General features: G+C 56.3%; 91 protein-coding genes, 1 tRNA gene and 1 pseudogene (1 of these 93 only partly in view). 49 read left to right on the top strand and 44 right to left on the bottom strand.

The features are described from left to right. Positions 1 to 29 precede the first annotated feature (29 nt). The 6 genes and pseudogenes from istB (ACTG39_RS01870) to istA (ACTG39_RS01845) form a co-directional block, all read right to left on the bottom strand. Entirely contained in the window at positions 30 to 785 is a 756-nt protein-coding gene (istB, locus tag ACTG39_RS01870; protein WP_439105818.1) for an IS21-like element helper ATPase IstB, read from the bottom strand. An 11-nt stretch (positions 786 to 796) separates the two neighbouring features. After that, the gene (gene istA, locus ACTG39_RS01865) at positions 797 to 2,341 is read right to left on the bottom strand and encodes an IS21 family transposase (RefSeq protein WP_439105817.1); all 1,545 of its coding nucleotides are present in this window, start codon (positions 2,339 to 2,341) and stop codon (positions 797 to 799) included. Positions 2,342 to 2,700: 359 nt separating this feature from the next. Further along, entirely contained in the window at positions 2,701 to 3,003 is a 303-nt protein-coding gene (locus ACTG39_RS01860; RefSeq protein ID WP_439105816.1) for a type II toxin-antitoxin system RelE/ParE family toxin, read from the bottom strand. Beyond that, on the bottom strand, positions 3,000 to 3,236 hold the full coding sequence (locus ACTG39_RS01855) for a type II toxin-antitoxin system ParD family antitoxin (protein ID WP_439105815.1): 237 nt from the start codon (positions 3,234 to 3,236) through the stop codon (positions 3,000 to 3,002). Before ACTG39_RS01855 ends, ACTG39_RS01860 begins: the two co-directional genes overlap by 4 nt. 220 nt (positions 3,237 to 3,456) lie before the next feature. Next, positions 3,457 to 4,236: an IS21-like element helper ATPase IstB gene (istB, locus tag ACTG39_RS01850; RefSeq protein ID WP_439105814.1), complete on the bottom strand. Its 780-nt coding sequence runs from the start codon at positions 4,234 to 4,236 to the stop codon at positions 3,457 to 3,459. Continuing rightward, positions 4,226 to 5,766, bottom strand: a pseudogene (istA, locus tag ACTG39_RS01845) (IS21 family transposase). The gene istB (ACTG39_RS01850) and the pseudogene istA (ACTG39_RS01845) overlap by 11 nt, the downstream one beginning before the upstream one ends. 366 nt (positions 5,767 to 6,132) lie before the next feature. Between istA (ACTG39_RS01845) and ACTG39_RS01840 the strand changes: the two are divergent. The 12 genes from ACTG39_RS01840 (at position 6,133) to ACTG39_RS01785 (ending at position 18,981) form a co-directional block, all read left to right on the top strand. Then, positions 6,133 to 6,417: a type II toxin-antitoxin system RelE/ParE family toxin gene (locus tag ACTG39_RS01840; protein ID WP_439105813.1), complete on the top strand. Its 285-nt coding sequence runs from the start codon at positions 6,133 to 6,135 to the stop codon at positions 6,415 to 6,417. Beyond that, entirely contained in the window at positions 6,417 to 6,677 is a 261-nt protein-coding gene (locus ACTG39_RS01835) for a helix-turn-helix transcriptional regulator (RefSeq protein ID WP_439105812.1), read from the top strand. The genes ACTG39_RS01840 and ACTG39_RS01835 overlap by 1 nt, the downstream gene beginning before the upstream one ends. A gap of 69 nt (positions 6,678 to 6,746) precedes the next feature. After that, entirely contained in the window at positions 6,747 to 7,127 is a 381-nt protein-coding gene (locus tag ACTG39_RS01830; RefSeq protein WP_439105811.1) for a GFA family protein, read from the top strand. A gap of 455 nt (positions 7,128 to 7,582) precedes the next feature. After that, positions 7,583 to 7,855, top strand: a complete 273-nt coding sequence (locus tag ACTG39_RS01825) for a metal-sensitive transcriptional regulator (RefSeq protein ID WP_439105810.1) — start codon at positions 7,583 to 7,585, stop codon at positions 7,853 to 7,855. 76 nt (positions 7,856 to 7,931) lie between these two features. After that, positions 7,932 to 8,360 (top strand): hypothetical protein, encoded by a 429-nt coding sequence (locus ACTG39_RS01820; RefSeq protein ID WP_439105809.1) that lies wholly within the window; start codon positions 7,932 to 7,934, stop codon positions 8,358 to 8,360. Positions 8,361 to 8,442: 82 nt separating this feature from the next. After that, positions 8,443 to 9,867 (top strand): TolC family protein, encoded by a 1,425-nt coding sequence (locus tag ACTG39_RS01815; protein WP_439105808.1) that lies wholly within the window; start codon positions 8,443 to 8,445, stop codon positions 9,865 to 9,867. Then, positions 9,864 to 11,534: an efflux RND transporter periplasmic adaptor subunit gene (locus tag ACTG39_RS01810; protein WP_439105807.1), complete on the top strand. Its 1,671-nt coding sequence runs from the start codon at positions 9,864 to 9,866 to the stop codon at positions 11,532 to 11,534. The genes ACTG39_RS01815 and ACTG39_RS01810 overlap by 4 nt, the downstream gene beginning before the upstream one ends. Positions 11,535 to 11,536: 2 nt before the next feature. Next, entirely contained in the window at positions 11,537 to 15,433 is a 3,897-nt protein-coding gene (locus ACTG39_RS01805) for an efflux RND transporter permease subunit (protein WP_439105806.1), read from the top strand. Between the two features lie 254 nt (positions 15,434 to 15,687). Then, positions 15,688 to 16,005: a hypothetical protein gene (locus ACTG39_RS01800; RefSeq protein WP_439105805.1), complete on the top strand. Its 318-nt coding sequence runs from the start codon at positions 15,688 to 15,690 to the stop codon at positions 16,003 to 16,005. A gap of 228 nt (positions 16,006 to 16,233) precedes the next feature. Then, positions 16,234 to 17,445, top strand: a complete 1,212-nt coding sequence (locus ACTG39_RS01795) for an NAD(P)/FAD-dependent oxidoreductase (protein WP_439105804.1) — start codon at positions 16,234 to 16,236, stop codon at positions 17,443 to 17,445. 131 nt (positions 17,446 to 17,576) lie between these two features. Then, positions 17,577 to 17,957, top strand: coding sequence for a VOC family protein (locus ACTG39_RS01790; RefSeq protein WP_439105803.1), 381 nt, complete (start codon positions 17,577 to 17,579; stop codon positions 17,955 to 17,957). A gap of 13 nt (positions 17,958 to 17,970) precedes the next feature. Next, on the top strand, positions 17,971 to 18,981 hold the full coding sequence (locus ACTG39_RS01785) for an MBL fold metallo-hydrolase (protein WP_439105802.1): 1,011 nt from the start codon (positions 17,971 to 17,973) through the stop codon (positions 18,979 to 18,981). 51 nt (positions 18,982 to 19,032) lie between these two features. Here ACTG39_RS01785 and ACTG39_RS01780 read toward each other — a convergent pair whose 3' ends face one another. Beyond that, positions 19,033 to 19,317: a putative quinol monooxygenase gene (locus ACTG39_RS01780; protein ID WP_439105801.1), complete on the bottom strand. Its 285-nt coding sequence runs from the start codon at positions 19,315 to 19,317 to the stop codon at positions 19,033 to 19,035. Positions 19,318 to 19,474: 157 nt separating this feature from the next. Here ACTG39_RS01780 and ACTG39_RS01775 point away from each other — a divergent pair, with 157 nt between their 5' ends. The 3 genes from ACTG39_RS01775 (at position 19,475) to ACTG39_RS01765 (ending at position 22,593) form a co-directional block, all read left to right on the top strand. Then, a complete protein-coding gene (locus ACTG39_RS01775; RefSeq protein ID WP_439105800.1) occupies positions 19,475 to 20,740 on the top strand; it encodes an acyl-CoA dehydrogenase family protein in 1,266 nt (421 codons plus the stop codon). A 5-nt stretch (positions 20,741 to 20,745) separates the two neighbouring features. Continuing rightward, the gene (locus ACTG39_RS01770) at positions 20,746 to 22,137 is read left to right on the top strand and encodes a phosphotransferase family protein (RefSeq protein WP_439105799.1); all 1,392 of its coding nucleotides are present in this window, start codon (positions 20,746 to 20,748) and stop codon (positions 22,135 to 22,137) included. Positions 22,138 to 22,254: 117 nt separating this feature from the next. Continuing rightward, on the top strand, positions 22,255 to 22,593 hold the full coding sequence (locus tag ACTG39_RS01765; protein WP_439105798.1) for a diacylglycerol kinase: 339 nt from the start codon (positions 22,255 to 22,257) through the stop codon (positions 22,591 to 22,593). Positions 22,594 to 22,597: 4 nt separating this feature from the next. On the opposite strand, the gene ACTG39_RS01760 is transcribed toward ACTG39_RS01765, so the two are convergent. From ACTG39_RS01760 to ACTG39_RS01710, 11 genes are all read right to left on the bottom strand, one after another. Then, positions 22,598 to 23,518, bottom strand: a complete 921-nt coding sequence (locus ACTG39_RS01760; RefSeq protein ID WP_439105797.1) for a M14 family metallopeptidase — start codon at positions 23,516 to 23,518, stop codon at positions 22,598 to 22,600. Positions 23,519 to 23,578: 60 nt separating this feature from the next. After that, complete coding sequence (locus ACTG39_RS01755; RefSeq protein ID WP_439105796.1) at positions 23,579 to 24,646, bottom strand: type 1 glutamine amidotransferase domain-containing protein; 1,068 nt, start codon at positions 24,644 to 24,646, stop codon at positions 23,579 to 23,581. A 53-nt stretch (positions 24,647 to 24,699) separates the two neighbouring features. Next, the gene (locus ACTG39_RS01750) at positions 24,700 to 25,965 is read right to left on the bottom strand and encodes a sensor histidine kinase (protein WP_439105795.1); all 1,266 of its coding nucleotides are present in this window, start codon (positions 25,963 to 25,965) and stop codon (positions 24,700 to 24,702) included. After that, positions 25,958 to 26,644: a response regulator transcription factor gene (locus ACTG39_RS01745; RefSeq protein ID WP_439105794.1), complete on the bottom strand. Its 687-nt coding sequence runs from the start codon at positions 26,642 to 26,644 to the stop codon at positions 25,958 to 25,960. The genes ACTG39_RS01750 and ACTG39_RS01745 overlap by 8 nt, the downstream gene beginning before the upstream one ends. A gap of 6 nt (positions 26,645 to 26,650) precedes the next feature. Further along, positions 26,651 to 26,854, bottom strand: coding sequence for a hypothetical protein (locus ACTG39_RS01740; protein WP_439105793.1), 204 nt, complete (start codon positions 26,852 to 26,854; stop codon positions 26,651 to 26,653). 51 nt (positions 26,855 to 26,905) lie between these two features. Then, positions 26,906 to 27,592: a TM2 domain-containing protein gene (locus ACTG39_RS01735; protein WP_439105792.1), complete on the bottom strand. Its 687-nt coding sequence runs from the start codon at positions 27,590 to 27,592 to the stop codon at positions 26,906 to 26,908. 16 nt (positions 27,593 to 27,608) lie between these two features. Then, positions 27,609 to 28,010, bottom strand: a complete 402-nt coding sequence (locus ACTG39_RS01730) for an MAPEG family protein (protein ID WP_439105791.1) — start codon at positions 28,008 to 28,010, stop codon at positions 27,609 to 27,611. Positions 28,011 to 28,089: 79 nt separating this feature from the next. Further along, the gene (locus ACTG39_RS01725; protein WP_439105790.1) at positions 28,090 to 28,779 is read right to left on the bottom strand and encodes an SDR family oxidoreductase; all 690 of its coding nucleotides are present in this window, start codon (positions 28,777 to 28,779) and stop codon (positions 28,090 to 28,092) included. 68 nt (positions 28,780 to 28,847) lie between these two features. Then, positions 28,848 to 29,735, bottom strand: coding sequence for an AEC family transporter (locus tag ACTG39_RS01720; RefSeq protein ID WP_439105789.1), 888 nt, complete (start codon positions 29,733 to 29,735; stop codon positions 28,848 to 28,850). Between the two features lie 61 nt (positions 29,736 to 29,796). Beyond that, the gene (locus tag ACTG39_RS01715) at positions 29,797 to 30,768 is read right to left on the bottom strand and encodes an NAD(P)H-dependent flavin oxidoreductase (protein WP_439105788.1); all 972 of its coding nucleotides are present in this window, start codon (positions 30,766 to 30,768) and stop codon (positions 29,797 to 29,799) included. Positions 30,769 to 30,993: 225 nt separating this feature from the next. Next, complete coding sequence (locus ACTG39_RS01710) at positions 30,994 to 32,877, bottom strand: choice-of-anchor I family protein (protein ID WP_439105787.1); 1,884 nt, start codon at positions 32,875 to 32,877, stop codon at positions 30,994 to 30,996. Positions 32,878 to 33,045: 168 nt separating this feature from the next. Between ACTG39_RS01710 and ACTG39_RS01705 the strand changes: the two genes are divergently transcribed. The 6 genes from ACTG39_RS01705 to ACTG39_RS01680 are packed head-to-tail and all read left to right on the top strand — an operon-like array spanning position 33,046 to position 41,225. Next, complete coding sequence (locus tag ACTG39_RS01705; RefSeq protein WP_439105786.1) at positions 33,046 to 35,271, top strand: acylase; 2,226 nt, start codon at positions 33,046 to 33,048, stop codon at positions 35,269 to 35,271. Positions 35,272 to 35,296: 25 nt separating this feature from the next. After that, positions 35,297 to 37,012 carry a solute:sodium symporter family transporter gene (locus ACTG39_RS01700; protein ID WP_439105785.1) on the top strand — a complete coding sequence of 572 codons (1,716 nt, stop codon included), beginning with the start codon at positions 35,297 to 35,299 and terminating at the stop codon, positions 37,010 to 37,012. After that, positions 37,009 to 38,244: a Gfo/Idh/MocA family protein gene (locus ACTG39_RS01695; RefSeq protein ID WP_439105784.1), complete on the top strand. Its 1,236-nt coding sequence runs from the start codon at positions 37,009 to 37,011 to the stop codon at positions 38,242 to 38,244. The genes ACTG39_RS01700 and ACTG39_RS01695 overlap by 4 nt, the downstream gene beginning before the upstream one ends. Before the next feature lie 31 nt (positions 38,245 to 38,275). Next, on the top strand, positions 38,276 to 39,250 hold the full coding sequence (locus ACTG39_RS01690; RefSeq protein ID WP_439105783.1) for an aldo/keto reductase: 975 nt from the start codon (positions 38,276 to 38,278) through the stop codon (positions 39,248 to 39,250). Further along, the gene (locus ACTG39_RS01685; protein ID WP_439105782.1) at positions 39,243 to 40,229 is read left to right on the top strand and encodes a TauD/TfdA family dioxygenase; all 987 of its coding nucleotides are present in this window, start codon (positions 39,243 to 39,245) and stop codon (positions 40,227 to 40,229) included. The genes ACTG39_RS01690 and ACTG39_RS01685 overlap by 8 nt, the downstream gene beginning before the upstream one ends. Positions 40,230 to 40,232: 3 nt before the next feature. Beyond that, positions 40,233 to 41,225 carry an alpha/beta fold hydrolase gene (locus ACTG39_RS01680; protein WP_439105781.1) on the top strand — a complete coding sequence of 331 codons (993 nt, stop codon included), beginning with the start codon at positions 40,233 to 40,235 and terminating at the stop codon, positions 41,223 to 41,225. On the opposite strand, the gene prlC is transcribed toward ACTG39_RS01680, so the two are convergent. Further along, complete coding sequence (prlC, locus tag ACTG39_RS01675; protein WP_439105780.1) at positions 41,196 to 43,229, bottom strand: oligopeptidase A; 2,034 nt, start codon at positions 43,227 to 43,229, stop codon at positions 41,196 to 41,198. The genes ACTG39_RS01680 and prlC overlap by 30 nt on opposite strands. A 103-nt stretch (positions 43,230 to 43,332) precedes the next feature. Between prlC and ACTG39_RS01670 the strand changes: the two genes are divergently transcribed. Next, positions 43,333 to 44,574 (top strand): glycerol dehydrogenase, encoded by a 1,242-nt coding sequence (locus ACTG39_RS01670; RefSeq protein WP_439105779.1) that lies wholly within the window; start codon positions 43,333 to 43,335, stop codon positions 44,572 to 44,574. Further along, positions 44,546 to 45,121, top strand: a complete 576-nt coding sequence (locus tag ACTG39_RS01665; protein ID WP_439105778.1) for a hypothetical protein — start codon at positions 44,546 to 44,548, stop codon at positions 45,119 to 45,121. The genes ACTG39_RS01670 and ACTG39_RS01665 overlap by 29 nt, the downstream gene beginning before the upstream one ends. Positions 45,122 to 45,124: 3 nt before the next feature. On the opposite strand, the gene ACTG39_RS01660 is transcribed toward ACTG39_RS01665, so the two are convergent. Both ACTG39_RS01660 and ACTG39_RS01655 read right to left on the bottom strand, forming a co-directional pair. Next, positions 45,125 to 46,879 (bottom strand): diguanylate cyclase, encoded by a 1,755-nt coding sequence (locus ACTG39_RS01660; RefSeq protein WP_439105777.1) that lies wholly within the window; start codon positions 46,877 to 46,879, stop codon positions 45,125 to 45,127. Further along, complete coding sequence (locus ACTG39_RS01655) at positions 46,872 to 48,152, bottom strand: ABC transporter substrate-binding protein (protein WP_439105776.1); 1,281 nt, start codon at positions 48,150 to 48,152, stop codon at positions 46,872 to 46,874. Before ACTG39_RS01655 ends, ACTG39_RS01660 begins: the two co-directional genes overlap by 8 nt. A 313-nt stretch (positions 48,153 to 48,465) precedes the next feature. Between ACTG39_RS01655 and ACTG39_RS01650 the strand changes: the two genes are divergently transcribed. Further along, positions 48,466 to 49,746 carry a hypothetical protein gene (locus ACTG39_RS01650; RefSeq protein WP_439105775.1) on the top strand — a complete coding sequence of 427 codons (1,281 nt, stop codon included), beginning with the start codon at positions 48,466 to 48,468 and terminating at the stop codon, positions 49,744 to 49,746. Between the two features lie 200 nt (positions 49,747 to 49,946). Continuing rightward, on the top strand, positions 49,947 to 51,098 hold the full coding sequence (locus tag ACTG39_RS01645; RefSeq protein WP_439105774.1) for a saccharopine dehydrogenase family protein: 1,152 nt from the start codon (positions 49,947 to 49,949) through the stop codon (positions 51,096 to 51,098). Here ACTG39_RS01645 and ACTG39_RS01640 read toward each other — a convergent pair. After that, entirely contained in the window at positions 51,093 to 52,064 is a 972-nt protein-coding gene (locus ACTG39_RS01640) for a peptidase MA family metallohydrolase (RefSeq protein ID WP_439105773.1), read from the bottom strand. The two genes, ACTG39_RS01645 and ACTG39_RS01640, sit on opposite strands and share 6 nt — an antisense overlap. Positions 52,065 to 52,081: 17 nt before the next feature. Further along, positions 52,082 to 52,912, bottom strand: coding sequence for an SDR family NAD(P)-dependent oxidoreductase (locus ACTG39_RS01635; RefSeq protein ID WP_439105772.1), 831 nt, complete (start codon positions 52,910 to 52,912; stop codon positions 52,082 to 52,084). Positions 52,913 to 53,066: 154 nt separating this feature from the next. Between ACTG39_RS01635 and ACTG39_RS01630 the strand changes: the two genes are divergently transcribed. From ACTG39_RS01630 to ACTG39_RS01620, 3 genes are read left to right on the top strand one after another with little or no spacing between them, the layout of a single operon-like run. Further along, positions 53,067 to 53,438 (top strand): hypothetical protein, encoded by a 372-nt coding sequence (locus tag ACTG39_RS01630; RefSeq protein ID WP_439105771.1) that lies wholly within the window; start codon positions 53,067 to 53,069, stop codon positions 53,436 to 53,438. Further along, a complete protein-coding gene (locus ACTG39_RS01625) occupies positions 53,390 to 54,028 on the top strand; it encodes a class I SAM-dependent methyltransferase (protein WP_439105770.1) in 639 nt (212 codons plus the stop codon). The genes ACTG39_RS01630 and ACTG39_RS01625 overlap by 49 nt, the downstream gene beginning before the upstream one ends. Continuing rightward, entirely contained in the window at positions 54,028 to 55,284 is a 1,257-nt protein-coding gene (locus ACTG39_RS01620) for an MFS transporter (protein WP_439105822.1), read from the top strand. The genes ACTG39_RS01625 and ACTG39_RS01620 overlap by 1 nt, the downstream gene beginning before the upstream one ends. Here the strand turns inward: ACTG39_RS01620 and ACTG39_RS01615 are convergent. Further along, the gene (locus ACTG39_RS01615) at positions 55,266 to 56,732 is read right to left on the bottom strand and encodes an alanine/glycine:cation symporter family protein (protein ID WP_439105769.1); all 1,467 of its coding nucleotides are present in this window, start codon (positions 56,730 to 56,732) and stop codon (positions 55,266 to 55,268) included. The two genes, ACTG39_RS01620 and ACTG39_RS01615, sit on opposite strands and share 19 nt — an antisense overlap. A 165-nt stretch (positions 56,733 to 56,897) precedes the next feature. Between ACTG39_RS01615 and safD the strand changes: the two genes are divergently transcribed. Continuing rightward, positions 56,898 to 58,265, top strand: a complete 1,368-nt coding sequence (safD, locus tag ACTG39_RS01610; RefSeq protein WP_439105768.1) for a sulfoacetaldehyde dehydrogenase SafD — start codon at positions 56,898 to 56,900, stop codon at positions 58,263 to 58,265. A gap of 12 nt (positions 58,266 to 58,277) precedes the next feature. Here the strand turns inward: safD and ACTG39_RS01605 are convergent, their stop codons facing one another. After that, a complete protein-coding gene (locus ACTG39_RS01605) occupies positions 58,278 to 58,907 on the bottom strand; it encodes a c-type cytochrome (RefSeq protein WP_439105767.1) in 630 nt (209 codons plus the stop codon). Between the two features lie 51 nt (positions 58,908 to 58,958). Next, positions 58,959 to 59,621: an outer membrane beta-barrel protein gene (locus ACTG39_RS01600; RefSeq protein ID WP_439105766.1), complete on the bottom strand. Its 663-nt coding sequence runs from the start codon at positions 59,619 to 59,621 to the stop codon at positions 58,959 to 58,961. A 202-nt stretch (positions 59,622 to 59,823) separates the two neighbouring features. Between ACTG39_RS01600 and ACTG39_RS01595 the strand changes: the two genes are divergently transcribed. Beyond that, positions 59,824 to 61,104, top strand: coding sequence for an O-acetylhomoserine aminocarboxypropyltransferase/cysteine synthase family protein (locus ACTG39_RS01595; protein ID WP_439105765.1), 1,281 nt, complete (start codon positions 59,824 to 59,826; stop codon positions 61,102 to 61,104). 45 nt (positions 61,105 to 61,149) lie between these two features. On the opposite strand, the gene ACTG39_RS01590 is transcribed toward ACTG39_RS01595, so the two are convergent. Beyond that, a complete protein-coding gene (locus tag ACTG39_RS01590) occupies positions 61,150 to 61,506 on the bottom strand; it encodes a hypothetical protein (protein ID WP_439105764.1) in 357 nt (118 codons plus the stop codon). 74 nt (positions 61,507 to 61,580) lie between these two features. Here ACTG39_RS01590 and ACTG39_RS01585 point away from each other — a divergent pair, with 74 nt between their 5' ends. Continuing rightward, complete coding sequence (locus ACTG39_RS01585) at positions 61,581 to 62,894, top strand: nucleotide sugar dehydrogenase (RefSeq protein WP_439105763.1); 1,314 nt, start codon at positions 61,581 to 61,583, stop codon at positions 62,892 to 62,894. A gap of 73 nt (positions 62,895 to 62,967) precedes the next feature. Here ACTG39_RS01585 and ACTG39_RS01580 read toward each other — a convergent pair whose 3' ends face one another. Continuing rightward, on the bottom strand, positions 62,968 to 63,579 hold the full coding sequence (locus ACTG39_RS01580) for a hypothetical protein (RefSeq protein WP_439105762.1): 612 nt from the start codon (positions 63,577 to 63,579) through the stop codon (positions 62,968 to 62,970). A gap of 518 nt (positions 63,580 to 64,097) precedes the next feature. On the opposite strand from ACTG39_RS01580, the gene ACTG39_RS01575 reads away from it, so the two are divergent. The 5 genes from ACTG39_RS01575 (at position 64,098) to ACTG39_RS01555 (ending at position 75,033) form a co-directional block, all read left to right on the top strand. Continuing rightward, positions 64,098 to 66,221 carry a type I secretion system permease/ATPase gene (locus tag ACTG39_RS01575; RefSeq protein WP_439105761.1) on the top strand — a complete coding sequence of 708 codons (2,124 nt, stop codon included), beginning with the start codon at positions 64,098 to 64,100 and terminating at the stop codon, positions 66,219 to 66,221. Continuing rightward, positions 66,218 to 67,603 (top strand): HlyD family type I secretion periplasmic adaptor subunit, encoded by a 1,386-nt coding sequence (locus ACTG39_RS01570; protein WP_439105760.1) that lies wholly within the window; start codon positions 66,218 to 66,220, stop codon positions 67,601 to 67,603. Before ACTG39_RS01575 ends, ACTG39_RS01570 begins: the two co-directional genes overlap by 4 nt. Further along, entirely contained in the window at positions 67,603 to 68,208 is a 606-nt protein-coding gene (locus tag ACTG39_RS01565) for a LuxR C-terminal-related transcriptional regulator (RefSeq protein ID WP_439105759.1), read from the top strand. Before ACTG39_RS01570 ends, ACTG39_RS01565 begins: the two co-directional genes overlap by 1 nt. Before the next feature lie 149 nt (positions 68,209 to 68,357). Continuing rightward, the gene (locus ACTG39_RS01560; RefSeq protein WP_439105758.1) at positions 68,358 to 74,675 is read left to right on the top strand and encodes a retention module-containing protein; all 6,318 of its coding nucleotides are present in this window, start codon (positions 68,358 to 68,360) and stop codon (positions 74,673 to 74,675) included. A 37-nt stretch (positions 74,676 to 74,712) separates the two neighbouring features. Further along, entirely contained in the window at positions 74,713 to 75,033 is a 321-nt protein-coding gene (locus ACTG39_RS01555) for a hypothetical protein (RefSeq protein ID WP_439105757.1), read from the top strand. Here the strand turns inward: ACTG39_RS01555 and ACTG39_RS01550 are convergent. After that, positions 75,030 to 76,952 carry a bifunctional diguanylate cyclase/phosphodiesterase gene (locus ACTG39_RS01550; protein ID WP_439105756.1) on the bottom strand — a complete coding sequence of 641 codons (1,923 nt, stop codon included), beginning with the start codon at positions 76,950 to 76,952 and terminating at the stop codon, positions 75,030 to 75,032. The genes ACTG39_RS01555 and ACTG39_RS01550 overlap by 4 nt on opposite strands. 9 nt (positions 76,953 to 76,961) lie before the next feature. Then, complete coding sequence (locus tag ACTG39_RS01545) at positions 76,962 to 77,654, bottom strand: transglutaminase-like cysteine peptidase (RefSeq protein WP_439105755.1); 693 nt, start codon at positions 77,652 to 77,654, stop codon at positions 76,962 to 76,964. Between the two features lie 219 nt (positions 77,655 to 77,873). Here ACTG39_RS01545 and ACTG39_RS01540 point away from each other — a divergent pair, with 219 nt between their 5' ends. Then, complete coding sequence (locus ACTG39_RS01540) at positions 77,874 to 79,679, top strand: TolC family outer membrane protein (RefSeq protein ID WP_439105754.1); 1,806 nt, start codon at positions 77,874 to 77,876, stop codon at positions 79,677 to 79,679. On the opposite strand, the gene ACTG39_RS01535 is transcribed toward ACTG39_RS01540, so the two are convergent. From ACTG39_RS01535 to ACTG39_RS01495, 9 genes are all read right to left on the bottom strand, one after another. Further along, the gene (locus ACTG39_RS01535) at positions 79,624 to 80,358 is read right to left on the bottom strand and encodes an esterase/lipase family protein (RefSeq protein ID WP_439105753.1); all 735 of its coding nucleotides are present in this window, start codon (positions 80,356 to 80,358) and stop codon (positions 79,624 to 79,626) included. The two genes, ACTG39_RS01540 and ACTG39_RS01535, sit on opposite strands and share 56 nt — an antisense overlap. A gap of 61 nt (positions 80,359 to 80,419) precedes the next feature. Then, positions 80,420 to 81,514: a redox-regulated ATPase YchF gene (gene ychF, locus ACTG39_RS01530; RefSeq protein ID WP_439105752.1), complete on the bottom strand. Its 1,095-nt coding sequence runs from the start codon at positions 81,512 to 81,514 to the stop codon at positions 80,420 to 80,422. Between the two features lie 2 nt (positions 81,515 to 81,516). Then, entirely contained in the window at positions 81,517 to 82,140 is a 624-nt protein-coding gene (gene pth, locus ACTG39_RS01525; protein WP_439105751.1) for an aminoacyl-tRNA hydrolase, read from the bottom strand. A gap of 126 nt (positions 82,141 to 82,266) precedes the next feature. Continuing rightward, a complete protein-coding gene (locus tag ACTG39_RS01520; RefSeq protein ID WP_439105750.1) occupies positions 82,267 to 82,929 on the bottom strand; it encodes a 50S ribosomal protein L25/general stress protein Ctc in 663 nt (220 codons plus the stop codon). 91 nt (positions 82,930 to 83,020) lie between these two features. Then, positions 83,021 to 83,953: a ribose-phosphate pyrophosphokinase gene (locus ACTG39_RS01515; protein ID WP_439105821.1), complete on the bottom strand. Its 933-nt coding sequence runs from the start codon at positions 83,951 to 83,953 to the stop codon at positions 83,021 to 83,023. 223 nt (positions 83,954 to 84,176) lie between these two features. Continuing rightward, a tRNA-Gln gene (locus ACTG39_RS01510) sits at positions 84,177 to 84,251 on the bottom strand. Positions 84,252 to 84,342: 91 nt separating this feature from the next. After that, the gene (gene ispE, locus ACTG39_RS01505) at positions 84,343 to 85,218 is read right to left on the bottom strand and encodes a 4-(cytidine 5'-diphospho)-2-C-methyl-D-erythritol kinase (protein ID WP_439105820.1); all 876 of its coding nucleotides are present in this window, start codon (positions 85,216 to 85,218) and stop codon (positions 84,343 to 84,345) included. A gap of 106 nt (positions 85,219 to 85,324) precedes the next feature. Beyond that, positions 85,325 to 86,017 (bottom strand): lipoprotein insertase outer membrane protein LolB, encoded by a 693-nt coding sequence (gene lolB / locus ACTG39_RS01500; protein WP_439105749.1) that lies wholly within the window; start codon positions 86,015 to 86,017, stop codon positions 85,325 to 85,327. Continuing rightward, the gene (locus ACTG39_RS01495) at positions 86,017 to 87,759 is read right to left on the bottom strand and encodes a tetratricopeptide repeat protein (protein ID WP_439105748.1); all 1,743 of its coding nucleotides are present in this window, start codon (positions 87,757 to 87,759) and stop codon (positions 86,017 to 86,019) included. Before ACTG39_RS01495 ends, lolB begins: the two co-directional genes overlap by 1 nt. 324 nt (positions 87,760 to 88,083) lie before the next feature. Between ACTG39_RS01495 and hemA the strand changes: the two genes are divergently transcribed. The 6 genes from hemA (at position 88,084) to rhlB (ending at position 94,292) form a co-directional block, all read left to right on the top strand. Beyond that, positions 88,084 to 89,502, top strand: coding sequence for a glutamyl-tRNA reductase (gene hemA / locus ACTG39_RS01490; protein WP_439105747.1), 1,419 nt, complete (start codon positions 88,084 to 88,086; stop codon positions 89,500 to 89,502). Next, positions 89,499 to 90,584, top strand: a complete 1,086-nt coding sequence (gene prfA, locus ACTG39_RS01485; protein WP_439105746.1) for a peptide chain release factor 1 — start codon at positions 89,499 to 89,501, stop codon at positions 90,582 to 90,584. The genes hemA and prfA overlap by 4 nt, the downstream gene beginning before the upstream one ends. Next, complete coding sequence (gene prmC, locus ACTG39_RS01480) at positions 90,584 to 91,426, top strand: peptide chain release factor N(5)-glutamine methyltransferase (RefSeq protein WP_439105745.1); 843 nt, start codon at positions 90,584 to 90,586, stop codon at positions 91,424 to 91,426. Before prfA ends, prmC begins: the two co-directional genes overlap by 1 nt. A gap of 55 nt (positions 91,427 to 91,481) precedes the next feature. After that, entirely contained in the window at positions 91,482 to 92,252 is a 771-nt protein-coding gene (locus ACTG39_RS01475; protein WP_439105744.1) for a HesA/MoeB/ThiF family protein, read from the top strand. A gap of 102 nt (positions 92,253 to 92,354) precedes the next feature. Then, complete coding sequence (locus ACTG39_RS01470; protein ID WP_439105743.1) at positions 92,355 to 92,939, top strand: HvfX family Cu-binding RiPP maturation protein; 585 nt, start codon at positions 92,355 to 92,357, stop codon at positions 92,937 to 92,939. 57 nt (positions 92,940 to 92,996) lie between these two features. Further along, positions 92,997 to 94,292, top strand: coding sequence for an ATP-dependent RNA helicase RhlB (rhlB, locus tag ACTG39_RS01465; RefSeq protein ID WP_439105742.1), 1,296 nt, complete (start codon positions 92,997 to 92,999; stop codon positions 94,290 to 94,292). A 194-nt stretch (positions 94,293 to 94,486) separates the two neighbouring features. Here rhlB and cysZ read toward each other — a convergent pair whose 3' ends face one another. Beyond that, entirely contained in the window at positions 94,487 to 95,215 is a 729-nt protein-coding gene (gene cysZ / locus ACTG39_RS01460; RefSeq protein WP_439105741.1) for a sulfate transporter CysZ, read from the bottom strand. Between the two features lie 161 nt (positions 95,216 to 95,376). On the opposite strand from cysZ, the gene smrA reads away from it, so the two are divergent. After that, positions 95,377 to 95,985 carry a DNA endonuclease SmrA gene (smrA, locus tag ACTG39_RS01455; protein WP_439105740.1) on the top strand — a complete coding sequence of 203 codons (609 nt, stop codon included), beginning with the start codon at positions 95,377 to 95,379 and terminating at the stop codon, positions 95,983 to 95,985. Positions 95,986 to 95,994: 9 nt separating this feature from the next. Here smrA and ACTG39_RS01450 read toward each other — a convergent pair whose 3' ends face one another. Genes ACTG39_RS01450 through gatC form a run of 4 tightly spaced genes read right to left on the bottom strand, consistent with a single transcriptional unit; the run spans position 95,995 to position 99,525 of the window. Beyond that, complete coding sequence (locus tag ACTG39_RS01450) at positions 95,995 to 96,285, bottom strand: PA4642 family protein (RefSeq protein WP_439105739.1); 291 nt, start codon at positions 96,283 to 96,285, stop codon at positions 95,995 to 95,997. A gap of 27 nt (positions 96,286 to 96,312) precedes the next feature. Continuing rightward, on the bottom strand, positions 96,313 to 97,767 hold the full coding sequence (gene gatB / locus ACTG39_RS01445) for an Asp-tRNA(Asn)/Glu-tRNA(Gln) amidotransferase subunit GatB (protein WP_439105738.1): 1,455 nt from the start codon (positions 97,765 to 97,767) through the stop codon (positions 96,313 to 96,315). Next, entirely contained in the window at positions 97,764 to 99,236 is a 1,473-nt protein-coding gene (gene gatA / locus ACTG39_RS01440) for an Asp-tRNA(Asn)/Glu-tRNA(Gln) amidotransferase subunit GatA (protein ID WP_439105737.1), read from the bottom strand. The genes gatB and gatA overlap by 4 nt, the downstream gene beginning before the upstream one ends. Position 99,237: 1 nt before the next feature. Continuing rightward, positions 99,238 to 99,525, bottom strand: a complete 288-nt coding sequence (gatC, locus tag ACTG39_RS01435) for an Asp-tRNA(Asn)/Glu-tRNA(Gln) amidotransferase subunit GatC (protein WP_439105736.1) — start codon at positions 99,523 to 99,525, stop codon at positions 99,238 to 99,240. 321 nt (positions 99,526 to 99,846) lie between these two features. Here gatC and ACTG39_RS01430 point away from each other — a divergent pair, with 321 nt between their 5' ends. The 5 genes in view from ACTG39_RS01430 to rng are tightly spaced (at most 31 nt apart) and all read left to right on the top strand, a layout consistent with a single transcriptional unit that may run on beyond the window. Further along, the gene (locus ACTG39_RS01430) at positions 99,847 to 100,884 is read left to right on the top strand and encodes a rod shape-determining protein (RefSeq protein ID WP_405273670.1); all 1,038 of its coding nucleotides are present in this window, start codon (positions 99,847 to 99,849) and stop codon (positions 100,882 to 100,884) included. Between the two features lie 31 nt (positions 100,885 to 100,915). After that, positions 100,916 to 101,791, top strand: a complete 876-nt coding sequence (gene mreC, locus ACTG39_RS01425; protein ID WP_439105735.1) for a rod shape-determining protein MreC — start codon at positions 100,916 to 100,918, stop codon at positions 101,789 to 101,791. Further along, positions 101,784 to 102,278 (top strand): rod shape-determining protein MreD, encoded by a 495-nt coding sequence (mreD, locus tag ACTG39_RS01420; protein ID WP_439105734.1) that lies wholly within the window; start codon positions 101,784 to 101,786, stop codon positions 102,276 to 102,278. The genes mreC and mreD overlap by 8 nt, the downstream gene beginning before the upstream one ends. Beyond that, positions 102,278 to 102,874: a Maf family protein gene (locus ACTG39_RS01415; protein ID WP_439105733.1), complete on the top strand. Its 597-nt coding sequence runs from the start codon at positions 102,278 to 102,280 to the stop codon at positions 102,872 to 102,874. The genes mreD and ACTG39_RS01415 overlap by 1 nt, the downstream gene beginning before the upstream one ends. After that, positions 102,871 to 103,889, top strand: the 5' portion of a protein-coding gene (rng, locus tag ACTG39_RS01410; RefSeq protein WP_439105732.1) for a ribonuclease G. It continues 439 nt past the right edge of the window; 1,019 of the gene's 1,458 nt are visible here — the first part of the coding sequence; it begins with the start codon at positions 102,871 to 102,873; its stop codon lies off the right edge, out of view. The genes ACTG39_RS01415 and rng overlap by 4 nt, the downstream gene beginning before the upstream one ends.

Below are 103,889 nucleotides of genomic sequence, written 5' to 3'. Positions count from 1 at the left end.
CGGAGCTTAGCGACGCGGGGTTTACATTGTTACTCGGAAGCAGTGGTGCTCGTCAACTTGGCCTGGCGTTTTCGCATCGACTCTCCTCTCAGATTGATCTTGTAGGTGTTGTGTACCAGCCGATCCAGGATGGCATCCGCCAGGGTCGCATCGCCGATGACGCCATGCCATTCCTCGATGGGTAACTGACTGGTGGCGACGGTGGAGCGGCGTCCATGGCGGTCCTCCAGTACCTCCAGCAGGTCGCGTCGGTTCTCGGCGCTCAGCTTCATCAGGCCCCAGTCATCGAGGATCAGCACATCGACCTTGGCGACGTTGGCCAGCAGCTTCGGGTAGCTGCCATCGCCCTTGGCGATCATCAGTTCCCGCAGCAGGCGCGTCAGGCGGACGTACTGGGCGGTGTAGCCTTCCCGGCAGGCCTTGTGAGCCAGCGCGCAGGCCAGCCAGGTCTTGCCCGCGCCGGTGGGACCGGTGATGAGAACGTTGAGGTGCTCCTTCACCCACTGGCAGGCCGCCAGTGATTGGATCAGTCCCTTGTCCAGGCCCCGCGGATTACGGTAATCGATGTCCTCAAGGGTGGCCTGGTGTCGCAGTTTGGCCCGGCGCAGCCGGTTGCTCATACGCCGGTTCTCTCGCTCGGTGATCTCCCGGTCCACCAGCAAACCGAGGCGCTCCTCGAAGGCCAGCTCATCGATCTCGGGCGAGGTCATCTGGTCCGCCAGCGCTGCCACCATGCCGGTCAGTTTGAGGGTCTGGAGCTTGTCCAGGGTGGGATGCTTCAACATGGTTTGCTCCTTCAGTGGCAGTACGCGGGGCCGCGGATGTTGTCGTGGGTGTCGGGCAGCGAGAGCTCTTGCTGCTCTTCCAGAGGCTGCTCGTCCAGACGGTGCTTGAGGATCGACTCGAGGCTTTTGTAGCGGCAGCTGCCCAGGGTCAGTGCTCGCCGGCAAGCGGCTTCCAGGCGCTCGTCGCCGTAGGTCTTGCCCAGGCGCAGGATGCCCAGGCAAGATCGGTAGGCCTGCTGCGGGTGCTTGCGCGATGCCAGTACGGTACGGATCAGTTTCTCCGTGGCCGGCCCGGTTTTAGCGGCCCATTGCGTCAACCGCTCGGGCGACCACTCCCCGGCTTGGCGGTGCGACTCCGGCATGTGGGCCGGTACCGTGGTGTGGCGCCCCTTCTGGTCGGAGCGGCGGTGACTGGCAATCCGATTGCCCCGGTGGAAGCACTCCACCGTATTGCGGGTGATGCGCACCTCGACCTCACGCTTGATCAGTGCACAAGGCACCGAGTAGTAGTGGCCGTCGATGGCCACGTGGTAATCGATGTGCACCCGGGCCTTCTTCCACTCGGCGTACACGTAGGCTTCGGCGGGCAGCGGCTGCAGTGCCGGCCGATCCAGTTGCTCGAAGTGGTCCCGGCGGCAGCCCGGTAACTTGCAGAAGGGCCGCTGGTTGAGTACCCCGAGTAACTCGCCGATGGCGGCATTGAGTTCGACCAGCGAGAAGCACTGGCGATGCCGCAGCGCCGCCAGGATCCAGCGCTCAACCACCAGTACGCCATTCTCTGCTTTGGTGGCTTTATCACGCGGGCGCCGGACTCTCGCGGGCAGCACCGCCACACCGTAGTGGGAGGCCATGTCCAGGTAGGTGGGGTTGATGTCGGGTTCGTAGCGATGGGCTTTGCTGACGCCGGAGCGCAAGTTGTCCGGCACGACGACCTCCGGTACGCCCCCGAGGAAGCGGAAGGTGCGGACGTGGGAACCAATCCAGTCCGGCAGGCTCTGGCTCCAGGTGGCCTCGGCGTAGGTATAGTTGGAGGCGCCCAGCACGACGACAAAGACCTGTGCTTCGTGCACCTCGCCGGTGGCGCGATCTATGATGGGCACCGTCTGGCCCGCGTAGTCGACGAACAGCTTCTCGCCGGCGCGGTGATCCTGACGCATCACTACATCCAGCTTGCCCTGCCAGCTGCGGTAGTGCTCGCAGAACCAGCTGTACTGGTAGCCATCGGGGTGGGCCTGGCGGTATTCCTGCCAGAGCAGGAACAGGGTGACACTCTTGTGCTTGAGTTCCTTGTGGACCTGATGCCAGTCGGGAATGCCGCGCGACTCGGCGGGCAAGTCCGGTGGTGGCGGGAACAGCAGCCGTTCCAGTCGGGCCTCATCAAGATCGGCCGGTAGCGGCCATTCCAAACCGGCCTCGGTGGCACGGCGCAGATACTCGCTGATGGTGGGGCGGCCAATGCCACAGGCGGTGGCAATCTGGCGGTTGCTCAGGCCCTGGGCCCATTTGAGGCGCAGCACCTCTTTGATTTTACGCATGGATAACCTCTTCGCTGGCATCTGTTCCCCTCCGTGTGGAAAGGTCCAGAGTACCGGTTAGTTATCCCGCGTCGGCACGCTCCGACGGGTGACCTCAGCCTGCCTGCCGGGGTGGCAGGCTTCGTCTGGAATCAGTGGCAGCTTTGCCGTGGAATGGGTGGCAGGCTTGGTCTGGAATACGCAATTCTGCGACGGAGAGGCGTACCTCGCCGAACGCGTTGGACGTAAAACGAACGGGTCTAGTGGCTCGGTTTTATTGCCTGTTAACCACAGATTTGCAGTAAGGTAATGATTACTGTGAAAAAACGCTGGGAGTTAGAGGGAATGAACCCGCAGTTAACCGGAATGGGTGAAATGAGCCCGCTCCCTCTAATAAGCTGTTAAGGAGAACTGAGCTGTGCCTCGACGTCCATACGTTTGTGTAGAACGCGGATTATCTCAATCTCGTGAATCGCGGATTTCCGAAAGAAGATGACATGGCTACCCTGAGGGAATTTCCTATACCCTTTCCGTACGTTATCCAAACGCATTGCGATATCTGGAGCTTCCGCAAGCCGCTCGAAAGCCTCGAACATCTCCGCGAGATAGCTGTCGCGTTGCCCTTCACCCCAGCGCTGGAAAGTCTCCTTGGCAATCCTTCTCAAGTCAGAATCTGCTGCTTCCGAGAGCCTGAATCGCCTCACTCCTGTTTGTCCAAGCTCTCGATAAATTCATGCAGGTTGTACTCTACGAATCCGCTGTTTTCGCCCTCAATTAGCGCCGCTCGCAGCTGGCGGACCCGCGCCTCCTGCTCCTCCAAGAGGCGAAGCCCAGCCCTAACCACTTCGCTGGCACTTCTGTATCGGCCCTCCTCAAGCTGTTCAGCGATAAAGGAATCAAAATGACTTCCAATGGTTACGCTTGTGTTCCGTGGCATCGCAATCACCATGTATTACATATTGGTATATATTGCGGTGTTCCCCTTAACAAGTCAAGGCTGTCGGACGCTCCGCGCCGCAGCTTGAAGCGTTAAGTTTCAAGAAAGAGTTGGGAGGTCAACTTGACTGACGAAACTGAAAACAAAAAAGAGGATGTTGATTTGCACTTAATAGTGACCCAGGGTTTGCATCCAATTTTGACCCACCTGGAACGCCAGATTATGGCGTAGTTTTGGGTTTTCTGCCTTTAGCTTCTTTGTCCTGATTGATCGTTGAGTGCTTCAGTCGGTAGCTCTCATTACCGGTCTCCACTATGTGGCAGTGATGGGTTAAACGATCCAGTAGTGCGGTCGTCATCTTCTCGTCAACGAATACCGCCGACCATTCAGCGAAGCTCAGATTAGTGGTGATTACGATACTGGTGCGCTCATACAGCTTGCTGATTAGATGGAACAACAAGGCGCCGCCTGCTTGGCTTATCGGCAAGTACCCCAGTTCATCGAGTATCACCAGGTCAGTGTGCATCAGGCGGTTTGCAATTCGCCCCTGATGCCCGCCCTGCTTTTCCTGCTCCAGTGCGTTGACCAACTCAATCGTGGATAGGAACCCGACGCGCTGACGATGGTGCTGGATGGCCTGCACGCCGATGGCCGTGGCCAAGTGCGTTTTACCGGTTCCGGGACCACCGACCAAGACAACGTTCTGTGCGTCCTCCAGGAACTGGCAGCGATGTAAGGACTTTAGCAGCGCCTCATCGACAAAGCTCTGACCAAAGTCGAACCCCGTGAGATCGCGGTAGGCTGGGAGCTTCGCGACCTTCATCTGGTAATTAATGGAGCGCACATCGCGTTCTGACGATTCGGCTTTAAGGAGCATCTCCAGCACGGGCACCGCTTGCTGGTACACAGGTGACGACTGCTCAGACAACGCCGTGACGGCATCGGCCATGCCGTGTAGCTTCATCGATTTCAGGGTCTGGATCATGGCTTCAGCTTTCATGGCGCGTCCTCCTCAGCGAGTCGTAACGTGCCGTATCGGCGAGCGGCTCCGTCACCAGTGCCAGAGCGGGTGGTGCTGTAAGGCGTTGAGGGGTCGGCGGTTCTTCCAGTCGACTGAGGCAGTTCAGCACATGCTGCTTAGAGGGCTCGCCCATCTCCAGGGACTGCGCCACAGCGCGCTCCACTTGCTGTTCATCGTGGAGCAACACCAGGGCGAGCACATCGACCATCTCCCGATCACCACCGGGGCGCTTCAGCAGCCGCGTTCGCAGTTGCTTAAAGCTGTCGGGTAGCTCCAGGAACGGTGCGCCATTGCGCAACGCGCCTGGCTTGCGCTGTGCGACACAGAGATAGTGCTGCCATTGATAGATCGTCTGGCCCGGCGTGCTTTTGTCGCGATTGAACACTCTTACATGCTCGGCAACGACGTGCACTTCTGCCACGATGACCAGTCGTTCGGGGTACACGCGTAGACTAATCACGCGGTTAGCAAAGCTGGCAGGCACGCTGTAGCGATTGTGCTCAAAGGTAATGAGGCAGGTCGACGAGACCCGCTTGCTATGTTCGACAAAGCCATCAAATGCACGCGGGACGGACATCATCTGCGATAGCTCGTCCTTAAGACACTCCGCCAGTGATCGGTTCCTGAACTGTGGATGCGCCGTTTCCTCCCACAAACTCCGGCAGCGCTCCTGTAGCCAGACGTTAAGTTCGTGCAGTGATTTGAACGAAGGTGTGTCGTACCAGAGCCCGTGGCGGGCATCCTGTAGGGTCTGCCCCTCTTTTTGGGCACGGCCTTCTCGACTTGCCCTTTCTCCCAGCCCGCGGCGGGATTGCAGAACTCAGGCTCAAACAGATAGTGACTGACCATCGCATAGAAGCGCTTATTCACTTGGCGCTGCTTGCCACGTCCCACCTTGTCCACGGCAGTCTTCATGTTGTCGTAGATGCCGCGCTCAGGAATACCGCCAAACGCGGTAAACGCATGGAAATGGGCATCAAACAGCATCTCGTGCGATTGCGTGAGATAAGCCCGTATGAAGTGGGCCCGGCTGTAGCTCAGTTTGAAGTGGGCAATTTGTAGCTTGGTGCTGACACCGTTGATCTTGACCCAGTCCTCGCTCCAGTCAAACTGGAAGGCTTCGCCAGGGGCAAACTGGAGCGGCACAAACGCCTGTTTCCCCGCAAGCAACTTGGCGTCCTGTTGTGCCTGGCGCCACTGACGAGCGAAGGCGGCAACCCGATCATAGGAACCGGTGTAACCCAACTCCAGAAGATCCCGGTACAGCCGCTTAGCGGTCCGCCGCTGCTTGCGGTGTCGGCGAGACTCGCGAAACAGCCAGTTGGTTAAGGTCTCTTCGTAACTATCCAGCTTGCTCGGTGACTTGCGTGAGGGGTAGCTGGGTTCCAGCTCTTGGCTGGCCAGATATTTGCGCACTGTATTGCGAGAAAGGCCGGTGCGGCGGGCAATCTCCCGGATCGGCATACCTTCACGAAGACGCCAGCGCCTGATAACACTTACTAATGCCACGTTTATCACTCCTGTAACCCCTGCCGATTCCTTGCGCAGGGAAGGGTTGTACGTGGGTCAATATTCGATGCAAATCTGGGGGGCTAGTGGGTCAGTTTTGGCTGCAAATCAACACCAAATCTACGCCAACTCGAATAATCTTCATTATGGGTTCCTCCTCACTGGTGACTGTTGGACAGCACCTTCAGTGTGGCACCTCGATGCCGAAAAGGTGAGGAGGAGTCCATCCCATTGTTAATGATGAAGAGCCATTTTTTCAACCTTGGGAGGCATCTGGTTAAAGCTCAACACTATTGAGACCTTGGGATCAGGACGTTATGCGTCTCGCGCCTTGACATACTTAAAAGGTTATATACTCTTTAAGGTATGTGGTCGATCTTCGAACATAAACGTCTCGACAAGCAACTGGCTAAAGCTCCGTTAGAGGTCCAGAAGCGATACGAAAAGTGGAAAGATCTTGTCGAAATTTCTGGCCCTGCAGGTTTGAAGAGCATTCGCGGTTTTCGAGACGAGGCTCTTCGAGGGGAGTGGAAAGGATATCGGTCTTCGCGATTGAATCAGCAGTATCGTGCGATTTATCGCGTAATGGGAGATAGATTTGAAGTCATAGTTGTTGAGGTAACGCCTCACGACTATAGGGGGAGGTCCTGATGAGCGAAATTCGACGAGCTAAGCGGCGTGTCACCGTTTCTCCTGGTGAATCTGTGCGGATTATCCGCGAACTGCAGGAGCTTAGCCAAAACCAGCTAGCAGAACTCGCGGGGATGCCGCAATCCACTATATCCGCGATCGAACGCGGAAGAGTGAATCTTGGGGTTGAGCGGGCAAAGTCTTTGGCGCGCGTTCTTAAATGTCACCCGGCGGTGCTGGTATTCCCAGGCTGGGACATGAATGCAGAATCCGCCGCATAACAAGGCTAGGCAAGCCGCTTCGCTGGACGTCAAAACGCTGCGCGTTTTGCCGCCCCAAATGTGGGCGTTATGTGTCTTGAGGTCTGGAGAACGAAAACTAGTATGAAAACTTTCCGAGGTTCATGTCACTGCAATGCAGTTCAATTTGAGATCGATACTGACCTACCGGAACTAACAACTTGCGACTGTTCTATATGTATCCGTAAAAATGCGCTCATGGTTAAAGTTCATGAAAGCGCTATGCGCATTTTGTCGGGCAGCGATTGGCTAACCACATATCAATTCCATACACATACAGCCGAACACTACTTTTGCAAAGCTTGTGGTATTTACCCGTTCCATAGGAAGCGTGTTACACCCGATTACTACGGTGTTAATGTGTTCTGCCTAGAAGGCTTTGACCCAGCAGGTGTTCCTGTTCGTGCCACTCTCGGCGCAGGAATGCAGTGATGTGTTGTAAATCACTCCATACATGAATCGAGTGGTGGGAGCGGAGGCGACATATGGCACATGAAGCCCTCGTCAAAATTATCGACAACGGGATCTCCCTTGGTGAAAACGAAGGCCTATGTCGCATCTACGGGAACAACTCCAATGGCAGCAAGAGCGGGTGAATCCATGTGGAGTTTCGACGGCACTGACAACTTAACGGGGCCAGGTCGGTGGGATCTTCCAATCCCAGTCGGTTGATTTGGCGATACTTATTCAATCCAGGCAGGCACCTAGTTAGGACTGAGCATTATCGGAGTCTCAGGGTCAGTGCGTTTAAAGAGTGGAGGAGGGTGGTTGCTTAAGGCAAGAGACCGGCCTCTTCTCAAGTCAGCAATTCAACTTGCCAGTACCGTCTTTTCTGTAGGAGCCATGATTGCTAGACTGCTTACTAGTATAGGGTATATGTCAAGGGTATGAACTTGGAAGAAGAAGCGATCATCAGACGGCTCAACCGCATTGAGGGACAGGTTCGCGGTATTTCTCGCATGATTGAGGGAGAGCGCTACTGCATCGACATCCTGCAGCAAATGCGCGCAATCAAATCGGCCCTGGCGAAGGTCGAAGACGCGGTTCTTAAAGACCACTCAGCGACTTGCGTGGAGAGTGCTATTGCGTCCGGCGACGCGAAAGAGCAGCGGAAAAAATTCAACGAGCTTGTTGAATTGATGGCAAAAGTAAAATCCTGAGCTAAGGGACCATCGTTTTCCTCAGGACCACAGCTTGTTGACCGATACTCCCTATGGGTATAGGCTCGCATACATCATGAGAATGTCAAAGCTATCTACCATCGTTCTTGCCGTCGCGCTGATGTTGTCCAACATCGCATGCGCGTGTGCCTGGAGCGGCGTGGCGAGCGACAATAGCGATTCCAGCCAGACGTCCCATCATCACATGGAAAGCGATGATCCCTCCAGCAGCGTGCTCTGCGCCCACCAAGACTGCGACGGCTGCGATGAGCTACAGGACAGCTGTGCAACGCCCGGATATACGATGGTGTCGACGGAGCGCGATAACCGCTTGGGAACACCTTTTGAAGCTGACACCTATAGCGGTGATCTCGACCTCATTGATACCGTCGTGGGTCTACAGTGGCATGCGCGCATCCTCCAGCGCGTCCCCATTGTCGAAAACGGCTTCGCTGTCTATCGGCTGGACACTCCGGTCAACCGCAAAGATCAACTGACCGAATAGCTCCTTTCCCCTAGGCGGGTTTGTCCCGCGGTTTGTGCGCTTTACGCACATGACGACTAGCCAAAATGGAAAGGACCGGCTGATGATTTCTCAAAAGATGGACGATGCTCACCCCATTGTCGCGAATTTTCCCCTGCGGAGTCCGACCCTGGCGCTCCTTGCTGCGCTGCTTCTGAGCGGTTGCGCGGATACGCCGCCGTCTCGATCGGTCGAACCCCGGGCAGTGCCACCGACCGAAACCCTCTCAGAGCGTCCGATTACGCGCAGCGAGGAAACAGTGGTTAACGCCGCCCGATCTCTGTCGGAGTGGGTGAGCTACGCCCTTGCGAACAACCCGCGTGTCACGGCGGCCATTGCCAACTATGAGGCGGCAAACAATGAGATCGATCAGGCGACGGCGCTTCCCGATCCTCGGTTAAATTTTCGCTACTTCATTGAAGAGGTAGAGACCCGCGTGGGGCCACAAAATTTTGCCGTGGGAATTTCGCAGCCCCTGCCGTGGCTCGGCAAACTGAGTTTGCAAGGCGACATAGCCTCGGAAAAAGCTAATGCCGCTGCGACACGGGTATCGACCATCCAGAATGATGTTATCGCGGAGGTCGCCCATGCGTGGTATGAGCTCTACTACTTCAATCGCGCCCTCGAGATCATGGCAGGTAATCGGGATCTCGTGCAGTATTTGGAGCGCGTCGCCAGAACACGATATCAAACGGGATCAAGCGGCCACGCTGATGTTATCCGCGCCCAGGTGGAACTGGGCAAAATTGAAAATGATCTCGCCAGTCTCACAGATCGCGAAGCGCCGTTGCTTGCGCGACTTAATTCTGCTCTCAATCGTTCGCCGCACGCGCCGGTAAAAATGCCCGAAGAGGCGCCAATCGTTGACGTCTTCTTAGATGACCAATCGATCGTATCCCGTGTCATTGGCAACAATCCGGAACTGCGCGCTCTGTCCTTTGAAGTGGCAGCGGCTACGGCCGCAAGGGAGCGCGCCGATAAAGACTTCTTCCCGGACTTCTCTATCGGCCTCGACTACATTGCCACGGGTGATGCGCGCTCCCCCAATGTACAGGACAGCGGCAAGGATCCCATTGCCGCTGTGTTTTCAATGACCCTTCCCATACACCGCGGAAAGTACAAAGCTGGTGTCCGCAGCGCTGAAGCGCGTATCGCCGCACAGAGGGCACAACGTGATCAGCACATCAATCGATTGGAAGCGGACACCGTGAGTGCGGTTTTTCGTCTGCGCGATGCGCGCCGGCAAATTGATTTGTATCAGACGACCCTATTACCCAAAGCTAATGAATCGCTGGCTGCGACGCAGCGCGCCTATAGCGCGGGATCATCCACCTTTGCCGATCTTATCGACGCACAGCGCATGCTGCTGGTCTTTGAACTCGCTGAAGCGCGCGCCATTGCTGACCACAACCAAGCCCGCACCGCACTAGAGGAGCTCATCGGCGAGTCCCTTGCCCCTGCGCCGGCTAATCAAGGAGTCCCGCAATGACTAATCAAACATCGATGAACACAGTCCTTCGCCGCCCTGCCGTCATTGCCGCAATAGCCGTTGTTTTGCTTATCGCGCTTGCAGCTTTTTGGCCAGATCCGTCTACTAAAACGACGGAAACACAAATCGATGAAGCAGAGGCCGGTGAGTCGATGCCTGGCGACATGCATGCGGGGCACGGGACAATGAATGCCGATGCGCCTGCAGAGCATGAAGGTCATGGCGCGATGGCTATGGATACCCATGCGGGCCATGAAGGCCATGGCGAGATGCAGAGCCCGGCCACGCACGCCGGAAGCAGCCATCCACTTGAGCAACAGTCCGCCGAGGTATGGAGCTGCTCCATGCACCCCCACATTAAACGTGACGGCCCTGGGCAGTGCCCGATGTGTGGCATGGATCTCATCCCGGTGCAGCAAGAGCCGTCCGACATGGATGACCAGGAGCCGCGCCAGCTCACGCTATCCACCGCACAACGCGCGCGCATGCGCATCGCTACCGTACCAGTCGAGCGACGCTATCCCACAGCCGAGATCCGACTCGTTGGCAAGGTCAGCTATGACGAAACCCGACTTGCCTACATCACCGCTTGGGTGCCGGGGCGCATTGATGAACTTTTTGTTGATTACACCGGGGTTACGGTGCGAAAGGGCGATCACATGGTGGGGCTCTACAGCCCTGAGCTGCTCTCCGCGCAAGAAGAGCTGCTGCAAGCCATTCGTGGCATGACGGAGCTCTCAGGAAGCAATGTCGAGTCGTTGCGCCGCTCAGCGGCGGGCACGGTTGAAGCCGCGCGCGACAAACTGCGCCTCTGGGGCCTTAGCAGCGAGCAGATCGCAGAAATCGAGCGTAGCGGCAAGGCATCGGAACAGGTGACAATCTTTTCGCCTGCGAGCGGCGTCGTGATTCATCGCAACGCCCAAGAAGGCATGTATGTTGACACAGGGACACGTATTTTCACTGTGGCCGACCTCGATGCGGTGTGGGTTCAGCTCGATGCCTATGAGTCAGATCTGCAATGGCTTCGCTATGGGCAGACCGTCAATTTCACCACAGAGGCCTATCCAGGCGAGCGCTTTAACGGCGTCGTATCTTTCATAGATCCCGTGCTCAACCCGCAAACGCGGACTGTGAATGTTCGGGTCAATGTCGATAACAAGGACGGTCGCCTCAAGCCAGAAATGTTCGTTCGCGCTGAGGTCTTCGCGCGGTTTGCAAGGCATGGGCAAATCTTCGATGAGAGCCTGGTCGGTAAATGGGTGTCACCGATGCACCCTGAGATCATCAAAGATGAACCAGGGCAGTGCGATATCTGCGGTATGGATCTGGTGCCGGCAGAATCTCTGGGCTATGCAAGCGCAAGCGCGAGCCATGGAGGCGCGCCGTTGGTAATACCGGCGACGGCTGCATTGCTGACGGGAAAACGCGCTGTGGTTTACATCGAACAACGCGGAGCGGAACGTCCCACCTATGTCGGCCGTGAGGTTGTACTGGGACCCAGAGCTGGGGATAGCTACGTCGTTGAAAGCGGCTTATCGGAAGGCGATTTGGTCGTTGTATCCGGCAATTTCAAGATCGATAGCGCGCTTCAGATCCAGGCGAAGCCCAGTATGATGAATCCTGAGGGCGGTGGTAGTGGCGGCGGCCATGACCACGGTAGCCGGTGATCATGATGAGCGACTCCTTCTTAATTATTGATCGGCTGCTGCGGTTCTGTCTTGAAAGAAAGCTGATCGTTGGCCTCCTGTTGATCGGCATTATTGGTTGGGGCATATCCGTTGCTCCATTCTCCTGGGATGTCGGCAACCTGCCGCGTAGCCCCGTACCGGTCGATGCAATCCCGGACATTGGCGAGAACCAGCAAATCGTATTCACCGAATGGATGGGGCGATCGCCGCAAGATGTCGAAGATCAGATCACCTATCCGCTGACGGTTGCTCTGCTGGGAGTTCCTGGCGTCAAAACCGTTCGCAGCTACTCCTTCTTTGGGTTCTCCACGATCTACATCATCTTCCAGGAAGATGTGGAGTTCTACTGGTCGCGGAGCCGGGTGCTCGAAAAACTCAGTTCGCTACCTCAAGGCACGGTGCCGGCGGATGTGCAGCCGACCCTGGGACCTGACGCCACGGCGCTTGGGCAAGTCTATTGGTACACCCTGGAAGGGCTTGATCCCGATGGCAACCCGACGGGCGGTTGGGGCTTGGAAGAGCTGCGATCGATTCAGGATTGGTACGTGCGCTACGCATTGCTCGCCGCCGAAGGGATCAGCGAAGTCGGCTCCATAGGAGGCTACGTTCAGGAGTATCAGATTGATGTGGATCCCGATGCAATGCGCGCGCACGGCATTACTCTGAACGATGTCTTCAAGGCAACGCGAGCCTCTAACCTCGATGTAGGCGCGCGAACAATTGAAGTGAATGGCGCGGAATACGTTATACGCGGCCTCGGTTTTATTGAGGATATCGAAGACGTCAAGTCTATTGCCGTTGGTGTGCGCGATAACGTGCCCATTCGGATGCGCGATGTCGCCAATGTGAGCAAAGGGCCGGCATTAAGGCGCGGCGCGCTCGATAAGGGTGGCGCGGAGGCGGTCGGCGGTGTCGTCGTTGTGCGCTATGGCTTCAACCCTTTAGAAGCCATCCAAAATACGAAAGACAAGATCGCTGAAATTTCGCCAGGTTTACCCGCAAAAGCGATTGTCGATTATCGAGAGACCTCCCGCGATGCTCTGCGCGCGTTTGCCGCGCGGCAAGGCATCAATGCCTTTGTAGGGAGTGAGCTTGATCATGACGCCTGGACGGCGTGGCTACGAGCTACTTCCCGGGACTTGTGGCCCGAGGGCGTCACCCTGTCTCAGGTCTCCGTCGTACCTTTCTACGATCGCACCGGACTGATCCATGAAACCCTGGGCACGCTCAACGATGCACTAGCGCAACAGATATTCATTACGATAATTGTCATTCTTGTCATGATGTTGCATTTGCGCAGCTCCATCCTTATCAGTGCGTTGCTGCCAATAGCCGTATTGATGACCTTCATCGCAATGAAGCTCTTCGGCGTATCGGCCAACATCGTGGCCTTGTCGGGAATCGCGATTGCTATCGGCACCATGGTCGATATGGGTGTGATCATCTGTGAGAATATCTTGCGGCATATGGATGAGAGTGACGCGGAGGAGCCGGCGCTTGAGATCGTATTCCGGGCGACGCGCGAGGTAGCTGGCGCGGTGCTGACCTCCGCGGCCACCACTGTCGTCAGCTTTCTGCCGGTCTTCACCATGACTGGAGCTGAGGGCAAGCTGTTCACGCCTCTTGCCTTCACCAAAACCTTTGCGCTCATTGCTGCGGTGATTGTGGCGCTCGCCATCATCCCGCCGGCAGCACAAATCCTTTTTTCATCGCGGATCGATTCAGCGCGTCTGAAAAGTGTTTTCCATGTCGGTCTGGTTATCGCGGGATTGGCAATTGCTGTGCTGTGGAGCCCCCTTGCAGGGTTACTCCTGGCGGGCTTCGCAATGGCGCAGCTGCTGACTAAGCGTCTACCGCACTGGTTGGGAGCAAACACGCCGGCGTTAGCCAGTCTTCTGGTCGCAGGACTGGTTGCGATTCTATTGGCCGAGGCTTGGATGCCCCTGGGTCTGGGTCGCCATAGCCTGATTAACATCGTCTTTGTGTTCCTGCTCGTCGGCGGTTTGTTATTGGCGTTCATTGCCTATCAGCGTGTCTACCCGCAACTGCTCGCATTCTGTCTCGAGCGCAAAGCGCTGTTCTTGAGTGTGCCTGTGATGATCACGTTGCTTGGGGTCATATCCTGGACGGGCTTCGATAATGCGCTGCGCTTTGCTCCTGAGGCGTTGCGACAAACAGCGGCCTGGCAGGCTGTCGATCGCACGTTTCCAGGACTGGGCAAGGAGTTCATGCCCAACCTGGACGAAGGCTCTTTTCTTTACATGCCCACAATCATGCCGCACGCCTCCATCGGCGAGGCGCAGGATGCGTTGCAGATACTCGATGAAGCCATCGGGTCTATTCCTGAGATCAGCTCGGTCGTCGGTAAGCTTGGCCGCGCGGATACGCCGCTCGATCCCGCGCCTATCTCGATGTTTGAGACAGTCATCAACTATCACCCGGAGTATCGAAGCGATACGAACGGGCGTGCCATGCGCTTTGCCTACGACCGTGACACGGAGACCTTCAAGCGCGATGCGCGCGGGGAGCTCATTGCCGACAAGGACGGTAAGCCGTTTCGGAATTGGCGTGATCACATAACTTCAACCGATGACATATGGCGAGAAATCATCGAAGCCGCTGATCTCCCCGGTGTCACGTCAGCACCAAAGCTCCAGCCGATTGCGGCGCGTATTGTCATGCTCCAAAGCGGCATGCGAGCGCCTATGGGAATAAAGGTTAAGGGTCCGAGTCTGGAGACGATCGAGGATGTTGCACTGCAACTGGAGTCGCTGCTCAAGCAGGTTCCCAGTATCGAGGCGAACACGGTTACCGCGGATCGGTTGGTGGGCAAGCCTTACCTAGAAATCGATCTGGATCGTGCAGCCCTAGCGCGCTATGGGTTGCACATCGAGGATGCTCAACAAGTGATTGAGGTCGCTGTCGGCGGCAAACGCATCACGAGTACAATAGAAGGGCGAGAGCGTTATCCCGTTCGCGTGCGCTACTTCCGCGAGCTGCGTGATACTCCAGAAGGACTGGAAGATATTCTGGTGCCTACACCAACCGGCGCGCAGATCCCCCTCGGGCAGCTTTCAGAAATCCGGTACATCAGGGGTCCACAAGCCATCAAGAGTGAAGACACGTTCCTGGTGGGCTACGTCGTCTTCGACAAGCGCGCCGAAGCGGCTGAAGTCGATGTAGTAGAGGACGCGCAGGCCTTCTTGCGGGCGAAGCTCGACAGTGGAGAGTTTAGTCTACCCGCCGGCGTGAGCTACACCTTTGCCGGTAACTACGAAAACCAGCTCCGCGCGCAGCAAACGCTCTCGGTTGTGCTGCCCATTGCGTTGCTTGTGATCTTTCTGATCCTCTACCTGCAGTTCGCATCGGTAACGACAACGCTGATCGTTTTCAGCGGTATTGCTGTGGCCTGGGCCGGCGGTTTTCTGGTCGTTTGGATGTATGGCACGAGCGGCTTCTTAGATTTCTCCGTGTTGGGGGCCAATCTCCGCGAACTGTTCCAGGTAAGCCCCATCAACATGAGCGTTGCGATATGGGTCGGTTTCTTGGCGTTGTTTGGGATAGCCACCGACAACGGTGTCGTCACAGCTACCTATTTGGATCAGACCCTTGCCAGGACACCGACGCGCGATGTAGCGGAAATCAAAAAACTTGTCGTGAAAGGCGCGACTCGGCGCATTCGGCCGGCACTGATGACGACAGCCACGACGTTGATTGCACTCATCCCAGTGCTGACCTCAGATGGCCGCGGCTCCGACATCATGGTGCCTATGGCCATACCGTCATTTGGGGGCATGTTGGTTGCGGTGATCACCACGCTGCTCGTACCCGTTTTGTATTGCGCAACAAAAGAGTACGCCGCGCGGGCTAAGGCATGACTCTCGTCGGTACTGACAACTTAACGGAGGCAGGTCGAGGGGGTCTACCAATCCCAATCGGCTAACTTGTCGATATCGTTAGACGCGCGAAATTACTGCATTGGACGATTGTGAAGTATTGGCGAACCTTTTATGACAGCGTCTTCGGTGGCCTGATCGCCCTTCATACTCGGTAGGTCCTTGCTGAATGTGACTCTTGCATGCTCAATCTAGCGCTCGTCAGAACATTCCGTTCGAAACTGATGTTTGCTTTCATGCTTTCGATGTTGATTCCATCGTTAGCCGGCGTTTTGGTCTATCGGGATGTCGCGAGACGCTCCCTCCTTACGGAGCAGTTCTACACCGTGCGCGACTTGGGCCTTGTGTTGGGCCAAGCGGCTCAATCAGTCGACCAATTGCTGAGCGACGACTCCGTAAGCAACCAGGACCTGCTAGAAAACATACGGCGCGACCTCCGCGCCTACGCGCAATTGCTGGATCAGCTGCCGCCGATGCTGCGGGAACGCGGTATTCAGGACTTCGGCATTGCCGGTGAGATGCGCGAGGCGCTACTCTTCGATCAATGGCAGTAGCTGCGGCAGCAGCTACTTTGCTTTGTTACGGTTGAGCGATTTGAGCACTAGCAGCCTGTTGAACTTCTGCTAAGCCCTGTACAGCGTCTTGAGTACAGGAAATTCGTCAAGGTATCTGGCCAGATTGTCGCGCTGCGCGGCTTCTTACTTTGCCTAGGCTATCAATCAAAAGCCCAAAAATAGTATCGTGTTTCCGTCGACAAGGCTGTAGATGGAGAGAAGCTAACTATGGATCGCAGACAATTCCTTGCCCTGGCAACTGCGCTCTCTGCCGCAGTGGTTTCCCCCGGGCGTGCCGCAACCGGAATCCGCGTAGTCGTGGCAGGCGCAGGAATAGTGGGAGCGTCCATCGCTTATGAATTAGCCAAGGCTGGGGCCGCGGTAACCGTTATCGATCGCGCCGGCCCGGCGACTCGTGCTTCTCGAGGAACCTTCGCCTGGATCAATGCCACCTGGGCGAAGCAGCCACAGCATTATCATCAGCTGAATCAAAGCAGTGTGATGACCTGGCACAGTCTAGAGAAAGAGCTGAAGATCCCCATCACCTGGGGTGGCTCTCTGGAGTGGTTTGCCGGGGACGAGCGACAAAAACGTCTCGCGGAGCAAATTGCTGAGCAGGTGACCTGGGGTGAGCCCGCACAGATGATCACCGCCGATAAGGTCAGAGAGCTTGAGCCCCAGTTAAGCTTTAACGCTGATGAACGCGCGGCTTACTCCCCGAACGATGGCGCCGTGGATCCCGTGCTTGCAACAGAACTGATGCTCAAGGCTGCCCAGTCCCTTGGGGCAGTTGTCGTTTATCCAAGCGAACTCCAAAACGTGTCTCTTGATAGCGGACGTCTGGTCGCTGTACAGACCTCCACGGGTAGGATCAAAGTCGACCGTCTTGTTCTCGCAACGGGGGCCGAAGAGGCACTCCCGGGGCGCATAGCAGGGATCGAGATTCCCCAGCGTACAACGCCGGGAATTATTGCGATAAGCGAGCCACTGCCGCCCTTACTCAATACCGTGGTGGCGGCACCGGGCGTGCATATGCACCAACGCCTGGATGGCCGCTTCGTTATTGGCGAACAGGAGGGCCCTCCACAAAATCACGGTGAGCGATTAGCAGGACGGCCCAATGACTTCCCTTTACCCGAGCTTGCTATGGAGCATGGCACACGCCTCCTTAACGCCGCGCAGCAATATCTGCCAGCCCTCGATCGCGCAAAGATCGAAAACGTCGTCGTCGGCTGGCGCCCCCTGCCTTTAGATGGCCACCCCGTGCTTGGCGTGAATCCAGATCGCCCCGACGTATACCTTGCGATCATGCACAGCGGCGTGTCACTCGCCCCCCTGGTCGGCCAACTAGTCTCGAAAGAAGTCGTGGACGCTCCGGTGACAGCACAACTAGAGCCCTATCGCCCGACACGGACGTTTGCGCGCGTAACTCGCTACTAGCGCTGTTGGTTCTGACAACTGACTATGCCTAAACCATTGACTGGCAAGCATACTCACTTGCCAGTACCACTCTCTGCGAGCGCTTGAGTGTGAGCGACGCCTAAAGCCTACGATGAAATGGAGTTAGCGCAATGAACCTGAATCAAGTGACTCTCCCTGTGAGGGATTTACCGGTAGCCAATGTTTTTTACATAAAACTGGGGTTCACGCAGATTGTGGACTCTCCTCACTACTCACGGTTCGAGTGCCCCGATGGTCATGGCACGTTTTCTCTGTCCCTTGACGAGAACGACTACGCAAATGGCGCCGTCATCTACTTTGAACATGACAAGCTCGAAGATTGGGTCGAGGAGCTTATCGCGAAAGGCATTGAGTTTGAGCAGCTTCCTACCGAGGAGAGCTATCTCTGGACCGAAGCCGTGCTTCGCGACCCCTCGGGTAATAAAATCAAGCTTTATCGCGCGGGAGAAAATCGGCGTTTTCCACCCTGGCGAGTTGAGATCCGCGAGTGATGAGGAGTGTTCAATGACCGACCTTAAACGACGTTCACTGGTGAAGGCCGGAGTGGCATCTACTCTTGCGATGGCTGCCTCGCCAGGCTTGCTACGTGGCGTAAGCGCGGCACCGGGTAAACACAGAGTGGTCGCAGAGCGCCCCTTTGCGCGCATCGTCGAAGTGGGCGACGGCGTGTTTGCCGTAGTGTCCACCCCCCTGGATAGCGATGGGCGTTTCGCAGCGCCTCAGACCCTATGCAATGGTGGACTCATCGTGGGCGATGATCGGATTCTTTCGATTGATGCCTACTATCAGCCCACCGGAGCAGCTTGGGTCAACGAGCAGGCCAAAAAGCTATTTGGCAGACCGGTCAGCGATGTGATTTGTACGCACCTTCATTTGGACCATACCGGCGGTTTGGCGGGTTTTCAAAATGGAGAGATTGGCCCCGAGATATATATGACTGCCGCTACCTGGTCGATGATGGTTGAGCAGTACAGCCGCGCTAGTCCGATAGAGGGATCGCCTTTTCTTGCGCCACCGGCCCGCCTCATGGGGCCGACGCGAGTGATTGAGGATGAGTCGACATCCATATCTATGGCCCTCGGTGGTCGCAGCGTCACCCTATTGCCTCTCTCCGGTCATACGCCGTCGGATCTGGTGGTCCTTGTAGATGATCTGCCCATCACCTTTGGGGGCGATTTGGCCTGGTGGGGACTGTTCCCCAACTATGTGGACGCCGTGCCCTCAGCACTGGCGCCATCGGTCGCGAGGCTCATGTCCGGAGGTTCACGTCTCATGGTGACGGGTCACGGTGGTCTTGTGTCCACCGATGAGATGGAGCCCTACGCTGAATTGATCGGCAGTATCGACACTGCGGCGATGCAAGCGCGGGAGCGGGGATGGTCCGCAGAAAAAGCAGGCGAGGCTTACAGCATGCCTGCGTCGACATCGGATTGGGGTTTCTTCAATCCACGTTATCCCGAACGAGCCATAGCGGCGTGGTTCCGCGAGTGGGGGCTCTCGAGCAGCGGAGTCTAGGCGCGCCCCATTCTTGGTCACGGCTTGGCTTACCAGTTTGGGCGCTCTTTGCTATCGACGCTCAAGGTTGTATATGGATGCTTCGGCGAGGGTTCCCTTGCAGGCGATGATAAAGGCTGCCATGTGCCCCTTGTCCAAATGCGTTTGATGGTCATCTATCGAATGCCACTCTTCAAAAAAGACAAAGTGCAATGGATCTTCGACGTCTGCGAACATATCGTAGCGAATGCAACCTTCCTCAGCGCGCGTGGGAGCGATGAGTTTATTGAGTTCAGCTTCAACGAATGCTTCGTGCCCAGGCTTGGCGCGAACATGAACGACAACGGTTTCGGACATTGTGGACTCTCTTAAACTTATTGGTTTTTTTTATTGTAGCGGGCATCGCATAGCTTCGCTCGGAGTCAAACTTGTATCCCCGGGTGCGCAGCTGCGCGTTAAGATAGTGCGTAAGTTCCCAAGCCTATGAAATACCCAATAAGCATAAGGTAGCGAGATGGATTTTGAAGTACCCGCAGATATCGCCGCGTTTCTCGACGAGATCGATCAATTCATTGAAGACAAGATCAAGCCCTTAGAGAACAGCGACGATAACGTCCGCTTTTTTGACCACCGTCGCGAAGATGCGAGAACCGACTGGGAGAGAGATGGTTTACCCAACGAGCAGTGGGAAGCGCTCCTGAGACAGGCGAAAGATCTGGCGATAGAGGCAGGTATCTTCAACTATCCCTTTCCTGCCGAATTTGGCGGTCGGGATGGCGGTAACCTGGGGATGGCGCTCATTCGCGAACATTTGGCCGCTAAAGGTCTGGGGCTGCACAACGACTTACAGAACGAACACTCTATTGTTGGTAACAACATCGCACTTTTGCTCATGCTGAACTATGGCACTGAGGAGCAAAAAGCGCAGTGGCTGGAGGGCATGACGACGGCACGTCAGGGTTTCGCTTTTGGTATTACAGAGCCCGAGCATGGATCGGATGCAACGCACATGGAAACCGCTGCCGTACGCGAGGGTGATCACTGGATAATAAACGGTGAGAAAACCTGGAACACCGGCGTGCATATCGCCGATGCCGATATGGTGATGGCAAGAACCTCCGGAAAGGCAGGAGATGCTTTGGGTATCACCGCGTTTCTCGTGCCTATGAAAGCGGACGGAGTAAAGATCGAAGAATACCTTTGGACCTTTAATATGCCCTCCGATCACGCCCGGGTGTCTTTCACCGATGTGCGGGTTCCCCATGGCGCAATCTTCGGGGGTGAGGGCAAGGGCCTCATGGTGATTCAGCATTTCTTCAACGAGAACCGTATCCGGCAGGCGGCGTCTAGTTTGGGTGCTGCTCAATACTGTGTGAACGAGGCCGTCGAGCACGCCACGCAAAGAAAGCCCTTTGGTAAGGCGCTAGCCACAAATCAGGCTATCCAGTTTCCCCTGGTGGAGTTAAATGCTCGCTGCGAAATGCTGCGTGCTCTTATCCACAAAACAGCTTGGCTCATGGATCGCGATGGCGCTTTCTCGGTCTCCGATAAGGTCTCCATGTGTAACTATCAAGCCAATCGGCTCTGTTGCGAGGCAGCGGACTTTGCAATGCAGGTACACGGTGGCATGGGTTACTCGCGGTACAAGCCCTTTGAGCACATCTATCGGCATCATCGGCGCTACCGCATTACCGAAGGGGCCGATGAGATTCAGATTCGACGTGCGGCGGGCTACCTCTTTGGTTTTATGAATCAACAGAAACCCAAAGGCGTCCAGTAACACGCATGTGCGACAGTTTTGAAAGCGCACTGGAGATCGTGCTTAAGCGGGAGCTTCCCGAATGCGAGCGTCTGATTTCCTGTGATCAACTCACTGCGGGAGCCAGTCAGGAAACTTATCGATTGACCGTAGATGGCGCCTCAGGGGAGCGAAGGTTTGCTTTGCGACGATCGCCTCCCGCGCTGGACACGGAGTCCGCCGTAGGCAGTATCAGCCTCGACACCGAGGCGCGTCTCTTCCAATTGGCAACGGCGGGGGGTATTCCGGGTCCCAAGGTTCACTACGTTCTGCAGCTGGAAGACGAACTCGGCAGTGGTTTTGTCATGGACTGGCTGAGCGGAGAAACACTGGGTCAGCGTATTGTCCGATCCAAGGACCTTGAAGCGGTGCGGCCACGCCTGGCGAGAGAATGCGGCCAGATTCTCGGGCGAATACACGCTCTGGACTGGGAATCCACGACCTTAGCTAAAGAGCTCCCGAGAGTAAGCCCCACAGATTTGGTGAAGGAAACCTGGCAGATCTACCGGGATCTGCAAGTACCGGTGCCTATGATCGATTATTGCTATCGATGGCTTTTGGATCATGCCCCCCAAGAGTGGCGAACCACGCTTGTTCATGGCGATTTCCGCAACGGCAACCTGATGGTGAACCCTGAGGGAGTGAATGCGGTGCTGGATTGGGAACTGGCCCAGATTGGCGATCCAGTGCGGGACATGGGTTGGCTTTGTGTTAACTCCTGGCGTTTTGGGAACGACGCTCTACCCGTAGGGGGATTCGGTACGCTGGAGGATTTACGGGAGGGCTACCGCGAGACCAGTGGCCTCGACGTTTCTCTCGACGAGATCAAGTACTGGCAAGTATTTGGATCCTTTTGGTGGGCCATGGCGACTCTACAAATGGCCAATGCCTGGCGCACGGGCGAGACACCCAGTCTGGAACGCCCGGTCATTGGCAGACGCTCCTCCGAAGCGCAGATGGATTGCGTAAATCTTTTGATCCCCGGCGACTTCGATTTGCCCGATATGAGCACAGCGGACACAGATGGCACTCAATTGCCTATGCCCGCAGAGTTATTGACGGGCGTGGCGGCGTTTTTAAAGGACGATGTAGCAGCGCAGTTGGAGGGGCGTAGTGCTTTTCTGGCCAAAGTCGCAGCTAACTCCTTGGGGATTGCGCAGCGAGAGTTTCAGCATGGGAGTGCTCTGGCGCAGCGGGAGCAACAACGTTTGCAAACGCTCCTGGGACAGGAGGATGAGCTTGATAAGCTTCGCTGGGAGCTTGTTAGTCGTCTCAGAGAGGGTCTGCCCCTCGATAGTCCCGGACTGGCGACGCACCTGCGGCAGACAGTAGCAGGGCAGTTAGCTATTGATCAGCCGCATTATCCGGCTCTGGGATAATGTCGACGAGATGCAGTTAGTTCGATGTGGCTAGCGCTCTGAGTCAAAGCTTTTTTAAAACATGCTAGTGGAGTTATAGAGATCAATAAGCCAAACGGCACAGGTTTTACACGTATCTTGAACGCGGCGTCGTGTTCTTATCATGGCTTTCGCAGTGCGTTTATTCACGAGTCGGCGTTTCGTCAGGAGCTACTACTGGCGGCGCTGCTGTTGCCTGCGGCGTACTTTTTATCGGCGTCGACCGATCACTTGCTGCTCATGGTGTTTAGTCTGATGCTGATGTTGCTCACCGAGCTTATGAATTCGGCAATTGAGGCTGTTGCTGACGCGGTCACCCTTGAGAACAATCCGCTTATCGGCAGGGCCAAGGATTTGGGTTCTGCCGCGGTGTTTGTGTCTCTGAGTTTCGTGACTCTGGTTTACGGCGAAGCGCTTATTCGTCGGTTTCTGGGGTAATTGCCTAGGCGACTACTTTGCTATTGATGAGGTAGTTAAGTCCTCCTTTGACCGCCGCCACCTGCGCGGCAATACAGTCGTCATCCGTGACCAGAGAGCTGTCGGGGTAGACCTCGGTAGTTGTCACGTAGGGCGCATCAGTAACGCCCATGCACAGTCCCAGACCTATTCCGTCGTAGCAGATAACCCCTTCCTGTTGCAGCGTTACTCCAATGATTTTTCCGTCGATAGACGGAGCGATATGAGTGACTTCTGCTACGGATTCAATGATGGCTTTTTGAAAATCTGGACTCGGACGCGAGCTGTCGGCAACGCCATAAAATCCATCGGGGATGTCCCAGTGATCTTGTGGTTTGGCATCCCGAGCAGCGAGGGCAGGTCGAAACTCTGTATTGTCGGTATCCGTGGTTTCGTGAAGATCAAAGTGAGCCAGAAAGGACAGTCCTTGTCGGTCTAAGTAGCCCATAACCTCAGAAGACTCCTGCGCCGGGCTATCTGCTATGAACGATCTGTTAGGGTCGATGGCCTCGGGGTTCCAACGGTTAATCGTTTCGAAGGCCCAGGGACTGATACAGGGCATCACCAAAAAGTTAAATGCCTCAGCATAGTGCTCGGCCTCGCTCTCCAAAAAACGCAAAGCCCCGAGCACGCCGCTGGTCTCATAGCCGTGGACGCCACCTGTTACCAGCACGTTGGGGAGCTCGCTGTTCCAGTTCCTGGATGTGAGGGCGTAGAGTGGATAATTATTGTCTGCGGAAGACAGCACTCCGTACTGCTCGAGATTAAAACGCGTCTCCAGAGAATGGATCCGTTGCTCAACGAGCTCTGCATAGGAGCGCTTCTGCGTTTGCGCTGCGAGCCATGCGGACTTTTCCGAGGCGCCCCAGGGCACACCAGCTTCGCCAACAAAATAATGATCAGACATGCTCATCTCTAAATCTCTCATTGCTCTATCGCCGCACCATACCTCATGGATCAGCGATGTCTACGCTTTGGCGCCTGCAGCAATGCTGAGAAGCTGTAGCGTTCTGCCGACTTCCATTTTCATGGCTGCAATGATTGCGTGCATGGCGATGAGGCTGTGATTAATCACGGCATCGGAGTTGTCCAATATAAACGCCGTTTGTGCCCGTGCCTTTCGATAGCCATCCTGCTCAAAAGTGCCGAGAATTTGCGTGCTGTACTCGTCGCCGGTTTTTTTCCGCGGAATCGGTTGATAGCCGAGCTCTTCTATTGTGGCTTCAGCAAGCGCCCACACCGACCAGGGGTTTTGTCCCGTGAGCAGTGTGCCATCTCGACTGATCTGCTCAAGATAGGCAGGGCCGGTTTCCACTGTTGCACCGTGCTCGCGCATGCCGTCTTCCAGCAGAAAGGGGAAGATAGACCTGGCGTCGGCTATGAGGAACAGCTCTTCTTCGTTGGTAAAGCCGCTGACCTTTTTGTCTTTCAGTAGATATTCTCCGTTACCCAGTTTGACGTTGACCAGGGCTGCAGGGCCGTGACAAACCGCGGCGATCACTTTTCCATCGTCGTGAAGCTCCCTGACGATGTTCTGTATGGGCTGGCTTTCGGGAAAGTCCCACATAGCACCCTTGCCGCCCACAAAGTAAACCGCTGCGTACTCTTCGGGGTTTACCTCTGCGATGGGTAGGCTATGACGGACTTTTGCAGCGGCGACAGGATCGTTGAGGAATGCGAAATCAAACTCTCCCATGTCCTCGTCATCGATGACCACCGGTGGCTCGCCGCCTTGGGGGCTGGCGATATCCACGGTGAAGCCGTTAGCACTAAACACATAATAGGCCCGGGAGAGTTCTGTGAGCTCATAGCCCGTGGTTTTTCCCGAGTCACCCATGACGTCGGTGCTTGTGACCACTGCGAGTATCTTGCCTCTCGATTGAGTAATACCGCGTTCAAGATAAGCCAGATCGCCGGGTGTCGTGGCGCTTGGATCTGTAGCCTGATCAGGCAGCAGTAAGCTTATTACCCACGCTCCTGCGGCAAAGACGCATACGATGCTCAGCGCCGCGCCTAACAGTATTTTCTTAATCATGATGTCTTGCCTCTCCAATTTGATAGGTGAAGGCTAAGAGATCGCAGGTCAAATCAAGGTGAAATTTCCAGACTAACTGTAAAGGCTTCGGCATCAGTGTCGGTCGTAACCTTCCAGTTGAGCCGGGCAGCGATACGTTTAACCAGAAAAAGACCCTGCCCCAGTCCGGGGCTATCAGTTTGTCTATTACGAGGGAGCATGGGGTCGTCGACAGCCTCGATGCAAATAGGGTTGCTGAACACCAGCTTACTGTGACTCACCGCAATACTCATGCGGGGCTCGCTGGCGTAGCGCAAGGCGTTCTCTATGAGGTTGCCAATGAGTAGCGTGAGTAGCTGAGGGTTGCCTTGTAGTTCGTAGTCATCAGCAATCGACAGGTCGATCGAAAAAGTCGCGTTTTCGAGTGCCCGGTGCTGGCTCAATATGACTTCTTCTACGAGGGGGCGGAGGCGCAGTGACTGTAGCGTCAATGACTCTTCTCTGGCGAGCGCAAGCAGGACAGAGACCGTGCTCTGCATGTGCTCCACCGCATGGCGAAGCTGTCTCGCATCCTCAGCGCTCGGCTGTCGATCTTCCATGACCGTCAGCATGTTCTTAATGACTGTGAGTGGCGTACGGAGTTCGTGGCTGACGTCCCGGGTAAAGTGCGTCTCCCGATCCAGGGCATCGCTGAGCTGTTGAAAGCTATTCTGTATGGTGTCGGCGAGATAGCCGATTTCATCGTTCTGACCCGCCGCGCTGAGTCTTTGCCCAGCTACACTGCGCGTCTGGTCCGATTGGTCGCTGTGCATAAGCGCGACTTCTTCACTGAGGCGCATGATTGGCCGGGTTGTTCTCTTCGCGATGCGATAGGCCAGCCATAAAGAGAGGGCAAGGGTAATGATGGTGAGCGCCCCCAGAAACGTGAACAGCCCTCGGGAAAAGTTACTGACGGCGAGTAATGGTGAAACTTCGGCAACCAGAAGCGCCTCCAACTCTTCGCTAAGGAAGACGAATCGCACGTGGTAGTGACTATCGTCGGGAGTGAAGATTTCCTGACTCTGCGGATTGTCTCGTAGTTGCTCTCGCACAGGAGTGGGGGCCTCTTCAAGACTGCGATACAGGACCATGTAATCCAGTCGTGGTGTAGGCCACTGCTGTGACTTCGCGTAGCGCTCCTGGAGATAAGTCACTTCTGCGCCGAGAAGCCTATCGATGATTTCGTCTTCAGTGATGTAGGCAAAGAGGAGAAGCAGTCCGAGGTAAACGACGGTGAGTCCCAAGGTCAATCCGACGAAGGATCGTGTGACCTGGCGCTCGATACTGGGATTCTTAGACATTAGCGAGGTCCAGTTTGTATCCCACGTTGGTAATCGTTTTGAGCATGGGTGCCTCAAAGGGTTTGTCCAGCTCGCTGCGTAAACTGTATATATGCGACTTGAGGGCGTCGCTGTCCGGGGGCGTATCTCCCCAGATTTGATGTAGGAGCACTGACCGAGCCACAGGGTTTGGATAGGCTTGCGCCAGCTGTACCAATATTCTGAATCCGATGGTGGTTAGTGTCAGGGCCTGCGTTTGTCGCCACGCCAACTTTTGTGTGATGTCGATGCGCAGCTCACCTAATTCAAGCACTTTGCTCTGGTGAAGTTCATTTCTCTTGGCCAGCGCCTGGCAGCGCAGCACGAGTTCGCGAAGATCAAAGGGTTTAGTGAGATAGTCGTCTGCCCCTCGACCAAAGCCATCGGCCTTCTCTTCAAAACTGTCTCGCGCGGTGAGCATAAGAATGGGCACGTTGGTCTCTGCGCTACTTTTGATGCGCTCACAGACGACGGTGCCATCTATGTCGGGCAAGTTAAGATCGAGAAGCACCACGTCATAGCAGTGTTCCAAAGCCAGCATCAGCGCATGCTTGCCAGTGCTGGCGTGATCTACCTGCCAGCCATGCCCTTCCAAAAAGTCCGTGACCTGCCGGGCAATGGGAAGATGATCTTCTACCAATAGAACAGAGAGTGTTTTCATGGGAGCTTAGACCGTGGCCCCCAGATTGATGGCGGCGAGGGTGATACAGGTGAGTACCCAGACTACTAGGTCGCGCCGCTCCAGGAGTACATGCGTGGTTAAAATTGCACCGATGGGTGTCGCGAAGGCGTAGACAGATATCAGGGTGATCGCGACGTCCTCCAGGAAGTCTATGGGATGCACGCTGATGCCTTGAGAGCTGAGCTCCACTGCCTCAAGTAAATCCAAACCGGTAAAAATGATGGTGAACCACAGACCAATCTATAAATAGAGCCAGGCTTCGGCGCGGGCGCGTTTGCGAAACGGCGCTGTGAGCAGTCCCAACAAAGGCCGAAAAAAGAGCGTGAGCGGCCCTCCGAGATCGTTAACGTAGTAATAGAGTCGAAGCCGGTGGCTCCAGCGATCAAAGTTTCGCAGCACAGGAAGAGTCGCCAAAGCATTCCAGCGAGCACCCAGAAGCGTAATCGCACTCAGGGCCACTATGGCGATAATCGTTTCAAAGTTACCCGAAGCCGATGACACGGCGCCGACGCTGATACCGGCCAGGAATAAAACCACAACATCACCGTAGAGTCGTGAACGCCCTTGGTGCTTGTTTATCCAGGTAGGCTGTGGCGGGAGAACCATGCCGCGACTTGGCGGCATGAACGACAGCGCTCTCGGGGGTTGCCCTGCTTGTTTTCGCGTGGACTGATCCTCATTAAATGAGCGCAGCATCTTGTGCATGTAGAAAGCGTCAAAGAGCCACCACAAGAGCCCGCCGCCCACAGTGAATGCCATTGCCAGAGCCGTTGCCGGTCTATCCAAATAAAAGCGATGGCCACCCACCAGGCCGGTGAGAGCCCAGAAAACCCAGGCAACTTGCGGACGCTTTAGCGGGTAACAATAGAGGTCTTCGAGTACCGCGCGGGAGAAATCGGCATCCCGACGCGGGCTTTGTGTCTCCACTCTTTGCTAAAACGGTTTAAAGCTGAGACAGAAGGGGCAGTACCATCATGACCAATCCGGCAACGCCTACGCCCCACACCAAACTGCGCAGATAGGGTATACCGACAAGATAAATGGGCAGGTAGGCAACCCGCGCCCAGAAGAAAATCGTTGCGCCACCCAGGACCGCTTCGGCACTGCCGGCTGCCTGAGCAGTCAATGCAAGGGGAACAAACAAAATCAGCGCTTCAATGGTGTTCCTCGCCGCTCGCTCCGCGCGTCCTCCCAAGGGAGTGGCTTCGGGTAGATCATCGCGATTGCTTAAACCTGCTTTGAGCCCTTCGGGTGTCCATTCACGATTTCGTAAGAAGGCGCCAAGCATAATGGCGAGGAAGGTGAGTAGGGTCATGTGCACTACGATACTGAGTAAAGGTGTCATGCGGCTTCTCCATAGTGTTATTTGATTGAGCGAACGTTGTTGCAGGCGGTAGCGCTGCTTAATGGTGACCCAGAACCCTCTACCAGGGCAATTCTTTGCCAGCGTAGGTGAGCAGTCTTCCGCTGTCCTTGGATGTCAAATTGTCGATCACGGAGATCATTCCTGCTATGGATTCTTCGGTTTGAATATCGGCGCCGTCCCCTCCCATGTCCGTAACAACCCAGCCCGGGTGCATGGCGATAGCGATGACGTCTTTGTCTTTGAGGTCGACGCTTGTGGTGCGCATGATCGCGTGGAGTCCCGCTTTTGAGCTGCGGTAGCTATACAAGCCGCCGCTGGTGTTGCCGCCAATGCTGCCCAGCGTGCTGCCCATACCCACAATGATCTTACGTTCGCTGGCGGCCACATGCTCGGCAAAAGCTTGAATAAGTAACGCGGGAGCCACTACGTTGATATTCATGACGCGCTGGAAGTCTTCCGCATTGAAGGTTCCCAGTCCCGTTCGCTCCGCCATGACGCCTGCATTTAAGATCAGGACGTCTATGGCGATCCCCTGGAGTGTGTCAGCCAGGGCTGCTATGGCTTCGGCGTCGCTAACATCCAGTCTATACAGCGTTATGTTGGCGTTAGCGGTTTCCAGCGCTTTGGCCTCTTTTGCTGTGTCCGGATCTCGATAGGTACCAATCACCGTCCAGCCTGCCTCGGCATATTGACGAATGAATTCCAGTCCGAGACCGCGATTTACGCCGGTAATGAGAACAGTAGCCATAAGAACCTCCCGTGCATAAAGATGAAGACGCACCCTCCAGTACTTGCCCTGTCAGGTCAAGAGCTCGCTTACAAGACCATACCCAGCGCGATAGGCAGAATCAGTAGTGACGCCAGATTGCCGATGAGCACGATAGCTGCAACCCGCTGAGGATCTTGCGCGTAGCGCTCTGCAAACAAGAAGTTCATCACCGCCGGGGGTAGAGCACCAAATACGATGAGCATTGCAGTGTCGCGTTCGTTGAGTCCGAGCATGCGGGAAAACCCCCAGGCCAGGAGCATGCCAAAAATAGGTTTGAGAAATGCGCCCACAAGCGGAGCGCTAAGGGCATCGAAGCGAACCTCGCGCATACGCACGCCCAGAGCAAAGAGTAAGAGAGGGACAGCGACATTGCCCATGAGTTGCAGGGCATCAACCAGCGGCGGCCAAATGGGGATCTGCAGGAGGGAGATACCCAAACCAGCAAACACCGCTAAAAGAGTGGGGTTTCGCCACAGGGTTTTAATCTGTGCATCTCGATCGAGCATGTGCAGCCCCACGGAGAAGTGCAGAACGTTGGAGACGCTGTAGAGAATCACAGCAGCAGCTAAGGCGTCATCACCCCAGGCCAGCACCGCCAGCGGAATACCTATATTTGCGGAATTGTTAAACATCATGGGCGGGACGAAGGTTCGCCAGTCCACTCCCAGCGCCTTGGCGAGGGGACGAGCTAGGAGTCCGCTGCACAAAACGATGAGCGCAGCTCCGGCCGCCAGACCCGCGTAGCGCGAGGGGTCAAAGCTTTTGCTCATCATCGCCCCGAGAATCAAGGCCGGCACAAACACATCCATGTTGAGGCGATTGGCCACCGACATCTCGGGGTTGTGCTTTCGGCCGTACCAAAATCCTGCGACTACGATCGCGACGATGGGAAACAGAATGCCCGCTATGCGGGCAAACATGGCAACGTCAAACATCGAGGGGTTTGTGTCCACGTCTAAGTTAACGTTGGCTCAGGCATTGAAAAGAATAGAGCGCTTACAGCATGCCACTGAGACGTTGGCGAACCATATCTTCGGCATTGCTCATGATGCGGCTGATAAGTTCTTCGCAGGTCGGAATGTCGTTGATGAGACCTGCAACCATTCCGCAAGACCAGGCACCGCAGTCAACGTCGCCATCGAGCATGACGCGGGGGTAGACACCGGCAACCTCGTTAGCAATGTCTCCAAATTCCAGATCCTTGCCTCGGGCTTTTTCCGTAGAGAGAATTTTTTCCACCGCAGGATTGTTCAGGACGCGCTCGGTATTGCGGAGAGGGCGCATCACCAGGCGTGTATCCAGCTCAGTAGCTTGCAGGATTGCCTGCTTGACGTTGTCGTGAACCGGCGCCTCTTTGGTCGCCAGAAATCGCGTTCCCATGTTCATGCCCTCGGCGCCCATCGCCAAAGATGCCACCAGTGACCGCGCGTCAGCCATGCCGCCAGAGGACACAAAGGGGATTTCCAGTTCATCATCGGCACGCGGTAGAAGGATCATGTTAGGAATATCGTCTTCGCCCGGGTGGCCACCGCATTCAAAACCATCAACAGACACTGCATCGCAGCCAATTTTTTGTGCTTTAAGAGCGTGACGCACGGCGGTGCACTTATGGATTACCTTGATGCCAGCCTCTTTGAGGGCGGGCAAATACTCCACGGGATTGTTCCCTGCCGTTTCGACGACCTTGACACCTCCCTCGATGATCACCTTGATGATGCCCGGGTAATCCGGGGCATTAACCACCGGAAGAAAAGTCACGTTTACGCCAAAGGGCTTGTCGGTAAGCGATTTACAGCGGGCGATTTCCTTGGCCAGATCCTCGGGCGTCTTTTGCGTGAGCGCGGTGATGATTCCCAGGCCGCCGGCATTCGACACCGCAGCCGCCAGTTCAGCGAAGCCTACGTAATGCATGCCACCCTGAATAATCGGATGTTCAATACCAAACATTTCGGTAATGCGTGTTTTCATGGACAGGTTACCTCGGGCTCAAGTTATTGTTGGCTGATTAAGAGGGGCGCTATGCTGATTTATCCGCGAGGCTTATGCAATCGGTAGTTCCATACCTTAATGCAGACACGGCGAGGAGCTCGCGTAAACCGGGGATGGAGCGGATCTTGGCTTAGACGTACTCCGAGACAAAAAAAGCCCCGCCTACACACGTAGACGGGGCTTCAGCCTTAAAGCCTGCGAGTGTTAGTTACTCTCGACCAGCGTCACGCCAAAGATTGCCGTAGTGCCACTTACCTCGTTACCGACGATCAGTAGCGGCTCGCCGCTGGGGCTATCGGCCGCCGCGACAAACTTGATGGACTCGGGTCCGAGGTCGCCTGCCGCCGAGAAGTCACCGGCATCGACGAGAGCCTCGATGTCGACAGAAAAGTCTCGCGTATTGATGTACTGCACAAACTCTGCTGACTGTGGGTTGCTGATGTCGTAGACCATAATGCCGCCTACGCGCTCCAGGCCTATGAAGGCATAGGTGTTTCCACCGATGGCGGCCACGGCGACAGCTTCGGGCTCAGGTCCCTTGTCATCGGAGCGGTTATCGCCTTCGTTTTCGTCATTGGTGGCATTGAAACCTTCGCCGAGCCGTTGGGCGGTGATCAATTCGAAGTCACTGCCGCTATCGAACACCAGGGCACCGGTGCTGCCGTCCCAGATTGAGAAAGAGCGTGCTCCGTAGCTGTAAAGCGCTTCATAGGTACAGCCGGCATCGGGTTGCCCGGTCGTCGCCAAGTCGCTGCAGCCACTTACGCCCTGGTCAACAACGATCTTGATACGGCCAAGGTTTTCATTCTCCAGCAGCGTCTCTACGTCCGGCGCAAAGCGGCTGAGGTTGGCAAGGTCAACGGTGGCACCGACATCCAGAAAGTCTCCCGCACGGATTTCGTCGAGGTAGTGAAAGCAATCACCATCGTCAAAATCAAAGCCGCCCTGCGCCGTGCAGTCCGCTTCATCGCTCGCATCCGTGAGATATTCTCGCGCGTCGCCTTCGTTGGCAGTTACCAGATAGGTGGTTCCGGCGTAGTCATAGCTGGTGATCGTGTCAGGCATGAACAGACCGCGCAGAGGCCAGCTCTGAAGATTGGCACCGCCATCCCGGTTGCTCGCATCCAACTCGTTACCGATGAGGCCGTGATCTTTGTAGCCCAACCCCAGCACCGCCGAAATCTCGGCGCCAGCGATATCAACAACCGCCACGGCGTTGTTCTCCTGCAGGGCAACCCAGGCAGTGCTGCTGTCGGAGGATACGGTGACGTACTCCGGCTCAAGATCTTGCGCGACGCTCCCGGCTTTTGCTGAAACTCTCACACCGCTACCCAGAGACTTTGTGCCGCCGCTGTTGAACGCGGTGAAGTCCAGCATCGTGACGTTTGCCTGCATGACGCTGGATACGCCGCCAGACACATCGATAAGGCTGACGCTACCTTCGGGGTCGACACTGTAGTCGCCGTTGGGCTCGCCTTCGTTGGCTACCAGCACGCTATTGCCATCGGGGGTAAAAGTCACCATATCCGGGAGTGCGCCAACCTCTACCGCTGACAGGAAGGTACCGTCCGTTTGGTAGAAAGCAATGTAACCATTGTCCTGCTTAGTATCTGCTTCTATCGCAACCGCGAGTGCACCGCCCGAGACAGCCACACTGTTTGCAGCTCCTAATGCTGAAGCATCGGCCAGATCTGCAATGGCGCCGGCAACATCTGCAGCTACGTCCAGAGAGGTAGCAAGGCTAGGCGTTGAGGGCGAGCTAATGTCGATTACATCAATCTGTCCGGAGTTAGCATTGACCACAAACGCTTGCTCAGTGGCGGGATCATAATCAACGATCTCCGCAGCAGATTCGTCGAACTCCCCGGTCTCATAACGACCCAAAAGGCTGAGCGCGATGGTGCTCGCGGAGCCGCCGGAGCCATTGGTGCCGGGATCGCCTGCGGGTCCCTGAGGGCCGGCGGGTCCTGCGGGGCCCTGGGCGCCGACAGCACCATCGGCGCCGTCGTCACCATCGTCGCCCTCACAGCCGGCGAGTGTTAATGGTCCTATAAGAGCTAAACTTAATAGAAAGCGTTTGTATGACATGCGTTGACTCCCTTCAATGCGACCCGTCTCGGGCAGGATTTAAGAGGGTAAGCGTGTGGCAGTTGCATGACAGATTGATGAAGCTAATGCTTCCAAACGATGACGTTTTTGTGACGCTTCGGTGATAACGTGGCGTTCTTTAGATTCGGCTGAATAATGAGTAAGTCTATGAAGATTTCTGCAGCGCTTAGATGCTCCATTGCTCTGTGCCTGGTGGTGTTCGCTACCGCCTGCACTCCAGATAACGGGACCACTGTGGACCCGGAGTTCGCGCGGCTTAGCGAGCGCGCCAAAGCAGTTGAAATCATTCGAGATGACTTTGGCGTTCCACATATTTACGCAAAAACCGACGCCGATGCGGTGTTTGGACTTTTGTACGCTCAGGCAGAGGATGACTTCCCCCGCGTGGAGCGCAACTACTACTGGGCCATCGGGCGACTCGCGGAGGCCGAGGGAGAGTCCGCGCTTTTTAGTGATCTTCGTGCACGCTTATACATGTCCACCGACGAAGCAAAGGAGGCTTACGCTCAGGCGCCGCCGTGGCTTCAGCAGTTATGCAATGCCTTTGCCGACGGACTTAACTATTATTTAGCGACTCATCCCGACGTGACGCCCAAGGTGCTGACGCGCTTTGAACCCTGGATGCCAATGTTCTTTTTTGAGGGATCGATTGGCGGCGATATCGAACAGATTCCCTTGGACGGTATTCGGGCTTTTTACGGCGAGGGCCGGTCCGTTGACTTGGCGGCGATGGAGAGCGCTAGAGATCCTAAGCTGGGCTACGAGCAACATCTGGGATCCAATGGTTTTGCTATAGCCGGCGAGCGAACCCGTTCTGGCAACGCGATGCTGCTCATCAATCCCCATACATCGTTATATTTTCGGGGTGAAGTACATGTGGTGAGCGAAGAGGGGCTCAACGCTTATGGCGCCGTAACCTGGGGACAATTTTTTGTTTACCAGGGGTTCAACGAAAACACCGGTTGGATGCACACGTCTACCGGCGTCGATTTTATGGACGAGTTTGTCGAAGAGATCGTTGAGGGCGCAGATGGCAGCTTGATGTATCGCTACGGAGAAGAGTTGCGACCTGTCGAAGTCTCACAAGTGACCCTTCGCTACAAAGATGGTGACGCGATGGGCGAGCGCAGTTTTCCTCTTTATCGAACCCATCATGGCCCCATTACCCATATGCTCGACGGAAAGTGGGTCGCAACGCGCATCAACTGGGATCCGGTTACTGCGCTGGAACAGTCCTATGTGCGCAGTAAGAAGGCCGATCTCGAAGGCTTCAATGACATGATGGACCTGCGTACCAACTCTTCAAACAACACGGTTTATGCAGATTCCTCAGGAAACATCGCCTACTACCACGGCAATTTTGTTCCCCGACGCGATCCCCGTTTTGATTTCTCAAAGCCCGTCGATGGGAGTAATCCCGCCACTGACTGGCTTGGCCTGCATACGGTGGATGAGATTGTGACGCTGACCAATCCCGCTAACGGATGGCTGCAAAACTGCAACTCCACACCCTTTACGGCGGCGGGGGAATACAGTCCTGCTCAGGAGGACTATCCGGTGTATATGGCGCCTGATGCAGAGAACTTTCGCGGCATACATGCTCAGAGGGTATTGAAGGATGTTTCCGATCTTACGCTGGACGGACTCCTGGAGATTGCTTACGACAGTTATCTACCGGGTTTTGAAGAGCTGATTCCCGGTCTTGTTGCTGCCTTTGACGCCGAGGGAGAGGACTATTCCGAATTGGCGGCGGCGATTGATGTGTTGCGAGACTGGGATCTGCGCGTGAGTGCAGATTCGGTAGCTATGTCTCTGGCCTATTTTTATGGCATGCAGTTTCGAGCCGATGGTGACAATCCCGACGGTCTCAGGCGTATGGCGTTGATCAATTACTTTGCCACCGAGTCGTCCTATCAGGAGCGTCTCGCGGTCTTCGCGACGGCAGTGCGTCGTCTGAAGACGGACTTTGGTCGATGGGAGACCCCTTGGGGTGACATCAATCGGTTCCAGCGGCTGTCGGGTGATATGAACCTTGCCTTTGATGATGAGCAGCCGAGTCTGCCCGTGGGCTTTGCCTCTGGGGACTGGGGCGCCCTCGCTTCGTATCGAGCGGTGCGCCGAAATACAAAACGGCTCTACGGAGTGTCCGGTAACAGCTTTGTGGCGGTGGTGGAGTTCGGGGATAAAGTCCGCGCTAAAAGTATGCTTGCGGGCGGTCAGAGCGGTGATCCTGATTCGCCGCATTTTTACGATCAGGCACAGTCTTATGTGGACCGTGATTTTAAGGACGTGGCTTTTTATCGAGAGGACGTGGAGGCGCGGGCAGTGCGTCGCTATCATCCGGGAGAGACTGCCGAAAAGGCAGTAGATTAAGCAAGCAGCGCCTGACCAAGTACTGATGACACCCGAGCAGATCGCCAGCACACTCCTTAGCTGTACCTGTTTTATGGCGCTGGTGGCGTGGGTTTCCTATCGCAAGACCCGGGGCGAGGTGGCGACGCAGGAGGGTTACTTCCTTGCGGGGCGAGGCCTTGGGCCATCGTTTATCGCTGGCTCCTTGCTACTGACCAATCTCTCTGCGGAGCAGCTCATCGGCCTTAACGGTTCCGCCTACGGCTTTGACATGAGTAGCATGGCCTGGGAAGTCACCGCCGCTGTTGCGACCATTGCCATGGCCTTTGTGTTTCTTCCCCGGTATCTCTCAGGCGCATTTGTGACCTTGCCGCAGTTTCTCAACGAGCGCTACGACGACAGCGTTCGACGTATGACTGTGCTCTTGTTTATGTTCGGTTACGGCCTGGTCACTATCCCAAGCGTGCTCTATTCGGGATCGATCGCAGTACTACAGCTTTTTGATTTACCCACCATGCTGCAAATGTCCTATGGCCAATCGCTGGTACTTACGATTTTTTCCATCGGGTGTATTGGTGCGATGTATGCCGTGTTCGGCGGTCTTAAGGCAGTGGTTGTATCGGACACGCTCAACGGCATCGGTTTGCTTATCGTCGGCATCGCGGTGCCGCTACTGGGATTTGCCGCTTTGGGAGAGGGCAGTATCGCCCAGGGCGTACAGACGGTGGCCTCTGAGTATCCCGAAAAGCTCAACGCCATTGGTGATCGGGATTCCCCCACTCCCTTTGGGACACTGTTTACCGGGATGATTCTGGCGAACCTGTTTTACTGGTGCACCAATCAGTACGTGATTCAGCGGGTGCTGGGCGCCAGGAATCTTGCGGCAGGTCAAAAGGGCGTTCTTTTGTCCGGGTTCTTCAAGGTGCTTGTGCCATTTTTTATGATGATGCCCGGCATCATCGCCTATCACCTCTACGGGCCGGGTTTGGCGTCCATCGATCTGGCTTACCCACGGCTCATTAGCGATGTACTGCCCATGTATGCCATGGGGTTCTTTTTGGCAGTGCTGCTTGGGGCGGTGTTTAGTTCTTTCAACTCGCTTCTAAACAGTGCCGCCACGCTGTTTTGTCTCGACCTCTACGCGCCGCTAAAAAGTAAGCCCTTGTCCGACGCACAAATGGTTCGCATGGCGAAGATCGCAAGCGTAGTGATCGCCGTCTTTTCCTTCGCTATTGCGCCTTTGCTGCAGTTTGCGCCCGTTGGCCTGTGGCAGATTATTCGCATTTTTTCGGGGTTTTATAACATTCCGGTGATAGCCATCGTGTTGGTAGGTTTGTTTACCGTGCGGGTCCCTGCACTGGGCGCAAAGATTGTGATTGTGTTTCACGTTGTGGCTTACGGGCTTTGCCAGTTCGTGTTTGACGAACTGATCACGATTCACTTTTTACACCTCTACGCCATTCTATTCTTTGTGGAGGTTGGCATTATGTTGTGGGTGTCTGCCTATCGCCCCAGGACAAACCCTGGCGAGACTCGTCGCCCAGAGCCGGTGGAAATGACGCCCTGGGTCTATGCGGTTCCCTGTGCGTTGACATTGCTGTCCTGTGTAGTCGCCCTCTATTTGCTGTTTTCGCCATTGGGTTTGGTGGGTGGCTTCGGCCCGGGGTTTGTGGCCGCCCTGACTGCGCTCCTATTGGCGAATGTTGTTATCTGGGTTGTATTTACAAGGCGTGAGTACGCGCTATCGCGAGGAGAGCTATGACGCGCTTTTATGAAGAGTCCTCCCGGGAGCGGGGGACCCGCGCAATGGCGCAGCTGGAGACGAGTGACAGAACGGCGACTCAGGGAGGCGCGCTGGACGAACGTCCGGGCTTGGCCGTCGTTGGTGTGGGAATGATGGGGAGGGAGCATCTAGGTATTGCTCATCTCATGGGGCGCACAGTGCTGCGGGGAATCTATGATCAATCCGCCGAGAGCTTAGCGGCAGCGGACGAGCTGATAATCTCGCAGGGCGGCGGATCCATTCATCACTATCCAAGCCTGAATAACCTGTTTGCCGATCCGACAGTGGACGTAGTGATCATCAGTACGCCCAATTACACCCACTGGGAGGTGGTGCAGACGGCACTGCAGAGTGGTAAAGCACTGTTGGTGGAAAAACCCATGGCGACGAGACTGGAAGATGCCCTGGCTATGGTTGAGGCGGTGAGTCACTACGAGGGTTTGTTCCGTCTGGGGATGCAGTACCGCTTTAAAGCGCAATACGTGGATGTATTCGCCGAAGTGAAAACGCGGAACGCGGTGGGTGCGGTAAAGACCATCAGCATGTCTGAGTATCGCCCCCCGTTTCTCGATAAAGTTGAGCAGTGGAATAAGTTCAACCGGTATTCAGGTGGCACGCTGGTCGAAAAGTGCTGTCACTATTTTGATTTGATCAATCAGATGGCCGATGCAATACCCCAGAGTGTGTATGCGTCCGGTGGGCAGGCCGTAAATTTTCTGGACTTTGAATATGCCGGCAGTCCCTCGGACATTGATGATCATGCCTTTGTCATCATCAACTACAGTAATGGTGTCCGTGCGAGTTTCACCTTGAACATGTTCAGTCAGGAGCTGTATGAGGAGATGGTTGTCGTCGGCGAGAAGGGCAGGGCCGTGGCCTTGGAGCATGCCACCTTTAAGCGTGACGAGCCCTCCGCAGGGCGCCTGCAGGTGGAGGTGGCCGGTCATCCATTTTATGCGTCACAGGATGTGACTTACCCAAAGCGTATCGAAGAAAGCGGGCACAGCGGTGCCACTTTTTTTGCTCAAGAAGCATTTCTGGATCAGTTGGCCGGTAGCGGATCTGATAGCGCCACAGTGATGCAGGGGCTTTGGGCAATCATTGTCGCCAGTGCGGCGCAGGCCTCTGTACGTCAGAATGTAGTGATAGATATAGATCAGTTTCTGCGCGGTTACGGCACGTCGGTTTCTGCCCTGTCAGCCGCGCAGTGAAGTTTTTTCAATTGAGAGTTGAGTGTCGGCTATGGATAGCATCACCGTAGGATCAGGAACCATGCCTTTGATAGGGCTTGGTCTTTGGAAGATTGACGAGTCGGATACTGCCGCTGCGGTTGTTGAGGCGATTCGCGCGGGGTACCGGCATCTCGATAGTGCAGCGGACTACGCAAACGAAGCCGCTGTGGGCGAAGGAATCAAACGGGCGCTTGCGGAGGGTCTGTGTAAGCGTGAAGACCTCTGGGTCACTTCCAAACTATGGAATACTTACCATGATCCGGCCCATGTAGAGGCGGCGTGCCAACGCTCTTTGGATGACTTGGGTCTGGAGTATCTGGATCTCTACTTGGTGCACTTTCCCATTGCGCAGCCATTTGTTGAGTTTTCTGACCGTTATCCCCCGGGGTGGATAACCGATGAGAATGCGGCGGAGCCACGCATGGAAGTCGCAGCGGTGCCCCTCAGTGATACCTGGGGCGCTATGGAGACACTGGTGGATCGTGGCCTGGTGCGAGAAATAGGTATCTGCAATTACAACAGCGCGCTGATTCACGACCTCATGACTTACGCAAAGCGGCCGCCGGCGATGCTGCAGATTGAGGCTCACCCATACCTCTCTCAAGAGCCGCTGCTGCGCACGGCCGCCGGCTACGACATTCCCGTGACGGCATTTTCGCCGCTGGGCGCGCTCTCATATGTTGCGTTGGATATGGCCACGGGTAGCGAGTCGGTACTGGAGGAGCCTGTGGTGATCGCAGCGGCACAGCGAGTGGAGAGAACACCGGCGCAAGTGGTTCTGCGCTGGGCAGTACAAAGAGGTACCGCCATCATTCCCAAAACCAGCCGGCCCGAGCGCTTGCTCGAGAATCGATCGATCTTTGATTTTGTGTTGTCCGAGGCAGAGATGTCGGCGATCTCCGGCCTTAACCGGCATCGACGCTTTAATGACCCCGGTGTCTTTTGCGAAGCGGCCTTCAACAGGTTTCATGCTATCTATGACTGATCTATGGAGCTATGAAATGCCCAGCGAGGGCGATGGTGCTTTGAGTTTTCCCTGTTTGCGGGGGAATGCTGAGGCAAATGTGCCGGGGAAAGGATTTGACGCCGTGCTGGGGCGTGTCCGAAAGCAACGCGGCGATCTTTCGGGCTTATTGGCCGAGCACGGAGCTCTATTATTTCGTGACCTACCGCTGCAATCGGCAGAAGATTTTGATGCGTTTATTGCGGCGTTTGGCTGGCCCAATTTTCGCTACGCTGACTCCTTGTCCAATGCAGTTCGCACTAATCGCACCGACCGTGTGTTTACCGCAAACGAGGCGCCGCGGTCTGTGGAGATTTTTCTCCATCACGAAATGGCGCAAACACCAACCTACCCGAGCAAGTTGTTTTTCTTTTGCGAGCTCGCCCCCGATACGGGCGGAGAAACCCCAGTCTGCCGCTCGGACAAACTGCTTGAGCGCATGCGGGAGGAGCAGCCCATGTTTGTTAAGCGCTGCGAAGAGGAGGGGCTTCGATACACCAATGTTATGCCGGCCGCCGCTGACTCTGCTTCAGGACAGGGCAGAAGCTGGACAGACACCTTGGGTACCAGTAATCGTGGTGAGGCTGAACAGAAGCTGGATCAATTGGCTTACGCCTGGTCCTGGTTGGCCAATGGTGATCTTAAGGTCACTACGCCGGTGCTGCCGGCTTTGCGAGATTTGCCCGACGGTTCGCAGGCGTTTTTCAATCAGTTGATCGCGGCCTATCAGGGCTGGAACGACAATCGCAACAAGGGAGAGAAGTCTGTCACGTTTGGGACAGGGGAGGCGATTGATGCCCGGGATCTGGCTCTGACCAGTCAGTTAGCTGAAGAGGTCACGGAAGATCTCGCCTGGCAGCAGGGTGATGTTGTGCTTTTGGATAACTTTATGATGATGCACGGACGACGCCCCTTTGGGGGGAAGCGCTCGATACTGGCGTCATTGATTGGTAACGACTGATACGTGAATCGCTATGCCAAGGTCGCGTCTGCCGCGTTGGTGCTGCTCATCCTTGCGCTTGCAGCGCTATGGACGCCGGACAAGACACGATCTGAGCTTGAGGCGCGCTATCTTCAAGACGCCGGTGATTTACGGGATGTGGCGGGCGTTCGACTGCATCTGAGAGTCTCCGGACCAAGGAATGCCCCGGCGCTTCTGTTGCTCCATGGCTTTGGTGCCAGCCTGCACACCTGGGAGGATTGGGCCCGGGTATTGGACGACCAGTACCGCGTGATTAGTTTGGACCTGCCCGGTACAGGGCTGTCGTTTCCGGACCCCAGTGAGGATTACTCTGACGAACGAACCCTGGAGCTGTTAGTGGCTCTTATGGATGATTTGTCGGTTACCAAAGCGGTGCTTATTGGTAACTCCATCGGCGGGCGCCTGGCCTGGCGAATGGCTGCTGCGAACCCCGAACGGGCAGCAGGGCTGGTGCTTATAGCGCCAGATGGTTTTGCCAGCGATGGCTTTGACTATGGCAAAGCACCGGAGGTCTCGGGCATGACGCAGCTAATGCGCTACACGCTCCCACGATTCCTGCTGGAGATGAGTTTGCGGCCGGCTTATGGGGATCCCGATACGCTCACCGACGATGTGATTGACCGCTACTACGACCTGATGCTCGCACCGGGCTCCCGGGATGCGCTCATAAAGCGCATGGCGCAAACGGTGCTGCTGGATCCAAAACCTCTGCTGCGAAGCATCGAAGTTCCCGTGCTGCTTTTATGGGGAGAACGTGATGGCGCTATTCCCATTTCGAACGCTGCGGCGTATCAGGCTGAACTCCCGGACAGTCGCCTCGTGGCGCTGCCGTCTCTGGGGCATGTACCTCAGGAAGAGGCCCCCGAGCGATCACTGCTGCCCGTAAAGGCCTTTTTGGAGACGCTCAATCTAAGCTCAGCTGCGCGCAGCGAAGTGCCTCATAACTCAGGCAGCGATGCCCGTGTGACGCAGTAGCGCATCGACGTCCGGCTCCCGACCGCGAAAGTTTACAAAGAGATTCATGGCGTCATCAGAGCCGCCTCTTTCCAGTATGCTCTCAAGGAAACTACGACCAGTAGCCTCGTTAAACACACCTTCCTCTTCGAAACGCGAGAAAGCATCTGCCGATAAAACCTCGGCCCATTTGTAACTGTAGTATCCCGCTGCGTAGCCGCCACCGAAGACATGGGAAAAGGCGTGAGGAAAGCGGTTCCACTCTGGCGCGGGCACAACCGCAACCTGCTCGCGCACTTCCTTGAGAATCTTGTAGATGGCATCACCCGCGGATGGGTCGTATTCGAGGTGCATGCGGAAATCGAAGATCGCAAATTCCAACTGGCGAACCATCATCATCCCCGACTGGAAGTTCTTTGCCGCGATCATGCGCTCGTAAAGCTCGTCGGGGATAAGCTCGCCGGTTTCAAAGTGCGCGGCGAACAGATTGAGGGCGTCGCGCTCCCAGCAATAGTTCTCCATAAACTGCGAGGGTAGCTCCACCGCATCCCAGGCTACGCCGTTGATTCCTGCAATGTTGGGGTAATTAACCCGGGTAAGCATGTGGTGGAGGCCGTGACCAAACTCGTGAAACAGGGTCTCTACTTCGCGATGGGTTAGGAGCACATCCGCGTCACCCACAGGAGGCGTGAAGTTGCAGGTCATGTAAGCGACGGGAACTTGTTCCAGGGCATTAGTTTTCACGCGCGGCTGGCAGACGTCCATCCAGGCTCCCCCGCGTTTGTGCTGACGGGCATAGAGATCAAAGTAAAATTGGCCGCGTATGCTGCCGTCGGGATCGCGTATTTCGTAGAAGCTGACGTCGGGATGATAGGTCTCGACATTGGGCACCTGATGAAAACTCACGCCGAACAGTTTTCCCACCACGTCAAACATGCCGCCAATAACCCTCGAAATGGGGAAATAGGGTTTGACTTCCTCTTCGCTGATGTTGTGGCGGTGCTGGCGAAGCTTCTCGCTGTAATAGGCCACGTCCCAAGGCTTGAGGTCGGCATGACCGTGCTCCTGCGCGGCGAATGCCTGCAGATCGGCAAACTCCGCGTCGGCCTGTGCCTTGGAGCGATGGGCAAGGTCATTGAGGAACGCCATCACTTCGTCGCTGCTGCGAGCCATCTTGGTGGCGATGGAGCGCTCGGCGTAATTCTCAAATCCCAATAGCTGAGCCGCTTCGTGACGAAGCGCAAGAATTTCGCGCATGTTGTCAGAATTATCGAATTGTCTCGCGTGAGGTCCTACGTCACTGGCGCGAGTGGCGAAGGCACGATACATCTCTTCGCGAAGTGCAGCGTCTTCGGCGTAGGTCATCACCGGGAGATACGAGGGGGCGTCCAGCGTCAGCAAATAACCGGTCTTGTCCCGGTCACTGGCGGTCTGCTCTGCCAGATCAATCGCCGTTTGAGGAAGCCCCGCAAGGTCATCGCTGCTGGCCAGCTCTTTACTCCAGGCATTGCCTGCATCGAGCACTTTGTTGGAGAAGTCGCTGGAGAGGGCAGAGAGCGATTGTTGAATCTCTTTAAAGCGCTGTTTTTTGTCCTCAGGCAGATCTACGCCCGAAAGCTTAAAGTCCCGCAAGGCGTTGCTGAGCACTTTTTTTTGCTCGCTGTTGAGCGTGTCGCTGCTTTCTTCCACGGCTTTGTAGGCTTTGAAAAGCGCCTCGTTTTGACCCATTTCCGTGCTGAATTCCGATAGCTTTGCCAGACATGCGCTGTGAGCCTCCCGCAGCGCATCGCTATTGAGCACGCTATTGAGGTGAGAAACCGGTGACCAGGCCCGCCAGAGACGATTGTCCATCAGTTCCAGTGGCTCTACCAAGCTCTCCCAACTGGCCTCATCGCCCGTTTGGAGCAGGGTTGCTACCTGCTCACGGTTGCGGGCCAGGAGCTCATCCACTGCGGGTTCCACGTGTTCCGGGAGGATGGACGTAAAGCGGGGTAGCGGGCTGTCTTCTAGCAGCGGATTGGACATAGGGGTTTCCATGGTGGTTATCAGGCGCGTAATTTTGCCATGAAGCGGCGCGCTGTGGGCATTTGCTTTAGACTTCCGGAAAACAAAAATGAGGTGTGTTTCTATGTCATCGGACAGCCAAGAGTCTGATCTTACAGCGCAGTCAAGCGGCGGTGATGAGGAGGCGGGTTTGGAACTGTTTGCCCTGCCCACGCCCAGGCAAGGCATGCCCCGGGTATTTGGCAGCCCCCGTCGCTATGTGCAGGCGCCGGGTGTAATTGCCCAAACGGGGAATTATCTGCGCAAGCTGGGCTTTGCAAGCTGCGCAGTATTGTTGTCAGCGCGGAGTCAGCAGGCGGAGGGCGCGGTGCTCTTGCAAAGCCTTGCAAAGGTGGGCATTCCTGCGACTATTCTCACCTTTGGCGGTGAGTGCTCCTTCGAAGAGATAGAATTCCATGCAGACGTATTGCGAGCCCAAAGGGAACCACCGGCAACGGTAATCGCCCTCGGCGGGGGTAAGGTTGTCGACGCCGGAAAGTGCATTGCAGATCGATTGGGTGTGCCCGCGGTGGTAGTGCCCTCCCTGGCTTCCAACGACGCACCTTGTTCGGCGGCCTCGGTCATTTATACCCCGGAAGGCGTATCAGAGACTTTTGAGGTCTTTGCGGAGAACCCTGCTCTGGTGCTGGTAGATACGGCGGTGGTTGCAGCGGCCCCCGCACGCTACTTGGTGGCCGGTATGGGTGATGCGATGGCAACCTGGTACGAGGCAAGAGCCTGCTCCCAAAACCCCGGCGCTGTGACTACCTTTGGTGCCAGTCCAACCTTGGCCGGTGCGGCGATCGCAGAGCTCTGCGCGGAGACGGTATACAAAGACGGCGAGGCTGCATTGGCTGCGCTTGCGGCGGGCACTATTGACGATGCTTTGGAGAGAATCGTCGAGGCTAACACCCTGCTCAGTGGCATTGGTTTTGAGTGCGGAGGTCTCGCCGCAAGCCATGGATTTGCGCAAGCCTATACGGTGGTCGAGCATGTACATAAGCGGTTTCTCCACGGGGAGATGGTGGCCATGGGCGTACTTGCGCAGCTTGCTTTGGAGGGATGGGACGATGAGGCCCGGCGCGCTACGGTGTTTTTTGCTCGAATCGGTCTGCCCGTACATCTAGGCCAGCTCGGACTCGCATCCGGCGATACCGAACATATTGCCGCGGTAGTCGATGCAGCCCTGGCTTTTCCATTCATGGGTAATATGCCCCTGGAAGTGACCACAGAGAAGTTACACGCTGCAATTCTGTCAGCCGATGCTTTGGGGCGTAAAGTGACAGAGGAGTTCGGTGATGCAGCTTACCAGCAGATTCATGCCTGACGCTCAGCCCAGGTTTTGTAAGCACGGCTGGCTGATGCTGGCGCTGTTACTCACTAGCTCTGCCTATGCAGATGTATCACCGCAAACGGACACTCCTGGCGAAGCGGAGCATAGCCCAAGCGAGCATGGGAGCAGTGAGCAGCACGCACCAACCCATGGTGGGCACGGGTTTCCTCACCATACTTTGGGTGTTTTTCTTGGCGACACAACCGAAACCCGCAGAAGTCAGGGCTTAACGCTGGGTCTTGAGTATGAGTACCGTATGAGCGAACGCTTGGGGTTTGGTGCGATCCTTGAGCATGTGGGCGGGGACTTTGATACTAATGTTGCGGTGGTTCCCGTCGCGCTACATCGCGGACCCTGGAAGTTGTACGCCGGCCCCGGGATAGAGGACTCTGAAGAGGAGGGCAGCTCTTTTCTCTTTCGAGTGGGCCTGGAGTACGGTTTTCACGTGGGTAAGTATGAGGTCTCCCCGCAGATCGATCTCGACTTTGTGGAAGATGAGCAACTGTTTATCTTCGGTGTGGTTATCGCGAGGCCGTTCTGACGTTTAGCCGGGCTTGAGGTGTTCCGAGCTTTGTGGGGTAAGCGTCATCGGCCCTATGCAGACGCAGTTTCGACCGCGGCTTTTGGCGAGATAAAGCGCCCTGTCTGCCTCAGCTACCAGAGCCTCAGCAGTGCTGCCTTCAATTGCGACAGAAACTCCGATGCTGATGGTAATGTTTTCTTGCAGGCCGAAGTCGGAGACCTCAATTGCTGCACGGACTTTCTCCGCGACGCTTCGGGCTTGCTCGAGGTTTGTCTCCGGGCATATCACGAGAAACTCCTCGCCGCCCCAGCGGCCCAATAAATCAGAAGCGCGAAGGTTGTCGCTGATACGTTCTGACAATGTCACCAACACGCGATCACCTGTTAGGTGCCCGTGTTGATCATTAACTTGTTTGAAGAGATCAATGTCCATGAGAAGCAGCGCAAGCGGGCGCTCATAACGCTGCGCTCGACGAAGTTCAGCTGCAAGGGTGTTGTCCAGCGCCCGACGATTTAAGGTGCTAGTCAGCTTGTCGATGGAGGCGAGGCGATCGAGCTCCGCATTTTTGGCATTGAGTTCTTTCGTACGTTCTGTAACTTGCGCCTCCAGGCTTCGGCTCAACTGTTTGTAGTCTCTCAGTAACTCTCGCTCTCGAATGTTTTCCCGGCGAAAAGCTTCGGCCGCAGTAAACAGGTCCCCGATTTCATCTCGGGTTACCGCGGCGTCGACCACATCTTCCGATCCCTCCGAGAGCCTGCGGAAAACTCGAGAAAGACGCCGTAAGGGTAATGTCACAGAACTTACTACCCAAAAGAAAACCGGGATAGTAAGTAGCAGTACTAGAGCGATGATGCCTATTTGCCAGCGGTAGAAGTTCATCCGATTACGGTGCATATCCACCAGTAATGCATCAATTTCCACATTCTTGGCAGTCGCGATCTCCGTAGCGAGATACTCCAGCTCTCTTGCTTCGGAGGGCATCACTACGTTAACCAGATAGGCATAGCTGCGAATTTTCTGGATATTGCTGTAGAGCATACTTTCGACCTTTTCTATGTCGAAGCCCGCCGCGGCAAAAACTGAAGCTCTTTCGGCGTCACTTTGATTGGCCGCCAGAGCCAGTGCCAAATGGCGCTTGAGCTCAGTGAGGTGAGTCTCTGCATCACGCACTCTTTGAGCGTCTGATGTCACAAAGTAAGCCCGTAACTCCGCTTCTATGGTGGAGAGATGGTCATTAATACTGTTTATATGCAGAGCAATGGAGGAGTTTGAATTGTGGGCTTCCTCTGATAACCATGCGAGTCCGGGAGCAGAGTTTTTTACATGTGCGAACTCGCTGCTTAGCGAACTCGAAATATCTCTATACGCCTGCGAGACCAAGAGGAATGTTTCTTCAAATGCTTGCAGGTGAACGCGAATATCGTCGAGTTGAGTTTCCTCCAGGCACCCTTGCTCTGCGCAAACATCGATGAGATCGTTCCACTGCTTACCGAGCGAGGTGACGCGCTCCTGTGCTGATTCGTGGCCAAGATAAACGTAGCGCGTAGCGGAAAACTGCATTCCGGTTGCCGCAATCGCAAGACCATCCACGAAGCTCAATTGCTCGCGCGCTGCCTGCAGTTGATCGGCTTGTTTGGCCCCAAAGTTGACGGCGAGATAGCTGGAAACTGCAAGAGTGGCTGCAGATAAAACTCCCGTAACAAAGGCTACTGCCAAGCGCTGGCGAAGTGTTAGTCGGCCCAGAAAGGATCGTTGATTGTTCGATGAGTCAGGCAATGACAAACTCATTCCATCTTTGCACTGTAAGGTCAAAGGCCGGCATTACGGTGTTCCAAACGGCGATATTGGAAAAGCGCTGGGCATAGCTGCCGCCGCGGCGTTGCTCGCCGACTTGCACCGTAGCTTTGCCTTCAGGCCCCAACAGCTCGGATGTTGCAGCCTTGCCTTCATACCAGTAATCCCACTCACCGTCGGACATGAGGTCTTTAGAGCGAGCCGGGTTGCTGATGTAGTAGCCCTGGCGACTGATGAATGCGCCGGGCCACCCCGAAAGCCACCAATTCATGTACTGATAAGCGGCGTCTTCCTGTTCGCCGCGCGTTTCTCGGGACAGGCACATGACACCGTGCCAGGCGCGGTAGCCTTCTTTGGGTGCAGCGTAGAGGCAGGGAGTGCCACTCGCTCGTACCATAGAAACTCCGGGAGAAAACATGCTCTGGACGTCGACTTCGCCGCGGCTCATAAGTTTGGCCGAGTGAGGAACGGAGTTCCAAAAGCCACGAAAGTGCCCATCGGCTTTAAAGCGCATGAGGATATCAAACAGCTGGTTCACTTCTTCGCGACTCATGTTGCCTATGTCATTGAAGCCCATGAGTCCCCGAGCCTGCGCCGCGAGTGCCAAATCAAAAAGTCCAATACTGGGTGCATTGACAATGGCCACTCGCCCGCGATGCTTGGGATCCAGGAGCCAACCCCAGCTTTCGGTTTCGTAGGGCTGCCCCTCGGGCACCCTTTGCGGGTTGTAGCCCAAAGAGTCTGCGTTATGCACATAGGGGAGGTAACTGATTTCTTGTGTGGGCTGACTCCCAAGAGAGCCGTCAGCTTGTATGTAGAGCAGCAGGTGCGGGGCGTCCCCGGCTCCAATGCTATTTTCGGGGAACAAGCGTCCGGTCTTGCTAAGAGGGTTGATTTCGGCCCAACGGTCGATGCGCCTTGGATCCAGGGGTTGTATTGCCCGTGACTGCCACAGCACGCGCATACTGTTGGACCACTGCTCGTAAACATCGAATCCCGAGGGGTCCATGGACGCTTTGAATAAGACCTGGGCGCTGCCGCCGGGGCTGTATTCAAGGTTGATACCGAGTTCTTTCTCGGCGCGCTGGCGGATCGGCTCTTGCAATGTCACATGGGTGCCGAGCACCCGCACGGTGGGCTTGGCATTGCGCGCCGATATGATGGCGGGAAAGCCTATGCTGCTGGCGGCTAGTAGCGTGCCGGCGCGCTTTAAAAACGCTCTGCGCGGCCTAAGGCTTTGCTTATTTGTGTCCATACGCGTCCTCGATACCATCTGGGTTGCGTCCTAATCTTTAGTATAACCCCTGAGTCTTGGATGTTGGACAAAACCTGAACGCGTGTTTATGTGTGTTGCTACACGCTAGTCGAGCTCAGTCAGCACCGCCTCAGGGTTGGCAGACTGAGCCCGGCCCGCCTCGCGTGTGAGTCACTCATCGAGATTTTTTAGGCAGCATTACAGCAAACGAATCCTGCGCTGACATCCGGGTATCGGTATGATTTCGAGTCATAAAAATTTTTACTGCTGTGGTTTCGTCATGTTGCGTCACTTGTTGTCGGTCGTCTTATTTGTGCTCAGCAGCTCCGTTTGGGCCTGGTCTGATCACGCGAGTTTGTTGTGGCCGCTGGTTCGCACGCAGCCAGAGCTATTAGAGCCGACGCTTCACGCTGAGACACTCGAAGACTTTGTGAACGCGGAGGCATCCGGTCTTGCACTCGTGCTTAGCCGCCACGAGGCCCTTGCCCGAGAGACCATGGCTCATTATGCGCCTCGGCCCGACTCTCTCGCGTTCACAGCGGACGCTGCGGATTTGCGCGATGCTTTTTTGAGAGCTATTCGTGTAAACCCTGAGCTTGATTTCGCGCTCTACCGCCAAACTACTGTAGATGATCCAGCAGTGCCCGCCGATCTGGTCCAGCGCTTTGACGATTTAAGCTTTTTGGATGGGGGTGTGTCGCACAATTCGATTGTGTATATCGCCCTGCAAAGCGGCGAGCTTGTGGCCCCCGCGCACGTCTTAGCCAGTGGTAGTGACGAGCCAGACTTTGGTCTGGATATTGGGCTGTTTGAGGACAATGGCACGGACTTTGGTGACCGATACGGCTTTGGCACCCAGCCTTTTGGGAACCCTAACCTGGAATACAGTTCTCAGGCGCCTTTCCATATGGGTTTTTACCATCTCGATTGGATGACCAGAAAAGCGCAGCCTGACTTACTGCGAACCTACCCCGAGTGGCGGGTGTCACTTTTCCGTGAGTTATCGCGATTTGCCTTCGAGACGGGTCATGACTATTGGGGCTGGCGTTTTGCCGGCTGGGGCTTGCACTACATCGGCGATCTGTCTCAGCCGTATCACGCCCATCCATTGCCCGGGGTGAGTACCCTCGGCGGTCTCTGGACGGTTGTCCGAGGAAAAACGGGCGAGGCTATTCAGTTGGTATCCAATCGACACGGCGTGTTGGAGTCTTATCAGTATCAGCGGGTGCAAAAGGCCCTCGACGAAAAGTCCTGGAGCAGTGTGATTCTAACTGCCATCGCAAACGGCACGCCCATTCCCGAGTTCGATGAGTCCACAGTGCGCAGCGAGCTCACAAAAGAGAGTGTGGCTGCGGGTAGTGATCTCGATGAATCCCTTGAGGAGCATATGCCATCCCGGTACGTGTCCGATCCGACCTTTGAGTGGAATGGATCCGGGGAGGAAGCCGCCATTGTGGTCACTGTTGCCAGTGATCGCGGAGATCAGGCGATTGACGCTTTGGATACTGTGGTGGCCGAGCAAATGCAACGCTTCTCACGATTTGCTCAGGCTTGGATCAACGATGCCCGGCGAGCATGGTCAGCAGCTAACTAGTACAGCGCAGCTAGTTTGCTGACATCTCCCGAGGGCTACTGAGTGCTCGATCACAACTCCTGGGAGCGCTGCCGCGAGCCGTGCGCATGGAACGTTGGTTAGAGTATTAAAGACGAGAGCAATTCTCTGTTGCCCGAGTGGTTTATCCGGTCTAGTCTCTAGGTTCAATCTAATAAACTATGAGCACAGGACTGCCCCGCATGACGGACACTCGAGATTTTGACATTCTGGTTTTTGGCGCCACCGGTTTTACCGGCAAGCTCATCTGCGAATACCTCAACCAAACCTACGGTAGCGATGCTGAATTTCGCTGGGGTATGGCGGGACGAAACCTGGCTAAGCTCGAGCAGGTACGGGACGAATTAGCTATTGATCACAGCGTGCCTCTGGTCGTTGCCGACAGCGACGACAAAGCCAGTCTCGACAAGATGGCGGGTTCGACGCGAGTGCTGCTTAGCGCTGCCGGCCCCTACCAGCAATACGGTAGTGAAGTGGTGGAATCCTGTGCCCGCTTAGGTACCGACTATGTCGATCTCAATGGCGAGCCGCTGTGGATGAAGGATATGATCGCAGCGAATGACGAGGCTGCCCGTGCCAGTGGCGCTCGCATCGTCTTTTCCTGTGGCTTTGATTCGCTGCCTTCGGATTTGGGTGTCCATCTGTTGCAGCAGGTGGCCAGCGCAAAATATGGTGCGCCCCTGTCCCGGGTGAAGTGTCGGGTTAGGGAGATGAAGGGCACCGCATCCGGCGGTACCGTGGCGTCGTTTAAGGGCACCATGGCGTCGATAAAGGCAGATCCCGCACTCTTTGCGGACCTGGTGAATCCCTTTGTGCTCACCGACGGTTTTACAGGACCGGATCAACCTCCGGGCAACGACGTTGTGTTTGAGGAAGACCTCAACAACTGGTCTGGTCCTTTCATCATGGCGTCGATCAATACCAAGAACGTCCATCGCTCAAATCAGCTGCTGGGTCACGCCTATGGCAGCGATCTGGTCTACGACGAGATGATCCTGCTGGGAGAATCCGAACCCGAGGCTGCGGGGGGTGACATGGCGTTGGACATGAGCCTTCAGCCGGGCGAGGGTCCCAGCAAGGAGGAGCGTGAAGCGGGTTTTTACGACATGCTCTACATCGGTAGTAATGATGCGGGAGATAGCGTCACTGTCCAAGTCTATGGTGATCGAGATCCAGGCTATGGTTCTACGTCCAAAATGATTGCCGAGGCGGCGATTTGTTTAGCGCAAACCCCCAAGGGTCACGGTGGATGTCTCACCGCAGCCCCGGTGATGGGAGACCGTCTGCGCCAGCGGCTGCAGGATCATGCGGGCGTATCCTTTAGCGTCTTATAGCGCGGTTTCGGCGACGACGCTTCCTGCCGGGCGGAGCGCTGCATAGCGCCCGCTCAGCCAGTTTTGCCAATCGTCTTGGAGAGAGTCCATACCCCCGGGATAGCGCGCCAGCATATCTCGAAGATTTCCTCCGGGTTCGCAGCGTGCCGCGTAAGCACTTTGAATGGTGTGCTTGAGGGTTTGCTCTCCTCGCGGTGAATCCATGAGGAATGCGATAAGTGCCCAGGCGCTGGCGTAGCGTCTCTCGGCGTCCTCCCGCATCCACTCCTGCCGTGACAGCTGGGTAAGCGCATTAATCGATAGCGGAGTTCGTTTTCTCAGCAATTGCAGATGCTGAACGTTGGCAGCAAAACGTGAAGCATTGGCGTCTATGCGCAGTGTCTCGTAGTGCTCGGCAAGCCCTTCATTTAGCCAGGGGGGCGTTACCCCAAGATGCTGTGCCGTTATGAGATGGGATACTTCGTGGAAAGTATTACCCAACGCACTGGATCGATACGCCGGCGTATACAAGATAAGCGCTTCGTTGCTGCGTTTGCGGTAGAACCCGGTGGTCGTCCATTCCTGCGCATCGGGTTTGCCATAGATTTCCTGGAATCGCCGGGCGTCGCCTAAAAAACGAATGTTGATTTGGGATTGGCGTAGCGCGTTAGTCCCCAGCCACCCTTGCCACTGGGCATAGGCAAACTCTGTTCCTGCCGACAGTGATTGCTCGAGACCCACGGGCAGCGAAGTGCCCTCGGCTTGCACGCGAATACTAAATGGCGCGCTTGTGTTCGTGGCAACGCCTGAGGTCGCTGTGCAGTCGCTGGCCGCCAACGGGGAGGACGCTTCCGGCGCTGGCGTTTGGTAGAGCAGTCCCGAGGCTACGGCACCGCCTACGAGACCGGCGACAACCCCAATAGCGATGCCAAAGATGAGGCCTCTTTGGTGCTGAGACTGGGGCGCCTGGCTAGACTGCTTTTGCATCCCGTGTCGCCGCAGACTCAGCCGGGCATGACTTCGTTGTAGTCAGAGGTAATGCGATCGAGTCGTTCTTTTACCGCGGGCCAAAAGCCCGGATGGGTAAACAGATAAAACGTACCGGAGTCCATGCCGCTAATCACGCGCTCGGTGAGTGCTTCGACGCTAATGCCCTCGTTTGCAATGATCTGATCGATCTTATTGGATCCATCCTGAGGGCCGTTCGCGACCGCCGCTTCTGCGGCATCCGGGTGATTGCGGCGGCTCTGTGCAATACGAGTCTTGACCCACGCCGGGCAAAGGACCGAGATTTCTACATTAGAGTTAGCAAGCTCGTGGCGCATGGATTCAGAATAGCCCACCACAGCAAACTTGGAGGCGCAGTAAGCGCCCATGCCGGGGTTCGACACGTGGCCAGCGAGAGAGGCCGTATTAATGATGTAGCACGGCTCCCCGGACGCGCGCATGGCAGGCAGAAAAAACTCCACGCCGTAGACAACGCCCAAAATGTTGACGTCGACGATCCAGCGCCAATCCTGCAGGGGAGTTGCGCCGGCAATCGCATGTCCACCGCCAACGCCGGCATTGTTAAACAGAAAGTTTACTTTTCCGTGCTTGGCGAGTGTGCGCTCGGCAACCTCACGGTAAGCATCAGCATCGCGAACATCCAGCACCTCCGTGTGAACGGTGATCCCTTCGCTACGCAGCGCCTCGGCTGCCTGGTCCAGGGTGTCCGACTCCACGTCTGCAAGCACCAGGGTCATACCTTTGAGGCCCAGCGCGCGGCCCACGCCCAGACCGATGCCTGCAGCGCCTCCAGTGATGAATCCTACGGTGTTCTCAAAGTTGTTCATGCCATGCCCTTATGATTGTGCGTAAACGGGAGAAGCTGAGCACAATAAGGGAGAGCTGCGGCAGGGTCCAGCGGGTATACTTCTCCCAGATTAGTTGCCTGCCGTATTTTTGCCATTGCCCGACACTGGGCCGATGGCGTACAAGGAGTTATGTATGTCTGATCGTATTCGTCATCCCCTGATTACGGGCCTGCTGGCTGCTGGCGTGGCTCTGTCCCTCGGAGCTTGCCAATCTGATGATACCGCGGTCGTAGAGACCGAAGCCGAGGTCTCCGCCGCAGCTGAAGCTTCGCAAGTAGTGACAGACACCGCCCCTGAGGTGTCGCCTGGTACAGCAGCAGAGGCCCTTGCCGTGGTGCTTGCCTCGCAACCGGAGGCCGTACAGGCCCGCTACGGTGCTCGTCATCCCGCCGAGACGCTGGAGTTTTTTGGTGTGGAGCCCGGCATGACGGTGCTCGAGGCCCTGCCAGGCGGAGGTTGGTACTCCAAACTCCTCGCGCCCTGGGGTCTGAAGGCACTCTGGTAGGCGTGGACTACAGTCCGACGATGTTTCCCTTGTTTGGCTTTTTTACGGAGGAGCAGCTCAAGGCCAAGGAGACCTGGGTCGATGATTGGCTTGCAGAGGCTCGCGCTTGGTTTGACACGCCGGTAGCAGAATTGGATGCGTTCCAGTTCGGTGATTTGCCCGAGCGACTGGAAGGCAAAGCAGATGCCGCCTTGTTTATTCGCGCTCTACACAACCTGGCGCGCTTCGAAGCTGAGGGTGGGTATCTCACCACCTCGTTGATGAATGCCAAGGCCGTACTCAAGCCCGGCGGTATCGTCGGTGTGGTTCAGCATATGGCCAGCGAAGATGCAGCGGATGCCTGGGCGGACGGCTCCGCAGGCTATCTGAAAAAGAGCTTTGTGATTGCCCAGTTTGAAGCCGCGGGCTTTGAGTTGGTGGGCGAGTCCGACATCAATGTAAATCCCCTGGATCAGCCGACGGCAGAGGATATCGTTTGGCGCCTGCCTCCAGGTCTGTCAGGCAGCAAAGATAATCCCGAGATGGCCGCGGCGATGACAGCGATTGGCGAGTCAAACCGCATGACGCTGCTATTCAAAAAACCTGAGTAATCGAGCGTATTGCAAAGGAAGACACAGACACGACGCTGACGGAAGCCGGGCACAGCTCGGCCTTTAGTCAGCCTCGCTTTCGCCGCTATTTTCCGTCCACCTGCCTATCGACGCTGGGCAGCTGGATCATTCGCTTTCTGTTTGGCTGGACCGCCTGGGAGCTTACGGCATCCGCTTTTTGGGTGGGTAGTATTGCCGGGCTGATGCTTGTCCCGGCATTTTTGCTAACACCCATCTTCGGTATCACCGCGGATCGCATTAATCCTCGCAACGGTCTTTTGGTCACCATTACCCTTGTGGGCTTGCTCGCCGGGCTTGCGGCAATCACGGCCACACTCGGCTTGCTTGAGCTGCCCGCTCTTTCTGCGCTGGCACTCTCATTTGGTGCTGTTACCTCGGCGCATACGCCTATTCGCCTCGCCTTCCTGCCACGATTGGTGGAGCGGGGGGCCTTGCCCAGCGCGATTGGCTACTCGGCAATTATCTTTAACACCTCGCGGATTATTGGTCCGGCGCTGGGTGCCTGGTTGCTCGTTGTGTCTTCGGTGCCAGCGGCTTTTGCGATATCGGCATTGATCTGCATAGGCGCTGCTCTGTTGTTGACCCGCGTCAGCGGCACTGAAAGAGCAAAGACCAGAGAGGAGCGGGGGTCGTTCTTTACGCAGTTACGCGCGGGTTTTGCTTATCTTCGCCGGGACGCCATGCTGCGTCAGGTATTTTTGCTGACCCTGGCCAGCGGCATCCTGGGGCGCACGATGATCGAACTGTTACCGGCGGTTTCGGGAAAGCTCCTCGCTGGAGACTCTGCCACGCTCGCAACCCTCACAGCCTCTGCGGGAACCGGCTCTATCCTTGGTGGCCTCTTGGTCTCGAGACAAAGTGGGCGCCTGCGACGCTTGTATCACCTGGTGTTGTTGGGACTGTCTATTTCGGCGATGACAGCGCTTACTGCCGCGCTATGGAGCGAGGTGTGGATCGTCGCTCTGGCGGTGGGATTGATTGCGGGATGCGCAACAACCATTGGCACGGGTTGTCAGGCGCTCACGCAGTTAACCGTTGACGAAAGCTACCGGGGCCGGGTTATGAGCCTCTGGGCGGTTGTTGCTATGGGCACACCGGCTTTGGGTGCGCTGCTTGTGGGAGGCGTTGCAGATACCGCGGGCTTTCCGCTGGCGTTTGCAGGGACGGCCATGTTCGCTTTGATCGTCGTACTGATACTGCGCTCCCGCGCTCCGGGTCAATCCGCCGGTACGTAGCGCGGAATGCTGCCGTCAGCGATGCCCTTGCGGTAGCGCTGAACCTCAGCTTTTACCTCGGGAGCGAACAGATACAAGCCGATGATGTTGGGTATCGAGATGAGAAACACCATGGCATCGGAGAACGCCAGCACTGACTCCAGTTGGATCATGCAGCCCAGCGCCAGAAACGCGCAAAACACGAACTTAAAGATGTTCTGAACCAGCGCGCCTTCGCCCAGGAGGTAGGTACAGGCTTTCAAGCCGTAATAACTCCAGGACACTGCGGTCGAGAAGGCAAATAACAGCGCCGCGACGGCAAGAGGGTAGGGGGCCCAGCTGACATGGTGGGCAAAGGCGGCTGAAGTGAGCGCGATACCTTCGAGTCCGCTATCCATCAAACCATTGGGGAAGGCGGTGACGACGATTACCAGTGAGCTGAGCGTGCAGATCACCACGGTATCAATAAACGGCTCTAAGAGAGAAACCAGGCCTTCGGAGGCCGGTTCCTCGGTTTGCACGGCTGAATGCGCAATAGAAGCGGAGCCAATGCCGGCCTCATTAGAAAACAGCGCGCGCTGAAAGCCGACGATCATGGCGCCGACCATGCCGCCTGTGGCGCTCTCCAGCGTAAAGGCAGTGCTGAATATCAGCGCCAGCGCCTGAGGGATTTCGGCGTAGCTTAAGGTGATAATCACCAGCGCTGAAATCACATACAGGAGGGCCATGGCCGGAACGACCTTCGCCGCAAAGCCGGCGATGGTGCGAATCCCGCCGATAATCACCAGGCCCACGAGCACGGCGATACCGATGCCAAACAGCCAGCCTTTGTCGGCAAAAAAGCTCTGTTCTCCACCGCTGATGTTCACGAACTGCACATAGGCCTGATTGGACTGAAACATGTTGCCAATGCCCAGGCAGCCAATCATCAGACTGGCCGCATAAAACGCGCCCAGTGCTTTTCCAAGTTTTGGCCACTTGCGGATCTGAAGCCAGTGTTCGAGGTAGTACATGGGCCCGCCGGAGACCGAACCGTCGGGATTGTGCCGGCGATACTTTACGCCCAAGGTGCACTCCACCAGTTTGGTAGACATGGACAGTAATCCCGCGACCACCAGCCAGAGGGCCGCGCCGGGTCCTCCAATACTGATCGCCACCGCCACGCCGCCGATGTTGCCGATACCTACAGTGCCTGAGACCGCTGTGGCAACGGCCTTAAAATGCGAAATCTCGCCCGGTGCTGCCGGATCGTGATAATCCCCGCGAATGATTCTGATGGCGAGGGGAAAGGCACGGATATTCAAAAATCCGAGATACACGGTAAAGAAGCTCGCGGCAATGGCGAGCCACATCACAATCCAGGGAACAGGAATGCCCGCGATGGGAACTTCGTAAAAGATGAACGCCGCAAGACCGTCTGCGAGGGGTTTTATGAGGGCTTCGACGGAGGCATCTATGGACTGGGACATGAAGTTATCTCTGGCATCGTAGGGTCGACCATACCGGCTGTGGCGCTCAACACAAGTTGCCCGCAAGACAATTCATAAAGAGGCCACCCGATAGGGCTGGTTTTTGGAGGTGAGAAGCGCGGACAATGGCGTCACTACGTCGACGAAGTGACAAGAGAAACGCGCATGACGAGTTACTCGGTTGTTAACCCCTGGAACAACGAACTACTTGCAGAGTATGCCTACGCTGAGGCGGGCGATATCAGTGCGGCACTCGCAGCTCTGCGCCGTGGCGAGGAGATCCAGCGGCAGCTGCCGGCGCATGAACGAGCGGACATTCTGCGGCGCTTGGCGCACTTGTTAAGCGAAAACCGCGAAGAGCTTGCGGCGCTGGTTACGGCAGAAATAGGCAAGACGATTTCTGATGCCCGTGTTGAGTTGGACCGGGCGATCAATACGACTATCGCCTCGTCGGAAGAAGCGCGACAGATTGCTGGCGAGGCCTTGGACTCCGACGCCTATCCGCCAACCCGTGGTCGCATAGGTGTTGTGGTGTGGCGGCCTTTGGGAACAGTGTTGTGCATCACTCCTTTTAATTTTCCGATCAACATCGCAATGCACAAGCTCGGACCCGCCTTTGCCGCGGGTAACGCCGTGATGTTTAAGCCGGGGCCTCAGAATACGAGCTCAGCAAAGCGTCTGGTGGAGCTTTGCTACGAGGCGGGTATGCCGCAAGAGACGCTACAGCTGTGTATTCCTGATGTACCGGCAATGGCTGATCTAGTGGCGCACCCACAGATAAAGGCGATTAACTTTACCGGGGGCACTGCTGCCGCAAGGGCAATCGCGAAAGCAGCGGGCTTTAAAAAGCTGCTGCTCGAGTTGGGAGGGAACGACCCGCTGATAATCATGCCCGACGCCGACATCGATGCGGCCGTCGCTGCGGCAATCAATCAGCGCTTTGCGACGGCGGGGCAGCGCTGCACTGCCGCCAAGCGTGTTTTTGTGCATAGCGACGTGTATGCGCGCTTTAGAGATGCGCTAGTCACAGCAACCGGCGCTCTTGAAGTGGGAGACCCCGCTCTGGACAGTACTTTTGTAGGGCCCGTGATCCACGCTCAGGCCGCCGATGAGATCAGTGGACGCATCTATGACGCCTTATCCCAGGGCGCACTGCTTGCCTGCGGGAACAAGCGTGAGGGCAACCTCTTGTGGCCCACGGTCCTGGAGCGGGTGCCCGATGTTGCCACGCTGGTCGCTGAAGAAACTTTTGGTCCCGTACTGCCGCTGCGCCAATTCGACACGCTGGATGAAGTGATTGCATTGGTTAACAGCTCCCCCTGCGGCCTTCAGGGAGGTGTGTTTACTCAGGACCTTGCTGTTATCCGCCGTCTGTTTGATGAATTGGAAGTGGGACTTCTGGCCAGTAATGATGGCCCGGGGTTTCGGGCGGAGCACTTTCCGTTTGGGGGGGTAAAGGATAGCGGTATCGGTCGCGAAGGGCTTAAGTACGCGATTCGAGAGATGAGCTATCAGAAGACTTTGGTGATTTAAGCCCGCAGCGGATCAGCGACTTCGATAGAGACCCACATGCACCAGAGGTGTTCTTGCGGGGGTGCCGGGTCTGACCTGCTCGGGGACGCGATTCTTTATCGGTTCCAAAGACAGTAAGTAACTGGCGATGGCTGTCGCGTCACTTTCACTCAACTGGGCGTAGCTGGTCCAGGGCATGATGGCCATGGTCTGACGCCCGTGGCGGGTTTTGCCGCTGCGCAGCAGTGTGACGACTTCTTCCAGCGACCATTCGCCGAGCCCCGTTTCTTTATCCGGCGTCAGATTAGGTGGATAAACTGCCCCCGGGTAGTTGTTGACCATGGGGTTACTGTAGGCGATGCCAATACTGGAGCCGGCCAGCGTCTTGTTCGGATCCGGTTTGCCGATTAAAGCGCCGTCAGTGTGGCAGCTCGCGCAGCCCAGGAGGCCTACGAGATAGCGCCCCTGAGCAACTTCACTGTTGTCGCTGCCTGTCGGTAGCTCGAGACCTTTGCTGGCTTCTACCGCGGTCATGCCTTTGAGGGGGTTCTCAGTGCTGTTGCTCATGCCGTCTTCGGCGGCAACGACGGACGATACAAACATCGCTGATACCAGACCGCTGGCAATCACGACCGCCTTGTTCCGGCAAAACGTTTTATTCATGACCTTTTACCCTCTGTTTACAACAGGCTAATGCTGGCGGCTATTGTAAGCCTAGAAAAGCCAGCCAATTTCAGCACGAAAGGCGTCGAATTCAGGATCGGCACCACTTCCTCCATCAATGGCTGTTCGTTCCCAGCCACCGCGCACAAACATGCCGCGACCAAACTCGTAGCGCAGCCCGGCGCCCACGTTGTAGCTGAAATTAGTTTCGTTGTACGTGGAGTAGAAACCACTACAAATGTAGCCCCACCAGGGATCCCACCAACATCCCGTCGTCGGAGGTCCGTCGGTCACATTGGAGTCCAGAAATGTCCAGCCGATACCGGCTTGCAGGTAGGGTGTAAAAGGACCCTCCAATATGTTCCAGACGCCGTTAAACTGGCCCGTGAACGCAGACAGACGGTGGTTGATTTCTACCAGGCCCTCGTCTTCGGTATCGAGAATCGCATCGTAGTCAGCGCGGGACCAGGCGCCATCAAAGCGCAGGGCGAGGTGCTGCGTGAAGTTGTAACCAACACCGAACCCAAATCCGTAACCGCTATCAATGTCGACGGATGACTCGTTTAAGCCGTCACTGCTTTCGGAGCTGGTGAGATACAGACCAAAGTTGGTCTCCCACTTTCCTGCCCTTTGCGTGCTGGGGCCCGCCCACTGAGCCTGAGCGCTGAGCGAAAACAGTGCTAGTGCGATAAAAAACAAGCGCGCTGTGCGCATAACGACGATCCTTGTTTGATGTAAAAACTATGATGAAACCTGTGTTCTTGCGAAAGGCAAAATGCGATTGTCCCGATCGGAATTGTAGCAGGACGCTCTTGCAATTCAGAGTGCCTGAGGCTCAGGATAGCCCCTGCTGATTGATCAGCGGCAAGACCCCAAGATTCAGATACCAATATCTACTTAAAACGAGAAGACAAACATGAAACCGGAGACTATCGCCCTGCATGCGGGCTACGAGGGCGACCGTGGCAATACTCGCGCCGCGACCACACCCATCTATCAAACAACATCGTTTACATTTGATGACACTCAGCACGGCGCCGATCTGTTTAACCTGGCCGTGCCGGGAAACATTTACAGCCGCATCATGAACCCTACAAACGGGGTGCTGGAAGAGCGCCTGGCGCAGCTCGAGGGTGGAGTAGGCGCCCTGAGTGTTGCATCGGGTATGGCGGCGATTCGTTACGCTATTGAGGCCATTACCGAGGCGGGCAATAACATCGTAAGCACCTCGCAGCTCTATGGAGGCACTTACAACCTGTTTGCACACACCTTTCCCCGTCAGGGAATCGAGGTGCGTTTCGCCGAGGCCGATGACTTCGACACCGTTGCGTCGCTCATCGATGACAACACCCGAGCGCTGTTTTGTGAGTCCATCGGAAATCCCGCAGGCAACATCGTCGACATTCAGCGCTGGGCGGATATCGCCCACGCGGCTGGAGTACCGTTGATCGTGGATAACACCGTCGCTACGCCCTTGTTGTGCCGGGTCTTTGATCACGGCGCAGATATCGCTGTGCACTCACTGACCAAATACATTGGCGGTCATGGCACGACGATTGGTGGTGCGATTATCGATTCTGGCAAGTTTGACTGGGCTGCTCAGCCGGAGCGCTTTGCGGTCATGAATACCCCGGATCCGTCCTATCACGGTGTCGTGTACACCGAGGCTCTGGGCCCCGCCGCATTTATTGGTCGCTGCCGCGTGGTGCCCCTGCGTAACACCGGAGCAGCGCTGGCGCCCCATAGCGCATTCCTGATTATGCAGGGTCTGGAGACCTTAGCACTGCGCATGGAGCGCCATTGTGAAAATGCAGAGAAAGTCGCCGACTATCTCCTGGGGCATCCGTTAGTAAAGCAGGTCAACTACGCGACGCTAGCTGATAGTCCTTACGCAGAGACCTGCCAGAAAATCTGCGGCGGTCGCGCTTCGGGCATCATTAGTTTTGAGCTGGAAGGGGGGCACGCGGCGGGCGGACGCTTTATTGATGCGCTGCAGTTGATTCTTCGATTGGTGAACATTGGTGACGCGAAGTCATTGGCCTGTCATCCGGCGAGCACGACCCACCGTCAACTCAATGCCGAGGAATTGGCATCCGCGGGAGTCAGCGAGAGCATGGTGCGCTTGTCTATCGGCATAGAGCATGTCGATGACATCATCGCGGATATCGATCAGGCGCTGGCGGCGAGCGCGGCTTAGGAACTGAGGAAGAGAAAGATAGAGAGTAAGACAGACCGGCGATGTTTAAGGCAGCATCGCTGGTCTTAGCTTAAGGGACAGTGCAAAGAAGCCACGGGAGCCCACGCTGATGTCGGGGTCCTCGACTTGGCCACTGTCACTGTTGAAGCGAAAACCACGAAGACCGCCAATACCCGTTCGCGCCTCCAACCAGATGTTCTTAAGGAGTCGTCGCTCAGCGCTGAGACCAAAATCCCAGGCATCCAGGCTGACCGTTGCGGCCCAGAGCACTGTAGCCGCTGTCGCGGCGAAGAGCGCAGGCCCTAAAGGGCGCACACGCCATTGCGTGAGCAGTAAAAGACTGACCAGCAAGTAACTCAGCGCCGCGATGGAATGGGTTAGTAAACCGATGTTGCCGTTCACAAGAATCTTCCTGCCCTTCGATGACGTTCGACCCTATACTCTCCCCCTGTTGCTGTAAACGCAGGGAGCAGAAATTGGAGAACCGGGACACAGTAGCCATTGTGGGCCTTGGCTACGTTGGGCTGCCATTAGCAGTCGCTTTTGGAGCGCAGCAGCGAACCATCGGATTTGATCTGAATGAGTCCAAGCTGGACGCCTATCGTCAGGGACATGATCCGAGTGGAGAGGTGACGGGTGACCAGCTATCCGCTGCCAATCATCTCGAACTGACCAGCGATCCCTCGGCGTTGACGGATGCTGACATCATTGTGGTGGTGGTTCCGACGCCTATTGATGATGCAAAGCGACCGGATTTGTTGCCACTGGAAGGCGCCTCACTCGCCGTCGGTCAGCACATGAAGCCGGGTTCTATCGTCGTATTTGAATCCACGGTATACCCCGGTTGCACTGAGGAGGTATGCGTACCCATCCTCGAGGAGAGCTCTGGATTGCCCTGGGCTGGACGACCGGGGGCGCCGACAGGAGAGGGTTTTTACGTTGGATACTCGCCCGAGCGTATTAATCCGGGCGATAAAACCCACCGCCTGGAGAGCATTGTTAAGGTTGTTGCTGGAGATACGCCCGATACCCTCGATACTCTCGCTGATCTTTATGGGTCGGTGGTGACCGCGGGCATCCACCGCGCAGCCAGCATCAAAGTTGCTGAGGCGGCGAAAGTCATAGAAAACACCCAGCGCGACCTCAATATTGCCCTGATGAATGAGCTGGCCATGATATTTGACCGGTTGGGTATCGACACATTGGATGTGCTCGAGGCGGCCGGTACCAAGTGGAACTTTCTCCCCTTCAAGCCGGGATTGGTGGGCGGGCACTGTATAGGCGTGGATCCGTACTATTTAACCTACAAAGCAGAGCGCGCGGGCTACCATCCGCAGGTCGTTCTGGCGGGGCGTCGAATCAATGATGGTATGGGCAAATTCATTGCGGAGCAGACTGTTAAACAGCTCGCGAGTCGCGGGCTGCCTATCACCGGAGCTGTGATCAACATTTTGGGGCTAACGTTTAAAGAAGATTGCCCGGATTTGCGAAATTCCCGCGTGCCGGACATTGTGCAGGAACTGCAGTCTTTTGGCTGCCAGGTTTTTGTGCATGACCCCATGGCCTCTGAGACAGATGCCTTGGCCGAACACGACATCACGTTGACAGACTGGGACTCGTTGCCAAAAGCTCAAGTCATGATATTGGCCGTGCCGCACCTGGAGTACCGAGAGCGGTCGCTGGATACCTTTGCCCAGCGAATGAGTGGCGGGGGCTTTGTAGTGGATGTGAAGGGTATTTTGGATAGAGATGCAGCAGCCAGTGCCGATTTATCGCTCTTGCGCCTGTGACGGGACTCACAGAAGTGGCGCCGCGCGGGACAAGCCCCTTGTGACTGTAAAGAAAACCGACGACACTGAACCACTAGGTTGATCTTTCTAATAGCGAAGGAGCACTACCGCCTTCAATAAGGCTATCGCCAGTGATCGCCCAGTCGCCGCTGGTTTCACCTACACCGTTCGTTATATCTATGGAAGCGTCGTAACCATTCTCCGTCTCGCCTGCAGAGCCATCGTTATTCTGCTTGACTACCCGCTCGAATAAAATGCCATTGTATTCGCTTATTGGCTCTTCTACGGAATAGACAAAAAAGCCTTGATCGTCAGGGGAGATGTCGGGAAAAGTTGGGTAATCAATGGGCTTGTCAACCTGATCATCCCCGGCGCCATTGCCATCCTCCCAAGGGTTCCCAGAGGCATCGTACTCGCTGTACGTTTCACCCTTAACCACGGGGCCCCAGCAGTCGGTGGCGCTCACGTTGCCCGACGTGACATCGTTGACTGACAGGTCAAACGTGTCATCTTTTTTTACTTGGCCAGCTTTTTTACCGTTTTCAAAGTAAGTTACCTCGCCACCGGATGCGTTTCCGAGTCCGCATCTCATATCGTCTGTCAACGCAAAGGGGTCGGCGACTGCCGCAGGCGATAAAAGTGCCGCGGCAACCGATACAATCCCTGTAAGGCTTAACATCTTCATAACGTTACTTTCTCGCTCGTTTCTAACCAAGAGATGCTGCTGGCAGACTCGTGGCTGTAATTTGGAATCGGCCCCCCAGCGGTGTTTTGCACCCTAGCTCGGTCGCCCAATTCGTCAAGTCCGACGTAACAAGCAATTAGCACGCCATAAAATAATCTACATATAAATCAATAACATAGAGCGGCAGCGAGGGAGTCCTTGTAAAGAATCCTGACGCCAAGTGTGACTTTGAGTGTGCAGTATGGCACGCATTGCTCTTCGCGAGGTATCCACCACATTGTGGTAACGCTCTGTTATCAGTCACGCCTCTCTCAGTCCAAGACGGAGTTTCAGCCACTAAAAGAGTAGGACGAGGGAGCAGAAAAATCCAGCAGTAGTAAAACCGGATAAGTTTTTGCTGCTCTAACTGCGACCCACCTCTCACAAACTGGATGCGCAATGGCAGGATTCCCCCGCAAACTGATGTTCGACTGGTAACATCGCCAGCCGAAATGACCTCTTAGGAGACCCAAACAGGCATGACCACCCCCCAACATGACCCTCTGGTGGATTGCCTGCTATTTGTGGCACGCCATCACCAGTTGCCAGCGACGGCGGAGTCCCTCACCGCAGCGCTGCCTGTGGGTGATGCGGGGTTAACACCGGATCTGCTGTTACGCTCCTCAGAGCGGGCGGGCCTGAACGCGCGGCTTACCCACATTGCCATCGATAAGATTCCCGATGCGGTCACACCCGCGATTGTGCTTTTACAAGACAGCGCCTGCATCTATATGGGCGCCAATGCGAACGGCGCCGCGCGCATTGTGTATCCCTTCGCTATCGACACCGAAGTCACCGAGACCTTCGAAGCGCTGTCGGCCAAAGCGACAGGGCACGTATTGCTGGCACGTCCAAAATTCAAGGTCGATAAGCGCGTGGCGGATACCGCGATAATGGGCAATGAGGGTCACTGGTTCTGGAGTGCCATCCGCGCAAACAGCCCGGTCTATCGCGATGTCCTCTTTGCGGCCTTCTTTATTAACGTGTTTGCCCTGGCGCTGCCGCTGTTCACCATGAACGTCTATGACAGAGTGGTGCCCAATGCGGCTTTCGAGACTTTGTGGGTGATGGCAGCCGGCATGTTCGTGGTGCTTATCGGCGATGTCACGCTGCGTACGCTGCGCAACTACTTTATTGACCTTGCCAGTCGTCGGGTGGACATCGATCTGTCCGCCAAGATCATGGAGCAGGCCCTGGGTATGCGCATGGAGCATCGCCCGGCCTCTGTGGGTTCTTTTGCGGTCAACCTGCGCTCCTTCGAAACCCTGCGGGACTTTATTGCCTCGGCCACCATCAATAGCGTTATTGATCTGCCTTTTGCAATTCTGTTCTTTGTGGTGATTGGCTGGATTGCCTGGCCGGTGTTGGTTCCTGTGTTGGCGGGTATCGTCTTACTGGTGGGCTTTGCACTGCTTATGCGTCCGCGATTGCAGCGCCTCACCGAAAGCTCCTATCAAGCCGGTGCCATGCGTAATGCCACGCTGATCGAGTCGTTGACCGGATTAGAGACCCTAAAGGCCATGGGCGCTGAATCCGTCATGCAGCGTAAGTGGGAGGACAGCACGCGGTACTTGGCGGGCATTGGCGTGCGCAGCAAGCTCGCCTCCTCATCGGTGACCCAGGCCACCGCCTGGTGTCAGCAGTTAATTACCGTGAGCGTGATTATCACCGGTGTTTATTTGATTTCGGCCGGTGAACTGACCATGGGTGGCTTGATTGCCTGCACCATGCTGGCGGGCCGCTCGGTAGCACCCTTTGGGCAGCTCGCGGGTTTGATTACCCAGTACCACAACGCACGCATTGCCCTGACCTCTCTGGATGCGATGTTCGACTCGCCCGTAGATCACCGCAAAGATGGCGCTTATCTGTCTCGCGAAAACTTTGCCGGCAGCATCGAGTTTAAAGACGTGGCGTTTAGCTATCCCGCTGCCGAGTCGGTTTCATTGCGCGGCGTATCGTTTACGGTCAAGCCCGGCGAGCACGTGGCCATTTTGGGGCGCGTGGGATCGGGTAAGACCACCCTCGAAAAGCTCGCTATGGGGCTGTACCGGCCTACCGAAGGCGAGGTGCTCATCGATGGTATTGATTTACGCCAGCTTGATCCCCGGGAGTATCGCCAGGCCATCGGCTATGTGCCTCAGGACGTGACGCTGTTTCATGGCAGCCTGCGGGATAATCTCAGCCTGGCGCACCGTGGTTTGACTGACGCCGCGCTGCTAAGCGCCGTCGAGCGCGCGGGGCTTGCAGAGTTTGTGAACCGGCATCCCAGCGGTTTTGATATGCCCATCAGCGAGCGCGGGGATTCTGTCTCTGGCGGCCAGCGACGTTGTATTGGACTGGCCCGGGCGCTGGTGCACGAGCCCAATATTCTGCTGCTGGATGAGCCTACCGGCTCCATGGACAACTCCACCGAGAAGGTCGTGATCGAGAATCTCAAAACCTTTATCGAAGGGCGCACCATGGTGGTGGTCACCCATCGCAATGCCTTACTGGAGCTGGTCGATCGCATCATCGTTGTGGACTCGGGGCGTATCGTTGCCGATGGTCCTAAGGACAGCGTAGTGGCTGCATTGCAGCAGGGTCGTATTGGTAAAGCGCAATGACGGATAGCCCTGACAAGCAAACATCGCCCGCGAGTGCCCAGACCGTGCAAGCAGCCTTAAAATCCGCCGTGCGGCCCGAGCCGGCGCGGCAGCTGGGCTGGAGTGCACTGGCGGATCGTGCGGCTATCGAGGATGAACCCCTGCGTGCCCGTGGTTTGCTCTATGGCATCGCGGCAGTGACTGTGCTGCTTATCCTGTGGTCGTCTCTGGCCGAGATCGATACCGTTACCCGGGGGCAGGGTAAGGTGATTCCCTCCCAGCAGGTACAGGTGATCGGTTCCCAGGACGGCGGTGTAGTTCGCGAAATCCTTATCAGTGAAGGCGATGTGGTCAAGGCCGGCGACCTGCTTCTTCGATTGGACCAAACCCGCTCCCAGGCGACCCTGGGTGAGAACCGGGTTGAGCTGCGCGGGCTCAGTATTAAGGCTTCTCGTTTGCGTGCCATGGCGGAGGGCGCTCCCTTTGCCCCAACAGAGCTCATGCTGAATGAGCTCCCGGACGTAGTGGAGCAGGAGGACCAGCTTTATCAGTCGTCCCTGCGCAGTCGAGACGTGGAGCGCGACATTGCAAACGAGCAGCTGCAGCAGCGTAGCGAAGAGCTGGCCGAGCTAAGAGCACGGGAGACTCAGCTAAGCACCGAGCAGCGTCTGGCTCAGCAGGAGCTCGATGTTACCCGGCCCATGGTTGTTTCTGGTGCTGTCTCCGAAGTGGAAATTCTGCGATTGGAGCGTGAGGTCAACCGCGCCAGTGGCGAGCTTGCCCAGACGCAGGCGCAGATCAACCGTGTGAGCTCGGCCATCGCCGAGGCCGAGGGACGGGTGAACTCGGTAGAATTGGAGTTTTCTAACGAGGCTCGCGAGCAGCTTACCGAGACCATGACGCGGATCAATGCGCTGCGCCAGGCTGCCTCGGGACTATCGGACCGCGTACGGCAGACCAACCTTACCGCGCCTGTAAGCGGCACGGTCAACCAGCTGTATTACAACACCGTGGGCGGGGTGGTGTTGCCCGGTCGGGATATTGTGGAGCTGGTGCCGGCAGACGACACCCTGCTTTTGGAGGTACGAGTGCGCCCTCAGGACATCGCGTTTCTGGCACCGGGACAGCGGGCCAACGTCAAAGTCACGGCCTACGATTTTGTGGTCTACGGCGGTCTGGAAGGGCGAGTGGAGCAAATCGCTGCGGATACGGTACTGGATGAGGACGGCAATGCGTTTTACGAGGTGTCGGTGCGCACCGATCAGGCCGATTTCGGCCCCGAGAGTCCGATTATTCCGGGTATGACGGTAGAAGTGGATGTGATTACCGGCAAGAAAACCGTGCTCGCCTATCTCATGAAACCGGTGCTTCGAGCGCGTCAGCGAGCCTTGTCGGAGCGATAATGCCAATGGTGTTTTTGAGTTCCCAGCCGGGTCCCCGGGCACGTTGGCTGAGCGCGTTTCCGGACTTGCAGCAGGTTCAAAGCCTTGCGGATGTTACGGACGGGCAGCAACTTGTCTGGGTCGATCTGGAGACTGCGCCGGACGATGCCGAGACCACTGTCGCCCGCCTGGTAGAGGCGGGGCATTGGGTGGTGGGTTTGAGTGCAAACCCTAGCGAGTCTGAGGCCTTTAGTTTGCTGGGTCAGGGTGTGCGCGGCTACTGTCACATAGAGGCGGCACCGCAGCAGCTGCAAGAAGTAGCCGAAGTCGTGGCAAAAGGCGGCTTGTGGATGCCCCCGGCGCTGGTACAGCGTCTGATCACCGTGGGCCAGCGTCTTGATACAGGCAAAGCGCCCCCGGCACAGCAGTACTTTGCTGACTTTACCCCTCGGGAGGAGGAGGTCGCGCTCATGGTGGGGCGGGGTTTTAATAACCGCGAAATCGCCGAGGCGCTGGAGGTGAGTGAGCGCACGGTCAAGGCTAATCTCACCGTGATTTTCGAGAAACTCGGGCTGCGCGATCGTGTGCAGCTGGCTCTCTACGTAAACCGTTTACCCATTCACTAGACACCCCGCAGGGCTCTGGTTCCTGTACTTGTGACCTGCATCACTGTTTCCCCGGTTTCGTTGCCGTTTCTGCCCTTTAGTACATACCGTTTTGTGCTCTGGAACCCTATCGTATATGTCTGGAATTCAATGTATTGGTAATGAACGTTATGGCTCAAGCAATCGGCACTGTAGATATTCGCGAAGGCAAGGTTTTTGCCCGTTCTCCCGAGGGAGCACTGCGCGAACTAAACACCGGAGACACCGTTTTTGAGGGCGAGGTATTGGCCCCTGCGACCGGTGCTGTGGCGGAGCTTTTGGTTCCCGATATGCCATCGATTCAGCTCGCTGATGACCAAGAGATGTTACTCAATGGCGAATTGCTGGCAGAGACCGCAGACAGCGCATCAGAAGCTGCGGTGCAAGATCCAACTATTGCAGCAGTAGTCGAGGCCCTTGAGGGCGACGGCGATATCCTGGATAACCTTGAAGCGCCGGCTGCCGGTGGTCCCGAGGACGAAGGTAGTTCCTTTGTTCGCCTTGGACGCATTGGTTTTGATCTCCCCGAATTTGCAAGCCTGCGGGCAGGACCCACCGCAGAAGAACTCGCGCCCTCCCAGGGCGAGGCTGACAACGACCTGCAGCTTCTTGCCGTCCAGAACGCAATTGAGCCCGATGATCAGGTGTCGGCACCTCCGGTTGTAGAAACACCTCCTGACGTGACTCCCGACCCAGCGCCAGAGCCTGAGCCAACGCCAGAACCCGAACCCGAGCCTCCCGTCGATCAGCCTCCCGTTGCCGTTGATGATGAGTTTGCTGGTGGTTTTGGTCTGCCGCTTACGGGCAATGTGTTAAGCAATGACAGTGATCCTGAGGGCACTAAGCTCACGGTTACCGAGACCTCCGAGCCGGCCAACGGCACCGTTAGCATGAACGCCGACGGTACTTTTGATTACACCCCGAATGACGGTTTTAGCGGTGAAGACAGCTTTACCTACGTGGTAACTGATGAGGGCGGCAACACGTCTCAAGCTACGGTGACGCTTGTCATCGACGAAGATACTGGCACACCGCCGCCGCCTCCACCCCCGCCACCCGTCGTCAACGAAGCGCCAACTGCGGTTGATGATCTGTTTGCGACAGCATTCGAAGCGCCTCTGAGCGGCAACGTACTGCCCAATGACAGCGATCCCGAAGGCGATGCGCTCACGGTAACGGGCAACACAGACCCTGCAAACGGCAGCGTGACCGTCAATGCCGACGGTACCTTTAGCTATGCGCCAAACGATGGATTCAGTGGCAGCGATACTTTCACCTACACGGTCACGGATGGTAATGGAAACACAGACATCGCGACCGTAACGGTCAATGTCGCTGATGAGCCCACTACACCGCCTCCGCCGCCTGCGGAGAATCTTGCACCTTTTGCCGGTGATGACAGTGCGTCACTCACCGAAGACACCGCTGCAACGATCACCGTTCTCACCAACGACAGTGACAGCGACGGTACGCTGGTACCGGGCAGCGTGAGCATTGTTAACGGCCCGAGCAACGGCAGTGTGACGGTCAACCCTGACGGCACGGTGACCTACACGCCCGACGACGATTACGACGGCTTGGATAGCTTTACCTATACCGTTACTGATGATGATGGCTTGATTTCCAATGCGGCAACGGTCGGGTTGACCATTAGCAACGCCCGGGAAATTGCTCAATTCACGGATAACTGGGTCAACGGTGTTACCTACACAACTTACGATGGCGAAGGCACGGTCACAGGAACGGGCCTAACCGGTGACCAAGGGACGCCGGGTTCGTTCTCCTATGAGGACGGCGAGCGCATCGTGTTTACCGTAGGCGATGTCATCGTTGGTGACTTTGGCGCGGGCAACGTGCCCGAAACGGGAATCTTGTTTATCCACGATATTGCGGGCTTGTCGCTGGCTAACTCCAACGATCAGTACGTCGAGAACACCGCGATATTTTTACAGGCCCTGGATGCAGATCTCACCGATGGTGATCTTAGTGACGGCTTGCAAACCAATGCCGTGATCAACCGCGAAGAAGCTTTTGAGAACGGTATCAATATCACCGCTGAGACGCGCGCCGCCTTTGAGGGTTACGTAAACCCCGACACCGGCGAGCAGCTGAACCTCATGGACTCCTGGAAGAACCAGATCTCCGATGCGCTGGATCATGTTGGCATCGAGTTCACGCGCCAGTCCGAAGCGGATCCAGACGGTCAGTTTCCCTTTGAAAATACCTTTGAGAGCGAAGCGATCGATCACGTCATCGAGACTATCCGTGACGATGCCGTGGGTGGCGATCGCGAGCCAGAGGCGTTTGATGAGCGCCTCTCGGACGTTATCGAAGCCGATGGCGGTGTCATCACGTACTTCTCCAACCTCATCGACATGAATGATCCCGAGGCCAGCAGCATTGATTTCAGTGCTGAGGGACTACTCGCCAATGCCATACCCCAGCAGTCGAATCTCGCGGGTCTTGAAGTCGAAATTGCCGAAGGCACTGCGGCGTTTGTTACTCGCGCTGACGGCACCAAGGTCGCGGCGGGAACCATTGTCTACGATGACGAGACACGCACGGGTTCTATCGAGCTCGACAGCGATGTGATCTCGAACGAGGACGTAGCGTCTGGAATTCTGCAGTCGCTGGAATTCGGTTACACCATTTGGGACTGGACGGCGAATCTGTCAGTAACGGTACAGCCTCTGGACTTGTTCGAGGGCAAAATCATCGCGGATCCGGGTGACGTGCCCGAGGATGCGCAGTACAACCAGTTTGTGATGACTCATAGCCTGGCTGGGGACCTCAAAGCCGAAGACGGCAGTTTCTTCCAGTCCGAGATCTTCACCACCGATCAGGATATCACCTTCAAATTTACCCCCGAGGTGTTTGGCTCCAACATAGCGGAATACGCAGACGACTTTATTGTTCCCGTGGAGTACTCCACCGACGGTGGCGCAACCTGGCAGGTGATGGCACAGGTTGGCACCTACCAGCTTCCAGGCTATCAGCCGATACTGCCGACCTTTGGCTTTACCTGGTCTGCAGGGACAGAAGAAGTCCTGGTGCGAATTCCCATCTTCGACGACCCCTTTGATGAGCAGCCCAATGCTGATGGCCCCGACGGCCAGGGCATCGAAATTATCGATATCACCGTCGAAGGCGAGAATTTCTTCACTGAGAATCTACAGCCGGGCATTATCGATAATGACCCCAGCGTTGATTTGCCTCTTGTGGATATCGACTTTGTGGCGGTTGGCGAAGGCGACGGTGTGGCTATTCTTACCTTGTCGCTGGATCGACCTGCGGTTGGCGACGTGTCTATTGATTGGAGCACGGCCAGCCTGGGCGCTATAGCAGGTCAGGACTTTGAGGCTGTTAGTGGCACTGCGATCATCCTCGAGGGTCAGACCTCGGTACAGATTTCGGTTCCGATCATTGACGACCTGATTGTAGAAGACACCGAGTTTGCGCTGGTGAATCTCACCGGTGTCAGCGGTAACGCGGTCATCGCTGACCCCCAGGGTACGATCCGTATTTTTGATAACGATGGTCTTTCTTCGACCTTCAGCGTTGCGGATGTGTCCGTAACAGAAGGCGATGAGGCGGTAGTGACGATCACCCGACCTGGTGATAACTCGTTGCAGCAAACCGTAAGCATCGCCTCCTTGGCGTTGGCGGCAGGCACCGACTCGGCGTCAGCTGATGACTTTACGGCATTGGGTTTGACCACCTTAACCTTTGCTGCGGGACAGGAAACGGCGACGGTCCGTATCCCCACCACAAGCGACGCCATTGACGAGATCAATGAGACATTCCGGGTTCAGCTGAGCGATCCGACTAATGGTTCGGTTATCGATGGCGCTGCGCAGGTGGCGACCGTCACGATTCTTGATGATGACTCATCGCCTGACGGTCAGGACCTTGACGCACAGAATAGCGTTGATGATCAGGATGTTTCCGTTGATATCAGCGGCAACTTTACGGACGTAGACAGTACGTTGACGTTCAGTGCGACGGGCTTGCCGACGGGTCTGAGTATTGACGAAGACACGGGCGTGATCAGCGGCACGATTGATAACAGTGCGTCGCAGGGTGGCGTTGACGGTGTGTATACGGTTGAAGTGACGGCGACTGACGGTGTTAATCCGGCGGTTAGCGAAAGCTTTGAGTGGACGGTCACGAACCCGGGTCCGGACTTTGTGAACGAGACGTCCGGTAACGATGACGATACCTATAGCTTTGAGCTGGCGGAAGGCGCGCTGTTGGGCGCGACGGTTGGCACGGCGGGTGCGACGGATCTGGATGGCGATACGCTGACCTACAGCATCACGTCAGGCAATGGCGATGGTTACTTTGCGATCAATTCGGAGACGGGCGAAATCACGGTCACGCAGGCTGTTGATGATGCGTTGGTAGGTGATTACACGCTTGACGTGCTCGTTGACGATGGCGAAGGCGGCACGGACACGGCGACGGTCAATATTGCGCTGACGAATGTGGACGATCCTTTGGTCGTTGCAGCCGCTTCTAACCTTGAAGTGGATGAAGACACTCTCGTAGATGGCATCGACGACAACGAGACTGATTCCATCGACCTGTCAGCATTAGTATCCGGCGGTGACGGTGATTACAGCTACAGCATTGTAGGTACGCCCACTACCTCTCCTGGAACCTTTACCCTGGTCGGAAGCACCTTAACCTTTGAGTTGCTTGAAGCTTTTGATCATGCAGACGGCGATGGAGAGAATACAGCGGTTGATGCGCAGTCAGTCACTATCGAAGTTTCCGATGGCGCCGGCAGGACTCAGAACGTGACTGTAAACGTCGACGTAGTCGACGGGGTTCCGCAGTTTACCAATGTGGCAGACCCGGACAGCGATGGCATCGTTGGTCTTGTGGCTCCGAATGTCTCAACGACCTATACACAGCAGTTTGCAGATTGGGATTTTGGCGCAGACGGATCAGCGATTCAAAACCCTGACCTGGCTACGGTCAGCGGTAACGTACAGATAAAGGAAGCTAGCGCTACGCAAGTGGTTTTGGAGCTGCTGGATTCGGATAACGAAACAGTGGTGGGTGAACTTACTCTTAATGCCGCTGGCGATGACTCTCTCGAAGTGTTTGAGCGTGAACCGACTATTTCCGAGGTAAACCTGGGTGATCAGCTAGCAGAGGCAGGGGGCCCTGTCTCCTCTTTGGAATTTAGTGGCGAAACTTTTAGTTTGACGGTTACGGGTAGCGATGGCGTTCCAGGTGTTACGAAAGATGACGCTGTCAATGCCAGCAGCCAGGGTTGGGGAGTTTCAAACCAAAATCTTGATACTGATGAGACCCTGATTTTCTCATTCGATACCGGCGTTGAGACGTTCTCATTTTCGACGGAGAAATTTGCGGGCAGCGGGACAACCCGAACCATCGGAGTGAAAGTAACCTATGCGGAAGGGGGAACTGAACCCCTCACATTGGGGCCTGTTACCGCTGGCCAAGTTGTGAAAATAAATGAACTTGGTGGTTTCGATTCAACAAAGACAATATTGACAGTGGAGGTGACGAACACTGGCGCAGGCAGTCTTAACTTAAACACGGTGACCGTGGGTGAGACAGTCGTCAATGAAGTCCCAACTCTGGACTTCCAGTTCAGTTTGGGTGCTCTCGCGATCGAAGATCAAGATGGAGATACAGCTGAGCAAACATTCAATGTGCGCCTTGATGGCTCTTCTACAGGTACTTTCAGCGTAGATGGTGTTCAGTCACCCATAGCCATCGATCTCGACAATGACGGCCTTGAGTATCTGTCCCGCGACAGTGGCGTGGTGTTCACCGATGAGTCGACCGGTGAGTCCGTGAATACGGCCTGGGTAGCACCCGATGATGGCCTGTTGGTTGTCGATGCTAACCGGTCGGGTACTGTCGATGATTCAAAAGAGTACGTTTTTACCGAGTGGAGCGAAACCGCCGAGACCGATATGGAAGCGGTGGCCGAGGTATTCGACACCAACCAGGACGGCGTGCTGGATGCGCAGGACGAACAGTTTGACCAGTTCGCTGTATGGCAGGACGCGGACTCCGACGGTGTGACTGACGAGGGCGAGCTGACATCTTTGGTTGATCTGGGCGTAGAAAGCATTTCGCTTAACTACAACGAGGACAGCCAGTCCGGCACTGCTGCAGAGGGTGATGTAATCGTTCATGGCCAGTCAGATTTGACCTGGCAGGATGGTAGCGTAAGCCTCGTCGAAGACACGAGCTTCAGTGTTTCGGCAGCGGACGTGCTGGTGGATGACGGAGACGTGATTCTTCCCGCAGGTGAAGAAGACAGCACTGAGACAACGACGGTTGTTGCCGACGCTGCGCAGCCCACCGACGCGAGCAATCGTGATGCGGACGCCGCGGCGCTGGAGATCGATTTGTTGCTCAACACGAGCAGTGATGACAAGCTTACCCCTGGAGGCACTGAGTAGTTGTCAGCGTCGTATCGTTAAAATGGAGTAGTGGTTGATGCCCTTTGTACAGCGTGACAGCGATAAGCGCATCTCGGCCGTGAGCTTGGAGCCGCAAAGCGGCTTCGACGAGCAGCTGGCGGATGATGATCCTGCACTGCGGGTTTTTCTGGACGGTGTGTCCGGGTCAAGCGCTTTGGCGCTGACGGACCTCGAGTTCGTGCGTGTATTGGAAGACGTGCTCGAGGTCTTGATCGTCAAAAATGTGCTGCTGTTTACCGAGTTACCAGAGCCGGCCCAGAAGAAAATTCTTGATCGCCAGGCTCTGCGGCGCGGCGCCGACGTACTGGACCTGTTGGACAACGATCCCCGAATTTAGCTTACCTTGCCGGGCACTGCCGCCCCGGTGACACCTGTGGCACCGCAGAGAAGCACCGCGTCTTGCTCTGCGCTGCTGCTAACCCCGGTGGCAATACAAGGAACGTTCAGCGATCGGGCTATGTTTGCATAGATTTGGACTAGCGCTCGCTTGCCATCGTTTTTATCAACGCCCCGTACAAAGAGCTGATCGATTTTAAGGTGATCGGTGCCAAGCTCGGTGAGCAGACCTACGTCGCTAATGCGATGACCGATGTGCTGTATGCCCAACTGACTCCCATGCGCTTTTAGGCACTGCTGCAATCGGTGGAAGCCCGCCGGGTCCGTAAACGCCGCAGCTTCACTCATGGACACGCTCAGGCACTGCGCTGCATCTGAATCTTCAGAAAGTACCTGTTCCAGCCAGACAAGGAATTCCTCGTCGGAAAGCGCGGCGAATGTCAGGCTTACGCAGGTTAAACGATTGCTCGTGCGAATCTGTGCCAGGGCAAGAGTGATAACTTCACGATCAACGAGTCCCTCCAGCGAGAGACGGTGGGCCCAGGGCATAAATGCCTCGGGACTGAGCCAGCTATCGTCAGCGAAAATCTGCAGGATTGCTTCGTCGTGAATCAACGATGATCCTGCGTCTATTACCGGCGATATCTCAAGGCGAAGCGTTTTCTTCGCAATGGCGGCGCGAATCCGTGAATCCCACTGAAGGCCTGTTTCCCACCGAGTGGAGAGACGAACACCCCCTTCCTGGGCGAGCGTCACCGGCATTGTGTCCGTATGCGCTGACAGCATTAATGCTTCATCCAGCTCGGTCATCAGTTGGCTGAGTGTTTCGCCCGATTGATAACTCGTACACGCACTCGGCAGCTCGATGAAATCGCCCATGGCGTGGCGCTCGAGGGACTCTCTGATGGTGCTGCGTAGACGCTCGCCCAGCTCTAGGGGCGCCTCCTGGTTGGGCGCTAGCGCTATAAAGTCTGAATTGTTGATTTGCGCTATGGCTAATTCAGTATTCTGCTCGGCCAAGGCCCTAAGGGCAGCACCAATATCTGTTAGCAGAGCATCCATGGCGGGGCGGCCATGCATTTGATTGAGCTCTGTTAGCCGGTAAATGCGGGTAAGCGCTACCGCGCCTTCAGAGGCCGCCTCCTGGGATTGAAGCTGGGCGGTCAGGTGGTCCATGAATGGCTCGCGAGTCTGCAGGCCTGTTCGCGGATCGGTAGTTTGCGACTCACGATTTTCTTTTAAGCGCATCGCATCCTGAGTGAGCATTCCTCGAACCCGGTCCGCCAGCGTGTTCATAGCCCTGGTGACTTTCGCGAATTCACGGGTCGCGGGCACTGGCAAGGAGATAAACCGTCGCTCGCCCATGGCCTCGGCCTGCTCCACGACCTGCTCCAGCGGCTTGAGGATGATCCTCAGGAGTAGTGATCCCAGTACCCCGGCGATGATGATCGCCATAACGAGAGCAACGAGCGTGCGCTTGGCCGTTGACCAAAGTTCTGCAAAGGCAAACTCATCGTGGCTTTTTAGTGTCAGGGTGCCGAGTTGCGTCCAGCCGCTTGTAACCTCGGCAGAACCCGGAGACGCCTCGATAGGAAAAAGCTTTGATAACCAGGCCGGGAAAGGGCTGGAAGCAAAGGTCCTCTGACGGCTAAAGAGGATCTTTCCCTCGGGGTCCCTAAACTCAATCGATTCGTAGGATCCGTGATCAAGCTGCGAGGCTAATTGTATTTCCAGTGCCACAGGATCCAGAGACTGCTGGGATAGCGATAGCGCCAACGCGGTGGCATCGTCATTGTTCTTTATGGATAGCTGTTCCTCCAGATAGCGGCTGCTACTGACGCCGTTAATCAGGAAGGTACTGCCAAAGACCACTAACATCAGAACTACGATGGCGATCCATAACTGTCGATAGAGGGACATGCTGCGCTCCTACCAGGATGCCTTGAAGCCTTCGTCAACAATACGATCCAGAACCTGTCGCCATCGCGAAAGCCGCATTTGCGGATTCGCGCTGCTAGGTCCGGTCGTACCGCTTACCCAAAGGTCATCGGCATTAAAGCTAAAAATAGGTGTCAGATCCTGACGGTTCTCCGCGGGCAGAACCGCGGTATTAATGTTGTCCAAAATAAGTGGTGCCGCAGCTGCAGTCGCATACCACGCGAGCACCATATGCGCCTGGCTCTGGCCGCCGGGGCGCTGAGCTTTGACATAGATAAGTCGCAAGCTGCTCGGGTCGACTCCCAGTGCGAGGAGAGTGATGTATTTGGCGATGGAAAAGTCTTCGCAGTCAGCCTCACCCAGGCCCAGAGATTCCAGCGGCGTAGCCCAGTAATCCTCAACGCCGTAAATTGCCTCATCGCTACTCCAGCGCAATCGGCTATTGAAAAAATCATTGGTCGCCCGGAGTTGCTCAGCAACCGCCGCTGAGTGTGTGCTGACAAGCAGCTGCTCCCACTCGTCTACCGATGCCACAGCCTCGGGGCCAAAGCGTGCTAATGCGGCAGCTCTTAGCGTTTCGAACTCAAGGACATCTGAAAGCGACGCTCCCCGCACCAGGCCAAGGCAGGCAACAAAACAGAGGGTGAGCAAAATAAACCGCCAACCGTGTGTGTTTGAGGGCATGCGCTCGCCGTAGTGAGAACCTGATCACAGTATAGCCTTGATTTACTGTGTAATTCTGCCCTTGGAGCCTTAAAATACGCCTGCTGGAACGCGGCAGATGCTTTTCCGCTTTGGCGCTTGTTTTAAGTTCGTCTGCGCGTTGATTCTAATTATTGGGTGATTCTCTTGCATAACCAAAATTTCCAAGCTCGGATTCTCAGAGCGCTTCGATCGGCGAGTGTGGTAATTGCTGCGGCCACGGCGCTATCTGCGCATGCTCAGGAAGTGACTAACTATGGCGAGGCTATAGTGACCGCGCTGGCGAGTAATCCCGCTGTTACCTCTGCATATTATGAATTTGAAGCGACTCGAGCCTCAGAGCGGGCGGAGCAGGGCGATATGCTGCCCAGCGTGGATTTGTCCGGAGACTATTCGAGTCAGGATCGCCAGACACCCTTAGCGGATTTTGGAGATTACGAGTCGGACTCGCTTCGCTTCTCAATTACGCAGTTGCTCTTTGATGGATTCCAGAGCCGCGATGAAGCAAGGGCCAAGCGCTATGAAAAGCTCGCTCGATACTATGACTTTGAGGCGGCGTCTCAAAACGTAGCCCTCACTGCCACAGAAGCTTACGTTAATACGGTGCTATACCAACGTTTGGTGCAATACGCGGAACAGAACTACGTGGTGCATCGGCAGGTATTCAACAAGATCGAGGAGCGAGCCGCCGGTGGAGTGAGCCAGCGTGTTGACCTCGAACAGGCGACCGCGCGACTCGCTTTGGCGGAGTCTAATTTGCTGACCGAAGTGACGAATCTTCACGACACCCGCGTGGAGTTTCAGCGCATCGTTGGGTTGCTGCCGACCAAGACCTTACCCCTTCCCGAAATGCCGGAGTCGGCACTGCCGCTATCTCGTGATGACGCGCTGAATATGGCTTACCGTAACAGTCCCGAGATTAACCGAGCGATTGAGGAGCTGCGCTCCTCCCGCGAATCTTCCAATGCCACGCGTGGCGCCATGTATCCGCGCATTGATTTGCGCTATCGAAACGAGCAGGAAAGCAACACTGACGGTATTCTCGGCGACTATGATCTGCAGGCTGTAGAAGTTGTGATGAGCTATAACCTCTATCGAGGAGGCTCTGATAGTGCGCGCCGTCGCGAGGCAGCAAGCCGTTACTACTCGTCGGTAGAGCTTCGTAAAGACGCGTGTTTATCAGTGCGCCGTGAGACCATGGTGGCGTTCAACGATGTCGATGTGCTGCGCAGACAGGTGACTTACCTCACCCAACAGCTTGATGCGCAGGACAAGACGCGGCGCGCTTACAACGATCAATTTGATATAGGACAGCGTTCGCTGCTGGATCTTCTGGATAGCCAGAACGAGTTTTTCAATACGCAGCGTGCGTTGATCTCTGCGCGTACCCAACTGCTTGCGGCGCAAGCGAAAACCTTGGCAAGCATTGGTGCACTCACTCGGGCCCTTGATGCTGATGGTTTTAACGCGGACAAGATTGCTGAACTCGAACTTGATCTTCAGCGTGCCGATAAAGAAGAAATCCCCCAGTGTCCTGAGGGTGTTCCTGGAGCGCTGGACATTGACCAGGAGGCCATTTTTCGGCGCCTGGATCGTGCTGCGGGTGCTGGCGGTGAACTTCTGAATGAGGCCAGTACATCGCCTGCGCCAGAGAGTTCGCCAGCGTCGGAGCCTGTGGCAATGGTCGAGTCCTCGCTGATACTTGAGGATCTCGTGCCCGCCGCTGAGACTGTTGTTGTGACAGAGCAAGACCAGGTTAACGAGTCTGTGTTCCAGCCCGGCGACGAGTCAGAGTACTACGCGGTTGGCGAAGGGGAGACGCTGTGGTCTATCGCAGCTCGGGTTCGACCCGAGGGAGCGACGGTGTATCAAACGGTTGCGGCCATTGAGCGCCTAAACCCTGAGGCATTCAATCTGGGCGATCCAAACAGTATAAAGGCCGGCTATACGATCAGTTTGCCTGATGCGCTTGATGTAAACGCTCCAGCACAATCTCCCACACAGTAGGGTCTATCCCCATAGAAAAGTGCGTCGAGTCCACCTCGTAGTGAGTAGCGAGAGGGCTAGAACGATCGATGCAGGCGGGCCACGAAACAATAGTATCCCCGCGAGTAAACACAATCCCCAGTGGCCTTTGGATGGGGGTTGCGGCGTTACGCTCTTTGATTAAACGATTGATGTGCTGTCGGTCTTCGGCGCTGTAGGAGTTCGCCCCCACGGTAAACGAGGGACCTCCAATCACCGGCGTGCCGTAGGTTACGACCGTGCTGACAATCTCGGGAACATCACGAGCAATCTCCCGCGCGACCACCCCTCCAAGACTCCAGCCAACCAGTGCAACCGCGGTGCCTGCGGCCTTGGCTCTTGCCCTTACTATCGGCTTGAGTACGTCGACGTAATGCTGGACATCGCCTTGATTGATTCCCTGACCCCAAGTGCGTGCGTCATAACCTTTTAGACGCAGTAAACGCCGGATCGGAAACATGGAGGACTCCGGGGCTTTGAAGCCGGGGAGCAGCAGTACCGGTTCCCCATGCCCCCGGGGTGCACGAATCAACTTGGGTGAAGAAAGTCCCAGACGGAGGGCTTCACGCCCGACTCTCCATTCTCCCCGAAGATTGGGAAAGCCCATGGCGGTAGGGGCCGGAGCGGGGGGAGGCTTGTGATAAATCCTGTAGTTTTGCAAAGAGGCATTCCAGAGAGCTTAAGGTTCACGCAAAAATTTACGTCACGGATCGCTCCGCGGTTCAAACATTAAACCTGAAGTGCACCACGTCTCCATCCTGTACGACGTAATCTTTACCCTCTAAGCGCCAGCGGCCTGCGTCTTTGGCGCCTTGCTCGCCTTTGTGGGTAATAAAGTCGTCGTAGCCGACGACCTCAGCGCGGATAAAACCTTTCTGGAAGTCGGTATGAATCACGCCTGCGGCTTCTGGTGCTGTCGCCCCAACCTTCACAGTCCAGGCACGCACTTCCTGAGGCCCGGCCGTAAAATAGGTTTGCAGGTTAAGCAGGTTGTAACCTGCTCGGATAACACGGTTAAGCCCCGGCTCATCCATCCCCATGTCCGCCAGGAACTCAGCGCGCTCTTCGTCTTCCAGTTCAATGATCTCGGACTCGAGCTTATTGCAGATCACCACTACCTCGGCGTTCTCATCAGCGGCAATACTCCGCACCACATCGACGTGGGCGCTGCCCTCGAGACCGTCCTCATCCACGTTGGCGATATACAGCGTTGGCTTACTGGTGAGAAGGAACAGGGATTTCACCAGCGCCTGTTCGTTGTCGTCCAGGGACAAGGCACGCACGGGTTTCGCTTCATTGAGGTGCGGCAGGAGTTTGTTCTCCAGCAGCGCCTTCATGGCGATGGACTCTTTGTCGCCACCTTTCGCGGTGCGGGTGACCTTGGATAGCTGCTTTTCGCAACTATCCAGATCTGAGAGCGCCAGCTCGGTGTTTATGATTTCTATGTCTGCTGCGGGATCGATGGCGTTGGCCACGTGAATGACATTCTCATCTTCAAAACAGCGCACCACATGGGCGATGGCATCGGTCTCACGAATGTTCGCGAGAAACTGATTGCCCAGCCCTTCGCCCTTACTGGCGCCAGCGACCAACCCAGCGATATCCACAAACTCCATAGTGGTCGCTATTTCTTTTTGCGGCTTTACCAGTGCTGAGATTTTGCTTTGCCGCGGGTCCGGGACGGGCACTACGCCGGCATTGGGCTCGATGGTGCAAAACGGAAAGTTTTCTGCATCGATGCCCGCACGGGTAAGCGCGTTAAAGAGCGTTGATTTGCCGACGTTAGGTAGCCCAACGATGCCGCATTTAAATCCCATATCTAATCCTTTATCTGCGGAGACTCTATAGAAGAATCTCCGCCATCAAAACTGTGTAATTGCGTCATTGCCTTGCCGGCATCACCGGACAGTAACAGGGGCAACGCTCGTATAGCTTCATCGATACTCGCCGCGATGGCCTCGCGGTCGGCCTGGTTCGCTTTGGAGAGCACGTAATTGCTCACCTGCTTTGCGGACCCGGGATGCCCAATGCCGATACGCAAGCGATGAAAGTCTTTACGGTTGCCCAGTGACGGTACGATATCCCGCAGTCCGTTGTGACCTCCGTGTCCGCCGTCAAACTTAAAGCGCGCTGTCCCGGGCGCAATATCCAGCTCATCATGAGCAATCAGTATCTGAGCTGGATCTATCTTGTAAAAGTTAGCCAGCGCTGCGACAGCTTTGCCGCTGCGATTCATAAAGGTGTTTGGAATCAGCAAGCGAATTTTGTGGCCTGCAAAGAATACCTCACCGACTTCGCCGTGGTACTTGCTCTCAGTTTTCAGGGTGCCGCCTGCGACGCGGGCGAGCTCGCGCACGAAGTCCTCCCCCGCGTTATGCCGGGTGCCCTCATATTGTGAGCCGGGATTACCGAGGCCGACAATCAACTGGATAGTAGCGGGCATGAAGCTGTCCCTCGTTGACTAGGTAACTCTCTATAAACGCATTAAGAAGTACAACGAAAGAGGGCAGCGTAATGCTGCCCTCGATCAGATACTGCAATCGCTATCCGCGAGGAGAGCGGAAACAGATCAGTCCTCGTCGCCTTCGCTCTCGCCTTCTTCAGCGCTAGCTTCCGGTGCATCGGTTTCTTCGTCTTCATCACCGCCGCCACGCTTGGCGCTGACAGAAGTCACAGCCATATCGTGGTCTGCGCCGAGTTCGAGTGCAGTAGATACAACACCCTCAGGCAGCGCGAGGTCAGAGATGTGGATAATGTCAGCAGTAGTGACGTTCTCCATATCGACTTCGATGTACTCGGGGATCAAGCCTGGCAAACAGAGAACTTCCAGTTCTGTGAGCAGGTGCTCGATGATGCCGCCTTCGATCTTAACGCCGTGACACTTCTCTTCGTTGATGAAGTGTAGTGGGACGTTAACCTTGATCGCGACCTTGGCATCTACGCGCAAGAAGTCTGCGTGCATGACGTCGTTGCGTGCCGGGTGACGCTGCAAGTCCTTAAGAATGGCAGGCTGGACATCGCCATCAACGGAAACGTCGATAACCTGCGAGAAAAATGCCTCGTTCTCCAGCGCTTTTTCCAGATCCTTACGGATGATGGTCAGCGGTGCGGGATCTTTGCCGGCGCCGTAAATAATTGCCGGGATGTGATCGACGCTGCGACGCAGGCGGCGGCTCGCACCTTTCCCCAGGTCGCTACGTAGTGTGGCTGCAATAGCCAGTTGTTTAGACATGACTGTCTCCTATCAATATCGGAATTGGGGTCCCCTGCGACCAGTTTCCCCTTCCGTCTAAAAAACGCTCTTCAACTCGTTCTAAAAAAACCTAGCTGAACAGCGCACTAATGGATTCCTCGTTCGATACTCGGCGAATCGATTCGGCCAGTAGATCAGCAATAGTTAGCTGCCGAATCTTACTGATCGTCTTCGCCTCATCCGAAAGCGGAATCGTGTCCGTGACCACCAACTCATCGAGCTGGGAGTTACGGACATTGTCCAGAGCCTTGCCCGACAGTACCGCGTGGGTACAGTAGGCAGCGACTTTTGTCGCGCCACGCTCTTTGAGCGCATTGGCGGCGTTACACAGTGTGCCGGCGGTGTCGACCATGTCGTCTACCAGCAAGCAGGTACGACCCTCGACGTTACCGATGATGTTCATGATCTCGGTCTCGTTGGCCTTGGGGCGACGCTTGTCGATGATCGCCAGTTCAGCTTCATCCAGCTGTTTTGCAATCGCTCGTGCGCGCACCACACCGCCAATATCGGGCGATACCACCATCACGTTGTCGTAGTTGCTGGCCTGAATGTCGTCGTTCAAGACCGGCGAACCATAAATGTTGTCTACAGGGCATCCAAAGAAGCCCTGAATCTGCTCGGCGTGGAGGTCCACGGTAAGCACGCGGTCGACGCCGACGGTATTCATCAAGTCCGCCACAACCTTTGCCGAAATCGGAACACGTGAGGAGCGTACTCGACGATCCTGGCGGGCATAGCCGAAGTAGGGCACCACCGCGGTAATTCGACCCGCTGATGCCCGTCTTAGCGCATCGATCATCACCAACAATTCCATAAGGTTGTCGTTGGTGGGTGCACAGGTGGGCTGAAGAACAAAAACGTCCTTGCCGCGCACGTTTTCGTTGAGTTCAACGGCGACTTCGCCATCACTGAACTTGCCGACGTCGGCCTTGCCCAGCGAAAGATAGAGTCTGCTGGCGACTTTACGGGCCAGTTCCGGGTTGGCGTTCCCGGTAAATACCATCAACTTTGCGGACACGATAAGCCTTCCTCCGCTCACTCACTGTGCAATGAATGTTGTCGCGACAGCGCCGCAACCCTTTCCAACTCTGCTACTGCGCTTCGGCGTTTCGGATACCCAAGCCCCTTGGCTTGTCTGCGGCCCGCCTGCTGCGACCCACTTTTCCTGAGCCCGCCCAAGACCTTTAGCAACAAGGTCTGGGGCAACAAAATCCATCATGGAAAAATGGCTGGGGTGGGAGGATTCGAACCTCCGAATGCCGGGATCAAAACCCGGTGCCTTGCCACTTGGCGACACCCCAATGATCGTTTGCGTCAGCACTGTTTCGCTGAGCTTATTCATTGATGCCTGTGTGTCGGTAAGTTAAACAAAACACCTTACCAAAACACGTTTTACGAGACCGCTAGGCTATCGAGCTGAGCCCGGGCGGGGGAGCTGTTAACCCCTCTAGCCACAAAGCCCTGCCACTCACTCGGCACCTTCTGCAGTATTTCCTGTGCCTGCGCTTTGCTGTCAAAGCTCACAAACACACTTGCACCGCTGCCGGTCAATCTTGCCTCCCCGAATTTCTCCAACCAAATCAACGCCTTATCAACAGGTTCGGCGAGGCGTCGCACGAGGTTTTCGAAGTCATTACGGGTAGGCCCCGTAAAAAAGGCGGCCATTGTGATGGCGGGGGTGTCGCGTGTCAATTGCGGGTGCGAAAAAATCACTTTTGTTGATACATGGCAGCCGGGATGGACGACCAGGTACCAGCGCTCGGGAAGCTCTACAGGACTGAGTTGTTCGCCAATTCCTTCCGCCCAGGCACTGTGCCCGCGCACAAAGACCGGCACGTCGGCCCCCAGTTTTTCACCGATGTCGGCCAACTCATCGACACTCAAATTCAGAGCCCACAAGCGATTGAGACCCAATAGCGTGCTTGCCGCATCGGAACTGCCGCCACCGAGGCCGCCGCCCGTGGGCAGTCGTTTGAGTAGAGTGATTTCTGCGCCCAAGTTTTCGCGATCGCCGCCCTCTGGAGCAGATTTGCGCAAAGCCTTTGCAGCGAGCACAACTAAATTATCCCTCGCATCCAGATCCTCCAGCAGGGCTCCTTCACAGTGAAGTGTGATTTGGCCGTCATAGCGGGGAGTCAGCGTCAATTCATCACCATAATCGAGCAGCTGAAACACGGTTTGGAGCCTGTGGTAACCGTCGTCGCGCCGCCCCGTGATGTGCAGGAACAGGTTCAGCTTGGCGGGCGCTGTCAGGGTGATGGATCGCATGGCGCGGAGTATCGCATGAGAGGCGGCGGTTGCCATGAGAAAACTCGTCGAACGGCAGGCCGCTAGGCGATTGGCGCGACCGGGAGGCACAGGGTACAACTAGCGCCTAAAACTCCCACTCCCGCAAGATGACTTTTAGCGTGAGTCCACTTTCCGATTCCGAGAGATTCAGGCGTGTCGGTGTTGCTAAGCCCTGTTCCGCCCGATATTCGTCGTAGCGGATTATCCATCCGTTTTGCTCTATACGACTTGCCAGGCCTTCATTGGTCTCCAGCACCGTCACGGGCAGAGCTGGATCAGGTACGCCACGGAGCCAATGTTGAATCGAGGCGACGGGTACGGGTAGCAATGCGTCACCCGACAACCAGGGCGCTGCATCAGCGGGGTAAAGACGCTCGATGCCATCGCGACTTACCCGCAGCAGGGCCCCATCATTGCGAATTTCGGTGCTGCCAACACCCAGGGGGCCAGAGAGCCGCAGTTTGCTTTGTTCGCCCAGCTGGCGCCAGTCAAGGCTCGCACTGCCCGCATCCTGGGGCATTCGATAGGCAACCTTGCCTCGCGCACGCCATTCGTTCATGGCCGTGATAACAGTCAGCCGTTCCGCCCAGCGCTCTTGCTCATTCAAGACCGGTGCTTGCGGGGGTGGTGGTGCGGGCGTTGTTGGTATGGGAGGGGCGATGGTGCATGCGCTCAGTACAGTCAGCAGCAATCCCAGTACCGCCCAGGCTGCTGGGCGGCGGTTATAGCGCCGCTGGTCTTGCCCAAAGAAAACCTGCGCCTGCCCAAGCGCTGTCATCAGGAGTCGGCGTCGGCTTGGAGGCTAATGCCTAAACGGGTGAGGGTTTCGTTGAGTATCTCGTGTTGTGGATCTTCCTGAAGAGCACCTCGCCAGACAGTCATGGCGCCTGTTGTTTTACCACTTACCCACAGTACTTCGCCCAGGTGTGCAGCGACCTCTGGGTCAGGGAAACTCGCGTATGCGCGCGTTAGGAACTGTTCAGCATTCGCCAAGTCACCTTGGCGGTAGAGGACCCAGCCCATGCTGTCCAGGATAGATGGCTCGTTGGGGGATATCGCCAGGGCTTTTTCAATAAGTCCTCTGGCTTCATCGAAACGGTCCGTGCGATTGGCCAGTGTGTACCCCAGCGCATTGAGGGCCGTAGCATTTTCAGGGTCGCGCTCAATGATCGTCCGTAAGTCGATTTCCGCCGCCGGGATATCTCCCTGGCGTTCGTAGGCAACCGATCTGGCGTAGCGCAGATTGTCCGATTCGGGGAACTCTTCAATGGCGCGACCGAGAAGTTCGAGCCCGCGCTCGTCGCGTTCGGTTTCGCTGTAAATATTCGCTTCCAGCGCATAGAGCTGTTCTTTTCTATGGGGAAAACTGGCTCTCAGCCGATCCATGTAATCCGCGAGTTCCTGTTCTTTGCCCTCTGCGACCTGTATCTGCGCAATACTGATCGTTGCTTTCATCAGGTCGGCGCCGTCGCCCACTTGCTGAAAAAGCTGCACTGCCTCTTCCAGCTCACCTTCGCCGCGGGCAATCTGGCCAAGGAAAAAATACGCCTCGTCGCTGCGCTGGTTTAATGCGATTACCTGATTCAGGTAAGTCTTGGCGGCTTCGCTGTCTTTAAGTTCGTGGTTGATGAGTGCCAGGGAGAACAGCAGGTCGGCGTTGTGGGGTGCCTCCGCCGACAGGATTTCAAACTGTTTGCGCGCTGCATCCATATCCTGGCTGGCCAGGAGTCGGGCATATTGGAGTCTCAGCTCTGTGCGCGAGGGGTCTTCTTCAAGCGCCTCTTCGATATGGGCGAGGGGCTCATCGGTACTGTCTGCCAGATTTAGCTTTGCCTCGAGAATCAGTGCCTGTCGTTGGTAGGGCTCCAGAGCAAATACCGGCGCCAGTCGCGCACGCGCCGCAGCCGCATCGCCCCGCTCCTCGGCCATAAGGGCGTGGGTCAGCCGCAGAGACACGTCATCGCCGAGATCGTCATCAAGTAAGGCCTGGGTGTCGGTGTCCAGCCCTATCTGATCGCTGGGCCGGAGTGCTTTATAGCGATTGAGCAAAACAGGAAACTTTGCCTTTTCGCCCGCTCTTGCGACTGTTGCAAGATAGGGGAGGGCTTCGCGATTACGGCCCTGGCGTGCTAGCAAGGTAGCGAGCGTGCTGTTCGCCTCTACATTGTCAGGCTCCAGTTCCACCCACAAGCGTACCGCTCGAAAAGCCTCGCGCTCGCGCTGCAGATACTGAGCCAGATGCGTTGCGTGGGCGCTTACTGCAGGATCCTGGAGCACATCCGCTTGCTCAAGATAGGTGTTCAGTGCGGTGTCAAAATCACGGCGTCGCAGTGCAAATTCGGCAAGTAACAGGGGATAAACCGACGCCTCGGGGATGGGGCGCTCGGGAATGGGCGGAGGAGGTGGCTCCGAAGAGCTGCTCGCAACGGGATTCTCTGAGTCGAGCGTAGCGGCACTGTCCGCTACTTGGCCTCCGCTGGCGCAGCCACCCAGCAGAGCGAGGGACGCTAGCAGAGCCAAGCAGCGATTTGCAGTGCAGCTATAGCTCGCGCGCTGCGGGCTGCGGCCGCATTGCGGCCCAGACGTCGAAGCTGCAAGGTGAAATAAGTCGCTAAAAGACATGCATCTTACCGAAACGTTGAAACCGAATGATGACACAGTGAGACAACGAAACCCACGCTGCGTTCGACTGGAATGTCCCCTTGCGGCGTCGCTCGCGCATCGTCTTTAGTTGTGGGCGTTTGCTGCGCAGAAAAAAGCCGCACATTTACCCTGCGAATTTCTGCTCAGACTGCTAGAATCTCGCCAAACCACCACTGACAAGTAAACTGGACAGTCGTCACTGTGAACCTGATAGCACTGGGTATTAACCACAACTCTGCGCACGTTGATGTGCGAGAGCGCGTGGCTTTTGCTCCGGAGCAGGTATCCGAGGCCATGAATGACGCCTGCCGCGCCGCGGATATTGACGAAGTCGTGGTCTTGTCGACCTGTAATCGCACCGAAATCTACGCCATTGCCCCAGCTGGCAAGCCCCTGAACGAGAAAGCGCGAGAGCTCATCGACTGGATGGCAAGCTATCACCACTTGTCAGCAGATGACTTGCGGGGAGCGGCTTATCATCACGAGGGCGAGGCCGCGCTGCGCCATATGGTGCATGTGGCGGCGGGTCTGGACTCCATGGTACTTGGAGAGCCGCAAATCTTTGGCCAGCTAAAATCGGCCTACGCCGTAGCCAGTGACGCAGGTACCGTGGGCAGCGAACTCGGCCGGTTGTTTCCCCGAGTTTTTAGTATTGCCAAAAAAGTACGCACGGATACTGCGATTGGCGAAAACCCGGTTTCTGTGGCTTTTGCTGCGGTGGACGTAGCCAGGCGAATCTTTACCGATCTCGGCGACTGTAATGCGCTGCTGGTCGGTGCCGGCGAAACCATAGAGCTGGTCACACGCCATCTTATCGAGGCTGGGGTGAGCAATATTGTGATTGCGAACCGCACGCTGGGGCGTGCCCGGGAACTGGCGCAGCAGTTCGGCGCGGATGCTGTACTGCTGGCTGAAATCCCCGATCATCTGCCCAAGTCGGATATCGTCATCACATCGACCGCGAGCCAGCTCCCAATCATTGGTAAGGGTACGGTGGAATCCGCTCTCAAGGCGCGGCGCTATCGCCCCATGCTGATGGTCGACATTGCGGTGCCCAGAGATATCGAGCCCCAGGTCAGCGATCTGCGCGATGTTTATCTTTATAGCGTGGATGATCTCAAGCAGATTGTTGACGGTAATTTGCGCGCCCGCCAGGAAGAAGTCAGCAAGGCCGATGAAATTATCGCGCTGGGTATCGCAAGCGTTGGAGAAGAACACCGTTCGCTGGGTGCGGTAGATCTGGTCAAGCAATACCGGCAGTCAGCAGAGATGCTCCGGCAGCGAGAGCTCGAAAAAGCGCTGGCGTCGATTACCCGGGGCGATGATCCTCAGCAGGTAGTGGCACAGCTCGCTCGGGCAATCACCAACAAACTCATTCACGCACCTACCACGGGTCTGAAGAAGGCGAGTGCTGAGGGGCGTCACGATGTGCTCGGCCACGCAGCTCGACTGCTCGGGCTGCAAATGGATCAATCGATGGATCGGCAGGAACAAAAGAGCTCTGAACCGGTAAGTGCCGTCGCCGAACCCTCTGTAGAGACCGCAGAAAACCTTGGCACCCCAGCCAAGAGCGCGGCCGATAGCGAGAACCCCAGGACGCCTGGCCCTACACTGCAGTGAAATCATCGCTGCTGCTCAAATTGGAGACGCTGTCTGAGCGTCACGAAGAGGTTTCCGCTTTGCTGGGGGATCCCGGTGTGATCGCGGATCAGGATCAGTTTCGACGCCTTTCCCGAGAATTTTCCGAGCTGGAAACCGTGGTCAAGTGCTTTGGCGAATACCAGCAGTTGCAGGGCGACCTTGAGGCAGCACAGTCCATGCTGTCAGATGACGATGCCGATATGCGCGAGATGGCAAAAGCGGAAATCGAGGAGGGCGAGGCTCGACGCGAGGAACTCGAAGCAGAGTTGCAGCTGCTCTTGTTACCGCGGGATCCTCGGGACAGCCACAACGTATTCCTCGAGATTCGCGCCGGCACCGGTGGTGACGAGGCGGCTATTTTTTCCGGTGACCTGCAGCGCATGTACACACGCTTTGCCGAGCGTCAGGGTTGGCGCATCGAAGTGCTCTCAGAGCGTCCCGGAGAGCACGGTGGCTACAAAGAAGTGATCAGTCGCATCGAGGGAGCAGACGTGTATGCCTTCCTCAAGTTCGAGTCTGGCGCGCACCGCGTACAGCGCGTGCCCGAGACCGAATCCCAGGGTCGCATTCATACCTCGGCCTGTACCGTTGCGATTCTTGCAGAGCCCGAAGAACGAGAAGCCATCGAAATCAACAAGGGGGATCTGCGTGTGGATACCTACCGCGCGTCTGGCGCCGGTGGCCAGCACGTCAACAAGACCGATTCTGCGGTACGTTTGACGCACTTGCCCACAGGTATCGTGGTGGAATGTCAGGACGAGCGCTCCCAGCACAAAAACCGAGCTCGGGCGATGTCCCTCCTGCAGGCCAAACTCGACAGTAGCGCCGAGGCGGAACAAGCCAGTGAGCAAGCGGAGCAACGCCGGAATCTGGTGGGAACGGGCGATCGCTCCGATCGAATACGCACCTATAATTTCCCTCAGGGGCGGGTTACCGATCATCGTATTAACCTCACGCTCTACAAGCTTGATGAAGTCATGGCGGGAGATATGGGCGCGGTGATCGGGCCCCTGCGTCAGGAGCATCAGGCCGATCAGCTGGCCGCCATGTCCGGGCAGTAATGGCTCGCGTTCAGGATCTGCTCGCCGAAAACACCTGCTTAGTAGGCGAAGAGGCGCAGCGCGAAGCTCAGGTTCTTCTTTGTGCGGCTCTGGATAAACCTCGCAGCTATCTCATGGCCTGGCCGGAGGCGGAGGTTCCCGAAGCCGCGGCACAACGTTACCGGCAATGGCTTTTGCGGCGCAGCGAGGGCGTTCCCGTCGCGTATTTACTGGGCACCCGCGACTTCTGGTCTCTTTCTCTTGAGGTTAACGAGTCGACTCTCATACCCCGGGCAGATACGGAGTTACTCATCGAGCAGGCCTTACAGCTGGACTTACCGGGGAGTGCCCGCGTGCTTGATTTGGGTACGGGCTCTGGCGCAATTGCGCTGGCTCTGGCGACGGAGCGGCCACACTGGCAGATCACAGCGGTGGAACAAAGTGCGAGGGCGCTCGAGCTTGCGATATCTAACGGTGAACGCCTGAATCTCCCGCAGATTGAGTGGCTATCGGGGAGTTGGTTTTCAGAGCTGGACAAACGCCGCTTTGACCTCATTGTCAGTAATCCACCTTACATTGCCGTGGGCGATGCGCATTTGAGTAGCGGAGATCTGCGCTTCGAACCCTTAACGGCGCTGGCCTCGGGTATTGATGGTCTGGACGATATCCGAGACATCATCGGGCAGTCCCCCCTGCATCTTGACGACGGTGGATGGATCATTCTCGAACATGGATTTGAACAGGGTGAGGAGGTGCGTGCGCTGTTGACTGCTAATGGTTTCTCAAATGTGGCAAGCTATTGCGACCTCGCCGGTCACGAGCGTATCAGCGCTGGCACATGGACGGAGCGGGCGATCGGGTAAACAATATCCGGAATGCTCGAGAGAGCGCGCGAAAATAGAGCCAGGGAGAAGGCCAATGCTTAGCGACCGGGAACTCGAGCAGTACAGTCGGCAATTAATGCTGCCCGACTTTACACTCGAGTATCAAGAGCGCCTCCGCGACGCCTGGGTGTTGGTGGTGGGCTGCGGTGGCCTGGGGAGTCCCCTGGCGATCTATCTCGCTGCAGCGGGGGTGGGGTGCCTGATCCTGGCGGACGGTGACACGGTAGAGCGCACGAACTTACACCGTCAGATTTTGCATGGCGAATCAGATATAGGGCGCTCAAAAGCGGCCTCTGCGGCTGCGCTTATCGGCGCGCACTATCCTGATTGCCGCGTGTCCCAGTTCACCGAAAACCTTGAAGAAGACGCCCTGACCCAGGCCGTGAGCAGTGTGCAACTAGTTGCCGATGGTACGGATAATTATCCTACACGCTTCGCGCTGAACCGCGCCTGTATCGGCGCTGGCAAGCCGCTGGTTTCTGCCGCAGCCGCGCGCTCTGAAGGACAACTGGCAACCTTTGATGTCGCAGGGGGCGGAGCTTGTTATCGCTGTCTCTATCCGCAGGAAGGTGCCGCTACAGCCTTGTCATGTCGGGAAAATGGTGTCCTCGGTCCGGTGGTGGGGATATTGGGTACCCTGCAGGCTCTGGAGGTTATTAAGGTCCTGACAGGCTGGGGTGAGTCTTTGCGCTCGCGCTTGTTGTTGATGGATCTTAGAAGTTACCAGCAAAACGTTGTCGATATAGCACGACGCCCTGATTGCCCCGATTGTGGAGGGAGTCACGACCGCGGTTTCGGACTGTGAGCATTTGGTAATAGTTACGGGAACGGCTGAGCCCGCCAGTGGTCACATATTTCGCAGCGTACAAAAGTCGGCTGCTGATAAAAGTCCGGGAGGGCAACTGCAGTGAGTTCATTGGTTCAGGGTTTTAGCCGTTTTCAGGAAGCGCTTTTTGGGCGCCTTGCTTATCTGGACGGGCTTGCGCCCCTGGCTCTCCGCTTGTATCTCGTCCCGGTGTTTTGGATGGCCGGCACGCAAAAGATCAGCGGTATCGAGAACACCATCGAGTGGTTTGGAAATACCGACTACGGGTTGGGTTTGCCATTCCCCACCTTGCTTGCCTATCTGGCTGCTTATACCGAGGCGATAGGCGCCTTGCTGCTGCTTCTGGGTTTAGCGACGCGCTGGATTTCTATACCCTTGATCATCACTATGCTGGTCGCGATATTCGCGGTGCACTGGGATAACGGATGGGCAGCCATTGCGGATTCCAGCGCGCCTGAGGTAGCCCAGCGTTTAGGCGCTGCTCGGGATCTGCTCAGGGATCACGGTAATTACAGCTGGCTGACGGAGCGCGGTAGCTTTGTAATTCTCAACAACGGTATCGAGTTTGCGGTTACCTATCTCTTTATGCTGCTGGCTCTGCTCTTCACCGGTGGTGGGCGATATGTGAGCGTGGATTACTACCTCGCTCGTCTGTTTAATCGCTGATCATTTATTCGCCAACAATGCTAGACTTCGCGCCTTAAATTTAAGGCAGATTTTCTTTTGACCAGCGACCATCGTTCTAACGCTCCTTCTTCCCGTGCCGGCGCTCCCCGCGCGTCCAAAAAGGGTCGAGAAAAAACCGACGACAGACAGTCTCCCTGGAGTGTTGAACAGTTTGACGTCGCACCTCAGGAGGGAAAAACCCGGTTTCATGATCTGGACCTGCATTCGACCTTAATGCACGGGATAGCGGATATCGGCTTTGAGTACTGCTCGCCGATTCAGGCGCAGGTGCTGCCTCACACGCTGCAGGGCCACGACGCTATCGGTAAAGCCCAGACGGGGACCGGTAAAACCGCCGCGTTTTTGATCACCATCTTTGACGACCTGCTAAAGAATCCTCATGAAGGTGAGCGATTTTTGGGTGAGCCACGAGCGCTGGTTATTGCACCCACGCGCGAACTGGTGATGCAGATCGCGGCCGATGCGGCAGATCTTGGTAAGCACACGGGTTTGAACACTTGCACGCTCATCGGCGGCATGGACTATCAGAAGCAATTGAATCAGCTGGGTCGGGAGGTCGTTGACCTGGTGGTCGCCACTCCCGGCAGACTTATCGATTTTACCGGCCGCCGTGACTTAGTGCTGGATCACGTCGAGGTTCTGGTGCTGGACGAAGCAGATCGTATGCTGGATATGGGCTTCATCCCGCAGGTAAAGCGCATCGTTCGACAAACGCCGCACAAAGACTACCGCCAGACATTGTTGTTCTCGGCCACTTTTACCCAGGACATCATCAACCTCTCTCAGCAGTGGACCACCGAAGCGGTCACCATTGAGATTGAGCCTGACCATGTGGCAACCGACACCGTGGATCAACGCATCTATCTGGCGAGTAGCGAAGAGCGCTTCCGTATTCTGGTCAATCTATTGCGCAGTGACGATGCCAGTTCAGTGATTGTATTTGCCAATCGTCGGGATCAGGTCCGTCGTTTATTCGAGCGATTGCGCAAGGCGAGCATCACCTGCGGCATGCTCAGTGGTGAAATTGCTCAGGCCAAGCGCACTAAAACCCTCGACCAGTTTAAGAAGGGCGAAATTTCTGTACTCGTCGCCACAGATGTTGCCGGTCGAGGTATCCACGTGGATGGCGTGACTCACGTCGTTAACTACAACCTGCCCGAAGACCCCGAAGATTATGTTCACCGAATCGGTCGCACGGGTCGTGCAGGCGCTAGCGGCACCTCGATTAGCTTCGCCAGTGAAGACGACGCGTTTTTGCTCCCTGATCTCGAAGCGCTGCTGGGCGAACCTGTTCGTTGCGAGCATCCGCCAGAGGAATTGCTCACTCGCTAATCGGCGAAAGCTGGTCTTGGATTCTTAGATGAGTGGGGTGGTTAGATAAGGTTTACGCGGACGTCGCGAGCCATGGATGGCGAGCGCCGAGCCTGTCATGGATGACGCTGTTTGGCGGTCCGCGTAGGCCTTGTCTGACCACCGCGCGGGCTCGATTACATCGTGTAGAGCCGCCCTCGTGTTTGGATCGTCCGCTATCGAAGTTCTTCCACATACAGGATCGTGGCACCCACTACTGCTGCTGGAACCACAAAGAAGTTGACGATAGGAATGCTTGCCAGCGCCGCGACCATGCCGCCAAAACCCAGGCTTGAGAGTCGTCGATCGCTCACGGCGATGCGCACGTCTTTGAAGCTGAATTGATGATTGTCCATGGGGTAGTCGACGAACTGGAGGCTCATCATCCATGCGCCCAGGAGCAACCACAGTAGCGGTGCAATGGCGTTGACGGCAGGGATGAAGCTGATGATTAGAACCATTACCGCCATCGGGATGTAGTAGACAAGCTTGGCGATTTCTCGAAAAATTCCCCGGGGAACGCTCATGAGGGCGGCGCCGAGTCCCTCGAGACCTTGCACGGGCTGCCCGGTGATGAGCTCCTCGGCCTTTTCTGCCAGCAGCGCATTGAAGGGTGAGGCGATGAGTAGGGCAACCGCGGTAAACAGATACCCCGTGACCAGCGCTACCGTAAGCCCAATAATGGGCCACAAGATCCATTCAAGAAATGAGAGCCAGCTGGGAAGCCATGCCATCCAACCATCCACCCAGGTTACGAGATTACTGAGTCCCCAACTGATGAGCGAGCCGAAAATCACCACGTTGATGGTCAAGGGCACGAGCACAAAGGGCCGCAGCCTGGGGTGGCTGAGCATTTTGCCGCCTCGAATGAGGCAGCCGGCACCGTATACAGGATCGCCTTCCAATTTTCTTCCTGATCTGTGAGGCTGGTAGTCTGCGTAGTTTAACGCGAGTAGATTGTTTCGTGCGGTGTTTGTCGTGGGGTCCGAGTTAGTCTGAGCCTGATTTGCGACGAAAACTGTAGCCGCTTGTACCAGCGCATTGTGATGAATTCGAGGAGGCGCCGATGATAAACAGTGATGACGACTTCCTGAGCGAGATGGGCGACGTGACACCCATAAAAACCGAGGCGCGGGTGCGACGAAAGCCCGCTGCGGCGGACAAAACCGCGGCTCAGCTGCGCCGGGAAGCGGCGGTGACCGAACGCGGGCGAGATACCAACCCGCTTGCCGACGAGGGTGTACGGGCCCTTGATCCCTGGTTTGTGCTGGAGTTTAAGCGGCCTGGTATCCAAAACGGGGTTTATCGCAAGCTCAAAAAAGGCAGCTACGCTGCCGAGGCCAGGCTGGATATGCATCGAATGAATGTCCAGCGTGCCCGTCGGGAGATCTACGGCTTCATCAACGAGTGCCATGAGCTGGGTTTGCGCAGCGTGCTCGTGGTTCATGGTAAGGGAGAACGCAGCCCTAATAGTGAGGCCGTGGGTATTCTAAAGGGCTTCGTGGATCACTGGCTGCGGGAGCTGGCTCCCGTGCAGGCTTTTCATAGCGCGCCGGCCCACATGGGGGGCACTGGAGCTGTTGTAGTGCTTTTGGCAAAGAGCGAAGAGAAAAAACGTGAGAACCGCGAGCGGTTTATGCGAGGTCGGGTTTCCTACGAACAGAGCTCATCCTGAGCGATGCGCTTAATGAGCGCCGTGCGACTTTAGGGTCTCAGCGTAAGCAAGGCCGTAACGGTGCTCACTGACTTCCTCAAGAAGAGTCTTGCCTTCGTGTCCCACGGCATTGATGTCACGACCTGCCGCGCAAAAGAGCGGGATAAACCGCGCAAAGTCTGTGTCACGCATGCTCTGGTAGGCGCGCAGTAGCAGCCTGAAATCTGCGTTTTGGCCATCACCTGGTCTGGGTTCTAAAAAGCTGGCGACGCGCTCATCGTCCCACTGCTCGTCAAGTACTTTGGCTTTGTCTTTACGCATTCCGATGATCCTTTGTGTTTCTTGGTACTAGGCGTCGTCGCCGTCCAGGCGAGCGAGGAGCAAATCGTTCACCATTTTGGGGTTCGCCTGCCCTTTGGACGCTTTCATGATTTGACCTACAAAAAAACCACTGAGTTTTTTGCGTTTGGCGGGATCGGCCGCGCGGTACTGAGCTACCTGGTCCGGGTTGTCCGACACCACCTTAGCTACCATCGATTCCAGAGCCCCACTGTCCGAAACCTGCTTGAGGCCTCGGGCGTCGATGATCGCATCCGCGTCGCCCTCGCCGTTCCACATCGCCTCAAAGACCTGCTTGGCAATCTTTCCGGAGATTGTTTGGTCTTTGATGCGCATGATCAGACCGGCGAGCTGCTCGGCCTGCAAGGGGCAGCTTGGCATGTCCAGGTCTTGCGCATTGAGTGCTGCCAGCAGCTCTCCTTGAATCCAGTTGGCGGCAAGTTTTGCGTCGCCACTGGCATTTGCTACCGCCTCAAAGTAATCCGCTACTGCGCGCTCGTCGGTGAGTACGCCAGCGTCGTAGTCGGATAGGCCATAGGCGTCCTGAAAACGCGTCCGCCGCGCTCGCGGTAGCTCCGGTAGCGCCGCCGCTATTTCGGCGACATCTTCGTCACTCAAGAGCACCGGTAAGAGGTCGGGTTCAGGAAAATAGCGATAGTCGTTGGCAACTTCTTTGCTGCGCATAGAGCGCGTTTCATCGCGGTCCGCATCATAGAGGCGCGTTTCCTGAACGATGCTGCCACCATCGTCGAGGATGTCCTCTTGTCGGATGCGCTCGCAGTGAATCGCTTTTTCCACAAAGCGGAACGAGTTGACGTTTTTTATCTCTGTGCGTGTGCCTAAAGTGTCACTGCCCGCAGGTCGCAAAGACAGATTCACATCGCAGCGCATGGATCCTTCGGCCATGTTGCCGTCAGAAATACCCAGATAGGTGACCAGGCTGTGGAGTGCCTTGAGGAAGGCCACGGCCTGTTCTGCGCTGCGAAAATCAGGTTCCGTGACAATTTCTAACAATGGTGTGCCTGCACGGTTCAGGTCGATGCCGGTCATGCCATGAAAATCTTCATGCAGTGACTTGCCGGCGTCCTCTTCCAGGTGAGCACGGGTTATGCCGACCTCGCTTGGGGTGCCATCGGGCAGGTTAAAGGCAAAGCGGCCCACCCCGACGATGGGTTCCGCAAACTGGCTGATCTGATACCCCTTGGGCAGATCCGGGTAAAAATAGTTTTTGCGATCAAAGACCGAGCGCTTACCGATCTGCGCATCAATCGCCAGACCGAACATCACCGCGTAGCGCACTGCTTGCAGATTGAGCACAGGCAGCATACCCGGCATGGCTAGGTCGACTGCGTTTGCCTGGGTATTGGGCGGCGCACCAAAGGTCGTGGCACTCCCGGAGAAAATCTTTGATCGGGTGGCTAATTGCAGGTGCACCTCGAGGCCGATAACCATTTCGCGGCTCATGAGGACGCCTCCATGGTAGGCGTTTTACGGTGCCAGTCATTACGCTGTTGGAACTGGTGGGCCGTGGCGAGCAGTCGCGCCTCGTCAAAGTGCTGCCCGATCAGCTGCAGACCCACCGGCAGTCCGTTGCTGAAGCCTGCAGGCAGGCTCATGGCTGGCAGACCCGCAAGGTTCACCGAGAGCGTGTAGATATCCTCGAGATACATAGCCGTGGGGTCATTGGTTTTTGACCCCAGTTCAAAGGCGACGCCGGGTGTTGTGGGTCCGGCAATAACGTCAACAGATTCAAAAGCGCTGGCAAAGTCGCCGGCAATGAGCCTGCGCACTTGCTGGGCCTTTTTGTAGTAAGCATCGTAATAGCCCGAGGAGAGGGCGTAGGTGCCTACAAGAATGCGCCGTTGTACTTCGTCGCCAAAGCCTTCTTCTCGACTGCGCGTGTAGAGATCCTCAAGATCGCTGGGGTTTTCGCAGCGGTGTCCGTAGCGTACGCCGTCATAGCGCGACAGATTCGTCGATGCTTCTGCAGGCGCGACGACATAGTAGGCTGGAATCGACAAAGCCGTCCGGGGCAGGGAAATCTCATGGAGGGTCGCGCCCAGGGCTTCGTATTCTTTGAGAGCTGCCTCGATCACTGCGGCAACGCCGCTATCCAGTCCCTCGCCAAAGTACTCCTTTGGGATACCGATGCGCAGCCCTTCGACGGGTTGTTGCAGCTGATCACGATAGTTCTCGAGAGGGCGCTTAGCGGAGGTTGAGTCTCTCGGATCGTGCGCGGCCATGACTTGCAGCAAAATCGCGCAGTCTTCAGCGCTGCGTGCCATGGGCCCGCCCTGATCGAGACTGGAGGCGTAGGCGATCATACCCAGTCTGGAAACCAGCCCGTAGGTGGGTTTGAGCCCGGTAATGCCGCAAAAAGCCGCGGGCTGGCGGATGGATCCGCCCGTGTCTGTACCTGTCGCGGCGGCGACAAGTCCTGCAGCAACCGCTGCGGCCGAGCCGCCCGAAGAACCTCCGGGTACTCGATTCGTATCCCAGGGGTTAAGGCAGGGTCCGTAAAAGCTGTTCTCGTTCGACGAGCCCATGGCGAACTCATCCATGTTGGTCTTGCCGATGAGCACGGCCCCGGCTTCGCGAAAACGCTCCACCACCGTCGCGTCGTAGGGCGGTGTAAAGCCATCGAGCATGCGAGAACCGCAGCTGGTGCGCAGGCCCTCGGTGCAAAAAATATCCTTATGGGCAATGGGAATGCCCGTCAATGGACCTGCATCGCCGCTCGCGATACGTGCATCGGCAGCTTGCGCTGCTTGCAGAGCCCCTTCCTCATCAACTGTGATGAAGCTGTTGAGGGCGCTATCTACCGCAGCGATGCGCGACAAAGCAGCCTCTGTCAGCGCTAGACTGCTGGTATCGCCGCTGGCAAGCGCGTCGGAGAGCTCCAGAAGGCTGCGAGTATCCGTGTCCTGAGTCATCTCAGTCCACCACCCTGGGCACCAGATACAGACCGTCCTCAGTGAGGGGTGCAGAGGCTTGTAATGCTTCGCGCTGATTTGTCTCGCTGACTACGTCATCGCGCAGAGTCTGGCTCGCATCAAGGGGGTTCGCCATGGGCTCTACGCCGTCGGTTGGCGCGGCCTGGAGCTGCTCAAAAAGGTCGAGGATCGCGTTAAAACTGCTGGTCAGCTTGGGAAGCTCATCGTCTTCCACGCGGAGACGCGCCAGTTGCGCGATTTCTTGAATAGTGTCGCCGGATACGGACATGGGCTTATCTGATGTTTGTGTCTGGAGTTGATACCTGAAGAGCGCCGCACCATACAACATTTGTTTCTTGCCCAACACCCCCGCGATTGTTAACCTTGCGCCGCATAGGAACGCTGGGTTGAGACGGAAAAAATAGATAAAACGACGGGCATTGATACCGCACGCCAGTTGCCTTGTGATACTTGTCATCACACTGCGGCGGAAGGCGTATGTAAAAGTTCTCAAGATGCCCTCGCTTATGGCACGACAAAGCTTGTGCGACGTACTCTCCAGTCATTACTTTCACCTTTACTTTTACCTTCATTCAGGTAACAGAATTTCATGCTGAAAAAATTGCGTGGCATGTTCTCAAACGATCTCTCCATCGATCTTGGAACAGCCAACACCCTGATTTATGTCCGAGGTCAGGGCATCGTGCTCGATGAGCCTTCGGTGGTAGCGATCCGTATTCACAACGGACAAAAAACCATTGAGGCCGTGGGTACCGAAGCCAAACGTATGTTGGGACGTACCCCGGGAAATATCACGGCTATTCGGCCATTGAAAGACGGCGTCATCGCTGATTTTCAGGTCACGGAAAAAATGCTCCAGCACTTTATCGCCAAAGTGCACGAAACCCGCTTTATCCGCCCCAGTCCTAGAGTACTCGTCTGTGTGCCTTGCAAATCGACGCAGGTAGAGCGCCGCGCGATCCGCGAGTCGGCGCTGTCAGCCGGTGCCCGGGAAGTGCGACTCATCGAAGAACCTATGGCGGCGGCGATCGGGGCTGGCCTCGAAGTCGATGAAGCCTCAGGTTGCATGGTGGTCGATGTGGGCGGTGGGACCACTGAAATTGCGATTATTTCCCTAAACGGCGTGGTTTATTCTGATTCAATTCGCTTGGGTGGTGATCGCTTTGATGAAGCGATCGTGGCCTATGTACGTAGGCGTTATGGCACTTTGATTGGTGATTCCACAGCAGAAAAGATCAAGCAGGAGGTGGGCTGCGCCTTTGCCGGCAGCGAGCTGCGCGAGATAGATGTGCGTGGCAGGAACCTGGCCGAAGGTGTTCCCCGCAGCTTTACGCTCAACAGCGACGAGATTCTCGAGTCTCTGCAGGATCCCCTTTCATCTATCGTGCAGTCTGTGAAGTCCGCACTAGAGCAATCTCCTCCTGAGCTGGCGGCAGATATTGCCGAGAGCGGCATTGTCCTGACCGGCGGTGGTGCTCTGCTGCGGGATCTGGATCGACTTATTGCGTCGGAGACCGGGCTACCGGTTGTCGTTGCCGAAGATCCGCTGACCTGTGTGGCGCGCGGTGGTGGTATGGCCATGGAACGCATGGACCGGCATACGATAGAATTACTCTCTACCGAATAATCGCGGGCGGCTTAAGCATGGCCCGCTTTGGGTGCTGCCGATCAAGCCGCTGTTCATACAGGAATCCAATCTAGGCCTTAGGCTCGTTCTAGGACTGCTCCTAGTGAGCGCTTTGCTCGTGGCGGATCTTCGCTACAGCGGGCTCGCCACGGTGCGCTCTGCTATAGACACGCTTCTCACGCCGATTTATCTCATTGCCGATATTCCCTCTGCGGTGAGTGATTGGCAGGACAATACGATTCGCTCCCGGCAGCGCCTGCTTGAGGACAACGATCGCTTGCGAAGAGAGAATCTGGTGCTGCAGGGGCGCTCTCAGCAGCTGGCTTCCATGCAGGCAGACAATACCCGTCTTCGGGCCCTGCTTAATTCCACGGCCTTACTGCGTGACGATGTACTGGTGAGCGAGATTATTGGTGTTTCACCAGATCCCGTCCGTCATCAACTTGTCCTTGATAAAGGCGCCGAAGCCAAGGTTTATGAGGGGCAGCCTCTCATCGATGCTCAGGGTCTCATGGGACAAGTAGTAGAAGTGGGCGTGACCACTTCTCGCGTACTTCTGGTGACCGATCCACGTCATTCTGTGCCGGTGCAGGTGAATCGCAATGGTGTACGCGCAGTGGCAGAAGGTATTGGGTCTCTGGATCGACTTGCGGTAAACCACGTAACGGCGACCACCGACATTAAGCCAGGTGATCTTCTGGTTACCTCCGGTTTAGGCGGGCGTTTTCCCATTGGTTATCCCGTCGCAATCGTATCCGCCGTGGAGCGAAACCCGGGGGAGGCGTTTGCCCGCATCGTGGCGACGCCCACCGCAGCGCTGGATCGAGCGCGTCATGCCCTGCTGGTGTTCAGTCGTCTGCCGGATATAGAGCCAGAGAGCGCTGCCGGGGATACGCCGGGTGAGTGAAGGCGTCAACGGCTACTGGGTCATTGTTGTCTCATTGTTGCTTGCAGCGATCTTCGCTGTTGTTCCTCTCACCCGCGCTGTCGTATGGTGGCGCCCCGAGTGGATTTTGCTGGTCTTACTGTACTGGACCATCGCCCTTCCTCATCGCGTGGGCCTGATTACGGCGTTGGCCGTCGGCCTACTGGTAGATGTCATGGAAGGCGCCGTCATCGGGCAAAACATGCTTTCCCTTGCGGTGGTCGTAACGCTTGCGCGCTTGATGTATCAACGTTTACGGGTGTTCTCTCTGGTGCAGCAGGCCTCGGTGGTATTTTTACTCGCGGGATTACATCAGTTAATCACGCAATGGTTGCAATGGTTGCAAGGTTTGCAGGGTGCGGGAGCGCCGGGTTTTGCGTTTCTTTACCCAGCCCTGAGTTCAGCGCTGCTCTGGCCGCTGATGATGCCCGTGCTTCGTGAGCTCCGACGAAGCTATAAGGTTCATTGATGGACTCGTCTTCGCGATCCGTGGTTTTGGGTTCGGCAAGCCCGCGTCGGGCCGATCTGCTTGCGCAACTAGGCGTGAGCTTCATCGTTAGATCAGCTGACATTGATGAAACGCCCTCTCCGGGGGAAGCGCCGCGGGGCTATGTTCAGCGTATGGCGCAGCAAAAAGCCGCGGCCCTGGCTGGCGATGCGAAAAGTATATTGCTGACTGCAGATACGACCGTGGTGCTCGATGACCGTAGTCTGGGTAAGCCCAGGGATGCGACTGACGCCAGATTGATGCTCGAAGCACTGAGCGGCAGGACCCACGACGTTTTTACAGCGGTCTGCGCCTGTCTGGGGTCGCGTAGCGAAACAGTATTGATACAAACGGCTGTGGAGTTTACGAGCTTAACAGCGAGATTGATTGACCAGTACCTGGCTACGGATGAGCCCTGGGATAAAGCGGGTGCCTATGCGATCCAGGGTTTGGCGGGAAGTTTCGTGCGGCGTATCGATGGCAGTGTCAGTAATGTGATTGGTCTACCCCTAGTAGAAACTCGCGAGTTGCTTCTGAGATTCGGACTTGAACCGGTGTTGCGGAGTCGCGCCCCGTGAACGAAGAAATTCTCGTGAACGTCACGCCCATGGAGGCGCGCGTCGCGGTGGTGGAGAACGGCGTTGCTCAGGATATATACATAGAGCGGCAGTCCAGCCGCGGCATCGTGGGTAACATCTACGCCGGTCGGGTAGTTCGTGTAATGCCGGGGATGCAGGCTGCCTTCGTGGACTTTGGCTTTGAGCGTAGCGGATTTATACATCTTAGCGATGTGCTGGGCGCCGGGGCTGCGACCGAAGAGCGCATCGCGGATCACCTGCAGGAAGGACAGCTTGTAACTGTACAAGTGGTGAAAGACCCCATCAGCAAGAAAGGCGCCCGTCTTACCAGCCAGCTTTCGGTGTCTACGCGCTATCTGGTTTACATGCCTCAAAGCGATCATGTAGGAGTGTCGCAGCGCATCGACGATAGCGATGAGCGCGCGCGTCTGCAGGAGATACTCGCAGCGGCCCTGGATTGTGAGTCTATGGAGGGTGGTGGCGGTTTTATCCTGCGCACTGCAGCGGAAGGGGTGGGCGATAGCGAAATTCGTGCAGACCTTAGATTTCTGAAACGTTTATGGACGGTGGTGTCTCGCCGTGCGGCAGAAGCGCAGGGGCCGGAACTTCTTTACGAGGATTTACCGCTGCAGCTGCGGGCGGTGCGTGATTTGGCGCGTCCGGACGTGCAGCGCATTCTGGTGGACAGCCATGAGAACTATACGGTGCTCAATGAGTTCTGCCTGAAGTACATGCCCGAGGTCGCCGATCTGGTAGAACTCTATGAGGGCGAACGCCCCATTTTTGATCTGCACAGCGTAGAAGAGGATTTGCAGCGTGCCCTGGCGCGCCGTGTGCCTCTTAAAAGCGGCGGGCACCTTGTGATCGATCAGACCGAGGCGATGACAACGATTGATGTGAACACCGGATCGTTTGTGGGGCGGCGTAATCAGGAAGAAACCCTCTTCAAGACAAATCTCGAAGCGGCGACGGTTCTCGCAAGACAGCTGAGGTTGCGCAATCTTGGCGGTATCGT

Source organism: Congregibacter sp., from assembly GCF_965662665.1.
Taxonomy (GTDB): domain Bacteria; phylum Pseudomonadota; class Gammaproteobacteria; order Pseudomonadales; family Halieaceae; genus Congregibacter.
The sequence above is the reverse complement of the archived record's forward strand: the minus strand, read 5'-3'. Positions and strand labels throughout refer to the sequence as shown.

What these genes read in the sequence shown, in the direction of transcription:
- ACTG39_RS01515 (WP_439105821.1), bottom strand. Translation starts at nt 83,953, where the DNA reads ATGGTATTTACCGGGAACGCCAACCCGGAACTGGCCCGTAAAGTCGCC.
- ACTG39_RS01715 (WP_439105788.1), bottom strand. Translation starts at nt 30,768, where the DNA reads ATGAAAACACGCATTACCGAAATGTTTGGTATTGAACATCCGATTATT.
- istB (WP_439105818.1), bottom strand. Translation starts at nt 785, where the DNA reads ATGTTGAAGCATCCCACCCTGGACAAGCTCCAGACCCTCAAACTGACC.
- gatB (WP_439105738.1), bottom strand. Translation starts at nt 97,767, where the DNA reads ATGAGCCGCGAAATGGTTATCGGCCTCGAGGTGCACCTGCAATTAGCC.
- ACTG39_RS01520 (WP_439105750.1), bottom strand. Translation starts at nt 82,929, where the DNA reads ATGTCTAAACAACTGGCTATTGCAGCCACACTACGTAGCGACCTGGGG.
- ACTG39_RS01450 (WP_439105739.1), bottom strand. Translation starts at nt 96,285, where the DNA reads ATGCGTAAAGACAAAGCCAAAGTACTTGACGAGCAGTGGGACGATGAG.
- ACTG39_RS01760 (WP_439105797.1), bottom strand. Translation starts at nt 23,518, where the DNA reads ATGTCTGATCATTATTTTGTTGGCGAAGCTGGTGTGCCCTGGGGCGCC.
- ACTG39_RS01800 (WP_439105805.1), top strand. Translation starts at nt 15,688, where the DNA reads ATGCTTTCGATGTTGATTCCATCGTTAGCCGGCGTTTTGGTCTATCGG.
- ACTG39_RS01810 (WP_439105807.1), top strand. Translation starts at nt 9,864, where the DNA reads ATGACTAATCAAACATCGATGAACACAGTCCTTCGCCGCCCTGCCGTC.
- istB (WP_439105814.1), bottom strand. Translation starts at nt 4,236, where the DNA reads ATGAAAGCTGAAGCCATGATCCAGACCCTGAAATCGATGAAGCTACAC.
- ACTG39_RS01705 (WP_439105786.1), top strand. Translation starts at nt 33,046, where the DNA reads ATGAAGATTTCTGCAGCGCTTAGATGCTCCATTGCTCTGTGCCTGGTG.
- ACTG39_RS01855 (WP_439105815.1), bottom strand. Translation starts at nt 3,236, where the DNA reads ATGCCACGGAACACAAGCGTAACCATTGGAAGTCATTTTGATTCCTTT.
- ACTG39_RS01770 (WP_439105799.1), top strand. Translation starts at nt 20,746, where the DNA reads ATGTGCGACAGTTTTGAAAGCGCACTGGAGATCGTGCTTAAGCGGGAG.
- ychF (WP_439105752.1), bottom strand. Translation starts at nt 81,514, where the DNA reads ATGGGATTTAAATGCGGCATCGTTGGGCTACCTAACGTCGGCAAATCA.
- ACTG39_RS01600 (WP_439105766.1), bottom strand. Translation starts at nt 59,621, where the DNA reads ATGCGCACAGCGCGCTTGTTTTTTATCGCACTAGCACTGTTTTCGCTC.
- ACTG39_RS01840 (WP_439105813.1), top strand. Translation starts at nt 6,133, where the DNA reads ATGTGGTCGATCTTCGAACATAAACGTCTCGACAAGCAACTGGCTAAA.
- ACTG39_RS01830 (WP_439105811.1), top strand. Translation starts at nt 6,747, where the DNA reads ATGTGTCTTGAGGTCTGGAGAACGAAAACTAGTATGAAAACTTTCCGA.
- ACTG39_RS01775 (WP_439105800.1), top strand. Translation starts at nt 19,475, where the DNA reads ATGGATTTTGAAGTACCCGCAGATATCGCCGCGTTTCTCGACGAGATC.
- ACTG39_RS01550 (WP_439105756.1), bottom strand. Translation starts at nt 76,952, where the DNA reads ATGTCCCTCTATCGACAGTTATGGATCGCCATCGTAGTTCTGATGTTA.
- ACTG39_RS01835 (WP_439105812.1), top strand. Translation starts at nt 6,417, where the DNA reads ATGAGCGAAATTCGACGAGCTAAGCGGCGTGTCACCGTTTCTCCTGGT.
- ACTG39_RS01750 (WP_439105795.1), bottom strand. Translation starts at nt 25,965, where the DNA reads ATGTCTAAGAATCCCAGTATCGAGCGCCAGGTCACACGATCCTTCGTC.
- ACTG39_RS01745 (WP_439105794.1), bottom strand. Translation starts at nt 26,644, where the DNA reads ATGAAAACACTCTCTGTTCTATTGGTAGAAGATCATCTTCCCATTGCC.
- ACTG39_RS01690 (WP_439105783.1), top strand. Translation starts at nt 38,276, where the DNA reads ATGGATAGCATCACCGTAGGATCAGGAACCATGCCTTTGATAGGGCTT.
- ACTG39_RS01630 (WP_439105771.1), top strand. Translation starts at nt 53,067, where the DNA reads ATGTCTGATCGTATTCGTCATCCCCTGATTACGGGCCTGCTGGCTGCT.
- ACTG39_RS01795 (WP_439105804.1), top strand. Translation starts at nt 16,234, where the DNA reads ATGGATCGCAGACAATTCCTTGCCCTGGCAACTGCGCTCTCTGCCGCA.
- ACTG39_RS01430 (WP_405273670.1), top strand. Translation starts at nt 99,847, where the DNA reads ATGCTGAAAAAATTGCGTGGCATGTTCTCAAACGATCTCTCCATCGAT.
- ispE (WP_439105820.1), bottom strand. Translation starts at nt 85,218, where the DNA reads ATGCGATCCATCACCCTGACAGCGCCCGCCAAGCTGAACCTGTTCCTG.
- ACTG39_RS01670 (WP_439105779.1), top strand. Translation starts at nt 43,333, where the DNA reads ATGTCATCGGACAGCCAAGAGTCTGATCTTACAGCGCAGTCAAGCGGC.
- ACTG39_RS01570 (WP_439105760.1), top strand. Translation starts at nt 66,218, where the DNA reads ATGACGGATAGCCCTGACAAGCAAACATCGCCCGCGAGTGCCCAGACC.
- ACTG39_RS01415 (WP_439105733.1), top strand. Translation starts at nt 102,278, where the DNA reads ATGGACTCGTCTTCGCGATCCGTGGTTTTGGGTTCGGCAAGCCCGCGT.
- ACTG39_RS01665 (WP_439105778.1), top strand. Translation starts at nt 44,546, where the DNA reads ATGCAGCTTACCAGCAGATTCATGCCTGACGCTCAGCCCAGGTTTTGT.
- ACTG39_RS01710 (WP_439105787.1), bottom strand. Translation starts at nt 32,877, where the DNA reads ATGTCATACAAACGCTTTCTATTAAGTTTAGCTCTTATAGGACCATTA.
- ACTG39_RS01560 (WP_439105758.1), top strand. Translation starts at nt 68,358, where the DNA reads ATGGCTCAAGCAATCGGCACTGTAGATATTCGCGAAGGCAAGGTTTTT.
- gatA (WP_439105737.1), bottom strand. Translation starts at nt 99,236, where the DNA reads ATGACTCAGGACACGGATACTCGCAGCCTTCTGGAGCTCTCCGACGCG.
- ACTG39_RS01695 (WP_439105784.1), top strand. Translation starts at nt 37,009, where the DNA reads ATGACGCGCTTTTATGAAGAGTCCTCCCGGGAGCGGGGGACCCGCGCA.
- prlC (WP_439105780.1), bottom strand. Translation starts at nt 43,229, where the DNA reads ATGTCCAATCCGCTGCTAGAAGACAGCCCGCTACCCCGCTTTACGTCC.
- ACTG39_RS01785 (WP_439105802.1), top strand. Translation starts at nt 17,971, where the DNA reads ATGACCGACCTTAAACGACGTTCACTGGTGAAGGCCGGAGTGGCATCT.
- prmC (WP_439105745.1), top strand. Translation starts at nt 90,584, where the DNA reads ATGGCTCGCGTTCAGGATCTGCTCGCCGAAAACACCTGCTTAGTAGGC.
- ACTG39_RS01755 (WP_439105796.1), bottom strand. Translation starts at nt 24,646, where the DNA reads ATGATTAAGAAAATACTGTTAGGCGCGGCGCTGAGCATCGTATGCGTC.
- lolB (WP_439105749.1), bottom strand. Translation starts at nt 86,017, where the DNA reads ATGACAGCGCTTGGGCAGGCGCAGGTTTTCTTTGGGCAAGACCAGCGG.
- ACTG39_RS01685 (WP_439105782.1), top strand. Translation starts at nt 39,243, where the DNA reads ATGACTGATCTATGGAGCTATGAAATGCCCAGCGAGGGCGATGGTGCT.
- ACTG39_RS01820 (WP_439105809.1), top strand. Translation starts at nt 7,932, where the DNA reads ATGAGAATGTCAAAGCTATCTACCATCGTTCTTGCCGTCGCGCTGATG.
- ACTG39_RS01815 (WP_439105808.1), top strand. Translation starts at nt 8,443, where the DNA reads ATGATTTCTCAAAAGATGGACGATGCTCACCCCATTGTCGCGAATTTT.
- ACTG39_RS01640 (WP_439105773.1), bottom strand. Translation starts at nt 52,064, where the DNA reads ATGCAAAAGCAGTCTAGCCAGGCGCCCCAGTCTCAGCACCAAAGAGGC.
- ACTG39_RS01615 (WP_439105769.1), bottom strand. Translation starts at nt 56,732, where the DNA reads ATGTCCCAGTCCATAGATGCCTCCGTCGAAGCCCTCATAAAACCCCTC.
- smrA (WP_439105740.1), top strand. Translation starts at nt 95,377, where the DNA reads ATGATAAACAGTGATGACGACTTCCTGAGCGAGATGGGCGACGTGACA.
- ACTG39_RS01825 (WP_439105810.1), top strand. Translation starts at nt 7,583, where the DNA reads ATGAACTTGGAAGAAGAAGCGATCATCAGACGGCTCAACCGCATTGAG.
- ACTG39_RS01725 (WP_439105790.1), bottom strand. Translation starts at nt 28,779, where the DNA reads ATGGCTACTGTTCTCATTACCGGCGTAAATCGCGGTCTCGGACTGGAA.
- ACTG39_RS01720 (WP_439105789.1), bottom strand. Translation starts at nt 29,735, where the DNA reads ATGTTTGACGTTGCCATGTTTGCCCGCATAGCGGGCATTCTGTTTCCC.
- ACTG39_RS01700 (WP_439105785.1), top strand. Translation starts at nt 35,297, where the DNA reads ATGACACCCGAGCAGATCGCCAGCACACTCCTTAGCTGTACCTGTTTT.
- pth (WP_439105751.1), bottom strand. Translation starts at nt 82,140, where the DNA reads ATGCCCGCTACTATCCAGTTGATTGTCGGCCTCGGTAATCCCGGCTCA.
- ACTG39_RS01605 (WP_439105767.1), bottom strand. Translation starts at nt 58,907, where the DNA reads ATGAATAAAACGTTTTGCCGGAACAAGGCGGTCGTGATTGCCAGCGGT.
- safD (WP_439105768.1), top strand. Translation starts at nt 56,898, where the DNA reads ATGACGAGTTACTCGGTTGTTAACCCCTGGAACAACGAACTACTTGCA.
- gatC (WP_439105736.1), bottom strand. Translation starts at nt 99,525, where the DNA reads ATGTCCGTATCCGGCGACACTATTCAAGAAATCGCGCAACTGGCGCGT.
- istA (WP_439105817.1), bottom strand. Translation starts at nt 2,341, where the DNA reads ATGCCAGCGAAGAGGTTATCCATGCGTAAAATCAAAGAGGTGCTGCGC.
- ACTG39_RS01575 (WP_439105761.1), top strand. Translation starts at nt 64,098, where the DNA reads ATGACCACCCCCCAACATGACCCTCTGGTGGATTGCCTGCTATTTGTG.
- ACTG39_RS01595 (WP_439105765.1), top strand. Translation starts at nt 59,824, where the DNA reads ATGAAACCGGAGACTATCGCCCTGCATGCGGGCTACGAGGGCGACCGT.
- ACTG39_RS01555 (WP_439105757.1), top strand. Translation starts at nt 74,713, where the DNA reads ATGCCCTTTGTACAGCGTGACAGCGATAAGCGCATCTCGGCCGTGAGC.
- ACTG39_RS01790 (WP_439105803.1), top strand. Translation starts at nt 17,577, where the DNA reads ATGAACCTGAATCAAGTGACTCTCCCTGTGAGGGATTTACCGGTAGCC.
- ACTG39_RS01805 (WP_439105806.1), top strand. Translation starts at nt 11,537, where the DNA reads ATGATGAGCGACTCCTTCTTAATTATTGATCGGCTGCTGCGGTTCTGT.
- ACTG39_RS01655 (WP_439105776.1), bottom strand. Translation starts at nt 48,152, where the DNA reads ATGGACACAAATAAGCAAAGCCTTAGGCCGCGCAGAGCGTTTTTAAAG.
- ACTG39_RS01580 (WP_439105762.1), bottom strand. Translation starts at nt 63,579, where the DNA reads ATGAAGATGTTAAGCCTTACAGGGATTGTATCGGTTGCCGCGGCACTT.
- ACTG39_RS01780 (WP_439105801.1), bottom strand. Translation starts at nt 19,317, where the DNA reads ATGTCCGAAACCGTTGTCGTTCATGTTCGCGCCAAGCCTGGGCACGAA.
- ACTG39_RS01635 (WP_439105772.1), bottom strand. Translation starts at nt 52,912, where the DNA reads ATGAACAACTTTGAGAACACCGTAGGATTCATCACTGGAGGCGCTGCA.
- ACTG39_RS01565 (WP_439105759.1), top strand. Translation starts at nt 67,603, where the DNA reads ATGCCAATGGTGTTTTTGAGTTCCCAGCCGGGTCCCCGGGCACGTTGG.
- ACTG39_RS01645 (WP_439105774.1), top strand. Translation starts at nt 49,947, where the DNA reads ATGACGGACACTCGAGATTTTGACATTCTGGTTTTTGGCGCCACCGGT.
- ACTG39_RS01545 (WP_439105755.1), bottom strand. Translation starts at nt 77,654, where the DNA reads ATGCCCTCAAACACACACGGTTGGCGGTTTATTTTGCTCACCCTCTGT.
- ACTG39_RS01475 (WP_439105744.1), top strand. Translation starts at nt 91,482, where the DNA reads ATGCTTAGCGACCGGGAACTCGAGCAGTACAGTCGGCAATTAATGCTG.
- ACTG39_RS01730 (WP_439105791.1), bottom strand. Translation starts at nt 28,010, where the DNA reads ATGACACCTTTACTCAGTATCGTAGTGCACATGACCCTACTCACCTTC.